The 112,972-nt window shown below is 60.2% G+C and carries 103 protein-coding genes, 9 tRNA genes and 3 pseudogenes (2 of these 115 only partly in view); 35 read left to right on the forward strand and 80 right to left on the reverse strand.

The features are described from left to right. Window positions 1-1,026, forward strand: the 3' portion of a protein-coding gene (locus HBR94_RS05265; RefSeq protein WP_170044328.1) for an aldehyde dehydrogenase family protein. The gene continues 462 nt to the left of window position 1, outside the view; only the last 1,026 of its 1,488 coding nucleotides appear in the window; its start codon lies off the left edge, out of view; the stop codon is at window positions 1,024-1,026. Here the strand turns inward: HBR94_RS05265 and HBR94_RS05270 are convergent, their stop codons facing one another. Further along, window positions 1,027-1,428, reverse strand: a complete 402-nt coding sequence (locus tag HBR94_RS05270) for a Rid family hydrolase (RefSeq protein WP_057441680.1) — start codon at window positions 1,426-1,428, stop codon at window positions 1,027-1,029. It lies immediately after the preceding gene. A gap of 244 nt (window positions 1,429-1,672) precedes the next feature. Here HBR94_RS05270 and HBR94_RS05275 point away from each other — a divergent pair, with 244 nt between their 5' ends. Then, entirely contained in the window at window positions 1,673-2,908 is a 1,236-nt protein-coding gene (locus HBR94_RS05275) for a DUF1835 domain-containing protein (RefSeq protein ID WP_170044329.1), read from the forward strand. Here the strand turns inward: HBR94_RS05275 and HBR94_RS05280 are convergent. After that, window positions 2,905-3,045, reverse strand: a complete 141-nt coding sequence (locus HBR94_RS05280; RefSeq protein ID WP_170044330.1) for a hypothetical protein — start codon at window positions 3,043-3,045, stop codon at window positions 2,905-2,907. The genes HBR94_RS05275 and HBR94_RS05280 overlap by 4 nt on opposite strands. A gap of 302 nt (window positions 3,046-3,347) precedes the next feature. Between HBR94_RS05280 and HBR94_RS05285 the strand changes: the two genes are divergently transcribed. Next, complete coding sequence (locus tag HBR94_RS05285) at window positions 3,348-4,421, forward strand: L-dopachrome tautomerase-related protein (RefSeq protein WP_170044331.1); 1,074 nt, start codon at window positions 3,348-3,350, stop codon at window positions 4,419-4,421. Between the two features lie 180 nt (window positions 4,422-4,601). On the opposite strand, the gene HBR94_RS05290 is transcribed toward HBR94_RS05285, so the two are convergent. The 12 genes and pseudogenes from HBR94_RS05290 to HBR94_RS05345 all read right to left on the reverse strand — a co-directional run bounded on the left by HBR94_RS05290 (window position 4,602) and on the right by HBR94_RS05345 (window position 18,613). Beyond that, a complete protein-coding gene (locus HBR94_RS05290) occupies window positions 4,602-4,919 on the reverse strand; it encodes a hypothetical protein (RefSeq protein WP_057441684.1) in 318 nt (105 codons plus the stop codon). Window positions 4,920-4,924: 5 nt separating this feature from the next. Then, window positions 4,925-5,086 (reverse strand): hypothetical protein, encoded by a 162-nt coding sequence (locus HBR94_RS05295; protein ID WP_162947739.1) that lies wholly within the window; start codon window positions 5,084-5,086, stop codon window positions 4,925-4,927. A gap of 95 nt (window positions 5,087-5,181) precedes the next feature. Next, window positions 5,182-5,520, reverse strand: coding sequence for a DUF2388 domain-containing protein (locus HBR94_RS05300; RefSeq protein ID WP_170044332.1), 339 nt, complete (start codon window positions 5,518-5,520; stop codon window positions 5,182-5,184). 119 nt (window positions 5,521-5,639) lie between these two features. After that, on the reverse strand, window positions 5,640-6,713 hold the full coding sequence (locus HBR94_RS05305) for a methyltransferase domain-containing protein (protein WP_057444279.1): 1,074 nt from the start codon (window positions 6,711-6,713) through the stop codon (window positions 5,640-5,642). 45 nt (window positions 6,714-6,758) lie between these two features. Next, window positions 6,759-8,206, reverse strand: a pseudogene (locus HBR94_RS05310) (adenylosuccinate lyase family protein). Continuing rightward, window positions 8,206-9,639: an adenylosuccinate lyase gene (gene purB / locus HBR94_RS05315; protein WP_057441691.1), complete on the reverse strand. Its 1,434-nt coding sequence runs from the start codon at window positions 9,637-9,639 to the stop codon at window positions 8,206-8,208. The pseudogene HBR94_RS05310 and the gene purB overlap by 1 nt, the downstream one beginning before the upstream one ends. A 29-nt stretch (window positions 9,640-9,668) precedes the next feature. Then, window positions 9,669-10,655: an HOASN domain-containing protein gene (locus tag HBR94_RS05320; RefSeq protein ID WP_170044333.1), complete on the reverse strand. Its 987-nt coding sequence runs from the start codon at window positions 10,653-10,655 to the stop codon at window positions 9,669-9,671. 39 nt (window positions 10,656-10,694) lie between these two features. Beyond that, the gene (locus tag HBR94_RS05325; protein ID WP_170044334.1) at window positions 10,695-11,690 is read right to left on the reverse strand and encodes an HOASN domain-containing protein; all 996 of its coding nucleotides are present in this window, start codon (window positions 11,688-11,690) and stop codon (window positions 10,695-10,697) included. Between the two features lie 188 nt (window positions 11,691-11,878). Next, a complete protein-coding gene (locus tag HBR94_RS05330) occupies window positions 11,879-12,718 on the reverse strand; it encodes a hypothetical protein (protein WP_170044335.1) in 840 nt (279 codons plus the stop codon). 107 nt (window positions 12,719-12,825) lie between these two features. Then, window positions 12,826-14,277: an efflux transporter outer membrane subunit gene (locus HBR94_RS05335; RefSeq protein ID WP_170044336.1), complete on the reverse strand. Its 1,452-nt coding sequence runs from the start codon at window positions 14,275-14,277 to the stop codon at window positions 12,826-12,828. Further along, window positions 14,274-17,450: an efflux RND transporter permease subunit gene (locus HBR94_RS05340; RefSeq protein WP_057960141.1), complete on the reverse strand. Its 3,177-nt coding sequence runs from the start codon at window positions 17,448-17,450 to the stop codon at window positions 14,274-14,276. The genes HBR94_RS05335 and HBR94_RS05340 overlap by 4 nt, the downstream gene beginning before the upstream one ends. Then, window positions 17,447-18,613, reverse strand: a complete 1,167-nt coding sequence (locus tag HBR94_RS05345; RefSeq protein WP_170044337.1) for an efflux RND transporter periplasmic adaptor subunit — start codon at window positions 18,611-18,613, stop codon at window positions 17,447-17,449. Before HBR94_RS05345 ends, HBR94_RS05340 begins: the two co-directional genes overlap by 4 nt. Window positions 18,614-18,733: 120 nt before the next feature. On the opposite strand from HBR94_RS05345, the pseudogene HBR94_RS28540 reads away from it, so the two are divergent. Then, a pseudogene (locus HBR94_RS28540) lies at window positions 18,734-18,880 on the forward strand (integrase); the annotation flags it as partial. Window positions 18,881-19,201: 321 nt separating this feature from the next. Here the strand turns inward: HBR94_RS28540 and HBR94_RS05350 are convergent. Next, entirely contained in the window at window positions 19,202-19,696 is a 495-nt protein-coding gene (locus tag HBR94_RS05350) for a DUF1543 domain-containing protein (RefSeq protein ID WP_057441699.1), read from the reverse strand. 536 nt (window positions 19,697-20,232) lie between these two features. On the opposite strand from HBR94_RS05350, the gene HBR94_RS28545 reads away from it, so the two are divergent. Continuing rightward, entirely contained in the window at window positions 20,233-20,502 is a 270-nt protein-coding gene (locus tag HBR94_RS28545) for a hypothetical protein (RefSeq protein WP_262383363.1), read from the forward strand. Window positions 20,503-20,514: 12 nt separating this feature from the next. On the opposite strand, the gene HBR94_RS05360 is transcribed toward HBR94_RS28545, so the two are convergent. From HBR94_RS05360 to HBR94_RS05370, 3 genes are all read right to left on the reverse strand, one after another. Next, window positions 20,515-21,084: a MepB family protein gene (locus HBR94_RS05360; protein ID WP_170044339.1), complete on the reverse strand. Its 570-nt coding sequence runs from the start codon at window positions 21,082-21,084 to the stop codon at window positions 20,515-20,517. A gap of 296 nt (window positions 21,085-21,380) precedes the next feature. Continuing rightward, window positions 21,381-22,757, reverse strand: a complete 1,377-nt coding sequence (locus HBR94_RS05365; RefSeq protein WP_170044340.1) for a heavy metal sensor histidine kinase — start codon at window positions 22,755-22,757, stop codon at window positions 21,381-21,383. Then, entirely contained in the window at window positions 22,754-23,425 is a 672-nt protein-coding gene (locus tag HBR94_RS05370; protein WP_120733596.1) for a heavy metal response regulator transcription factor, read from the reverse strand. Before HBR94_RS05370 ends, HBR94_RS05365 begins: the two co-directional genes overlap by 4 nt. 146 nt (window positions 23,426-23,571) lie before the next feature. Here HBR94_RS05370 and HBR94_RS05375 point away from each other — a divergent pair, with 146 nt between their 5' ends. From HBR94_RS05375 to HBR94_RS05400, 6 genes are all read left to right on the forward strand, one after another. Next, complete coding sequence (locus HBR94_RS05375) at window positions 23,572-24,075, forward strand: heme-binding protein (RefSeq protein WP_170044341.1); 504 nt, start codon at window positions 23,572-23,574, stop codon at window positions 24,073-24,075. A 10-nt stretch (window positions 24,076-24,085) separates the two neighbouring features. Next, on the forward strand, window positions 24,086-24,496 hold the full coding sequence (uraH, locus tag HBR94_RS05380; RefSeq protein ID WP_057441708.1) for a hydroxyisourate hydrolase: 411 nt from the start codon (window positions 24,086-24,088) through the stop codon (window positions 24,494-24,496). Window positions 24,497-24,908: 412 nt separating this feature from the next. Next, window positions 24,909-27,233: a hypothetical protein gene (locus HBR94_RS05385; RefSeq protein ID WP_170044342.1), complete on the forward strand. Its 2,325-nt coding sequence runs from the start codon at window positions 24,909-24,911 to the stop codon at window positions 27,231-27,233. Further along, window positions 27,224-28,435 carry a hypothetical protein gene (locus HBR94_RS05390; RefSeq protein ID WP_170044343.1) on the forward strand — a complete coding sequence of 404 codons (1,212 nt, stop codon included), beginning with the start codon at window positions 27,224-27,226 and terminating at the stop codon, window positions 28,433-28,435. The genes HBR94_RS05385 and HBR94_RS05390 overlap by 10 nt, the downstream gene beginning before the upstream one ends. A 10-nt stretch (window positions 28,436-28,445) precedes the next feature. After that, a complete protein-coding gene (locus HBR94_RS05395) occupies window positions 28,446-29,105 on the forward strand; it encodes a DUF1266 domain-containing protein (protein WP_170044344.1) in 660 nt (219 codons plus the stop codon). A gap of 310 nt (window positions 29,106-29,415) precedes the next feature. After that, complete coding sequence (locus HBR94_RS05400; RefSeq protein WP_057445017.1) at window positions 29,416-30,171, forward strand: DUF4239 domain-containing protein; 756 nt, start codon at window positions 29,416-29,418, stop codon at window positions 30,169-30,171. Window positions 30,172-30,328: 157 nt separating this feature from the next. Here HBR94_RS05400 and HBR94_RS05405 read toward each other — a convergent pair whose 3' ends face one another. Beyond that, window positions 30,329-30,898 carry a DJ-1/PfpI family protein gene (locus HBR94_RS05405; protein ID WP_169960199.1) on the reverse strand — a complete coding sequence of 190 codons (570 nt, stop codon included), beginning with the start codon at window positions 30,896-30,898 and terminating at the stop codon, window positions 30,329-30,331. 664 nt (window positions 30,899-31,562) lie between these two features. Here HBR94_RS05405 and HBR94_RS05410 point away from each other — a divergent pair. The 3 genes and pseudogenes from HBR94_RS05410 to HBR94_RS28550 form a co-directional block, all read left to right on the forward strand. Beyond that, a complete protein-coding gene (locus HBR94_RS05410) occupies window positions 31,563-33,230 on the forward strand; it encodes a ShlB/FhaC/HecB family hemolysin secretion/activation protein (protein ID WP_178112795.1) in 1,668 nt (555 codons plus the stop codon). A 104-nt stretch (window positions 33,231-33,334) separates the two neighbouring features. Further along, on the forward strand, window positions 33,335-38,287 hold the full coding sequence (locus tag HBR94_RS05415; RefSeq protein ID WP_170044346.1) for a hemagglutinin repeat-containing protein: 4,953 nt from the start codon (window positions 33,335-33,337) through the stop codon (window positions 38,285-38,287). Window positions 38,288-38,358: 71 nt separating this feature from the next. Further along, a pseudogene (locus HBR94_RS28550) lies at window positions 38,359-38,442 on the forward strand (phosphate ABC transporter ATP-binding protein); the annotation flags it as partial. A 741-nt stretch (window positions 38,443-39,183) separates the two neighbouring features. Here the strand turns inward: HBR94_RS28550 and HBR94_RS05420 are convergent. The 9 genes from HBR94_RS05420 to thrS all read right to left on the reverse strand — a co-directional run bounded on the left by HBR94_RS05420 (window position 39,184) and on the right by thrS (window position 46,638). Further along, window positions 39,184-39,260: transfer RNA gene (locus HBR94_RS05420), tRNA-Pro, on the reverse strand. Between the two features lie 90 nt (window positions 39,261-39,350). Then, on the reverse strand, window positions 39,351-39,707 hold the full coding sequence (locus HBR94_RS05425) for a MerR family transcriptional regulator (protein ID WP_170044347.1): 357 nt from the start codon (window positions 39,705-39,707) through the stop codon (window positions 39,351-39,353). Next, entirely contained in the window at window positions 39,688-39,990 is a 303-nt protein-coding gene (ihfA, locus tag HBR94_RS05430; protein ID WP_002553164.1) for an integration host factor subunit alpha, read from the reverse strand. The genes HBR94_RS05425 and ihfA overlap by 20 nt, the downstream gene beginning before the upstream one ends. A gap of 3 nt (window positions 39,991-39,993) precedes the next feature. Further along, entirely contained in the window at window positions 39,994-42,372 is a 2,379-nt protein-coding gene (gene pheT / locus HBR94_RS05435) for a phenylalanine--tRNA ligase subunit beta (RefSeq protein ID WP_170044348.1), read from the reverse strand. 26 nt (window positions 42,373-42,398) lie between these two features. Next, the gene (pheS, locus tag HBR94_RS05440; RefSeq protein ID WP_057438636.1) at window positions 42,399-43,415 is read right to left on the reverse strand and encodes a phenylalanine--tRNA ligase subunit alpha; all 1,017 of its coding nucleotides are present in this window, start codon (window positions 43,413-43,415) and stop codon (window positions 42,399-42,401) included. Between the two features lie 108 nt (window positions 43,416-43,523). Continuing rightward, window positions 43,524-43,880, reverse strand: coding sequence for a 50S ribosomal protein L20 (rplT, locus tag HBR94_RS05445; protein ID WP_003174975.1), 357 nt, complete (start codon window positions 43,878-43,880; stop codon window positions 43,524-43,526). Between the two features lie 29 nt (window positions 43,881-43,909). Next, window positions 43,910-44,104 (reverse strand): 50S ribosomal protein L35, encoded by a 195-nt coding sequence (gene rpmI / locus HBR94_RS05450; RefSeq protein ID WP_002553160.1) that lies wholly within the window; start codon window positions 44,102-44,104, stop codon window positions 43,910-43,912. 60 nt (window positions 44,105-44,164) lie between these two features. Continuing rightward, the gene (infC, locus tag HBR94_RS05455; protein ID WP_169960276.1) at window positions 44,165-44,716 is read right to left on the reverse strand and encodes a translation initiation factor IF-3; all 552 of its coding nucleotides are present in this window, start codon (window positions 44,714-44,716) and stop codon (window positions 44,165-44,167) included. Beyond that, window positions 44,716-46,638, reverse strand: coding sequence for a threonine--tRNA ligase (thrS, locus tag HBR94_RS05460; protein ID WP_057960165.1), 1,923 nt, complete (start codon window positions 46,636-46,638; stop codon window positions 44,716-44,718). The genes infC and thrS overlap by 1 nt, the downstream gene beginning before the upstream one ends. Before the next feature lie 349 nt (window positions 46,639-46,987). Between thrS and HBR94_RS05465 the strand changes: the two genes are divergently transcribed. Beyond that, window positions 46,988-47,299 carry a hypothetical protein gene (locus HBR94_RS05465; protein WP_029294244.1) on the forward strand — a complete coding sequence of 104 codons (312 nt, stop codon included), beginning with the start codon at window positions 46,988-46,990 and terminating at the stop codon, window positions 47,297-47,299. A 289-nt stretch (window positions 47,300-47,588) separates the two neighbouring features. After that, window positions 47,589-47,801, forward strand: coding sequence for a cold-shock protein (locus tag HBR94_RS05470; protein ID WP_007905882.1), 213 nt, complete (start codon window positions 47,589-47,591; stop codon window positions 47,799-47,801). Between the two features lie 72 nt (window positions 47,802-47,873). On the opposite strand, the gene HBR94_RS05475 is transcribed toward HBR94_RS05470, so the two are convergent. Both HBR94_RS05475 and HBR94_RS05480 read right to left on the reverse strand, forming a co-directional pair. Further along, the gene (locus tag HBR94_RS05475; RefSeq protein WP_057438633.1) at window positions 47,874-48,194 is read right to left on the reverse strand and encodes an I78 family peptidase inhibitor; all 321 of its coding nucleotides are present in this window, start codon (window positions 48,192-48,194) and stop codon (window positions 47,874-47,876) included. Between the two features lie 147 nt (window positions 48,195-48,341). After that, window positions 48,342-48,647 carry a hypothetical protein gene (locus tag HBR94_RS05480; RefSeq protein WP_057438632.1) on the reverse strand — a complete coding sequence of 102 codons (306 nt, stop codon included), beginning with the start codon at window positions 48,645-48,647 and terminating at the stop codon, window positions 48,342-48,344. Between the two features lie 135 nt (window positions 48,648-48,782). Between HBR94_RS05480 and HBR94_RS05485 the strand changes: the two genes are divergently transcribed. Beyond that, window positions 48,783-48,995, forward strand: a complete 213-nt coding sequence (locus HBR94_RS05485) for a hypothetical protein (RefSeq protein WP_029294233.1) — start codon at window positions 48,783-48,785, stop codon at window positions 48,993-48,995. A gap of 33 nt (window positions 48,996-49,028) precedes the next feature. Here HBR94_RS05485 and HBR94_RS05490 read toward each other — a convergent pair whose 3' ends face one another. From HBR94_RS05490 to HBR94_RS05520, 7 genes are read right to left on the reverse strand one after another with little or no spacing between them, the layout of a single operon-like run. Then, window positions 49,029-50,057, reverse strand: coding sequence for a nucleoside hydrolase (locus HBR94_RS05490; protein ID WP_057438631.1), 1,029 nt, complete (start codon window positions 50,055-50,057; stop codon window positions 49,029-49,031). Window positions 50,058-50,085: 28 nt separating this feature from the next. Further along, window positions 50,086-50,487, reverse strand: a complete 402-nt coding sequence (gene rbsD / locus HBR94_RS05495) for a D-ribose pyranase (RefSeq protein WP_057438630.1) — start codon at window positions 50,485-50,487, stop codon at window positions 50,086-50,088. Next, entirely contained in the window at window positions 50,484-51,401 is a 918-nt protein-coding gene (gene rbsK, locus HBR94_RS05500; protein WP_170044349.1) for a ribokinase, read from the reverse strand. The genes rbsD and rbsK overlap by 4 nt, the downstream gene beginning before the upstream one ends. A 22-nt stretch (window positions 51,402-51,423) precedes the next feature. Beyond that, window positions 51,424-52,446, reverse strand: a complete 1,023-nt coding sequence (locus HBR94_RS05505; protein ID WP_057960167.1) for a LacI family DNA-binding transcriptional regulator — start codon at window positions 52,444-52,446, stop codon at window positions 51,424-51,426. Between the two features lie 3 nt (window positions 52,447-52,449). Beyond that, entirely contained in the window at window positions 52,450-53,427 is a 978-nt protein-coding gene (locus HBR94_RS05510; protein WP_057960168.1) for an ABC transporter permease, read from the reverse strand. Beyond that, window positions 53,424-54,977 (reverse strand): sugar ABC transporter ATP-binding protein, encoded by a 1,554-nt coding sequence (locus HBR94_RS05515; RefSeq protein ID WP_120733617.1) that lies wholly within the window; start codon window positions 54,975-54,977, stop codon window positions 53,424-53,426. Before HBR94_RS05515 ends, HBR94_RS05510 begins: the two co-directional genes overlap by 4 nt. A gap of 58 nt (window positions 54,978-55,035) precedes the next feature. After that, complete coding sequence (locus tag HBR94_RS05520) at window positions 55,036-55,995, reverse strand: sugar ABC transporter substrate-binding protein (protein WP_057438626.1); 960 nt, start codon at window positions 55,993-55,995, stop codon at window positions 55,036-55,038. A gap of 517 nt (window positions 55,996-56,512) precedes the next feature. Between HBR94_RS05520 and HBR94_RS05525 the strand changes: the two genes are divergently transcribed. The 3 genes from HBR94_RS05525 (at window position 56,513) to HBR94_RS05535 (ending at window position 58,740) form a co-directional block, all read left to right on the forward strand. After that, window positions 56,513-57,601, forward strand: coding sequence for an asparaginase (locus HBR94_RS05525; RefSeq protein WP_170044350.1), 1,089 nt, complete (start codon window positions 56,513-56,515; stop codon window positions 57,599-57,601). 193 nt (window positions 57,602-57,794) lie between these two features. After that, window positions 57,795-58,046 (forward strand): DUF1654 domain-containing protein, encoded by a 252-nt coding sequence (locus HBR94_RS05530; RefSeq protein ID WP_057438624.1) that lies wholly within the window; start codon window positions 57,795-57,797, stop codon window positions 58,044-58,046. Window positions 58,047-58,050: 4 nt separating this feature from the next. Beyond that, on the forward strand, window positions 58,051-58,740 hold the full coding sequence (locus tag HBR94_RS05535; protein ID WP_057438623.1) for an endonuclease I family protein: 690 nt from the start codon (window positions 58,051-58,053) through the stop codon (window positions 58,738-58,740). Window positions 58,741-58,777: 37 nt separating this feature from the next. On the opposite strand, the gene HBR94_RS05540 is transcribed toward HBR94_RS05535, so the two are convergent. Then, window positions 58,778-59,152 (reverse strand): SPOR domain-containing protein, encoded by a 375-nt coding sequence (locus HBR94_RS05540; protein ID WP_115128626.1) that lies wholly within the window; start codon window positions 59,150-59,152, stop codon window positions 58,778-58,780. A gap of 248 nt (window positions 59,153-59,400) precedes the next feature. Here HBR94_RS05540 and csrA point away from each other — a divergent pair, with 248 nt between their 5' ends. From csrA to HBR94_RS05555, 3 genes are all read left to right on the forward strand, one after another. After that, window positions 59,401-59,595 carry a carbon storage regulator CsrA gene (csrA, locus tag HBR94_RS05545; RefSeq protein WP_007920550.1) on the forward strand — a complete coding sequence of 65 codons (195 nt, stop codon included), beginning with the start codon at window positions 59,401-59,403 and terminating at the stop codon, window positions 59,593-59,595. A 211-nt stretch (window positions 59,596-59,806) separates the two neighbouring features. Further along, window positions 59,807-60,073: a hypothetical protein gene (locus HBR94_RS05550; protein ID WP_057438621.1), complete on the forward strand. Its 267-nt coding sequence runs from the start codon at window positions 59,807-59,809 to the stop codon at window positions 60,071-60,073. Between the two features lie 90 nt (window positions 60,074-60,163). After that, window positions 60,164-60,415 carry a hypothetical protein gene (locus HBR94_RS05555; protein WP_147283346.1) on the forward strand — a complete coding sequence of 84 codons (252 nt, stop codon included), beginning with the start codon at window positions 60,164-60,166 and terminating at the stop codon, window positions 60,413-60,415. On the opposite strand, the gene HBR94_RS05560 is transcribed toward HBR94_RS05555, so the two are convergent. The 5 genes from HBR94_RS05560 to HBR94_RS05580 all read right to left on the reverse strand — a co-directional run bounded on the left by HBR94_RS05560 (window position 60,402) and on the right by HBR94_RS05580 (window position 64,102). Beyond that, window positions 60,402-61,082, reverse strand: a complete 681-nt coding sequence (locus HBR94_RS05560; protein WP_170044351.1) for an HAD family hydrolase — start codon at window positions 61,080-61,082, stop codon at window positions 60,402-60,404. The genes HBR94_RS05555 and HBR94_RS05560 overlap by 14 nt on opposite strands. A gap of 98 nt (window positions 61,083-61,180) precedes the next feature. Then, complete coding sequence (gene pcp / locus HBR94_RS05565; RefSeq protein WP_170044352.1) at window positions 61,181-61,819, reverse strand: pyroglutamyl-peptidase I; 639 nt, start codon at window positions 61,817-61,819, stop codon at window positions 61,181-61,183. 7 nt (window positions 61,820-61,826) lie between these two features. Next, complete coding sequence (locus HBR94_RS05570; protein ID WP_170044353.1) at window positions 61,827-62,777, reverse strand: DUF979 domain-containing protein; 951 nt, start codon at window positions 62,775-62,777, stop codon at window positions 61,827-61,829. Beyond that, window positions 62,774-63,499: a DUF969 domain-containing protein gene (locus tag HBR94_RS05575; RefSeq protein ID WP_169960205.1), complete on the reverse strand. Its 726-nt coding sequence runs from the start codon at window positions 63,497-63,499 to the stop codon at window positions 62,774-62,776. Before HBR94_RS05575 ends, HBR94_RS05570 begins: the two co-directional genes overlap by 4 nt. Window positions 63,500-64,025: 526 nt before the next feature. Continuing rightward, window positions 64,026-64,102, reverse strand: a tRNA-Val gene (locus HBR94_RS05580). 183 nt (window positions 64,103-64,285) lie between these two features. Here HBR94_RS05580 and HBR94_RS05585 point away from each other — a divergent pair. Beyond that, on the forward strand, window positions 64,286-65,569 hold the full coding sequence (locus HBR94_RS05585) for an FAD-binding oxidoreductase (protein ID WP_170044354.1): 1,284 nt from the start codon (window positions 64,286-64,288) through the stop codon (window positions 65,567-65,569). A 164-nt stretch (window positions 65,570-65,733) separates the two neighbouring features. On the opposite strand, the gene HBR94_RS05590 is transcribed toward HBR94_RS05585, so the two are convergent. The 19 genes from HBR94_RS05590 to leuC form a co-directional block, all read right to left on the reverse strand. Beyond that, a tRNA-Asp gene (locus HBR94_RS05590) sits at window positions 65,734-65,810 on the reverse strand. 105 nt (window positions 65,811-65,915) lie between these two features. Further along, a tRNA-Asp gene (locus HBR94_RS05595) sits at window positions 65,916-65,992 on the reverse strand. 55 nt (window positions 65,993-66,047) lie between these two features. Further along, a tRNA-Val gene (locus tag HBR94_RS05600) sits at window positions 66,048-66,123 on the reverse strand. A gap of 107 nt (window positions 66,124-66,230) precedes the next feature. Beyond that, entirely contained in the window at window positions 66,231-66,995 is a 765-nt protein-coding gene (locus HBR94_RS05605; RefSeq protein ID WP_170044435.1) for an SDR family oxidoreductase, read from the reverse strand. Between the two features lie 11 nt (window positions 66,996-67,006). Beyond that, a complete protein-coding gene (locus HBR94_RS05610; protein ID WP_057438615.1) occupies window positions 67,007-68,218 on the reverse strand; it encodes an O-succinylhomoserine sulfhydrylase in 1,212 nt (403 codons plus the stop codon). Between the two features lie 67 nt (window positions 68,219-68,285). After that, window positions 68,286-69,791 (reverse strand): amidophosphoribosyltransferase, encoded by a 1,506-nt coding sequence (gene purF, locus HBR94_RS05615; protein WP_057438614.1) that lies wholly within the window; start codon window positions 69,789-69,791, stop codon window positions 68,286-68,288. 41 nt (window positions 69,792-69,832) lie between these two features. After that, window positions 69,833-70,390, reverse strand: coding sequence for a CvpA family protein (locus HBR94_RS05620; protein WP_057438613.1), 558 nt, complete (start codon window positions 70,388-70,390; stop codon window positions 69,833-69,835). 249 nt (window positions 70,391-70,639) lie between these two features. Next, window positions 70,640-71,323, reverse strand: a complete 684-nt coding sequence (locus HBR94_RS05625; RefSeq protein WP_170044355.1) for an SPOR domain-containing protein — start codon at window positions 71,321-71,323, stop codon at window positions 70,640-70,642. After that, entirely contained in the window at window positions 71,307-72,614 is a 1,308-nt protein-coding gene (gene folC, locus HBR94_RS05630) for a bifunctional tetrahydrofolate synthase/dihydrofolate synthase (protein WP_169990213.1), read from the reverse strand. Before folC ends, HBR94_RS05625 begins: the two co-directional genes overlap by 17 nt. After that, complete coding sequence (accD, locus tag HBR94_RS05635; protein ID WP_038442050.1) at window positions 72,611-73,531, reverse strand: acetyl-CoA carboxylase, carboxyltransferase subunit beta; 921 nt, start codon at window positions 73,529-73,531, stop codon at window positions 72,611-72,613. Before accD ends, folC begins: the two co-directional genes overlap by 4 nt. Before the next feature lie 244 nt (window positions 73,532-73,775). Next, window positions 73,776-74,408: a phosphoribosylanthranilate isomerase gene (locus HBR94_RS05640; RefSeq protein WP_057438610.1), complete on the reverse strand. Its 633-nt coding sequence runs from the start codon at window positions 74,406-74,408 to the stop codon at window positions 73,776-73,778. Window positions 74,409-74,472: 64 nt separating this feature from the next. Then, a complete protein-coding gene (gene truA, locus HBR94_RS05645; RefSeq protein WP_057438609.1) occupies window positions 74,473-75,297 on the reverse strand; it encodes a tRNA pseudouridine(38-40) synthase TruA in 825 nt (274 codons plus the stop codon). 238 nt (window positions 75,298-75,535) lie between these two features. Then, complete coding sequence (locus HBR94_RS05650) at window positions 75,536-78,094, reverse strand: FimV family protein (protein WP_170044356.1); 2,559 nt, start codon at window positions 78,092-78,094, stop codon at window positions 75,536-75,538. Between the two features lie 162 nt (window positions 78,095-78,256). Next, a complete protein-coding gene (locus HBR94_RS05655) occupies window positions 78,257-79,267 on the reverse strand; it encodes an aspartate-semialdehyde dehydrogenase (protein ID WP_057960178.1) in 1,011 nt (336 codons plus the stop codon). A gap of 239 nt (window positions 79,268-79,506) precedes the next feature. Beyond that, window positions 79,507-80,619 carry an aspartate-semialdehyde dehydrogenase gene (gene asd, locus HBR94_RS05660; RefSeq protein ID WP_057444111.1) on the reverse strand — a complete coding sequence of 371 codons (1,113 nt, stop codon included), beginning with the start codon at window positions 80,617-80,619 and terminating at the stop codon, window positions 79,507-79,509. Window positions 80,620-80,683: 64 nt separating this feature from the next. Next, complete coding sequence (gene leuB, locus HBR94_RS05665) at window positions 80,684-81,766, reverse strand: 3-isopropylmalate dehydrogenase (RefSeq protein WP_057438607.1); 1,083 nt, start codon at window positions 81,764-81,766, stop codon at window positions 80,684-80,686. Window positions 81,767-81,819: 53 nt separating this feature from the next. Continuing rightward, the gene (locus HBR94_RS05670) at window positions 81,820-82,584 is read right to left on the reverse strand and encodes a class I SAM-dependent methyltransferase (RefSeq protein WP_057960179.1); all 765 of its coding nucleotides are present in this window, start codon (window positions 82,582-82,584) and stop codon (window positions 81,820-81,822) included. Window positions 82,585-82,730: 146 nt separating this feature from the next. After that, complete coding sequence (gene leuD / locus HBR94_RS05675) at window positions 82,731-83,375, reverse strand: 3-isopropylmalate dehydratase small subunit (RefSeq protein ID WP_057438605.1); 645 nt, start codon at window positions 83,373-83,375, stop codon at window positions 82,731-82,733. A 10-nt stretch (window positions 83,376-83,385) separates the two neighbouring features. Next, window positions 83,386-84,804 carry a 3-isopropylmalate dehydratase large subunit gene (leuC, locus tag HBR94_RS05680; protein ID WP_057438604.1) on the reverse strand — a complete coding sequence of 473 codons (1,419 nt, stop codon included), beginning with the start codon at window positions 84,802-84,804 and terminating at the stop codon, window positions 83,386-83,388. Between the two features lie 146 nt (window positions 84,805-84,950). On the opposite strand from leuC, the gene HBR94_RS05685 reads away from it, so the two are divergent. Together HBR94_RS05685 and HBR94_RS05690 are read left to right on the forward strand one after the other, a co-directional pair. Further along, entirely contained in the window at window positions 84,951-85,841 is an 891-nt protein-coding gene (locus HBR94_RS05685; protein ID WP_057438603.1) for a LysR family transcriptional regulator, read from the forward strand. Between the two features lie 63 nt (window positions 85,842-85,904). Next, window positions 85,905-89,183, forward strand: a complete 3,279-nt coding sequence (locus HBR94_RS05690) for an EAL domain-containing protein (RefSeq protein ID WP_170044357.1) — start codon at window positions 85,905-85,907, stop codon at window positions 89,181-89,183. 41 nt (window positions 89,184-89,224) lie between these two features. On the opposite strand, the gene HBR94_RS05695 is transcribed toward HBR94_RS05690, so the two are convergent. The 14 genes from HBR94_RS05695 to uvrB form a co-directional block, all read right to left on the reverse strand. Further along, a complete protein-coding gene (locus tag HBR94_RS05695; protein WP_262383364.1) occupies window positions 89,225-90,532 on the reverse strand; it encodes a hypothetical protein in 1,308 nt (435 codons plus the stop codon). A gap of 182 nt (window positions 90,533-90,714) precedes the next feature. Then, window positions 90,715-91,668, reverse strand: coding sequence for a hypothetical protein (locus HBR94_RS05700; protein ID WP_233092153.1), 954 nt, complete (start codon window positions 91,666-91,668; stop codon window positions 90,715-90,717). A gap of 91 nt (window positions 91,669-91,759) precedes the next feature. Next, window positions 91,760-92,953, reverse strand: coding sequence for a hypothetical protein (locus HBR94_RS05705; RefSeq protein WP_170044359.1), 1,194 nt, complete (start codon window positions 92,951-92,953; stop codon window positions 91,760-91,762). Between the two features lie 571 nt (window positions 92,954-93,524). After that, on the reverse strand, window positions 93,525-93,974 hold the full coding sequence (locus tag HBR94_RS05710) for an Hsp20 family protein (protein ID WP_057438600.1): 450 nt from the start codon (window positions 93,972-93,974) through the stop codon (window positions 93,525-93,527). 118 nt (window positions 93,975-94,092) lie between these two features. Continuing rightward, the gene (locus HBR94_RS05715) at window positions 94,093-95,052 is read right to left on the reverse strand and encodes a tRNA-dihydrouridine synthase (protein WP_057438599.1); all 960 of its coding nucleotides are present in this window, start codon (window positions 95,050-95,052) and stop codon (window positions 94,093-94,095) included. Between the two features lie 67 nt (window positions 95,053-95,119). Beyond that, window positions 95,120-95,551, reverse strand: coding sequence for a thioesterase family protein (locus HBR94_RS05720; RefSeq protein ID WP_057438598.1), 432 nt, complete (start codon window positions 95,549-95,551; stop codon window positions 95,120-95,122). 55 nt (window positions 95,552-95,606) lie between these two features. After that, window positions 95,607-96,440, reverse strand: coding sequence for an alpha/beta fold hydrolase (locus HBR94_RS05725; protein ID WP_115128640.1), 834 nt, complete (start codon window positions 96,438-96,440; stop codon window positions 95,607-95,609). A 30-nt stretch (window positions 96,441-96,470) separates the two neighbouring features. Beyond that, window positions 96,471-97,010 (reverse strand): TetR/AcrR family transcriptional regulator, encoded by a 540-nt coding sequence (locus tag HBR94_RS05730; protein ID WP_057438596.1) that lies wholly within the window; start codon window positions 97,008-97,010, stop codon window positions 96,471-96,473. Between the two features lie 181 nt (window positions 97,011-97,191). Continuing rightward, window positions 97,192-97,267 (reverse strand) — tRNA-Glu (locus HBR94_RS05735). A gap of 78 nt (window positions 97,268-97,345) precedes the next feature. Further along, window positions 97,346-97,421, reverse strand: a tRNA-Ala gene (locus tag HBR94_RS05740). A 50-nt stretch (window positions 97,422-97,471) separates the two neighbouring features. Further along, window positions 97,472-97,547 (reverse strand) — tRNA-Glu (locus HBR94_RS05745). A gap of 77 nt (window positions 97,548-97,624) precedes the next feature. Continuing rightward, window positions 97,625-97,700: transfer RNA gene (locus HBR94_RS05750), tRNA-Ala, on the reverse strand. Between the two features lie 147 nt (window positions 97,701-97,847). After that, window positions 97,848-99,329 carry a glutamate--tRNA ligase gene (gene gltX, locus HBR94_RS05755; RefSeq protein ID WP_057960187.1) on the reverse strand — a complete coding sequence of 494 codons (1,482 nt, stop codon included), beginning with the start codon at window positions 99,327-99,329 and terminating at the stop codon, window positions 97,848-97,850. 289 nt (window positions 99,330-99,618) lie between these two features. Continuing rightward, complete coding sequence (uvrB, locus tag HBR94_RS05760) at window positions 99,619-101,634, reverse strand: excinuclease ABC subunit UvrB (protein WP_170044360.1); 2,016 nt, start codon at window positions 101,632-101,634, stop codon at window positions 99,619-99,621. 343 nt (window positions 101,635-101,977) lie between these two features. On the opposite strand from uvrB, the gene HBR94_RS05765 reads away from it, so the two are divergent. Both HBR94_RS05765 and HBR94_RS05770 read left to right on the forward strand, forming a co-directional pair. Next, window positions 101,978-103,174, forward strand: coding sequence for an amino acid aminotransferase (locus tag HBR94_RS05765; RefSeq protein WP_057960189.1), 1,197 nt, complete (start codon window positions 101,978-101,980; stop codon window positions 103,172-103,174). 260 nt (window positions 103,175-103,434) lie between these two features. Then, entirely contained in the window at window positions 103,435-103,644 is a 210-nt protein-coding gene (locus HBR94_RS05770; RefSeq protein ID WP_057438594.1) for a hypothetical protein, read from the forward strand. A gap of 11 nt (window positions 103,645-103,655) precedes the next feature. On the opposite strand, the gene HBR94_RS05775 is transcribed toward HBR94_RS05770, so the two are convergent. Next, complete coding sequence (locus HBR94_RS05775) at window positions 103,656-104,522, reverse strand: LysR family transcriptional regulator (protein ID WP_057438593.1); 867 nt, start codon at window positions 104,520-104,522, stop codon at window positions 103,656-103,658. A gap of 104 nt (window positions 104,523-104,626) precedes the next feature. On the opposite strand from HBR94_RS05775, the gene HBR94_RS05780 reads away from it, so the two are divergent. Beyond that, entirely contained in the window at window positions 104,627-106,018 is a 1,392-nt protein-coding gene (locus tag HBR94_RS05780; protein ID WP_170044361.1) for an aldehyde dehydrogenase family protein, read from the forward strand. An 82-nt stretch (window positions 106,019-106,100) separates the two neighbouring features. Continuing rightward, a complete protein-coding gene (locus HBR94_RS28895) occupies window positions 106,101-106,979 on the forward strand; it encodes a sensor domain-containing diguanylate cyclase (RefSeq protein WP_170044362.1) in 879 nt (292 codons plus the stop codon). Between the two features lie 54 nt (window positions 106,980-107,033). On the opposite strand, the gene HBR94_RS05790 is transcribed toward HBR94_RS28895, so the two are convergent. Then, window positions 107,034-107,474 carry a TspO/MBR family protein gene (locus HBR94_RS05790; protein ID WP_170044363.1) on the reverse strand — a complete coding sequence of 147 codons (441 nt, stop codon included), beginning with the start codon at window positions 107,472-107,474 and terminating at the stop codon, window positions 107,034-107,036. 196 nt (window positions 107,475-107,670) lie between these two features. On the opposite strand from HBR94_RS05790, the gene chrA reads away from it, so the two are divergent. Beyond that, the gene (chrA, locus tag HBR94_RS05795; RefSeq protein ID WP_170044364.1) at window positions 107,671-108,879 is read left to right on the forward strand and encodes a chromate efflux transporter; all 1,209 of its coding nucleotides are present in this window, start codon (window positions 107,671-107,673) and stop codon (window positions 108,877-108,879) included. Window positions 108,880-108,925: 46 nt separating this feature from the next. On the opposite strand, the gene HBR94_RS05800 is transcribed toward chrA, so the two are convergent. Both HBR94_RS05800 and HBR94_RS05805 read right to left on the reverse strand, forming a co-directional pair. Continuing rightward, window positions 108,926-109,159 carry a hypothetical protein gene (locus HBR94_RS05800; protein WP_170044365.1) on the reverse strand — a complete coding sequence of 78 codons (234 nt, stop codon included), beginning with the start codon at window positions 109,157-109,159 and terminating at the stop codon, window positions 108,926-108,928. 244 nt (window positions 109,160-109,403) lie between these two features. Next, window positions 109,404-109,949 carry a cytochrome b gene (locus HBR94_RS05805; protein ID WP_057960193.1) on the reverse strand — a complete coding sequence of 182 codons (546 nt, stop codon included), beginning with the start codon at window positions 109,947-109,949 and terminating at the stop codon, window positions 109,404-109,406. 200 nt (window positions 109,950-110,149) lie between these two features. Between HBR94_RS05805 and HBR94_RS05810 the strand changes: the two genes are divergently transcribed. The 4 genes in view from HBR94_RS05810 to HBR94_RS05825 are tightly spaced (each overlapping or abutting the next) and all read left to right on the forward strand, a layout consistent with a single transcriptional unit that may run on beyond the window. Continuing rightward, the gene (locus tag HBR94_RS05810; protein ID WP_057960194.1) at window positions 110,150-110,827 is read left to right on the forward strand and encodes a thermostable hemolysin; all 678 of its coding nucleotides are present in this window, start codon (window positions 110,150-110,152) and stop codon (window positions 110,825-110,827) included. Beyond that, complete coding sequence (locus HBR94_RS05815; protein ID WP_169960215.1) at window positions 110,817-112,298, forward strand: AMP-binding protein; 1,482 nt, start codon at window positions 110,817-110,819, stop codon at window positions 112,296-112,298. The genes HBR94_RS05810 and HBR94_RS05815 overlap by 11 nt, the downstream gene beginning before the upstream one ends. Continuing rightward, a complete protein-coding gene (locus tag HBR94_RS05820) occupies window positions 112,295-112,969 on the forward strand; it encodes an iron-containing redox enzyme family protein (protein WP_170044366.1) in 675 nt (224 codons plus the stop codon). The genes HBR94_RS05815 and HBR94_RS05820 overlap by 4 nt, the downstream gene beginning before the upstream one ends. Further along, window positions 112,956-112,972, forward strand: the start of a protein-coding gene (locus HBR94_RS05825; protein ID WP_115128648.1) for an SDR family oxidoreductase. It continues 793 nt past the right edge of the window; only the first 17 of its 810 coding nucleotides appear in the window; it begins with the start codon at window positions 112,956-112,958; its stop codon lies off the right edge, out of view. The genes HBR94_RS05820 and HBR94_RS05825 overlap by 14 nt, the downstream gene beginning before the upstream one ends.

The raw sequence follows: 112,972 nt of genomic DNA on the forward strand, positions 1-112,972 counted from the left end.
ACCCTGCGCGAACCGGTGGGCGTGGTGGTAGGCATCGTGCCGTGGAATTTCTCGACCATGATCGCCATCTGGAAACTCGCCTCGGCCCTGGTGACCGGGTGCAGCATCATCATCAAGCCCAGCGAGTTCACGCCGCTGACCCTGCTGCGCATTGCCGAACTGGCGGTGGAAGCCGGCCTGCCCGCTGGCGTGCTGAATGTGCTGACCGGCGGCGGCCAGGTGGGTAAGGGGCTGATCGAACACCCCGGCACCGACAAGGTGTCATTCACCGGTTCGGTGCCCACCGGCCTTGCGGTGGGCAGCGCGGCCATGGGTGCCGGCCTGACCCGCGCGACCCTGGAACTGGGTGGCAAAAACGCCGCGGCGTTCCTGCCCGATGTGAAGCTGGAAACCGCCGTCAACGGCATTATCGAAGCCGGGTTCCTGCACTCGGGGCAAATCTGCGCGGCGGCCGAGCGGTTCTTCGTCCACCGCTCGCAGATCAACCCGGTCATGCAAGCCCTGGCCCAGCGTTTGAGCCGACTGAATATCGGCTCGCCACTGGATGAGCGCACCGAGTTCGGCCCGGTCACCCACCGTCAGCACCAGCTGAAGCTGGAAGGTTTTTTTGCCACCGCCCGCGCCGAAAACAACACAATCATCCATGGCGGCCAGCCAATGGATCGGCCGGGTTGCTATGTCGAGCCCACGATCATTCTCGCCAACAGCATCAACGACACGCTGCTCACCGAAGAGACCTTCGGCCCCATCGCCACGTTCCTGCCCTACGACGACGAGGATGAGTTGCTGGCGTTGATAAACCACACCGCTGGCGGCCTCAGCGCCAGCCTGTGGACCAACGACCTGGGCAAGGCGCTGCGCATGGTCCCGGCGATCAACGCCGGCACGGTATGGGTGAATATGCACACCCTGCTCGACCCGGCCGTGCCGTTCGGTGGCAACAAATCCTCGGGAATTGGCCGGGAGTTTGGCAGCGCGTTTATCGAGGACTACACCGAACTCAAGTCGGTGATGATGCGTTATTGATCACCCCGGAATCAGCGCCTCCGCCTCGATCTCGATCAACCACTCGGGCAGCGACAGGCCGCTGACGATGATCCATGACGACGGCGGCGGATTGTCGGGGAAACGCTCGCGCAGCGCGGCAGCGATAGGCTCCTGCTGATCGCGGGCGGACTCGACGATATACAGGCGCAGCATGATCACATGGGACAGATCGCCCTCGGCCGCGGCCAGTACCTTTTCGATATTGTCCAGGGCGGTGGCGGTCTGCTCGGCGATGCCGGGGCCGACGGTGCGCTCGTCTGCATCCACCCCCACCTGGCCGGACAAGAGAATGCGCCGGCCCTCGCGCACTTCCATGGCCTGGCTGAAACCGTATTGCAGGGAGTTGAAGACTGTCGGGGGATTGATGGTTTTTCGTTGCATGACGACTCCTTGTTGTCTGTAGGAAATAAGGCTACCTCAAGTGTTTTTTCGGCTCTTGGAGAAGTTGCCGATTTCAACATCCAGAAACAGAACACCTTGCAATCCACCCTCCCCCTACCTATATTCGCGCCAGGCGCCATCTACGCCACCTTCCGCGGAAAGGGCTGCGCCCAGGACATGACTGCAGACCTCATCACTACGACTCCCAACCTTAAAGCGGACAAGGTTTGTGCAAGGAGATCGTATGTCGCAACGCCCCGCCTCATCGGCCACTGACGGTCGTATCAACCTTGAGCAGCAGCGCAAGCGCGCCAAGGAACTGTTGCAGCGCCTGAAACATGGCACCGCGCCAACCGAACTGGCGCTGCTGGCCAACCCGCACCCGACGCTTTCCGATGCCCAATGGCTGATTGCCCGGCAACTGGGTTTCAGCAGTTGGCCCAAGCTCAAGGCCCATGTGGATGCAGTGGATTTTGCCGCCAACCACCCCGGTTTCGAAGCCAGCGATGAAGCGCGCACCACCCATTGGCGCTGCGGCAATGATATTGCCCACAGCCTTGGCGTGGCGGGGTTCAAGGGGCGGTTTCGGATGCTCAGCGACCCGCTGTGCATGGGCCCGGTCCAGGCCTTGCCTGGCGAGGCCTACCGGGCGATGCGGGCGCGCTTCATCGGCCAGGCGTTTACCCTGGATGTGGCAGATGCCGCACGCCGCCTGGACGATGAGTACCGCCATCTTGAAGAGCTGGGCAGCGCCGACCACAGCGTGTTGTGGTGCGAAGCGGATGCCTATGACCAACTGTTCCTGATCCGTGCCCTGGCAGGTCTTCAGCACACGCCGGCCAGGCTGGAGTTGATCGCGGTCGACCGCATTCCCGGCGTGCAGCGCTTTATCGGCATCGGGCAATTGGCCCCGCAGGTGTTGGCCTGGCTGTGGCCCCAGCGCCGGCCAGTTGACGAGCCCATGCGCCAATTGGCGCGGCAGGCGTGGGCGGCCTATTGCGACAGCTCGCCCGTGGCCTTGGCACAGTTGGTCCGCAACCCCCACCCCGCCTTGCCCTTGCTGGCCCCGGCACTGCGCCGGCAGTTGCAGGAGTTGCCTGGCGCTCGCGATGGCTTGTCGCTGACCGAGCGCCTGGCCCTGCAATATCTGGCCGAAGTCGGCCCCACGCCGTTTGCCCGGGTGTTCGCCGAGCTGATGGCCAAGCGTGAACCCCTGCCCTACCTCGGCGACATGATGTTCCATGCCCTGATGCGGCCGCTGATCGACGGGGCCTCTCCTTTGCTGACTGAGTCCGACAGCCACCTACCCTGGCCTGGCCGCACACTGGCGCTGACGCCCCTGGGCCACCGGGTGTTGAGTGGCAGCGAGTACTGGCCCGATCATGCAAGCCACGAGCGCTGGGTCGGTGGCGTGCAGATCGTACCGGGGCAGCCGCACTGGACGATCGACGACAAGGGCGTGCCAGCCTGGCGGACCTAACGCCCCTGGCTGAGCATCTGCAGGTTCATCGCCACGAGCTTGCGCCGCTTGGACAAGGGCTTGCCGGCGTGTTTATGCAAGGGGCACAGCTCGAGGTCATCCTCGATGACCAGGATGCGTGCGGAAGAAAATGGCATAGGCGGCAGATGATAACCGTTCACAATTAGGCCAACTTCTCACCCGGGGAAACATTGCGCAACGAACGTGGCGTATTGGGCTGTGTGAACGCGGATTATCAATATTTTGAAGAAACTGATTGCATCGAACCTGGGCTTTTTCAGTTAAACGCCAGCAATCAAGCTATCTCCTCGTTAGGTCACGTCACCAGATGCAGGAGAATCATCATGTCGAAAGCCACCGTCAGCCAGTTCATGCACACCCTCCATCAACGCCTCACCGAGTTGTGGGATACCTGTGCCCGCGCTGGGGGAGCACGCTCATGACCCGTTTGCTGCTGGGCGCCGCCATGCTGGCACTGCTTGCCGGGTGCGCCACCGTCAAACAGCCCGAGCTGGACGTTGCGGTCCAAAGCTCCGGGCAGATCTGGAACGCCGTAGCGCACTATAGCGGCCGCACGTTTCTCTCGGGGCCACGCTGGACCGGGACCCAGGGGCCACAACTGACGGCAATCGACCAAAATGGCCAGCGCGCTGCCTATCCAAGCGGTGCCTGGAACAGCTGGGCACCAGGGCGGGATGCTGCCAACGTCTTCGTGAATATCAATGCCCTGCGCCTGGAGGGCGACAAACTGTGGGTAGTGGACACCGGCTCGCCCGAATTCGGCGGCAACCCTGTCAGCCAAGGCGCAAAGCTGGTGTGTATCGACCTGCCTACAAACCAGGTGGTTCGCACCTACTTCTTCGGGCCGGATATCGCCATGGCCGGCAGCTACGTGGACGACGTCCGCTTCAGCGCCGGCAAGGCCTTCCTCACCGATGCGGGAAATGCCGGCATTATTGTCGTCGACCTGGAGACCGGCGAAGCCCGGCGCGTGCTGAACCAGCATGCCTCAGTGGTCGCCCGGCCTGACCGGGACTTGATCCTCAGCAACCAGGTGGTCAAGGCCCCCAACGGCCAACCCCTGCGCGTCAACGCCGACCCGCTGGAAGTCAGCATTGACGGCGTCTGGCTGTACTATGGCGCGCTGCAAGGCCCGTGGTTCAAGGTGCGGATCCAGGACCTTGCGAACCCGGCCCTGCCCCCGGAACAACTGGCCGCGCGGGTAGAATTCTTTGCCGATATACCGGCAACGGGAGGTTCGGTCATGGATGCACAGGGCAACCTGTACTTTTCCGATCTGGCCCACGACGCCATGCGCGTGCGCCGCCCTGACGGACAGATCGAAACCCTGATCGTGGACAAGCGCCTGCATTGGGTTGACGCGCCCTTCCTGGACAAGGACGGGACGTTGTGGCTGCCCACACCACAAATGGACCGCGTAGCCCTGTTCAACAAGGGTAAATCCCTGGTGCAGTGGCCGGTGGGGGTTTATCGCTTATCGACACAGCGCTGATCAGCGCGACTGCAGATTGCTTAACGCTTTCACATCCCTTTCACAGTCGGGCGCCTAAGGTGATCCCAGCTCCTAGTGAAAACCTTTAAGCCCGCACTCCCCATCGCGGGCTTTTCTTTGTGTGGGATTTGGCTGAAAGCGGGGTGCCCGGCATCTGCATGCCGGGCCAGAAAAGTGCAACTACAGCAATACCGTAGCCAGCATCCCCAGCGCCCCCAGGCAAAAGCCGATCAATGCGCCGCGCCCAGGTGCCTCATGGAACAGCGCCCAGACCACCACAGGCTCCAGTAGCAGCAAGGACGTGACCGAGACCACGGTGACGATCCAGATATCACCGACCGCCACATACCCCAGCCAATAGGCGCCCAACAGGCAAAGCCCGGCAAAGCACATCAGCACTACAGGCATGATGAATGCCTGCCATGAACCGTCGCCGGCATGGGCCAGCCTGGCGGTGACTACCTCGCTGTAGATTGCACAAAACTCACCGATCACCATCAACCCTAGAGCAAAAACTCCGAGTAGTTCTTTGGACATATCAAAAACTCCTTCGTATTCAGCGCAATGTTTTTCAGCTCCCAGCGCGCGATGCCGCTCACCAGGGAGTTGTTGCAGTGATACGAAGCAGCCTTGAACAGGCCTGAATTACCGAAGTGCTTTTGCATGCTCATGTCCTTCAACGGGTGTGAGTCGGCGCAGCCCCAACTAAGGAGGGCTGGCTCAGATCATACGTTCCGTTGAGCGGCGTGAACAACCAACACTAGAGTGCCGGTATAGATGAGGCCGCGATCGCCAGGGCCAGCTGTGCGTCAGACATCAGCGGCGGCTTGTAGGTCGAGCGGTAAAACCTGCTTGCCTGCTCGAACTGTGCACCCCGGATCTCGCCATCGGAGCCAATGAACGCCAGCGCGTCACTTTTGGAGGATTTGAAAAGCTCTGGAATGTAGGAAGTGCCTGCGGTGGCTCCCGAGGTAATCACAAAGGGCGCTACCGAGGTGAGCATGAGCGCCCCCTGGAACGGGTTATTGTTTTCGGCGGCCACAGCGGGGTTGCCAATCGACACCAAGAGGACGATTGCCAGGGGTTTGCAGAAATCCATGGGTGATTGCTTCCGTGCGTTCAGAGGGGCGCCACGATAACAGAGTTGGGCGGTCCATCACGCAGGTGTCGCAGGAGCGTGCCCGGGAACGTGTACCACACGCCCCCGGGCACGCTAGGTCACGGCTTGAGTTCAAACAACGCGGGCATTGGCGGCCATTCGGAAGGTACCTTGCGGAAGTGGCTGAACCCGGCGGCTTGCGCCATCTGCCGTGCGCGCTTCTCGCCCATGAACGCCCCCAGCCCTGCCCCACCGTGGGACAGCGAGCAGGTCATGCAATACAGGGTGCTCTGCGGATACATCACTCGACCGAACAGGTTCATGTTCTCGTGAAGCTCTTCGGACAGGTTGAGCTCGACCATCAGGTAGGTGCCGTCTTCGGCCGTCGCGGCGCGCAGGTCCTTGAGCATCTGCTGAGGATCGGTGGCATCGTGGATCACCACGAAGGTGGTCACGAAGTCGAATTGCTGGCCTCGCAAGGCATCCGAATCGTTCACCTCGAATTGCACCCGGTCACCGACCCCGGCTGCCTCGGCATTGGCCCGTGCCAGCTCGATGGAAGGCAGGTGAAAGTCGCAGCCGACAATCCGGGCCTCAGGGTACGCCTTGGCCATGGTGATCGCCGCAAGGCCGGCGCCGCAACCGAAATCCAGGACACTGCCGCCGGTCTTGAGCTTCTCTTCGACGCCGTCCAGGGAAGGAATCCAGTGCTGGACCAAGTAGTGCTTGTACCAAGGCATGGTCATGCGCTCCATGCCTTTCCAGGTTTCCAGCGGAAACGCCTCTTCGGCGCAACCACCACCGTGGCGAAAAGCTTCGATGACCTTGGGCGCCATGCTCACGAACGGCACACTCAGCTGAATGATCCCACCGGCAAAATAGGGCGAGTCTTCATCGGCGAGAACCGGCACAAATTCAGCGGGCATCTGGTAGCTACGGGTTTGCGCGTCATAGGTCACATAGCTGCCGGTGACCATGCTGCCCAGCCATTCGCGCAAATAGCGTGCGTTGTAGCCGGTCTTCTGCGCCAGCTGTTCCAGGGTCACGGCCTCTCCGTCGGCCAGTGCCTTGAACAGGCCAAGCTGGTCACCGATGTAGAGCATCGCACCGCGCAGTGTGTTGCCGTAATCCTCCATGATCCGCGCGGAAAACTGCTGGACCTTGGTTTTATCAACTTCCATAACCTTAGACATCTGTCTCTCCTTGATAAGTTTGCAAGCCTGCTCATTGAGCAAGGGTCAGCGGTCCGTCAGTTTGGACAGCACGTTATCGACAATGCGTTCGGACATGCCCAGATGGCTTCTGGGCTCGAACAGCCGCGCCAGGACGCCTGCATCCATGACAGCGACCACCCGGGTATCGGCCTCGATCGCCGTGCGGATCGACACGTGATCGCGCTGGCTCGCCTGGGACACTTCGAAGATGATTTGGTAGGCGCTGCTCTTGCCGAGCTTGCGTGCCATTTCGAACACCACGGCTTCGGTGCAGATCGCATCGCCATAGCCCTGAGCGGTGCATTCCATCTTCTTGACGTAACGGTCAGCCCGTCGATGGTCTCGGTCAGGATCGAGAGCGCCATCAGCGCATAGTGCGAAACGTCCGCCACCGCACACCACTCCAGGCGCGTGCCACGGTAATCGCGCTCGTGCTCGAGGATCATCGCGTCCAGCGCGAGCACGACCTGGGCCTTGGCCAACCGCGCCAGGACCACGACCTGCTCGCAGCCCTCGGGGTTGCGCTTGTGGGGCATGGTGCTGCTGCCGATCTGCTGATCGCTCCAGCCCACTTCCACCTCGCCGATTTCCCAGCGATTGAGCGTGCGGATTTCGTCGGCCACACGGGCCAGCGATGCCGTGACCATGGCCAAGGTACTGACGAACTCTGCGACACGGTCACGGGATACGTGCCATCCGGTCAGGGGTACTTGCAGCGACAAGCGCTGCGCAAAACGCTCCAGCATGGGCATCGCGTCCGGACCGAACGCCGCCATCGTGCCGACCCCGCCAAACAGCTGCACCACCAGCACTCGCTGGCGGGCCTCAGCCAGGCGCTGGCGGTGGCGCAGCAGTTCATCAATCCAGCCGGCGACCTTCAGCCCAAAGGTGGTTGGCAAGGCTGGGATCGAATGGGTCCTGGCGACCATCAGCGAATCACGGTGCGCATCGGCCAGCGTCGACAGTTTGCCCAGCAAGGTCTCCAGGGCCAGGTCCATCGCGTCGAGGACGTCGCGCATTTCCATGGACTGGGCGGTGTCCTGTATGTCCTGGGTGGTGGCGCCGTAGTGCACGAATTCACGGGCACTCGGGCTGCAGTTTTTTTGCAGGGCGCTCAGCAAGGGCATCAGCGAATGACCGGTGGCAGCCACGCCTTCGGCCAACTGGCGCACATTGATGCCCGACAGCAAGGCGGCTTTTTCGATCTCCAGGGCGGCCTCGAGCGGGATGATATTGACATCGGCCTGGGCCATGGCCAGCGCAGCTTCCACATCCAGCCAGCGCTGCAGGCGGCAGTGACTGCAGAAGATCTTGCGGCTCTGCGGGCCGGCATAGCCTGAACCGTGGGTTTTCGAGTCGAGGATGTGGCTGTGTTCGTGCCGGCACTGCTCGCCGTCATGACCCAGGCCGAGGTGTTCCGAACGAGCGGTGCAAGATGCACGGGCTACCTTTTCCAACGTTTGCGAATCCATCACATACCCTCCATCGCGTACTGGGACTGACCGACATTTCCTGGGGTTGCCATCACCGCTTCAAGGCCATCGCTTGAAGACCGGGGTATCGCTTTGTTCGCCACCAATTCGACCATCTGTGCCGCAAGCCCCGTGTAGGTGGTCGGGTCAAGCAGGTCGTCGAGCGCTTGGCGGGTGAAACAGCCGTGCAAACGCTGATCGTTGAGCAGGGCTTCGCGAAAAGAAACACCCGCGCCTTGGGCTTGCAGAGCTATTTCGTGAACCAACTGATGGGCCGTCTGCTTGCCCAGGCGAGGCGCCAGCGCGAGCATGACCCGCTCCGACAGGATCAGCCCGTCCAGCAAATCCAGGTTGCTGCGCATGCGCGCTTCGCGCACGTCCAACCCGGCCAGCAGCACACCCTCCATCCGTGCAAGCAAGGCACCGGCGTAGATGAACAGCTCCGGCAAGGCCGCCCATTCGATGCGCCAGGTGGTGCCGTCACGCTCGTGCAACTGGAACGCCGCATCGGTCAGCGCGAGCATTTGTGCGCGTACCAGCCGCGAAAGCGCGCTGATCAGATCCACCGTCGACGGGTTTTGCTTGTGGGGCATGGTGCTGCTCCCCACCTGCCCTGCCCGGCGGCCTTCACGCACTTCATCTATCTCGGTGCGTTGCAGGTGGTAGATCTCATTGGCGACCCGGCCCAAGGTCGCCGAGGCCTGGACCAGCAGCCAGGCCGCCTCCAGCACCCGGTCGCGGGCGCTGTGCCAACTGCTCAACGGTGCCGCCAGGCCAAGGCTTTCCAGGGTCCGGCGCTGCACCTCCAGGCCCTGTGTGCCCAAGGCCGCCAAGGTGCCCACGGCGCCGGTCAGGTTGCCCACCATTACCCGGGCATACGCCTCATCAAAGCGCTCAAGGTGTCGATCAATTTCATCGACCCACACCGCGACCTTGTAGCCAAACGTGGTGGGCAGCGCTTGCTGCCCGTGGGTCCTGGCGACCATCGGCGTGTGCTTATGCTGCAGGGCGAGCGTGAGCAAATGCCCACGAATCCCCCGCAAACGCTGCAAGACCAGGCCCCAGGCATCGCGAACCTGCAAGATGAGCCCGGTGTCGAGGATGTCCTGGGTGGTCACGCCGTAATGCACGTATTCACCCAACCCATCGGCGCACAAGGCCTCCAGTGCGCGAATGGTCGGCACTAGGATGTGCCCGGTTTCCATGCTCTCGCGCCCCAGTGCGTCGAGGTCGAGCAGCTCCACACTGGCCACCCGGGCGATTTCCCGCGCAGCTTCATGGGGGATGATGCCCATCTGCGCCTGGGTCGCCGCCAGCGCTGTTTCAACATCGAGCCACTTCTGCACCTGATTGGCATCAGAGAAGATCGCGGCAAATTCCGGGGACGAGTAAGCGCCCCCGTGGATACGGGATTCTGATATATGACTCGGCATGTCGGGTTACTCGCGTTGTCCAGGGAGGGCTACTTCACGCGCTGCACTTCTTCCCAGACAGCGTCGTAATAAGCCCTCTCCAGCCGGAAGTGCTGGGCCAGGGACGTCAGGAATGAATTCTGGAACGCGAGGTCCGGAATACGCCGTGAGATCAGCGCCCATTCACGCTTGGCCCGCGGCGGGACAAGGCTGATATGCACTTCGTAGTACTCCGCGTCGTCCTGGCTCAGGCCAGCGTTGCGCAAGGCGTTGTACAACTTGCCGTGGTTGCCGGGAACCACCAGTTCGGTGATGTAGAACACCGCCAGGCCCCAGCCGACATCCGGGTTGCGAAAGCACCGGGCCCGGTTGTTCAGGTAGGCGATCTCTTCAGGCATGGTCGAGATGGCGTCGAAATCAGCAGGCAGGCCCACGGCGCCGAGGAGCTTGGCCAACAGCCGTGGGTGGGAGCGCTGCTCGTCCTCTTCGCCCAGCTCGCCGTAGAGGTAACGGCCAAGCGCGGCTGCCTCGTCCACGTCGGTGAGGTTGACCAGCAGGTCCGCGGCGTCACGGTACAGGCGGAAGGTGCGGAACCACTGGTGATGCAGGAACACCTGCAGTTGCTCACGGGAGGCCTTGCCTTCAAATATGTACTGCGACATCGGATGGTTTTCCCGCGACTGCGCGGCGATTTCCTCTTCCAGGCGCTGTTGGAAGCCAGCTTCGGACAAGGGCGATGCCAGGTCCGCAGACGGCATGAAACGCTCTTGCACGCCATAGATGGCATTGGCCAGCCAGCGCCGGGTCGAGGCAGTGACGACGTCATCGCTCAGCGACAGGATGTACAACAATTGCTGACACTGCGCCGCGTTCGCGGCATCGCCCCGGTGGCCCGACTCGCACAAGGCGCGCAGCATATTGGCGGCAATTTCGATACGGTTGAATGTCGTGTCAGGTTTGAGCGCCTCAGCCAGCAGGCGGGCTTCAGCGGTGTGAATGCTCTGTAATTGCGGCAGCGAGAAATTACGTGGGCTCATCATGTGCTCCATTTTTTTGTTCTAGGGTCGCTGGGAGGATCAGGCGGGCAGGCGTTGTTCCTGCATCTGCTGCCACAGGCTGTCGAAGTAGGCCTTGTTGATTTCGAAGTGACGCTTGAGCGCCCGCATGAACATGCGCTGGAAGCCTTCATCACCGGCGAACTTGGCGATCAGTGCCCACATTTCCTCGGTGTCGATCTCATCCTGGGTGCCATGCAGGCGGTGGAACTCACTGGGCCCCTCTGGCACCTCGAGGCGCTGCAACAACTCGTAGATGCGCCGATGGTTGACGCAACTGACCGACTCGACGGCGTACAGCAACGCCAGGCCCCACGCCACATCGGTGTGCCGCACACAACGAATGCGATTGTTCAGGTAGGCCTTTTCCAGGGGGTGCAGTGCCGGGAAGTCAATCACCAGCGGAATATCGAAATACTCCATGAGGTGGGCCAGCATCGCCGGGTGGGAACGCTCCGGTGTCTCCGCCCCTGCCTCGCCGTAAAGGTTGCGGTAGAACACCGACGCGTCCTCAATGGCTTCGAAGCGAAAGGCCAGTTCGGCCAGCAGGCTGTAGAAGTTGTAAGAGCGGGTCCAGTGGTGTTCCAGAAAGAAGCGCACGTCTTGCACCGGCGGCGTGCCCTGGAACAGGTGCACCGACATGGGATGATTGACCCGGCTGCGTGCGGCGATTTCAGCATCGACCTGCTTGCGGAACTCATCCGCCGGCAGTGCGGTGAAACTCGGCAGGTCGGCGGCGAATTCATCTTCGACGCGGTAAACCTCACTGGCCATCCAGCGACGGGTCGGCTCGGTGCGCGGCTCGCCGGGAATGTGCAGTTGCAGCAGTGCTGACTGGTAGTGGGCGTAGGCGTCGGCGTCTCCCGACAGGCCTTGCCGGGTCAGCGCGAGCAGCGCTTCCAGCGCGCTGGTGACCTGGGTGTATGGCGCGCCGGGCTTCAAAGCATCAGCCATCAGCGCCGAAGCGATGGTGCACTGATGGGCGTCCGGGCGTTGTTGCAGGGCAGCAGTATCCATTGATAACCCCTTTGATCCTTATTTTTATGATGTTTGCGTACTCGAAAAAAATCCTAAAGGTTCCTCCAGTGGCAAGGTCAACACCTGTAGGAAAATTCTTTTCATTGAGTTGAAACAGCCCGTAACCAGGGCTGTTCGCCCCGCCGATGGCTGACCAACGGCGAGGCGAGGATGCCGGGGGGGAGGCTTCAGGACGCGGCGGGAACTGTCACTAGGAAAGGCACGGTACGAATTTTGTCGCCCCCCTTGAATTGAATCCACAAGGCATAAGGCCCCGCATGCGCGGGCTTGGCATGCAGCATCAACTGCGCCGAGACTGCGCCTGGGTCGCCATGGTCACCATGACCACCGTGGGCGGCCTGCGCCGCCATGGCGTGCGCATGCACATAGTCCAGCTCATCGGTACTGACGAAAACCGCATGGGCCGCCACACCCAGGTAGGTGTCCAGGTCCTGGGCCGGCTTGCCATCCTTGAGCACGGTCAGCGACATCATGCTTTCGCTGCCGGCACGCAGGGCCGACGTTTCCAACTTGACCGTGTACGGGCCATCGCTACCTTGCTCCGGTTTAGACGGCGCCTGGGCCACCGCATCGCTGCCGCCCTGTACTGGCACCTCGAAGCGCACCACCTGCTGGCCAAGCCCGCTCGGCACGGCATCGGCATAGACGTAATAGGTGCCCGGCCGGGGAAACTTCATCGCGACCTTGAAGCGACCATCAGCGCCCAGCTTGGCCGCGTGCTCATGGATAAAGCTGGTGAAATGGCTGTCGGTCGCCAGCACATGAAGGCGCTGGGTCAGTTCTTCGTCAAACTGCACGATCGGTTGCCCGGTGGCCTTGTCGGTAAAGGCAATCGACAACTCACGTGTCAGTGGGCCGGTTTCGTTGACGATCAGCGCGCCAACAGCCTTTTCGCTCTCGCCGGGCAGCGCGAACGTGCCTTTGATGCTTTCCTGGGCTGCCATCGACGGCATTGTCGCCGCGCCTAGCACTGCCAGGCCAACGGTTAGAACCTGCTTGGTATCCATCTGGGTGACTCCTCATTCGATAAATGGTGGCTTGCGACAGGAAATCTGCCACCTGGCCGTTCTTCGCCGAACACTGCAAGCAGCGCGCTTGCGTACAACAACGGTGTCTAACGCAGTGCCGCAGCACCGCTGCACACCTGCCCCGCCTGCTCGCAGATCTGCCAGCCACCGCCCAATGCCTTGTAGATGCCGACCACCGCCAAGCGCTGCTCGGTGCGCGCCACGGTCAGTGCGCGGCGGCTGCTGAAGTCCGCGCGCTCGGCCTCCAGGACGTCCAGATACACCCCCTCACCTTCCGTGAAACGCGTGCGGGCCAACCTCGCCGCCTCACGATTGGCCGCCGCTTCCAGCAGCCGCAAGCCCAGGGTGCTGCCGGCTGCACTGTTGGCCTGGAACGCGTCATCGGTTTCTTGCAGAGCGCGCAATACGGTCTGGTCGTAGCTGATCAATGCCGCCTGGGTGCGCGCCTCGCTGGCGGCGATCCGCGCGCGTACGCGCCCAGTGTCCAGCAGCGACCAGCGAATGACTGGTGCGATAAAGTTCGACTGCATGCCCGAGTCGCCCAAGGCGCCGAGGCTTCCGGCCAGCAGACCGATGGAACCCCGCACCTGGATATCCGGATACAAACCGGCTGTTGCCACGCCGATCTGCGCGGTCTCGGCTGCCAGCACCCGTTCGGCTGCGGCGATATCGGCGCGCCGGGCCAGCAAGCCGGCCGGGTCGCCCACCTGCAGGGTGCGCAGGTTCAAGGTCTCACGGCCGGGCCGGGCCTGCGGTGGCTTGAACCCTTGTGGCGCCTGCCCCAGTAATACCGCCAACGCGTTGGTGGTGGTTGCCCGACGCCGCTCCAGGCCAGGCGCTACCGCCTCGACATTGCGCAGCAAGGCCTCGGCACGTAGCCGATCGAATTCGGTGGCGGCGCCTACGCTGACCAAGTGCTCCACCAGGCCCAGGCTGTCGCGCTGGCTTTGACTGATGTCCGCCACCACCGCCTGCTCGGCTTCGACCCCTTGCAGCTCGAACCAGGTTGCCGCGACGGTGGCGGCGACGCTCGCCTGCACGCTGCGCAGCAACGCCTGGCGCGATCCCGCCTGGGCCTGCGCCGCCTCCACCGAGCGCCGGACGCGGCCAAACAAGTCGATTTCCCAGGCGGCATCCAGCGCCGCGCGCGTGGTTTCAAGGGAGCGCTGCTGGCCGAGGGGGGTCTCGACTTCGCTGCGCTGTCGGTGCTCATACCCTAACGCGGCACCGCCGCTGGGCAAGAAGCCCTGGCGGCTCTCGCGCAACATCGCCTTGGCTTCGTCGAGCCGCGCGGCGGCGATGCCGATATCGTGGTTGGCCGCCAGCGCCTGCTGGATCAATTGGCTGAGGGCCGGCTCATCGAACACACGCCACCACTGCACCTCGACATCGCCCGTACCAAGACCGGCAATGGGCGCGCCGAAGCTTGCTGGCCGTTGCGCAGCGGGCAGCACCGGCGCGGAATAATCGGGCCCGACTGCGGTGCAGCCAGCCAGCAGGAGCGACGACAACAGAAACGCTTGATAGGCCAATTTCATGACACGCGCTCCTCCAACTGCAGCTTCGGACTCGGGCCCTTGCGCTGCAAGCGCAGCGCAAGGCTGCGCATCACCACGTAGAACACCGGCGTCAGGAACAGACCGAACAGGGTCACCCCCAACATCCCGGCAAACACCGCAACCCCCATGGCATGGCGCATCTCGGCCCCGGCGCCGCTGGCAAACACCAGCGGCACCACACCGGCGATGAACGCCAGCGAGGTCATCAGAATCGGTCGCAAGCGCAACTGGCACGCGTGGATAACCGCTTCCAGCGGGTTGGCGCCTTCGGCTTCAAGGCTGCGAGCGAACTCGACAATCAGGATGGCGTTTTTCGCAGCCAGGCCGACCAGTACCACCAGCCCGATCTGTACAAACACGTTGTTATCGCCGTCCACCAACCAAACGCCGATGATCGCGCTGAGCAGACACATGGGCACAATCAGCAAGACCGCCAGGGGCAACAACCAACTGTTGTATTGCGCGGCCAGGATCAGATAGGCCAGCAACACACACAGCGGGAAAATGAACAGCGCCGATGACCCTGCGAGCTTTTGCTGGTAGGTCAAGTCCGTCCATTCATAGGTCACGCCCTCGGGCAGTACCTCCTGTGCCAGGCGCTCCATGAGTGCCACGGCCTGCCCGGAACTGACCCCGGGCATCGCTCCGCCGGAGATATCGGCCGAAGGATAGCCGTTGTAATGAATCACCCGATCGGGCCCGGAACTCGGTGTAACGGTGACAAACGCCGATAACGGCAGCATGTCCCCGGCCGCGTTGCGCACCTGCAGGCGGCCGATGGCTTCGGCCTGCATGCGGTGGTCCGCATCGGCCTGGGCAGTCACCTTGTAGGTGCGGCCGAACCGGTTGAAGTCGTTGACGTACAGCGAACCGAGGTAGACCTGCAAAGACTCGAACACATCCGCCAGTCGCACCCCCTGGCTCTTGACCTGGGTGCGGTCGATATCGACATTCAGTTGGGGCGCATTGACGTCCAGGCTGGTCATCAACCCGGCGACCTGACCCGACTCGGTGGCTTTTGTCATCAGCACCTGGGTCTGCTGCACCAGAGCCTGGAGCCCGACCCCACCCCGGTCCTCAACCTGCAGCTTGAAGCCTCCGGTCACTCCAAGGCCGGGCACTGGCGGCGGTGGGAATACACCGAGGAAACCGTCGGGAATGCTCGCGAACTTGGCTTGCAGGCGCCCGGCGATGGCGACCGCAGCCATGTCGGGAGAAGTACGCTCCTTGAACGGATCGAGCATAACGAACATTACGGCAGCATTCGGTACGTTAACGAAGCCGTTGACCGACAGCCCAGGGAACGCCACCACGCTTTCGACGCCCGGCTCATCCAGGGCGATTTTCGACATCTGCCGCACCACCGCATCGGTACGATCGAGGGAGGCCGCATTGGGCAACTGGGCGATACCGACCAGGTAGTACTTGTCTTGCATCGGCACGAAGCCCGCCGGTACAGCGCTGAAACCAAACCAGGTCAGCGCCAGCAAGCCGCCATACACCAACAGTGCCGCGCCGCGCCGACCCGCGACCTTGCGCACCGTGTTGCCATACGCCTGCGGTGCCCGCTGGAACGGCCGGCTCAGCACTTGCACCAGATGCGCGGCGCGACCGCGCAGGCTGCGCGGGTCATGCACCACCGCAGCGTCGCGCGGGCGCAGCAACAGGCCGGCGAGTGCCGGGCTGAGGGTCAAGGAGTTGACCGCCGACAGGATCGTGGAAATCGCGATGGTCAGCGCGAACTGCCGATAGAACTCACCTTGCAAGCCACTGAGGAAGGCGGTGGGGATGAACACCGCAGCGAGTACCGAGGTGATCGCAATGATCGGCCCGGTGACCTCGCCCATCGCTCGCCGCGCAGCCTGCGTCGGCTCCTCACCGTTCTCGATATGCCGCTCGACGTTCTCGACCACCACGATTGCATCGTCGACCACAATCCCGATGGACAGGACCAGGCCGAACAACGACAGGGTATTGAGGGAGAAACCCATCAGATGCATGACCGCAAAGGTGCCGATGATCGACACCGGCACGGCCATCAACGGGATCAGCGACGCACGCCAGTTACGCAGGAACACCACCACCACGAGGACCACCAGCAGGATCGCTTCCATCAGGGTGATGGCCACTGACTCCAGCGATGCACGCACAAACACTGTCGGGTCATAGGCAATCCGCGACACCATGCCCTCGGGGAAGTTAGCCTCCAGGCGCTGCATGGTATCGCGCACCGCTTGCGCCACATCCAGTGCGTTGGCGCCCGGGCTCTGGATGATCTGCAGGGCAACGGCCGGCTCGCCGTCCAACAGGCTGCGCAGCGCGTAGGCATCGGCGCCCATTTCGACACGGGCCACATCGCGCAGACGCGTCACCTGGCCGTTATCACCGGTGCGGATGATGATGTCGCCAAACTGCTCCTCGTCCGTCAGGCGTCCGAGGGTATTGACCGTGACCTGGAACGCCGCGCTGGAGTCAGGCGCCTGGCCGACCGAGCCGGCCGCCACTTGCACGTTTTGCTCACGCACTGCGGTAATTACATCGCCTGCGGTCAAGCCACGGGCGGCGATCAGGTCCGGATCGAGCCACAGACGCATGCTGTACTCGCCCGCCCCCCACACCAGCACGTCGTTGATCCCCGGAATCCGCGACAGCTCGTCGCGCACCTGGAGGTAGGCATAGTTGGAGATGTAGAGCGGGTCATAACGTTGGTCGGGCGACAGCAGGTGGACCACCATGAGGATGTCCGGGGAGGTCTTCTGCGTAACCACGCCGAGGCGCTGCACCTCTTCGGGCAAACGCGGCAGGGCCCGCGAGACGCGGTTTTGCACCTGGATCTGCGCCATGTCCGCGTTGGTGCCCTGGGCGAAGGTCGCGGTGAGGATCATGCGGCCATCGGTCGCCGATTGCGACGTCATATACAGCATGCCCTCGACGCCGGTGATCACCTGCTCAAGGGGCGCCGCCACCGTCTCGGCGATCACCTGGGGGTTGGCGCCCGGATAAGAAGCCGTCACTTGCACCGTGGGCGGCGTCACGGCGGGGTATTCGCTGAGCGGCAAATGAAAGAAGGCCACGATGCCGGCAATCATCATTAACACCGACAGCACGATGGCGAAGATCGGCCGGTCAATGAAAAAGCGTGGGAAGCTCATTGCACGCCCCCCAACACCAACGGCGCATCCAACGGCGCCCCATCCATCCTGGCGGCCAATGGCGTCACCTGCATGCCGGGGCGCACCAGCCCCTTGACGACAATGCGTTCACCCGGTTGCAGGCCCTGCTCAATCACGCGCAAGCCGTTGGCCATCGGCCCCAGTTCGACGGGACGGTATTCGGTCTTGTCGTCTGCGCCGACCACCAGCACATAGCGGCGGCCCTGGTCAGTGCCAATCGAGTGGTCGGCCACCAACACCCGGGGTTGCGGCGCGCCGGTGTCCAGCTTGACCTTGGCGAACAGCCCCGGCGTCAGGCGCCCATCCGGGTTGTCGACCACGGCACGCGCACGCACTGTGCCGGTCTTGCGGTCGGCCGCATTCGCCAGGAAGTCCACCCGCCCGGCGCGTGCGTAGCTTGCATCGTTAAGCATCGCCACCATGACCTTGGCGGCCTTTTCCCCTTTCGACGCAGCAACCTCCCGAGTCGCGGCAAGCGAGCGCAGATAGGTGCGCTCGTCGACATCGAAATACACATGCAGCGGGTCGATGGAAACGATCGTCGTCAGCGGCGTCACCCCACGGGTGACGTAGTTGCCCTCGGTGACAAGGGCACGGTCGACACGCCCGCTGATGGGCGCAGTGACGCGGGTGTAGCTCAAGTCCAGTTGTGCGGCATCCAGCGCTGCCTTGGCGGCGTCGACCTGAGCCCTGCCGGCATTCAACGAGGCGATGGCGCTGTCGAGACGATCCCGCGCCACCACCTTTTTAGCGAACAGTTGCTCAGCCCGACCATGCTCGGCCTGGGCCAGCAATGCATTGGCCTCAGCCTCACGCAAACGGCCCTTGGCAGCGTTCAGCGCCGCCTGGAACTCCCGTGGGTCGATCATAAACAAAAGGCTGCCCTTAGCCACGGATTGCCCTTCAGGCACGCTGACACTTTGCAGATAACCACTGACACGCGGGCGCAACTCAACCTGCTCAATCGCGGTCAAGGAACCGGTGTATTCAACAAACGGAGTCACCGGCTGCGCAACCACCTCGGCCACCGGCACACCAGGCGGCTTGGCGGCATCGGCCGCGGGCGCGCTCTCTTTACAGCCACCCAGCGTGAACACGACAGCTATCGCCACGGCGACCAGGGTTATGCGCTTGCCGTACATCGTGTACCTCCTTGTAATTTTCAGGACAAACCAACACTGGAGGTCTTATCCGGCTTGCCATGAGGGGAAGGTCAAGTGTTATGAAAATGGCAAGGAGAGGCTGGCAGTAGTCAGGGCGGGACGCAGCGTGAAGCGAGATGTTTGATGTGAGCGTTTAAGGAGGCCCGGGAGGCGGCAAGCTGTTACAAGGGATGGAAGGCCGAAGAGATGCCGGGGTTCCATGAGGTGCGAGCGATATCGCTTCACCTGTACCAGAAGGCCGGAAAGGTCCGGCAGATAGACCCAGGCCTACAGTCAACGGAAACATCTGGTGGGTGGGATGTTTGGATGTGGGGGGCAAGCCTGATTGGATTTGTTTGCTTCTGCACTGGCATGTGTTTCTTCACATATGCCGCGTGGGTCTATGTGACCCCTCATCTTGTGACTTCTTAGACTTTCCGGGGGGGGGTACCTGCCGGCCGAACACGAACTACCAAATTGCCCACGATTCGGGGCACTTGTCGTATGGCTGCGTTCGGCCAAAAGTGGCCGCTCATTACGTAGGAAATTCGGGCGATTCAGCAGATGACGTGTTGAGCTAATCAAACGTTACGACAAAACAATGTAGTCATTGCGCTGAATGATGCCGTCGTGTGGTCCCTCGACCAAATGAACGTATCGTCCTTCTATCGCATCAATCGGCAAACAGTCGTCCACATCCAGCACACCATCAGTATGGGCCTGGACCCAGTGCTTTAAAATCTCGCGTTTACCGAGGCTCATCGCCTCCCGCTTATCTTTCGCAACTATCAGGGAATAGTGATGCGCTTCACCAAAGGATTTAACTTCATACCCGCCTAAATTGATAAAGTACAAACGCATTGATCCAGGGCGGGGAGCTAATTCACTTAGTTCTAACTTCCAGCCTGCAACTCCATCAACTGCCATCCATGCATCAATATGAAGGCCTACAGGAGATCCAAACCAACTCTGTCTAAGCTGAGGATATGCATCCTCTAAGCTATCAGCTAATACGAAGGCTATATCATGGACTTCAATTTTCGCTCTAGGATGTTTTCCGCCTAACATTACAATAAAAAGCATTATTCGCCCTGCTATAAATTAAAAGTGGAACAGCTCAAATAATTGCGGACCATATTATCATATTTTAAACACCATTAACATCGCACCGACAATTGCACGCAACTCAAAAAATTAAAGCATCAACCCAATAAAACTCATATAAAAACACCTCCTACAAAGCCATGCGTAAATGCTGATGAAGGATCAAAGAATGTAATTATACAGGTGTCAGTCAGGCCTCTATAGGCATCGAGTAGGCGTTCGGGGGGGAACATTTTCGGGGGCTTCACCGCCTCCCGAACGCGTGCGCAAAGACCCGTGGTCGATTCAGAAAGTAGTAAAGTCCGGAGACGAGGACTCACAGGACCAGCCCTCCTGGTAAATATTCACACCCTAACTGAAGGTGCTGCAGCCCTTCGTGAAGGGCAGGTTAGCGTCGTTTGCCGCCAGTCAGGCGTAAACTCAACAGCGTTATCGGTGATGGGTTGGAACATCTAAGCCCGTAGTCCGCAAAACACAGGCAGTACAGCACCACGATTCATCCGTGGACTCGCTCAATGATCCGCATCGATTCCATCTGGATCGCCACCGAGCCGATGGACATGCGTGCCGGTACCGAGACCGCGTTGGCTAGAGTTATCGCGGTGTTCGGTGCGACGATTGAACCAAGACAAGTTTCACTGGCCAGGTATCCGGCACGGATCGGACGTCGAACTCGACAAGGAACAACTTCAGGCCTTGATACTGGGCTTGCCTTGGCAGCGGGTAGGCGCGGGCGGCTCGATCACAGTGCTTTAGCTGCCATTACCCAGAACGCTCAAGAATGACGAATAAGGATCTTAAACTTCAAAGAGCCGACGCACCTGCACGGAATCGGCGTTACCGCTTTGTTCAAGAGGAAGAAAGTAACGTAGTTGCCATTGCTGTGTCCTAACGGCCTCTTTGGCGACTGGTTTGACCCAAGGTGGATAAACGCGGATAGCGCGCTTACCGCCTTTACCGTTAATCGCCATGATGCCCTTTGATGCCAGTATCTTCTGGTCGAAAACAAACTGTCCGCGATGCGTTGCATCGAACACACTCACCACAACAAAGGCTACGCCATCATCGATATCGAGAGGTGCAATGATGCCGCCTGACGTCGGGCGCTTCCATATTGTGACGAACTGTCCAATCTTCGTCGGCGTTGTTTTAGCCACACGGAAGACAATGGTGTGTCCGTCGAGGCCAAAGCGGGAGGCACCATACTCGGCACTCTCAGCCTCGCGTATAGCAAAATCCGTCAATTGCATTCCCGCCGGCGTGTACACATCCTGGATAGCCGCTATCAGATCGTTTGGAATATAGCCGCGGCCAGGGTCTGCCGCGCACGCATATTTTGTGCCTTGTTCAGTTAAATCGAATTTCAAAGGGAACAACTCCTAAACCACTCATTGGCCATACGATCCAATCCAGAACATATGCTACGCCCTTCGACATACCGAGCGGACTGCGGGCGATTACATCGTGTGATTACGCAAGGTGGGATAGCCAGCCGCTTACGCTTTGGATAGGTCCTTCGTGACAGGAAGCTTCTGGCCGATTGCTGCCCGCTACGACAGGCAGAAATTGGCCAGAAGCGGTCATCTAGGACCTACACAATCTCGCGGCGACTCACATAGCGCTGATCAACAACAACTGACCACAACCACACTAATAGCTTCGCTCAAAGTAGAGACGTTTCGTTCGGAAAAGTGAGCAAAAACGCCGTGCCTAAATTGCTGCTGGTTACACCCACTTTTCCACTGTGGGCCTGCATGATCGATCGAACGATGGCCAATCCAAGCCCGCCCGAATCATCGGGCTGATTGCGAGAAGGATCACACCGGTAAAACCGCTCGAATAAATGCGGTAGGTGTTCGCCAGCAATCGCATCACCTTGGTTGTGCACGCTGATTTCGAGCCCATTCCCAGCGCTCATGGTGCTGATAGTCACCGGCGTATCAGGAGCGGCATAACGCAGTGCGTTTGCAATCAAATTGGCCAGTGCCCTGCGTAGCAACTGCGCGTCAGCGTACAACGTGCCACTGGCCTGATTTATCAGCTCAATACCGCGCTCTTCCCCCATCCCTTCGAAATATTCGCAGAGCTGTCCGGCAAGCTCCTGCAGGTCGATGCGTTCGCGGCTGATGGACGACTTTGGCTGCTCGGTACGCGCGAGGAAAAGCATGCTGTCAATCATCCGCGCCAGGCGCTCGTATTCTTCTTGATTGGACACCAACAGATTCTGGTATTCCTCAATCGAGCGAGTACGACCAAGCGTCTGCTGGGTCTGCCCCATCAGGTTGCTCAATGGCGTACGCATCTCGTGGGCAAGGTCTTCGGAGAAGCGTGACAGCTGAGCGAAGCCTTGCTCCAGGCGGCTAAGCATCTGATTGAGCGCATGGCTCAGGGCACTTAGCTCGCTGAGATCATTGAACGCTTCCAAGCGCACATGCAGGTGCTGCACATCGATGGTCGCTGCGCGTGTCGCCAGTTGACGTACCGGCTTGAGGCCGCGCTGACTGACCAGCCAGCCGAGCAGAAACGCCAGCAACGCACCAACCGTCACTGCTGTCAGCACTTCCCAACGATAGGCACTGAGCATCTGCTCACGCTCACCGAGGTACTTACCCGCAATTAGGGTAAGGCGACGCTCTGGACTCGAGATATCGACCCAGGCAAAACGCAAAGCTGGATCATCAGGACTATCGGCAAGCCTTGGCGCAGACGATTTCGGCAGACTCGGCAATGGCACAGCGAGCGGGTTGATTTCGATTAGCAACTGCCCATTGCTGTCGACAATCCAAAGCATGTTGTCGCGGTTGCCCAGCATGTTTTCGTACAGCTGCGGGCGTGTGCGCAGCGAATCTACACTCTTACTGTCGCCGATCAGTGCCTGCATATGCTGCAGCCGACCGAGCAGGGCCTGATCGTCACGCCAGGCTATTTCGCGTTGAAGAGAGTGATACAGATAGAACCCTACAGCACCTAAGAGCACCACACTGATCAAGGCAAACATCAAGGCCAGGCGAAGGCTGAGTTTACGTGGCCATAGGCTCATGGTTGAGCATCCATCATGTAGCCCATTCCGCGTACGGTGTGAATCAGCTTGATCGGATAAGGATCATCAACCTTCGCACGCAAACGTCGAATAGCGACGTCTACGACGTTGGTATCGCTATCGAAATTCATCTGCCAGACATGCGAAGCAATCAGCGTACGTGACAGAACCTCACCTTCGCGGCTGAGCAACAAATGCAGCAACGCGAACTCTTTGTTGGTAAGGGGCAAACGCTCGCCACCGCGAGTGACCTTGCGCTTGAGCAAATCGACATGCAGGTCGGCAATCTGAAACTGCTCTACTTCTCTCGCCGGACCGCGGCGAAGCAGCGTACGTACACGAGCCAGCAGTTCCGCGTAAGAGAAAGGCTTCACTAGGTAGTCATCCGCCCCCAGCTCAAGCCCTTTGACCCGATCTTCGATAGCATCGCGCGCCGTCAGAAATAGCACAGGCGTCTGCCACTTTCGTCGGATGATCTGCAGCAATTGCCAGCCGTCCAAGCCGGGCAACATGACATCGAGGATGATCAGATCAAACTCGCACTCCTGCACCAAGTGCTGACCGTCTAATCCATTCAGGGCGACTTCCACAAGATAGCCGGACTCACTCAGCCCCTTGTGCAGGTAGTCAGCTGTCTTCGCTTCATCTTCAACAACCAGGATACGCATCTAGTCCTCCAGCGCAGGTGCATAGCCTAGGCCAATAAACAGCTTCGTCCCATTACAAATTGGTAATCCTCACGCAATCAGTCTGAGCGCAACGCTTATGCATGATGGCCGCCAATGGCTCAACCGAGCTTTGAACGGGAGGATTTATGCTAATCGCAAGAAGCTGCACCACCTCACTCCTATCCCTGGCGATAGGTTCAAGTGCCGCATGGGCAGATACCTCACCGGTTGCCCAGCGTGCAGATGTCACCCTTGCCGTGGCCAACCAATTGCTAGACGCCACATTGGCAGCCTGCCATGCAGACGGCCGTACCGGGGTAGCAGCAGTCGTAGACCGCGGAGGCAATCTGGTAGCCGTACAGCGCGATGACAATGTCGGGCCACACAACACACTGGCAGCGCAGCGCAAGGCCTTTACCGCCCTATCAACAAAGACCGCTACAGGCCTGTTATCAGAGCGTGCACGCAGTAACCCCGAAGCTGAAAACCTAAACACACTTGATGAATTGTTGCTGTTAGGCGGTGGAGTACCGCTGAAGGTGGGCGATCAAGTCATCGGTGCCATCGGCGTTGCCGGGGCCGGCGGTGCGCAGATCGATGAAGGCTGTGCCCTCAAAGCTATCGCACAAGTTTTACCCACCCATAAATAAGAGACTCATCATGAATACATTAAAAACCCTTTTGGCCGGTGCCGTGTTGAGCGCACTTTCCTCCGCTGTTTTTGCGGCTGGTAACCCTCTGAGCGTCCATGTGCTGAACCTACAAGACGGCCTGCCATCACCTGGCGTGAATGTGACACTTGAAAAACAGAACGGCCAAGACTGGAGCAAACTGAACACCGGCATCACCAATGAACAGGGCCGTATTACTGCGCTTTATCCGGAAAACAAGGTGCTCGAGAAAGGGACCTATCGCGTAACGTTCAAAACGGGTGACTGGTTCAAAGAGCATCAGTCGGCAACATTCTTCCCGGAAGTACCTGTGATTTTCGAAGCAGACGGTAGTGTGCCTCACTACCATATTCCGCTGCTGCTCAGCCCCTATGGGTTCTCGACTTACCGCGGCAACTAAATTATTGATGTGGCTTTGCCCCGTTTTATGGGGCAAAGCCAGCTCTTGAGCAGAGTCGTTCAGGAGCACCTATTCATTGAGCCGCCCTAGATTCGTAGCCATATTTATGGCTGCTATTGGCCGAAAGCCGACGGTCGCGAACGGCAGCAATTGGCCAGAATCAGCCTTCTGAAGTGCCGACCAATCTGCGGGCGATTCACAGTTTCGACCCGCTGCATGCACGTTAATCACTGACTTTGCCCCCCCCGCGTACTCTTGGTTTTTTAAACGCCAACTGGTAGCGTTCGGCACCTCGCTGTATTGCCCGATCCCTTTCGTCATTCGTGACCTGCACGAGAACCGTTGCCCCACTCGAGGGCACCGACGCAGGACGCATCGGGCGATGCACAGTCATTCGCAAATGGAGTTCACAATGACGCAAAGCAGCACCGTGCTGTCGGGCATCCAGCTGGATCAATTCATGGACCGTCTTGAGGTCGAGCATCAGGAACATGGTGTCGACTACCTGTTGGGCCAGCTGCGCGGCCAACCGCTCAAGGCAACCTCGCTGGAGTCGATCGGACGGCTGCACGTGCTGTGGGTCAACGCGGGTGATGCAGACGCGGCCAGGGCGGTACTGGCTGACGACGGCCAGGCACTGATCGAGGCTACGCCTGATGATGAGCGCAACGAACTCAAGGTCAACCTGCTGATCTACCAACTGCGTCTGGGCAACTACTTCAAAGACGAGCAGGGCCTGCTTCAGGCGCTCGACAACCTTCAGCAATTGATCAACGAGCCGCTGCCGTTCGACATCGAGCAGTACCGGCGCTACCGCATTTTCGAAGATCTCCAACACGCCACCCTCGACGTCGCCCTGAAGACCATCGAAGTGCGTCACACCCTTGCCCTGATCAACCCCGACCGTCATGCACTGCGAGCCTGGGACGATGCCGATCAACACCAGCGACGGGCCCAGGCGCTGGCCGCCCATGAACGCGACGAAGAGGCTCGTGAAGCCGCGCTGGCGGCAATTGCCGCGTTACGCACCGCTGGCGAAGATCAGGATGTCGACGGTAACGACTGGCTGTGGCTGGGCGATGCGCTGATCGAAATCGTTCCATTGCGCCTGGCGATGTTCGAACAGCCGGTTGTGCGATTGATCGCCGAATTGTCGCTGCCCCAGCGCCGAGAATGGGAAGTGCGCCTGGCACGTCTGGCCGCCCGTTCATTGCAGGCCCAGGGCGACCTCGCCGGTGCTTTGAAAATCTGTGAAGTGGCGACCCTGAGCCTGGAGTCCGGCGGCGGTGACAACTTCGTTGACTTCCATTTGCCATGGCTGCTTGAAAACGGCCAAATCGACGACGCCGGGCAACGTGCATTCATGGAAATCTATGAAATGCGCGGCGAAATGTGGCCGGGCACGGCCTACTGGGTCCACGATCGCCTGCTCGATGCCGAGGACCAGTCAGCGTGGTGGCCGTTGTGCGTGATACGTGCCTGTGATGATCAGAGAGTGCTGGAGCGCTTCACTTCCGGCCTGCCATGGCGGGACGAGTCGACCCCGTCCATGGGCCCGCTGCTCGATGCACTGCATGACGCGCGCGATGACCTTGAGCAAATTGACAACGTCTTCAGCCTGGCCCTTGCAGAAGCCCGGCGACGCGCGCCGAATCACCCGTGGATCACTCGTCTGGTGGCGGTACGTGAACGTCAGGCCGGGCGCATCGACGCCAACACCGAACTGACGATGCTACGCGAGGCGGTTTCGGCCGGCGATCTGCAGGACCACCGCAGCGTCTACAGCCTGTTCAGCGCCCACGCCAGTGCGTTCGGCATATTCGATGCCTTGCGCCAACCCTTGCCGCTATTGGCCAGTGGCATGTACTACTACAATTTTGCGACTTCCCTTGAAAGCTTGGTCGAAACGCATGTCGAGAAGCTTTCCAGCGAGGAGGCAGATTCGGTCTGGTGGCGGCTGCGGGAAGTGCAAAAGGTTGCCTACGAACATGGCCAGGCCCGTATGGAGCAGTGCTTCGCCAGCGGCCGCGGACACCGCTACGATGCCTGCGCACACCTGTACTCAATGCTGTGCAACAACCTGGCGATCAATTACCGCTGCTACAACGACAAACTCATGGGTCAAGCACTTGAGTTGCATACCCGTGGCATCGCCGCCAGCCCGTTCGCCGAACATTATCAGGGCATCCTCGAAAATCGTATTCTGCTGAACGATAACCCAGGCATCGCCGAAGCCGCCGAGCAGCTATGGCACTACGCAGCCGACTATGGCTACGGCCGCCACGACCCGGAAGATTACATACAGGACGTCACCCGCGCCCTGTTTCGACTGGACCGCGAGCGCGAGATTCTGATCTGGCTGGAGCGCATTCTCAAATGGCAGGAAGAGCGCGAAATCAGCGACAAGGACCTGGAGTACTCGCCGCTGTTCGCACGGATGAAAATTGCCATGTACCTGTCATACAGCCTGCCGGAGGCGGCCACTAACCTGTGGTTACGTTACGCGCCGGTCATCGATGAACGCTCTGAATCCTCTCTGCTGGCTTGTGCCGGCGATGTGCTCAAGGGGCTCGAGCGCAAGGCAGAGGCCGTGGCCTATTATCAGCGCTCCATTCTGCGCAGTGATCCGAACAACGAAGTTGATCGGGGAAACAATGAAATGATCCGCCAGTGCATCGCCGAACTGCAGGCGCCGGCAAAACCGGCCGGCAAAGCCTGGTGGCAGATATGGAAGTGACACCGGAGCTGCGAACGTCCGGTTATGCCCCGCGCAACGCACTCAATGCCGATCAACTCAAGCGTGGCATTGCCGAGCGCAGCAAGGCCCGAGGTGATGCGCCAGAGGTGGGCAAATGGTTGCTCAACCATTTTTACCGTCATCTGGTCGGCAATTTCGAGCCTGCGCGGCGAATCCTGAGCATGGAGCAGGCTATCGAGGCATTGGGAGCCGAGCCGCCGTCCTGGGTGGTTGGGCATTTGAGCGATGCAAAAAAAGATTCACTTGCCCCGCTGGTCTGGGTCGATCCGCAGCAGGCGCCATTGCTGGCGCTGGAAGCCTTGCTGGTGGAGTTCCTGACCTCGCGTCAGGGCACAGCACTGGCGGGCAAGCTCGAACGCATCAACTGCCCCCAGGCGTTGATGCTGTGGCAAAAGGAACACGCGCAGATGGCGGCGCGTGTCGAACAAGGCTGGCGCCAGAGCCAGCCCGAGGCCTTGCTTGCGCGGGTGAACACCGCTGAGCACGTATTGCAGGAACTGCGTCCCGAAAGCTCCTTGCTGCGCGCGGAAATGGCCTTTGAAAGCTACGTGATGCGCCACTGTCTGGGCCAGTTCGCCGATCGCCGCGCCTTGACTGGCGGCTACGGCGAGCGCTATGCCGAAGCGGTCGAACAGCAGCGCATGCGCGTGTTCAGTTTGCGTGACAGTCAGGGCCAGCCACACATCACCATCAGCCTGATCGTCCAGGCCGACGGCACCTTGACGGTCGAGCAGGTAAAGGGTAAGCAAAACCGGCCTCCGGTGGAGCGCTATTACCAGGACCTGCTGCAGTGCCTGAATGCTCTGGACACCGACCAGCAGACACCCGCCGACTGTATCGCCATCGGCATCGTGCGTACCGAAGCCGGCTGGCTGCGTATCGAGGAGGTCAACGACCCGACCGCCCAGACTCGCCTGGTAGCCCGATATCCGCAACTTTATGAGCGCCTCGATGCGCCATCCGCCATGGTCGAATGGCTGGTCGCCGGGCGTCAGCCGCAGCAATTCCTGCAGGCTGCCCCGAAGGCGGTGTCGGTCAAGTACGCCATCCGGCACATTTTCAGCAAATACATTGAGCGTCAGCCCAAAGACCCGTTGTACCTCACCGAAGGTGTGCCGTGGCCTGAAATGACCTCGCCAATGGCCGAGGAAATCCTGGCCTGGCAGGCCCGGGCAAGGTAAGGAGAGCGGGATGTTTTTGCTTATCGCAGTTGTTGTTTCAGCCTGGATGTTGTGGCGAGCATTCAGACCGCGTGGCGCCCAGTTGTTCAGCCAACGCAGGCACTGGTCGCTGCTGCTGGCCAGGCCCATGGCTGATGCGATGGAAGTCGAGGGTTTCTACTCGTCGGCGTGCGATCACTTCACCGAGCAAGCACAGACGATTTTACGGGCAGCGTTGTTACACCAGGCCGGGATACGCAGCAATTGCAATGACGAAGCCGTGCGGTCGCACTTCAGTGCGACCCTCGAACAGCAGTGGTACAACCTCGACCTGCAGGCGCTGATAACCGGTGATGAGCCGCGTGCGGCCATGGCCTTTGCCTGCGTTCGGGTGGCGTTTCTGGTCCGTTGTGCGCTGCTGATGCGTTGGCTCGAGCCCGACCTCGCCTGGCGTGTGCTGCTGCTCAATGCACAGCGGGCGCAGGACTGTTTCGACAGTTGGGAGGAATTCGGCAAGGCCTATCAGCAAGGGCGCGAGCAGTGGGTGGCGGCGTTTCGCGTCGACTCGCTGGGCGAAGCATTCCATGAGCAGCATCTGCGCCAGTTGCTGACGCCCGGCAGCGGAGCTTGGGCCGATGCCCCCTGGAATACGCCTGCGGCGCTGACCCCGGCTCTGGCGGGAGCTGCGTAGCTATTGTCGCTGGAGCTCTCACCGCTGGAGGCGAGCTTGGTTGAAAAGCTCTTTCATTGCTAGATCAGCCGAGGCCTGGAGTCGCTGTTCATGAATGGCTTTTCTCGGCCATAAGCAGACGGTCCTGATCTGTTGCCTCTAACGATTGGCAGAGCTCGACCAATATCTACCGATGATCAGCGTTGGCGTTCATACCAATATGGGGGGCATTCCCGGAGTGCAAACGCGGTATCTGCCGAGCAGAATTCGGAGAGAACCGCCAACGGTCTATCCTTCAAGACTTGACTCCAATTGATCAGGGCGCTGATAAATGAACTCTCTCTGGATAGCACTGGCCATTTTTGGGTGCCTCGTTGCTGCCTCGCTTCTCATGATGCACTGGTACCCAAAGCTGGCATCCCGCCACAGGGATGACGACACTAACTCCGTAATTCGTCTAGTAGCCAACATTTTTGTGGTTATGACATCGCTGGTCTTTGGTTTGATGATCAATTCTGCCAAAAACACTTTCGAGTCCATTGATGCAAACTTCCATGGATATGCAACCAGCATGATCATTTTTGATCGGACACTGCGGGGCTATGGCGATGCGGCACAAGACACCCGAAACCGTCTGATCCTCTATCTTGAGCGTGCTATCGAGACCCCGTATCGGGGAGACGAGGCGCTGCAGCATCGTAACAGCGAGGCGGCTAAATACCTGGATGATATCGGCAAGTCTTTGGCTCTTATAATGCCCCCGGACCGCTACCATGAAACGATGCTTCAGGATATTCGTCAGCAATATCATTCGCTCATCGAGCAACGCTGGAGGATCGTAGAGCAGTCAGAGGGAGCGATTCCTGGCCCGCTGATTGGGATGCTTGTTGCCTGGTTGACGCTCATTTTCGCCAGTTTTGGATACCGCGCTCCCCGTAATTCGATGGTGATCGGAATGTTCATTATCTCGTCATTGCTCATTGCGGCTTCCGTTTACCTTGTTTTGGACATGGACGTGCCATTTCATGGTCCTATCCAGATATCCGACGAGCCCCTGCGCAGGGCGCTCGCAGTAATGCAACTTTAGGGGCGCGAAAAGCTCTGGCGTTCTGAGTCGTGGCCTCGAGGCGGACCAAGCCTAAGTCCGCTTCGGGCCGAATGCTGCCCCTCATGACAGGCAGAAATCGCCCATGAGCGGCCATCCGAACACATCACCTAACCGGCTGTTTTGTAGGATGACGCAGTCACCGATGTTCCGCTGCCAACATTGATCTGAATTGAGAAGTGGTCTCGGAAGATAGCCCGGCAGCTTCGAACACTGCGCAGGTGAAGCTAACGGGTGCAGGGCCTGGAGCAGTTATGATGCGGTCTGCAACCACAGCTACTGGGCTGCTTCGATAAAGCGTGCCCCCCTCATAACCCATGGCATTCTGCTGCAGGAAGTCAGCGCTGTTCGATGTATGAGGAACGGTGTCGAGAAGGCTGGCCCTGGCAAGTGCCAGCGTTCCCCCACAGATACCGGCAATTGTCGCTCCACTTGCACGACTAGCATGAAGAAACTCCCGAATATCAGGTGCTTCTGCACGTTCCCAGACCACTCCTCCAATCACGACTACAACGTCCGGTTTCCAGTCCAGACATTGTTGCAAACTGCTCTCGACCGTTACCGCCAATCCACCCTGCGAGCGAAACTGCCCCGTAGCAGAAGCGAAAAACCTGACATCGATCCCGTAAAACGGAGACGCAGTTCCAGCAATGAAAGCGTATTCCCAGTCCGCAAAACCGGGTGTCAGTATCAATCCCACACGTGCCATCAGTCAGAATCCTCCATGAATGCCAATAACATATGGCGACAACACACATACATCAAGGGCAGCTATGGGGCGAAAGGGGACACCCTTAACCGCGCGCACTACATCGGGCATATGCGCTCGATGTTACCAAGCAAGCGGAGCAGGCTGAACAGGACGTTGTCTTGGCAAATGGTGCGCGGCCAACCAGTTACAAGCATCACGGCGAAGGCCGCGTGCAGTAACGGGGCAAGCGCAAGATTCGCTACCGGTGCCTGGAGGAGAGTAGAGAACAGAATGCCGATGTTCAGCTGTTTGTATTGAACAACCTGATGCTAGGCCCAGCGGCTTTTGTAAAAGGCAAAGGGGTAAATACGTCTGAAAAGCAGGGTTGATCGGTGAGTCAGCAGAATGAGGGCAGAAATCGCCTCATGAAACGCCCAAACGAGTTGTCGCCTGGCCCTCCCGCACCACCTCTATGCATTTATTTTGTGAATAACGCGGCATTCCCCACGTTTTACGTAAAAAGTCCTGCCACTGATGTAACAAACAGTTTAATGATGGCTCAACTGTGCAAAATCCCTGAGTTCACCGTTTGGCTAATGGGTATGGATTGTACGTATTTCTACGTTAAGGATGTCGAGTGCCGAATCAGCCCTCAACCCAACGCCAGTATTGTATCCAGAGCCTGGGCGTCGCCCTGCTCTGCCTGTGCGCGCTGCCGGCCGCCGCCGATGGGCCGCAAGCGGGCCAGGAAGCGCTGCGCTTGCAGCAGCAACAGCAGCGCGACTTGCAGCAATTACACCTGGAGCAGCGCCAACGGCAACTGCAACGCGGTAGTTTCGGTACGCAAGCGGCCACGCCGGCCTTGCCAACAGACATCGCCAAAGATGAACGCTGCTGGCCGCTAAGTGGCACGCGCCTGGCCGGAATCACGCTGTTCAGCAAGGCTGAGCTGAACAAACGCATCGAACCCTACGTGGCGCCCTGCATGGGCGTCACCCAGATCAACCGCCTGCTGGCCGAGATCACCCAGCTGTATGTGCAAGCCGGCTATATCGCCAGCCGCCCGTACCTGATCAGCCCACCGGCGGCCGGACAGTCGCTGGATATTCACGTCGAAGAGGGCTACCTCGAAGCCATCGAACTGGCCGACCAGAGCCTGCCGGTGTCGTTAGGCGGCGCGTTCCCCGGGATGCTCGGCAAGCCGCTGAACCTGCGCGATTTGGAACAAGGCCTGGACCAGCTCAACCGCCTGCGTTCGGTGGACCTCACCGCCGACATCGCCCCTGGCAATGAAGCTGGCGCCTCGCGCATCATCCTGCGCTCGCGCAGCACGGCGTCACGCTGGGGGCTGGGGCTTGGAGTGGATAACCTCGGCAGTGCCGGCACGGGGCGTGATCGCAATGCCATCAACCTGAGCCTGGACAGCCCGCTCAAGCTCAACGATTCGCTCAACCTGAGCTTCAGCGACACGCTCAACCACGGGCCGCGCTACAGCCGCAGCAACAGCCTGTTTTATTCCATCCCTTACGGGTACTGGACCTACAGCCTGTTCGCCAGCCACAACGAATACCGCTCGCCGTTCAAGCTCAGCCGCGCCACGTTTTACAACAGCGGCCGTACTGACCAGGTCAGTTTGCGCACCGACCGCGTGCTGTGGCGCGACCAGGGCCATCAACTCAGCGCCAACCTGCAACTGGCCTACAAGGACGTCGACAGCTACCTGCAAAAGGTTCGCTTAGGTATCCAGAGCCCGACGCTGACAGTGGCCGAGGCTGGCCTGAATCTGTTCTGGCTCAACAGCGCAGTGTGGAACCTCGACGTCAATTACGCCCAAGGCCTGACATGGTTCGGCGCCGACCGTGATGCTGACCAAACGCAAAAAAACCTGCCCCAGGCGCAATTCCATAAGTACCGCGCCAACCTCACCCAATGGCGCAACGGCCAATGGCTGGGGCAACCGTGGCAGTGGCAGAGCCAGCTGTCGGCGCAATACAGCCCGGATGCGTTGCCTGCCATCGAACAACTGCTGGGCACCGACGATTCGGCGGTGCGTGGCTACCGCGAAAACATCGCGTCCGGGGCCATCGGCGCGGTATGGCGCAACACCTTGCGCCTGCCGCTCACCAGCGACCTGCCGGTAAAAATCACCCCGCGCCTGGGCCTGGACAACGGCTGGATCAAGCGCGAACACGGCGCTCAAAGCCTGCGCCTGAGCGGTGCCAGTGCCGGGCTCAACCTGAGCTGGAAAAACGTGCAACTGGACCTCGATTACCAACGCAACCTCAACACGCCCGCTGGGTTTGGCCAGGAGCCGGAGGTCTGGCTGACGCGCCTTAGCGTACAGATTTGAGCAACACCTGTTTAGCCTGAGTTAACCGCCGTACCTGACCACCACAGCAGCGTTGCAACGAACAACGCACGTCGCGGATCAGCCAACACAGAGCGAATTTATTTATGCCGACTGACACCCATACATTTCACCTTTCACCCCAGGGCAAACTGCGCTGGGCCATCGCCAGCCTGTTCCTGCTACCGCAGCTGGTCCTGGCCGGTGGCTTAACCGTCGTCGAAGGGCCTGGCGGTACGCCGCAGCTGCAAAACCAGGGCGGCGTGCCCATCGTCAACATCGTCGCGCCGAATGCCGGCGGTCTGTCCCATAACCAGTTCCTGGACTACAACGTCGACCGCCAGGGCGTGGTGTTGAATAACGCCTTGCAGGCTGGTCAATCGCAACTCGCCGGGCAGCTGGCTGCCAACCCGCAGTTCCAGGGCCAGGCGGCGAGCGTGATCCTCAACGAAGTGGTGAGCCGCAACGCCTCGGCCATCAACGGCGCTCAGGAGGTTTTTGGCCGGGCTGCCGATTATGTGCTGGCCAACCCCAATGGCATTTCCGTCAACGGCGGCAGTTTCATCAACACCCCAAATGCCAACCTCGTAGTGGGCCGCCCTGAGCTCAACGACGGCAAGCTGCAAGGCTTGAACACTCGCGATGCAAGCGGCCACCTGACGGTGCAGGGCCAGGGCCTGCAAAACGGCGCGGGTTCGATCAACCTGATCGCGCCGCGTATCGACAGCGAGGGGCGCCTCAGTGCGCGTGACCAATTGAACCTCACGGTCGGCCGCAATCAGGTCGACTACGCCAGCGGCCAGGTGCGCCAGGTCGACCCGGCGAGCAAAACCCAGGACCAGCGTATCGACGCCCGCCTGTTCGGGGCAATGCAGGCCGGCCGTATCAATATCATCAGCACCGCCGAAGGTGCCGGGGTGCGCGTGGGCGCGGTGCAAGTCGAGGGCCGTGATGGGGTGAAGGTCAGCTCGGCCGGCGACCTCGATATCAGCGGCCAGGTCCACGCCAACAGCCTCGACGCCACCCGCGCCGGTGTGCAGAGCCGCCAGGGCGATGTCGACTTGCACAGTGCCAAAGACTTGAGCCTCGCCGCCACCGACGTCGGCGGACGCAACGTCAAGCTCGACGCCGGCCGCAACCTCACTCTCAGCAGCCTGGAAAGCAAAAAGCTTCAGGAAAAACGTGAGCAGTGGAACAACAGCAACTTCCTGTTCACCTACGAAACCTATGACCGCACCACCACCGACAAGGACTCGCGTCAGCACGCCAACAACGTCGTCGCACAACAAAATGCCACGCTGTCGTCCGGCGCCAACACCGAGATCAAGGCCAGCAAGGTCGAAGCAGGCGACGCATTGCGCGTCGACAGCGGCGCCGACCTGCAACTGAGCGCCGCCACCGAGACCCACGAAACCCGCGACCAGGGCAACCACCGCAAGCACCTGTGGAAAGCCAACTGGGACAAGTCCAGCAGCGAACAGCGCAGCGTCACCAGCAGCCTCAAGGCCGGCAAAGCCCTGGAACTGACCAGCCAGCAAAAACTGCAACTGCAAGGCGCCGAACTGAAATCTGCGGGCGATATTCAATTGGCCGCTCGGCAAGTCGACATCACCAGCGCCAGCCGTACCCAGAGCAGCAGCGACAACGCTTACTCCGGCGACCTGACTGGCGGCAGTTTCTTCGGCAAGAACGGCGATGGCGATAAGGGCAAGACCCTGAACACCGGCAGCAAGGTCAATGCCGATGGCAAGCTGATCGTCAAGGCGGACGACGTGCGCATCAGCGGCAGCCAGGCGCGTGGTGGCCAACAGGCCAGCGTCATCAGCGACAAAGGCTCGCTGGTGATCGACGGCGTGCAAGACACCTCCCACGACAATAGCTACAGCAACGACAGCAAGTTCTTTGGTATCTCCAAGGATGAAAGCCGCAAGAACCTCAAGGACAGCACCGTCGTCGCCAGCAACCTGCGCTCGGACAGCAACCTCAAACTGCAAAGCGCCAAAAACATCAGCGTCAGCGGCTCCAAGGTCTCTGCGGCAGGCGAACTGCAAGCGAATGCCAAGGGTGACATCAAAGTCGCGTCGGCTGAAAACACCTCTCACACCACTACCAGCACTCACACGCGGGGTTTCGATGGCTACGCCAAGGAAACCGCCGACGGCACGCGCCAGTACCGCGCGGGTGTGAACTATGCAGACCAGCAGCACGCCAGCAAGACCGACACCACCCAGCAGCAAGCTTCCAGCCTCAGCGGCGGCAGCCTGGCCGTCACGGCCGGTGGCGACGTGAGCATCAAGGGTTCCGAGCTAAAGGCGACCCAGGGCGATGCGACCGTGAGCGGCAAAAACGTCGAGCTGTTGGCGACCGATGACAGCACCCGTAGCCAAACCGACACCACCACCACCGCTGGCGGCGTGTATTACACCGGCGGCCTGGACCGAGCCGGCAATGGTGCGCAGTTCAGCCACCAGAGCAGCAATGACACCAGCCACAAAACCACCGCGCAAACCAGCAGCGTGGCGTCGGCCGGCACGCTGACGATCAACGCCGGCAACACCCTGACCAGCCAGGGCGCGCAGGTGAAGGCCGGTTCTGAGTTGCAGGTCAACGCGGCGCAGGTCGATAACCAGGCGGCGCATAACACCGAGACCGGCACCCACAAAGAGAACGGTTGGACCGCCGACGTCGGCGCCAATGTTGAATACAAAGGCATCACCCGGCCGATCGAAAAAGCCGTCGACGGCGTGGCCCAGGCCAAATTCCATCAGCCCGGCCTGCTGGATGCCTTCGAGCAACCGAATGTCGGACTCGATGTGGAAGTCGGCCATACCAACAAGACCCGCACACAGCAGGACAGTACCGCCGTGGTCAGCCAGTTCAGCGGTAGCACGGTGCAGGTCAATGTCGCCAACACCGTGAAAGATGAAGGCACCCAGTACCGCGCCAGTGAGGGCGGGCTGAAGATCAACGCCGGCGAGCACCTCGCCACGACGGCCGCCAACACCCGCACCAGCAGCGAGCAAGGCGTTGACGCCAAAGTGGGCGTGCGCGTCTACACCACCACCGGTGAAGACTTGAACGTGCGCGGCAATGGCGCAGGCGGCAGCAGCGATGGGCGCGAATCCAGCAGCACGGCGGTAGTCGGCAGCTACGCCGGGGCCCAGGGTGTGAACATCGAGACCCAAGGCGACGCGCGTTATGAAGGCAGCCAATTCAACGGCGGCCAGGCGGGCGTCAACCTCAAAGCCGGTGGCGAATTGGCGCTGAACCAGGCCAACGATACCCAAAGCAACACCAATAACAGCCTGCGCGGCAGCGGTTCTATGACCGTGGGCACGGCCCCGGGCAGCAACGGTACGAACGCCAGCCTCGGTGCCGGCGTGCAACTGGACGACAAGCGCCTGAACACCCAGGACAGCCAGGCGCGTGTCGCGACGCTGCAGGGCAACGGCCCGATCCAACTCAGCAGCGGTGGCGACATGACCCTGCAGGGCACTCAGGCCGGCAGCAGCACCGCGAAGACCGGTGACATCAGCCTCAACGCTGGCGGCAAGCTGAATCTGCAAGCGGCCACCGCTACGCACGTGAGCAGCGGCAGCAACCTGGGCGGCGGCCTGACGGTCGGGGCCGGCAAGACCAGCAGCGCTGAAAGCAGCGGCACCACCGGCAGCCTGAGCGCCAATTTCAACATCGGCAAAGTCGCCGAAAACGACCAAGGCGTTAGCGTCGGGCAGTTGCACAGCAACGGCAAAGTGAGCCTCACCAGCGGCGCCAACGCGGCGGATGCGATCCACCTGCAAGGCACTCAGGTGGTGGCTGACAGCGTCAATCTGGATGCGCAAAACGGCGGCATCCTGCAAGAGTCGGCGCAATCGACCCAGGCGCATAACAGCTGGGGCGTGACCCTGGGCGCAGGCGGCAGCGGCGGCAAAACCACCCTGGCCGACGCCGGTGAACATGACACCCCCAAGACCCAGCACGGCATCAATGCGCGGGCCAAGGTCGACGTGGATCACCTGCAAGGCACCACCCAGCACGACAGCCTGATCAAGGCGAATAAGGTGGTGATCAACAGTGCCGGTGACACCCATCTGGCCGGCGCGCGAATTGAAGCCGATCAGGTCAGTGGCAATGTCGGCGGCGACCTCGTCGTCGAGAGCCGCAAAGATCAAGTCAGCAGCACCCAGGTCAACGTCGACGCCAAGCTTGATGTCGAGAAAAACCAGCCCGGCGTGGTCAACAAACTGGCCAAGGCCAGCGGCCCGCTCAAGGACAAGGTGCAAGCCAAGACCGAGGGCGCGTTTGACAAGCACCGCGAAAAGCTCGAGAACGCCGTGGACAAGGGCACCGAGCACCTGGCCTCGGCCAAGGACAGCGTGGTCAACAGCGTTGGCAACGCCAAGGAACGCCTGGGCGAAAAACTCACCCGCAGCGGTAGCTACGACGTGAACCCCGAGCCCCGCGGCGCCTTCGGTACGAGCGTGGACAAAGCCAAGGCTTACCTGGCGGACAAGAAGGATGCCGTGGGCACTCGCCTGTCCGACCTCAAGGAAAAGGCCTGGCCAAAAACCACTGACAGCTACGCCGTCAACGGCAAAAACACCACCGGCAGTTCGATGGCCAATACCACCGAAAACGTGCTGTTCGGCGACAAGAGCGGCAACACGTCCTACACCCCGACGTTGAACCTGGACGTCAGCCATGTGGTGAAAGACAGCGTCACTCAAGCGTCGGGCATCCGCACGCAAGGCGTCAACCTGCAGGTGAGTGGCGAAACCCACCTGACTGGCGCCCGGATCAGCGCGGACCAGGGCAAGGTCGACCTGGGTGGTTCCAAGGTCACGGCAACGACGTTGGCCGGCAGCGATTACCGAGCGGATGTCGGGCTGAACCTGTCGAAGTCACCGGTCAACCTGGTGCTGGGCGCCAAGGACGAATTGACCCAGAAACAGGACGACGCCATACGTAAGGATCAAGCCTTCAACCTTGGACCGCTGAGGGTCGGCGGGCACAGTGATAGCCAGGCGTTACAGGCCGGGATTGATCAGCAAACCCATTAACTAGCAATCCACTCGTGGAAGCAGGAGGCTATCCTGCTTCCACTACTGATCGCGTAAACACCAAAATCCGTATGCGTGAATTAGAGTTTTTCTATATTAACCAACGCTCGCTGAGATCCATCGACTTCCACGAAAAGCACATATCCGCCATCATCAGGCACCCGCGGAACCCAAAGAACGTGAAATCGAAAAAGCGTACGAAACAGTGCTCAAGAGTGCTTTAGCACGGACTGCAAAACTAACGCACCTATCGCAAAAGCAGCTGGCTGCAATCATTACGCGACCAAGCAACGAGCAGATCGCAATCAGTGTGGCCAATATTTTGGAGGGAGAACCTGCACAACCTTCCGCGTCAGAAATCGGACCTTCCAACTCTCTAGAGCTAGCCGCACAGGAAGTCGAGGCTCACAGGGCCATGACCCCTACCCCAGTACGACCAGAAGCCCAATTAGAAGAGGAACGCTCCATTGAGCTTGATCAGGGCTACCCTCCTGACACATCGAGCCCAGGCGATGCGATAGAGCTTCCCGGAGAACCCGAGGCGACTGACCTGCCCGAGCTTCGGCGCCAGATAAACTCCGTTGCTGGGGCGAGGCTCCAAAAGCGCAAGCACCCTCCCCGCGCTATGCTGAAGCTGCTTCCGCAACCTGGTTCTACGCCTCAAGTCGAAGGAGTCATCTCATTGGATATCAGGGAGGTCGATGATTGAATGTCACATCGCTCCGGATGTTCAGCACTCCCCATCCTAATCATCACCACTTCCTCAAATTCTCACACGACGGAAATGTAGGATTCTGAGTAGGGCCAAAAGTGGGGGCAAATTTTTCTTTCGCACAAAATCAGCAGACACAAAAAAATCCAACCACCGCTAAGTGATTGGATTTTTTAAAAAAATATGGTCGGGACGGAGTGATTCGAACACTCGACCCCTAGCACCCCATGCTAGTGCGCTACCGGACTGCGCTACGCCCCGACTAGGCGTGAAACTGGGTTCGCTTCGTAACGAAGCGATCAGGAATATACCGCAAGCATTTGAAATGTGGAAGTATTTTAAAGGCTTGTTTCACTTTTTCAAAACCACCAGCACATCTTCCAGTTCGGAGATCATCTGGCGGATCAATTGCTTGTATTGGGTGGTGTCGTCTTTGGCTTCATCACCGGACATACGCTGGCGTGCGCCGCTGATGGTGAACCCCTGGTCGTACAGCAACGCGCGGATCTGTCGGATCATCAGCACATCCTGGCGCTGATAATACCGACGGTTCCCGGTGCGTTTGACGGGGTTGAGTTGAGGAAACTCCTGCTCCCAATAGCGCAGCACGTGCGGTTTTACCGCACATAGCTCGCTGACTTCACCAATGGAGAAGTAGCGTTTGCCTGGGATGACGGGTAGCTCGTCGTTATGACTTGGTTCCAGCATAAGCCTCAACTCGGGCCTTCAACTTCTGCCCTGGACGAAAAGTGACCACACGGCGAGCCGTGATCGGGATTTCTTCTCCCGTTTTTGGATTGCGGCCAGGCCGCTGGCGTTTGTCCCGCAGGTCAAAATTGCCGAAACCGGACAATTTGACCTGTTCGTTGTCTTCCAGAGCGTGCCTGATTTCTTCAAAAAACAGCTCGACCAATTCCTTGGCCTCGCGCTTGTTCAGACCCAACTCTTCGTACAGACGTTCCGCCATCTCAGCTTTCGTCAAAGCCCCCATACGTCACTTCCTTAACGTGGCGTTCAACCTTTGTTCGAGCGAGGTGAGGATATTTTGCGTCGTGGTATTCACCTCATCGTCATTAAGAGTGCGCGATGGATGCTGCCAGGTCAAGCCAACTGCAAGGCTTTTTCTATGCGGATCAATGCCTTTACCCTGATAGACGTCAAATAGCCTGAGGTCCGTCAGCCATTCGCCTGCATTTTCTCGGATTACTTCCAGCACGGCACTGGCCGCCACATCACGATCCGCCACCAGGGCGAGGTCACGACGCACTTCCGGGAAACGCGACAGCTCGCTGAATTTAGGCATCTTGCCCGCAGCGACTTCAGCCAACACCAACTCGAAGACGAACACCGGACGGTCAAGACCGAGGGTTTTCGACAGTTCAGGGTGGATAGCGCCAACGAAACCGACCAGGCGGCCTTCACGCTCGATGCGCGCAGTCTGGCCTGGATGCAAGGCCGGGTGGCTGCCCGGAACAAATGCGAAGGCATCCAGCGCGCCGGCAAAGCCCAGCACCGCTTCCACGTCAGCCTTGACGTCGAAGAAGTCCACCGGATCGCGCCCCTGGGCCCAACCCTCAGGCAGACGGCTGCCGCAGACCACACCGGCCAGCATCGGCTCCTGCTTCAAGCCGTCCAATTGGCCGACAAAGCGCAGGCCGCTTTCGAACATGCGCACGCGATCCTGCTGACGATTCAGGTTATGGGAAAGTGCTTTCACCAGGCCTGGCCACAGGGACGAACGCATAGCCGCCATGTCGTTGGAGATCGGATTGGCCAGCAACAGCGGCTCGACACCCGGGCTGAACAGTTCGAACTGCTTGGGATCAATGAAGCTGTAGGTCACCGCTTCCTGATAACCGCGGGCGACCAGCAGACGACGCAGCTCCGGCAGGTGCGCACGGGCTTCGGTCTTGGGCTGTGGGGCCAGGCGCGCTTGCGGGTAACGAACCGGCAGACGGTTGTAGCCGTACAGGCGGGCCAGTTCTTCGATCAGGTCGACTTCAAGGCTGATATCGAACCGATGGCTCGGCACTTCTACGCGCCACTGCCCTGCCCCATCAGCGCTGATGCCCAGGCCGAGGCCGGTCAGCAGACTGACGATTTGCGCTTCTTCGATCACCAGGCCGAGCATCTGCTCGACGCGCTGGGCGCGCAGCGTCACTGGTGCAATCGAAGGCAAGTACTGCTCGTTGACAGTCTCGGTAATCGGGCCAGCTTCACCGCCGGTGATTTCCAGCAGCAGGCCGGTGGCACGCTCCATGGCTTCACGGGCCAGTTGCCAGTCCACGCCACGCTCGTAGCGGTGCGAGGCATCGGTGTGCAGGCCGTAGGAACGGGCCTTGCCTGCCACAGCGATCTGGTCGAAGAACGCGCTTTCAAGGAACACGTCACGGGTCGTCGCCGACACGCCACTGTGCTCACCCCCCATCACACCGGCAATGGCCAGGGCGCGGGAGTGGTCAGCAATCACCAAGGTATCGCTACGCAGGGTGACTTCCTGGCCATCGAGCAAGACCAGCTTTTCGCCTTCCTCGGCCATGCGCACGCGAATCCCGCCGTTGATCTCGGCCAGATCGAAGGCGTGCAGCGGTTGACCCAGCTCCAGCATCACGTAGTTGGTAATGTCGACGGCGGCATCGATGCTGCGCACGTCGGCGCGACGCAGGCGCTCAACCATCCACAGCGGGGTCGGCCGGGACAGGTCGACATTGCGAATGACACGGCCCAGGTAGCGCGGGCACGCGCTTGGCGCCAGCACTTCGATGGAACGCACTTCGTCGTGGACGGCCGGGACTGCGGTCACTGCTGGACGCGTGACAGGCACGCCGTACAGCGCACCGACTTCACGGGCCAGACCGGCCAGGGACAGGCAGTCGCCACGGTTCGGAGTCAGGTCGACTTCGATGCTGGCGTCTTCCAGGTCGAGGTAGGCACGGATGTCCTGGCCCACGGGCGCATCGGCCGGCAGCTCCATCAAGCCATCATTGCCTTCGCCCACCTGCAACTCCGCCTGGGAGCACAGCATGCCGTTGGACTCGACGCCACGCAGCTTGGCTTTCTTGATCTTGAAGTCACCGGGCAGTTCGGCACCGATCATCGCGAACGGGATTTTCAGGCCTGGGCGCACATTTGGCGCACCGCACACAACCTGGAAGGTTTCAGCGCCGTTGCTGACCTGGCACACACGCAACTTGTCGGCGTCCGGGTGCTGTTCGGTGCTGAGCACCTCGCCCACCACTACACCGCTGAAAACACCGGCGGCCGGCGTAACGCTATCGACCTCAAGACCGGCCATCGACAGACGAGCAACCAGCTCATCGCGATTTACCTGCGGGCTTACCCAGCCACGCAGCCATTGTTCACTGAATTTCATCCTGCTCTCCTAAAGGTTCGTTACGACTAGCGAAATTGCGCGAGGAACCGCAAGTCGTTGTCGAAGAACAGGCGCAAGTCGTTCACGCCGTAACGCAGCATGGCCAGACGCTCGACGCCCATGCCGAAGGCAAAGCCCGAGAACTCTTCCGGGTCGATCCCGGACATGCGCAGCACGTTGGGGTGAACCATCCCGCACCCCATGACTTCCAGCCAGCCGGTCTGTTTGCAGACACGGCAGCCTTTACCGCTGCACATCACGCACTCCATATCGACTTCGGCGGATGGCTCGGTGAACGGGAAGTAGGACGGACGGAAACGTACCGCCAGCTCTTTTTCGAAGAACACCCGCAGGAATTCTTCGATGGTGCCTTTGAGGTCGGCGAAATTGATGTCGCGATCAACCAGCAGGCCTTCGACCTGGTGGAACATCGGCGAGTGGGTGATATCGGAGTCGCTACGGTACACACGGCCTGGGCAGACGATGCGGATCGGCGGCTGCTGCGATTCCATGGTGCGGACCTGTACCGGCGAGGTATGGGTGCGCAACAGCATGTTCGCATTGAAATAGAAGGTGTCGTGCATCGACCGGGCCGGGTGATGGCCTGGGATGTTGAGCGCCTCGAAGTTGTGATAGTCGTCTTCGACCTCAGGGCCTTCGGCAATGCCGTAGCCGATGTGGGTAAAGAACTGCTCGATACGTTCCAGAGTCCGGGTCACCGGATGCAGACCGCCAGAGGTCTGGCCGCGGCCAGGCAGGGTCACGTCAATGGACTCGGCGGCGAGCTTGGCCGCAAGATCGGCCTCCTCGAACAACGCCTTGCGCGCATTGAGAACCTCTGTGACACGCTCCTTGGCAACGTTGATCAGCGCACCGACTTGCGGGCGCTCTTCGGCCGGCAGATTGCCCAGGGTCTTCATCACCTGAGTCAACTCACCTTTCTTGCCAAGGTATTGAACCCGGATTTGCTCCAGGGCATTGATATCTTCAGCGCTTTGCACAGCCTCAAGAGCTTGAGCGACCAGCGCGTCCAGGTTTTCCATGTACAGACTCCAGATACAAAATAGGGGAAGAGCTTGAAGGCTCTTCCCCTATTTATGACGTTTACCACCTTGGACTACGGAGTAGCCCAGGGTGACTGTCGGGGGTACTTAAGCCAAGGTGGCTTTAGCTTTCTCGACAATCGCAGCAAACACCGCTTTTTCGTTCACGGCCAGTTCAGCCAGAACCTTACGGTCGATTTCGATGGACGCTTTTTTCAGGCCAGCGATGAAACGGCTGTAGGACAGACCGTTAACACGAGCACCAGCATTGATACGAGCGATCCACAGAGCGCGGAACTGACGTTTTTTCTGACGACGGTCACGGTAGGCGTATTGGCCTGCCTTGATTACCGCTTGCTTGGCAACACGGAATACGCGTGAACGCGCGCCGTAGTAGCCTTTAGCGAGTTTCAGAATTTTTTTGTGACGCTTACGGGCAATGACGCCACGCTTTACACGAGCCATGAGTTACTTCCTCTATTCTTGATCCAAAATTAACGAAGGCGCAGCATGCGCTCGACTTTTGCCACGTCAGACGGATGCAGCAAGCTGCTACCGCGCAGTTGACGCTTACGCTTGGTCGACATTTTGGTCAGGATGTGGCTCTTGAAAGCGTGCTTGTGCTTGATACCGTTAGCAGTTTTCAGAAACCGCTTAGCAGCACCACTTTTAGTCTTCATCTTTGGCATGTTCGGATACTCCGCATTCAGTTGATAAACATAATCAGAAGGCCTGCCGTGCCCTATTGATTACTTCTTCTTTTTCGGGGCGATGACCATGATCAGCTGGCGTCCTTCCATCTTAGGATGCTGTTCGACGGAACCGTACTCCAGCAGGTCAGCTTCAACCCGCTTGAGGAGTTCCATACCCAGCTCCTGGTGGGCCATCTCACGGCCGCGGAATCGCAAGGATACCTTGGCCCTGTCCCCATCACTCAGGAAACGTACCAGGTTGCGCAGTTTTACCTGGTAATCCCCTTCCTCCGTCCCTGGACGAAACTTGATTTCTTTAACCTGGATCTGCTTCTGGTTTTTCTTGGCTGCGGCAATCTGCTTCTTCTTTTCGAAGATCGACTTGCCGTAATCCATCAGCTTGCAGACAGGAGGTACAGCATCGGCGGAAATTTCCACCAAATCGAGCTTGGCTTCTTCAGCCTTAAGAAGCGCGTCTTCAATTGACACAATCCCAAGCTGCTCACCCTCAGCCCCAATTAACCGAACCTCGCGTGCCGAGATATTCTCGTTGATCGGGGCTTTCGGTGCAGCTCGTTTATCTTGTCTCATTTCACGCTTAATAGTAATTACTCCGAATCTGGGCGACCACGCCGGGAAACCGCTTGCGCGAGGAACTCAGCGAACTGGGCGACGGGCATCGAGCCCAGGTCAGCACCTTCACGAGTACGCACAGCGACAGTCTGCATCTCGACTTCCCGATCTCCGATAACCAAAAGATAGGGAACCTTGAGCAAAGTATGCTCGCGGATTTTAAAGCCGATCTTTTCATTTCTCAAGTCGGACTTGGCACGAAATCCGCTTTCGTTGAGTGTTTTTTCAACTTCAGCAGCAAAATCGGCCTGTTTATCAGTGATATTCATGATCACTGCCTGTGTCGGAGCCAGCCACGCAGGGAACGCGCCCTCGTAGTGCTCGATCAGGATCCCGACGAACCGTTCGAATGAGCCGAGGATCGCCCGGTGCAGCATAACCGGGTGTTTACGGCTGTTGTCTTCGGAGACGTATTCGGCTCCCAGACGGATCGGCAGGTTAAAATCGAGCTGCAAGGTACCACATTGCCAGACACGGCCAAGGCAATCTTTCAGCGAGAACTCGATTTTAGGACCGTAGAAGGCGCCCTCACCCGGCTGCAGATCGTACGCAAGGCCCGCACTATCTAGCGCAGCGGCCAGTGCAGCTTCGGCGCGATCCCACAACTCGTCGGAACCGACGCGTTTTTCCGGACGAGTGGACAGCTTCATTTCGACGTCGGTAAAGCCGAAATCGCGATAAACGTCCATGGTCAGCTTGATGAACGCGGCGGATTCGGCCTGCATCTGCTCTTCGGTGCAGAAGATGTGGGCGTCGTCCTGAGTGAAACCGCGCACACGCATGATGCCGTGCAGTGCACCCGATGGCTCGTTACGGTGGCACGCACCGAACTCGGCCAGGCGCATCGGCAGCTCGCGGTAGCTCTTCAAGCCCTGATTGAACACTTGCACGTGGCAAGGGCAGTTCATCGGCTTGATGGCGTAGTCGCGGCTTTCCGACTCGGTGGTGAACATGTTGTCGGCGTAGTTGGCCCAGTGCCCGGATTTCTCCCACAGGCTACGGTCAACCACTTGCGGCGTCTTGATCTCCAGATAGCCGTTTTCACGCTGCACCTTGCGCATGTACTGCTCAAGCACCTGATACAGGGTCCAGCCGTTCGGGTGCCAGAACACCATGCCCGGCGCTTCTTCCTGGAGGTGGAACAGGTTCAGGCGCTTACCGATTTTACGGTGATCGCGCTTCTCGGCTTCTTCGATGCGCTGGATGTAGGCCGCCAGCTGCTTCTTGTCAGCCCAGGCGGTGCCATAGACCCGCTGCAGTTGCTCGTTTTTCGCATCGCCGCGCCAGTAGGCACCGGACAGCTTGGTCAGCTTGAACGATTTGAGGAAGCGCGTATTCGGCACGTGCGGGCCACGGCACATGTCGACATATTCTTCGTGGTAATACAGGCCCATGGCCTGTTCGTCCGGCATGTCTTCCACCAGACGCAGCTTGTAGTCCTCACCACGGGCAGTGAACACGTCGATCACTTCGGCGCGTGGCGTGACTTTCTTGATGACGTCGTAATCTTTCTCGATCAGCGCGTGCATGCGCGCTTCGATGGCGGCCATATCGTCCGGCGTAAAAGGACGCTCGTAGGCGATATCGTAATAGAAGCCTTCGTCGATGACCGGGCCGATCACCATCTTCGCGGTGGGGTACAGCTGTTTGACCGCATGGCCAATCAGGTGCGCGCAAGAGTGGCGAATGATCTCCAGCCCCTCTTGATCCTTGGGCGTGATGATTTGCAGGCTGACGTCGCTGGTGATCAGGTCGCTGGCGTCAACCAGCTTGCCGTCGACCTTGCCGGCCACGGTGGCCTTGGCCAGGCCTGCACCAATGGATGCGGCGACCTCGGCTACGGAAACCGGATGATCGAATGAACGTTGACTGCCGTCGGGAAGAGTAATAGTTGGCATGGCGCCTCCTCTCCTAGTGGTGACCCCTACCAAAGGTCACGTGGGTTGGGATGAGCCAGTACAAGATCCAACACCAGGCCGTTCATTGCTGAACGCCTGCCTTACAGCGGCAGGAGCCTTTCGGCCAACCGATAATCGAACCAGAGTGACTGGAGTTAAACAAAAAAACCCGGCACGAAAAAAGCCAGGTCGCTGATGCTAGCACAGATGAACGGTCATAGCGCCGCCCCACCGCCGCGCAAAGGCAAACTCCAGGCTTTTACAGGCAAAAGTGAACTTGGGCTGTACGTCAGGCCTCAAACACACTGAAAATCGCCGTCCGTCATCTCGACTCAAGGAGCATCTAACCATGCGCAGCACCTCGATCTTCGCCCTTGCCGCTTCCCTGGCCCTGTTCTCCATTGGCGCTCAAGCCGCCGCCCCGTCCAACTGGCCTGCAGGCGCCCGGGATAGCTTTGTCCAGGACTGCAGCGCCGCCGCCAGCCAGAACGTTGATGCCAAAACCGCCAAAGCCCATTGCGAATGTGGCGCGGATAAAATCAACGCTGAATTGAGCACTGCGGAAATCAAGGAACTGATGACCAACCAGAACGCCAGCGCGGAGCTGAAAAACAAAGCCGTCGCAGCTATTTCGTCCTGCAAGGTCGTGAAGAAAAAGTAAGCGTGGCGAGAAATCAGACCGAAAAAATGGCCTGAAAACCCGCTGAAAACTGCTATTTCTCACAATTTACATTGCTTTTACGGCTTTTTTTACTAGCTGATATTTCTCGCTAAAGCCCCGTAAACCGGGGCTTACAGCCATCCAGGGCACTGCAGAAAACGCGTTTGATTGGCAAACAGTGCCTTGGGGGGGCTCCCAAGCCGGACATTTCGACTATGATAGCCCAGTGTGCCCAGTTGGCCTGAGCAGCACAGTACTACTGAAAATATATGTTTCTTGGAGATACACCATGTCTAATCGCCAAACCGGCACCGTTAAATGGTTCAACGATGAAAAAGGCTTCGGCTTCATCACTCCTCAAGGTGGCGGTGACGACCTGTTCGTACACTTCAAAGCTATCGAAAGCGACGGTTTCAAAAGCCTGAAAGAAGGCCAAACCGTTTCCTTCGTGGCTGAGAAAGGCCAAAAGGGTATGCAAGCTGCACAGGTTCGCGCAGAGTAATCTCTACGCCGATCTAAAAAACCCCGTCCATGTGACGGGGTTTTTTATGAGCGACACAAAAGCGTTGTGTTATCAGCCGCAGTTGACGCGGGTGATCACTAGATTGTCATCGGTGTTGAGGTTCAGGCGATCGGAACGGTATTCGAGGGTGATCATGTCGTTGGGCTTGAGAATACGGGCATTCTGCGCACCGGCACGGGTACGGGCCTGCTCCAGCAATTGCGGCGAGGCCTTCTGGCCGATGGCGAACTGCGCAGCCTGCGATTCACAGCGCGTGTGAACAGGCTCAGCCGCGGCCGTGTCTTTGGCCGGCTCGGAGGTACCCGAAGTACTGCAACCCGCGAGGACGGCTGCCGCCAACAAGGTACCGAATGATGCGAGCTTCCAAGGCATGAAGCCTCCTTTGATAAAAATGGACAGAGATCGTGCGACCGTGATTTGGCCAATTGGTTTCAGAATTGTCACAATTGGCTGTAGGCGAGTCTGCCTGACTCTACGCCACGGCCTGATGAATCAATCGTCACCAGATATGAATAAATCTCAGTAGATGTCGATGTAGTCAAACGGCGGCTTTGGCCAGTTCTGCTTCAGCGCATTGAAAATCTGCATCACCCACACCTCATCACTGGCCGCCACCTTGCCGACATAGCCAGACCCAGCTGCCCAGGTCTCCAGGCGAAACAACAACCCATCAATCTGCATCCCTCCCACCACACAGGAAGAGATATAGGCGATACCGGCCTTGGTAACCCGTAGCTGGGTGTGCTGATCGTCGCTGGCACTGGCAATCATTTGGCGAACAGCCTCCAATGTGAGGCTCTTGGGGTTGGTCAAGTCGATGTGCACGTGGCGTGTCCTGGTAATTAAACAGGGGGCCAGTGTCGCACAGCGTCCCCCTCATGCCTAAGTAGCAGTGCCAAACGCAGCGCAAAATGGTTAACTCTGCAGGCCTGTCCAGCCTTTGCGAGCCGCGAGAACCCGATGACCATCGTTACCATCAATGCCGACATCAAAGCCAAGTGGCCCCAAGGGCAAAGCTCCTACAGCCCCGGCAGCCCGGAAGAGTTGGCGATCATCGGCATCGACCTGTTGGTCAAGGAGCTGGGCACCCAGGCAGCGCAGGCCTTTATCGGCCAGATATTCGAGAAATACCCGGCCGACCATATGGGGGTCGAAGACCCTCTGCGCGAATAGTTACCGGTCGACGAGCGCCGACCGGCAGGCAGCTTACTTCAGGCGCGCAAGGCGCTCGGTGAGCAAGTCGAAAAAGCCCTGGGCGTCGCCGTTTTCCACCCAGAACACGTTTTTATCGTGCTTGAGGCCATCGTACCAATCGACGATGGTCTGGCCGAACGTCGGGCCTTCGCGGCTATCGACCACCATGTTGGCCTGGCGTCCGGTGAACAGCTCGGGCTTGAGCAGATAGCCGATCACGGTGGCGTCATGCACCGGGCCACCCGTCATACCGTAGTGCTCCATATCCCCTTTGACGTATTCGTTGAGAATACTGCCCACTATCTTGCTGGCGTTGTTGTTCAAGTCGGCAATCTGCTTCAGGCGCGCTTCGCTGGTGAGGATCTTGTGGGTCACGTCCAGCGGCAGGTAAGTCAGCTTGACGCCACTTTTGAGGACGATTTCAGCAGCCACCGGATCGGCAAACAGGTTGAACTCGGCCACCGGCGTAATGTTGCCGCCGTTGAAGTGCGCGCCGCCCATGACCACCACTTCCTTGATGCCCTGGGTGATTTCCGGTGCCTGGGTCAACGCCAGGGCCAGGTTGGTTTGTGGGCCTAGCATGGCAATGGTGATGCTATGGGGCTTGGCGGTGCTCAGGGTCTTGATCAGGTAGTCGACCGCATTGCCTTCGGCCAGGCCTTTTTTCGGCTCGTGCACGGTGACACCGGAAATACCTTCCTTGCCATGGATATTCTCGGCATAAATTGGCGTGCGCAGCAGCGGCTGTGGCGCGCCGGCATACACCGGAATCTCTTCACGCCCTGCCCACTCACGGGCCAACCGTGCATTGCGCGAGGTCTTGTCCAGCCGCACGTTGCCGGCCACGGTGGTCAACGCCCGGATATTCAGCTCCTGCGGGGACGCCATCGCAAACAGCAGCGCGACCACATCGTCAGCGCCCGGGTCGGTATCAATGATCAGGTCGATTTTTTCCGCCGCCTGGGCGCTTGCAGCAGTTAGCACGGACAAAAGCAGCACACTCCGAAACAGGTGTCGCAGGGTTGGGGTTCTACGTTGCATGACGCACTCCTTGTCATTGTGGGAAACGCTAGAAAGTCACGCCAGACACCAGCGCGATATTACAGTAGGGCTGGCACTCGCCTGTGCGCACCACCGCGCGCGCCTTGTGGCTGAGCAGCTTGAACGCGTCATGACTCAGCAAGCGACGCTCGCCCAGTTCGCCCTGGTCCAGGGCATTGAGGTCAGCCAGCGCCGGTGGCTGCTTGTGCAAGAGTTCCTCGGCCAGTACGTGGCTTTCCACCTGCATCTCGCTGAGCACCACGCGCAAGGTGCTGATGAAGTCAGGAATACCCTGGGTCAGCGCCAGGTCGATCAACTCCACACCCGGCGGCACTGGCAGGCCGGCATCGCCGATCACCAGGATGTCGCCATGACCAAGGGAGGCGATCAGCCGCGACAGGGCAATATTGAGCAATGGGGTCTTTTTCATGGGCGAACAAAGCCTTGGACGTCATGCAGCGTAGGAATAGAGGGTTGGGCTCCGGCGCGGGTGACCGACAGGGCCGCCGCGACCTGGCCAAACCGGATGGCCTCGGCCTCGCTCTGGCCGCTGGCCAGCGCTGCCGCAAAGCCACCGACAAAGGTGTCGCCTGCCGCCGTGGTATCCACGGCCTGCACTTTGGGCGCCAACAGGTGCTCGAACCCTTGGCCGTCGGCGAACAGCGCCCCCTGCGAACCCAGGGTCACGATGACCTTGCCCACCCCGGCTTTGAGCAGATGGGTCGCCGCAACCTTGGCGGAGTCCAGGGAGTCGACCGGCACCCCGCTCAAGGCCGATGCTTCACTTTCGTTGGGGATCAGGTAGTCAATGCAGGCGTACCAGTCTGCCGGCAGCGGGCCGCTGGCGGGCGCCGGGTTGAGGATCACCGTCTTGCCCAACTCACGGCCACGCTTGAGGGCATACCCCACGGTGTCCATGGGCACTTCGAGCTGGCAGACAATCACCTCGGCCGCCTGCAGCACGGCGTCGAACGCCAACAGCGACGCGGGGGTCAGTTGGCCGTTGCTGCCGGCCACAATCACGATCGCATTCTGACTGCTGTCATCCACCACAATCAGCGCGACACCACTGGAACCCGGCACCTCACTGACGGCCTGACAGTCGATCCCTTCCACCAGCAATGCATCGCGCAATTGAGTGCCGTAGGCATCGCTGCCTATGCAGCCGATCATCGCAACCTCAGCCCCCAGGCGCGCCGCAGCGACCGCCTGATTGGCGCCCTTGCCGCCCGGGACAGTGGCAAACGACTGGCCAACCAGGGTCTCACCGCCGCGAGGCAGCCGGCTGGCCCGGGTCACCAGGTCCATGTTTAAACTGCCTACTACCACTACTGTTGCTGGCATACGTCAATACTCATCAATTCGTTCAGCGGTTTGAGGCAAACACAGCAGCCAACGGCGCCGTTGACTCACGCAAGACAATGCTCGGCGTGACAATGCGCTGGTCAACCGGCAATTGCGGTGTCGCAATCCGTCGCAGTAACAACTCCGCCGCCGTTTCCCCCAATTGCAGGATCGACTGACCCACAGTGGTCAACGCGGGGTACACATAGCGGCTCATTTGAATGTCATCAAAACCAATCACCGACAGCTCGGCGGGTACCCGCAGGTTGCGCTCGGCGGCCGCCCGCAATACGCCGAAACCGATCATGTCGTTGCCGGCAAATATCGCGCTGGGCGGGTTGTCTGCCAGCAACTGCACCGCCGCCCCATAGCCACCGGTGCTGGTGAAATCGCTTTCCAGCACGCGACTGGCGGGCACCGCGATCCCGGCCTCCTGCAACGCACGCTGGTAGCCGGCCAGGCGCATCTGCGCCACACGGGTATGGGCGGGCCCGCCAATACAGGCGATATCCCGGTGCCCCAGCGCCACTAAATGCCGGGTCGCCAGGTAGGCGCCCTGCTCGTGGTCAATGCGCACCAGGTCCACATCCACGCCTTCCAGGCCCCGGTCGACAATGACCATGGGCGTGCGCACGCCTTTCAAGCCAGCGGCCAGGCCATCGTCATCACCACCGACGGAGGTGACGATCAAGCCGTCGACACGCTTCTCCAGCAACACCCGCAAATAGTTGCGCTGTTTCTCGGCGTTATCGTCGGAGTTGCACAGGATCACGCAGTAGCCATTGCGCTCGCAGTAATCCTCGATGCCCCTGGCCAGCTCCGCGAAATACGGGTTGAGGCTGTTGGGCACCAGCAGGCCGATGGTCGCCGTGGTCTTGGCCTTCAGCGAACGGGCGACCGCGCTGGGCACATAGTCCAACTGCTTGATCGCGGCTTCGACCTTGAGTCGCACGGGCTCGCTGACCGGGCGTGTCCTGTTCACCACATGGGACACTGTGGTGTAGGAAATCCCCGCAAGCGCCGCCACATCCTTGATGGTTGCCATGGCTTAGCCCCGCCGACTGGCGCGTTGACTGCGGTAGGTGTCGAGCACCACGGCAATCACGATAACGGCGCCGGTAATGATGCGCTTGGTCGGCTCGGTCGCACCGATCTGCGCCAGACCGGCCGCCAATACAGAAATAATCAGCACCCCAAAGAATGTACTGATCACCGAGCCACGCCCGCCCATAAGGCTGGTGCCGCCGATCACCACTGCGGCAATCACCTGCAGCTCCAGGCCGGAGCCAGCGTTCGGGTCGGCCGCTTCCAGGCGCGAAATCTGGAACAGCGCCGCCACCCCGGCCAACAGCCCCATCAGGCTGAACACCAGGATTTTGTAGGGTTTTGGATTGATACCCGCCAGGCGCACCGCCTCTTCATTGGTACCGATGCCGATCAGGTAGCGACCAAACACGGTACGCGTCAGTACCGCGTGGGCCACGATAATCACCAGCAACGCAATGATGAACGACGGCGAGATACCAAAGGCCACCGGGTTGGACAGCCAGGCAAAGGAGTCACCGATATAGGCAGTGCGCGACCCGGTCATCTGGTAGGCCGCGCCACGGGCCATTTCCAGCACCCCCAGGGACACAATGAACGACGGAATCCGCCAGGCCACGGTGATCGAGCCGGTGATGGTGCCGGCCAGTGCCGCGCAGCCCATGCCGAGCAAGGCTGCGGGTATCACGCTCCAGCCCCAGCCGAGGATCGCCACGCTGACCGCAGACGCGGCCAGGGCCAATACCGAGCCCACCGACAGGTCAATGCCGCCGATGATCAGGATGAACGTCATGCCCACCGCCAATACCATCAGGTCGGGAATCTGGTTGGCAATGGTGCTGAAGGTGCCATAGGACCAAAAGTGGCTGCTCAGCGCCGAGAACAGCGCAATCATCGCCAGCAATGCACCAGCCAGACCCAGATAGGTGCCCAGGCCGTAGAAATTACCGCCGGCTTTTGCGGTTGGAGTTGCTGTTTTCATGGGTTTGTCCTGGGCGCGGCTTCGTTGAGCAACGCATCACGTTTCTGATAGCCGGCAAATGCGGCAGCAAGCAATTCATCCTGGGTCCAGCTGGCACGCTCGAAGGTCTCGATCAAGCGCCCGGCAGACAGCACACCGATGCGGTCACAGATCAGCATCAGCTCCCGCAGGTCGCTGGACACCACCACCAGCGCCTTGCCCTGACGAGTCAAGTCACCCAGCAGCGCATAGATATCAAACTTGGCGCCCACGTCGATGCCACGGGTGGGCTCATCAAACAGCATCACTGCGCAATCACGCTCCAGCCAGCGGCCGATCACCACTTTCTGCTGATTGCCGCCCGACAACTCGGACACCAATTGCGCCGGGCTGGAGCTGCGGATACGCATGGCGTCAATCTGCCGCTTGGCCAGGGCCGTTTCGTCGCGCCCATTGACCAGGCCGGCGCTGGACACCTTGGCCATATTGCCCAGGGCCGTGTTGGCGCTGATGGACTGGCTCAACAACAGGCCCTCGCCCTTGCGATCCTCGGTAATCAAGGCAATGCCATGGCCTACTGCATCCACCGGCGAACGAATGCTCACCACCCGGGCCGGCGAGCCGAGGGCTACCGTGCCACTGTCGGCCAGGTCGGCACCAAAGATCAGACGCAGCAACTCCGTACGGCCGGCGCCGATCAAACCCGAGATGCCGTAGATTTCACCGGCTCGCACTTCAAAGGACACGTCGTGAACCTTGTCCGCTCGGGTCAGGCCCTTGACCGTCAAGGCCGGCGCGCCGATGGTGCGCGGACCTAGGTCGATGTGCTCACCCAGCTCACGACCGACCATCAACGTGACCAGTTGTTCGCTGTTGTAATTGGCCATCGGTTCGACACACACCAACTGGCCGTCACGCAGCACTGCAATGCGTTGAGCTACCCGTGCCAGCTCTTCCAGCCGATGGGAAATATAGATAATTGCCACGCCCCGGGCCTGCAGGCGGGTGATTTGCTCGAACAGCATCTCGACTTCACGGGCGGTGAGCATCGCCGTCGGTTCGTCGAGGATCAGCACATGGCAATCGCCGATCAGGTTGCGGGCGATCTCGACCATCTGCTGATGGCCAATGCCCAGGCTGCCGACCAGGGTGTCCGGGTCAATGGCATCCAGGCCCACGTGTGCCATGGCCTCAATCGCGGCCTGGCGCAACTGCTTGCGGCTGATCCAGCCACCGCGGTTGGGCAGGTTATCGAGGAACAGGTTTTCGGCAACGGTCAGGGTCGGCAGCAGGTTGAGCTCCTGCATCACCATACGGATCCCCTGCTTTTCCGCCTGGGTCCGGCTGGCAGGGGTGTATGCCTGACCATTGAACTGCATCTGGCCAGTGGTTGGCGTGACCAGACCGCCGATGATCTTCGACAAGGTGCTTTTGCCCGCGCCATTCTCACCCGTCAACGCCAGCACCTCGCCGCGATTAAGCGTCAGGGTGATGTCGGACAGGACAGGCTGGGCATAGGTCTTACCGATACCACTGACCGAGAGGACAGGGGTCGGTGCGGAAGATGACATAAGAAAATCTCCAGGCGCCCGCTCCATGTGAGCGGGCGCTGTAGTGCGCGGCCAGGGGTTATTGCTTGAGGACGAGCTCTACCGGCGTTTCGATCACGCCGTCCACGGACTCGACTTTTTCGCCCTTGACCAGCTTCAGCGCATTCTGGATACCAAATACGGCTTGCTGGGCAGCCGCCTGGTCGGCGGTGGCCAGGACGCGACCGTCGTTGAGCATTGGCTTGATCGCAGCGATGTTGTCGTAGCCAACCACTTGGACCTTGCCCGCCATGCCCGCTGCGCGCACCGCTGAAACGGCGCCCAGGGCCATGTTGTCGTTACCGGCCAGCAGCGCCTTGAGGTCCGGGTATTCGCTCAACATGGCCGCCGCCACCTTGTTGCCCTGGTCGATTTCCCAGTTACCGGACTGCACGGACACAATCTTCATACCGGCCGCACCCATGGCGTCCTTGAACCCGGCGGTGCGTTGCTGGGCATTGGTGGTGGTCGGGACGCCTTCGATAATGCCGACTTTATCGCCACTCGCCAGCTGTTTGGCCAGGTACTCGCCGACCAGACGCGAACCCTTGCGGTTATCCGGGCCTACAAAGGGAACCTCGAGGTTTTTGCTTTTCAACACTTCAGGGTCCAGGCGGTTATCAATGTTGACCACCTTGATCCCGGCATCGGAGGCTTTCTTCAGCACGTTGACCAACGCCTTGGAGTCGGCGGGCGCGATGACGATCGCGTTGACTTTGGCGAGGATCATCTGATTGACGATATCAATCTGCGCCGAGGTATCGGTTTCGTTCTTGATCCCGTTGGTGATCATGTCGAAATCGGCGGCATGGGCTTTCTGATAGTCCTTGGCACCGTCTTGCATGGTGACGAAAAACTCATTGGCCAGGGATTTCATCACCAGGCCGACCTTGGGTTTGGCGGCGGTGTCATCAGCGAATGCAGAGGAGAGAGGCAGGGCAGCGGATGCGGCAGCCAGCACGGCGGCAGCAAGCAAACGTCCAGCGAATGGAAGCTTCATGGGTTCACTCCGATCTTATGATTATTGTGAGCAACGCCTGCACCTTCACTTCACTCACCGAGTGCCGTGAAACACCTCGCAAACGTTTGCGCTAAACAAACTATGCGAATGCTGCCGAATTTTGTCAACGAAAGAAAAGGGCTTTTTCTTCGTTGGCTCTACCTCCTGCCCTACAGCTCGACCAGCTCCTGGCTAAACATCCGGGCGGGGTGATCGTTCTCTAAAAACGACAGATCGGCAGGCACACCTCAGAAGGATGCTGCTGATTTTCCCAGGGTGATTTTCGGACAACCGAACACCACAGCCCCCTGCGTTCGGATATTCGGACACGAGCTGAAGCCAAGAGATCACGCAACATCAAAAAATATGATTTAAATCAACAAGTTAAAATCAAATCCCAAACAAAATCCCGCTGGTACAAATCCTGCTCTTAATCAGCACCTTGTGGCGCTCAGCGCAGCCCGGGGTGTTCTGGATGAACCTGCACAAGCACTCATCAAAACTAGAGAGAAAAATAATGAAATCTGCACTCAAGAACTTTGTTCCGGGCGCTTTAGCCCTGCTGCTGCTCTTCCCCGTGGCCGCCCAGGCCAAGGAAGTTGAATCCAAGACCAAACTGTCCAACGTAGTCGTGCTGGCCACTGGCGGCACCATTGCCGGCGCTGGCGCCAGCGCGGCCAATAGCGCCACCTACCAGGCGGCCAAGGTGGGTATCGAACAACTGATCGCCGGCATTCCGGAGCTCAGCCAGATCGCCAACGTGCGCGGCGAGCAAGTGATGCAAATTGCTTCCGAGAGCATCACCAACGAAAACCTGCTGCAACTGGGTCGTCGTGTCGCAGAACTTGCCGACAGCAAAGACGTGGACGGCATCGTGATCACCCACGGCACCGACACCCTCGAAGAAACCGCCTACTTCCTCAACCTGGTGGAAAACACCGACAAGCCAATCGTGGTCGTGGGCTCCATGCGTCCAGGCACTGCCATGTCGGCCGACGGCATGCTCAATCTGTACAACGCCGTGGCTGTTGCCGGTAGCAAAGACGCACGCGGCAAAGGCGTCCTGGTGACCATGAACGACGAGATCCAATCGGGTCGCGATGTCAGCAAGATGATCAACATCAAGACCGAGGCCTTCAAAAGCGCCTGGGGCCCACTGGGCATGGTCGTAGAAGGCAAATCCTACTGGTTCCGCCAGCCGGCCAAGCGTCACACCATGAACTCAGAGTTCGATATCAAGAACATCAAGAGCCTGCCCGACGTTGAAATTGCCTACGGTTATGGCAACGTCAGCGACACCGCCTACAAAGCCCTGGCCCAGGCTGGCGCCAAAGCCATCATCCATGCCGGCACCGGCAATGGCTCGGTACCGGCCAAGGTAGTACCTGCCCTGCAGGAACTGCGTAAGGAAGGCGTGCAAATCATTCGTTCTTCCCACGTCAATGCCGGCGGTTTCGTTCTGCGCAATGCCGAGCAGCCTGACGACAAATACGACTGGGTTGTGGCCCACGACCTGAACCCGCAGAAAGCCCGCATCCTGGCCATGGTCGCCCTGACCAAGACCCAGGACAGCAAGGAACTGCAGCGGATGTTCTGGGAATACTAAGTTACTGACACACCGCTAACACCCTTGTAGGCGCCGACAGGGACAACAGGTCGTTGTCGGCTCCTGCAAAAAATCCTCGCTGTACACCAATCCGCGTAAACCGTTGTCACACGGACTTCTTGAATTTTAAGCAGTTGCGAATTTACTCACAGTTAAATACTGTATTTTCGTACAGCTCATTAAGGACTCCTCCGTGGCCAAGCCCTCCTCTGCAGCACCGACACCGCCCGACGCCTATCAACGCCTGGCGATCCGTGTGCAAAAAATCATCAATTCCACCAACGCCCAAAAAAACAAGGCCGCGTTGATTTTCCGTTTGCCGGAGGAACCCGAGGACGAGTGGGCACGACTACTGGAGGAAATCGCAGAAAACGACAACGTCACCCTCGCTTATCGCGATGATGGCGGCGTGCAGATTTTCTGGGTCGTACCGAAGGAAGATTGAGTCAATGAGTGTCCGTTTTATCGCCCTGTTCTGTGTTTTTTTTGCTACCGCCGCCCACGCCCAAGCCCCACGTACCTTCAGTGAAGCCAAGAAAATCGCCTGGAAACTCTACGCCCCGCAATCCACTGAGTTCTATTGCGGCTGCAAGTACACGGGTAACCGGGTCGACCTGAAAGCCTGCGGCTACGTTCCGCGTAAAAACGCCAACCGGGCGGCGCGCATCGAGTGGGAGCACATTGTCCCGGCCTGGCAGATCGGCCATCAACGCCAGTGCTGGCAAGACGGCGGACGCAAGAACTGCACGCGCACCGACACCGTCTTCAAACGCGCTGAAGCTGACCTGCACAACCTGGTACCGAGCATCGGCGAGGTCAATGGCGATCGCAACAACTTCAGTTTTGGCTGGTTGCCGGTGCAGAGCGGGCAATATGGTTCATGCCTGACCCAGGTGGACTTCAAGGCCAAGAAAGTCATGCCCAGGCCATCCATCCGCGGCATGATCGCCCGTACTTATTTCTACATGAGTAAACAATACGGCCTGCGCCTGTCGAAACAGGACCGCCAACTGTATGAAGCCTGGAACCGTACCTATCCCGTGCAGCCCTGGGAGCGCCAGCGCAATCAAACCGTAGCCTGCGTGATGGGGCGTGGTAATGAGTTCGTCGGCCCGGTGAACCTGAAAGCCTGCGGATAAACATGAGCGGGATCCACGGATCCCGCCAACCACCGTATTACGGGCGGGCCTTGTGCTCGATCACCAGCGACTCGGCGTCGGTCTTCTTCTTTTTCACCAGTCTTTCCTGCAACTGAACCTGGCGGGCCTCAGCCTCGGCCTTGCTGGCGAACGGCCCCAGCAGCACCAGATCCTTGCCGTCTTCCTTGGCCAGATAGAATGTGAAGCCGTTTTCCAGCAACCAGGCGGTCAGGTCGGTCAGCGCCTGTAATTTATTGTCGGGCGAGCGTACCAGGATATCCCACTGCACAGCGGCAACCGCAGGAGCCTGGGCCTTGGCGGCTTCAGCCTTGTCTCGGGGGGTGTCGAGATTGGGCCCGTCACCACATCCGGCCAACGCCAATACCACAATTGCCATCGCTACTTTACGCACTGCCCTGCCCCTTTAAGGTTCAAAGAGGCAACTTTATCATTCACTGTCTATTCTGGCCGTCATAAACGTTGGCTTAAACATTGCGAAGGATGTTTCCCAGACCTGTATGATGGCGCCATGGGAATTAATGCCGCCTCCATGCGTCCTAAAAGAGGCAGCCACAGGGAAGCGCTTCACAGTAAGCTACACATAACCGACATCCGCCCTGTTAGAAACATGCGTCCTTCAAAGCAATCAAGGAGAAGTCCATGCTGATACTCACCCGCAAAGTCGGTGAAAGCATAAACATCGGTGATGACATTACGATCACCATTCTGGGCGTTAGCGGCCAGCAAGTAAGAATCGGCATCAATGCTCCCAAGGATGTTGCCGTGCATCGCGAAGAGATTTACCAGCGCATCCAGGCAGGCCTGACTGCACCGGACAAACGCGAAACACCTTGAAGCCTCCCCAGTAGCCAGCCCGCTCGTCCCCTGTAACGGCTGGCGAAAGCCCCCTTGGCCTGTCTACGGTATCCCGTGATCAGCGCAGCTCGCGCCAGGCCCTGCCACCGGTTGTCAGCATGCAGGTTCAGCCACGGAACTTGCTGACCGTATCGCAGACAAACCCCTCCAGGAACGTAACAAAACCTTACAGTGCCTTCGGAGCGCGTTGATGAGGCGATCCCGCAAAGAGCCCTACACCTGCAAATCCTGGATGATCGCCCTACTGATTGCCCTGGGTTTTGTGACAATCGGATACGGCCTCAGGCTGTACATGGAAGGCAGCACCACCGCGCAGGATGCCGATACATGGCCTGACCTGGCGCTATTTCTCGGTGGTTATCTGTTCTGCTTCTGCCTCAAGCCCATTCAGTCTGCGATCCAGCGAAAACTCAACCGCCGTGCGTTTCGTCACGCTCGTCAGAAATCCCCCTCCTGACGCACCGATTGGATCCTCTACTTGAAATATGAGGAACTATCCGCCCCGGTAGCACCCATACCCTTACACTTCATAAAAAACGTTATCGATATGGACATAGAACATAACGCTAAAAACCTACAGTCCTTGATCGAACAACTTTCAATAGATAAGCCGAAATCTTCCAGCGAACTGCTGGGCAAGCCCGAGGAAATCCTCGCCGGCCTGCGCGAGCTTTACCTGTTGAAACTGATCACGGGCACTGTCATCCATGGACACATTAGGGATCCACTGGGCTACCAATGGATTGGCGCCGAGAACATCCTGCTGACCCGGCGCGGCGCGGCATTCAAGCCGGTGTAGAAGGCCGCAGACGCAACAGGCCGGCCGCATCACACTGCACGCGCACGCCGTCATAACTGGCAATCGTCGGATGTTCCGTCGCCATCGGCTCCCAATGCGTCGATGTCACCACCACCACATCCGCGCCCGCCGCCTCCCCGGCACGGATCCCCACCGACGCGTCCTCAAACACCAGGCACTCGCCTATTGGCACCCCCAAACGCTTGGCCCCCAGCAGGTAACCGGCCGGATCCGGCTTGCCATTGGTTACATCCTCAGCCGTTACCATGACGGCCGGCGGCACCAGCCCTGCCGCCTGCATACGGCGCAGCGCCAGGGCCTTGGGCGCGGACGTGACCACCGCCCAGCAATGCGCGGGCAAGCTCTGTAGAAACGTCACGGCTCCAGGGATCGCCACCACGCCCGCCACGTCCTCGATTTCTGCCTCGGTAATACCCCGCGCCTCGGCCTGCGCATCTACCCCTGGCAAAGCCTGACGAGTGATGGTGTCGATGGCGCGCACGCCATGGATGGTGGTCAAGAACGCCTCGACGTCCAGGCCATGGCGCTGCGCCCAGGCGGCCCAGACCCGCTCTGCGGCGGCGATGGAGTTAAGGAGAGTGCCGTCCATATCAAACAGGAATGCACGGTACTGACGATCAAATACGGCCGATTCTTTGGCGGACACTGCAGGGTTTCCTCTTGCATTCGTCGCCCGTTGTCGGGCCCTGATGCAATCTACGGATCGGCCCCGAGCTTGTAAACGAACGATGACGCATCAGCGCATCAGCACACCTGGCCGCCACTCTCGGCAATATCACGCGGCGTATTCCAGGCCGCCAGGACCGCAACTCTCAGCCCTTCAACCGTTGTCGCCAACGCCATCGAAGGCTGAGGCTCAGCCGCCTGCCCTGGCAGATACGGAACATGGATAAACCCACTGCGCACACCCGATCCTACCAAGGCATGCTGCAAGCGGTAGAACACCTGGTTACATACAAAGGTGCCCGCCGTTTGCGAAACCGAGGCTGCGATTCCGGCCTCGCGCACCGCCCTGACCATGGCCTTGACCGGCAAGGTGCTGAAGTACGCAGCAGGCCCCTCGGGGGTCACCGCCGTATCCACGGGCTGGGCACCGAGGTTGTCCGGGATCCGTGCATCAATCAGATTGATCGCAACCCGCTCGATGGAAATATCACTGCGCCCAGGCCCCAGCCCCGTGGCAATCACCAGTTGTGGCTGATGCTCGGCCAGCAACTGGTTCAAACAGCTGCCGGCAGTGGCGAAGGCACAGGGCAATTGACGGGCGACGATGGTCACGCCTTCTTGCAATTGCACCCCATCCAGCAGGCGCACCGCCTCCCAGGACGGGTTGATCAGGTCTCGATCGAATGGCTCGAACCCCAACAGCAACACAGTTTCCATCTCGACCTCACATCAACAGATAAAGCAGTACGATATTGACCAGCAACATCATCAATGCCGTGGGTATCTGCGCCTTGATCACCGCGTTTTTGTCCGGTAATTCCAGGAGCGCTGCAGGCACAATATTGAAGTTTGCCGCCATCGGGGTCATCAGCGTACCGCAGTAGCCGGAGAACATGCCGATGGCCGCCATCACCGCCGGGTTGCCGCCATAGATCCCCACCAACACCGGCACGCCCACACCACCGGTCATCACCGGGAAGGCGGCAAAACCGTTACCCATGATCACCGTAAACAGCGCCATGCCCAACACATAGACCATCACCGCGACCAGCTTGTAATCCAGGTTGATGTAGGTGGTGGTGACGTGAGCCACGGCCGTGCCAACGCCGGCTTCGTTGAACAACAGACCAAGCATTGCCAGCATCTGCGGCAGCACCATGGCCCAGCCCAGGGCTTCGGTCAGGCGTCGCGATTCACGCAGGGCCTGCACCGGGGTATCGCGGGTCAGCCAGCAGGCCAAGCCCAGGGCAATCAGGCAGCCGAGACCAAGAGACACGAACGTGGTGTTTTTCGGGTCCAGCAGCGGCACGCCGCCAATCTCGGTGTGCTTGAGCAGCACCGAGCCGATCACCGTGGTCAACGGAATGGCTAGGGCCGGAATAAACAGTTTATGACCCAGCCGACCAGCACTGGCGCGGGACTCCTTGTCATGCAACTCGACATGGGTACCACGCCCTACCCCGCCGAGCCCGGCGATCAGCGCCATCAGCACCACGCCAACACCCACCACCACCGACGGCAGGTGCTCACCCACCAGGAACGGAATGGCGAACAGTAACCAGAAAAACGCTGTTGACCAACGCTTGGGGTGGGTGCGGTCAGACAGGATCATGCCTGCAGTAATCAGCAACAAAACGCCGGCAAGCCAGTACAAGTATTGAATGGAAATGATCATTGCGCGGCCTCCGACTGAGCGTTGGCGGGCGCAGTGGCCGTCAGTTCACGCGTCAGTCTTCGGTCAAACCGGTGTAAACGGATGGCGTGCACAATGAACGCACAAATCGCCGTGGGGATGCCCCAGACCGCGATGTGCAGCGGCTCGACATCAATACCAGAGCCCAGCAGGAAGGTGTGCATCAGGGCAATCGCACCAAAGGCCACGAAGATATCTTCACCAAAAAACAGCCCCACGTTGTCCGTGGCGGCACACATCGCCAGGACCTTGTGCCGCACCTTGTCCGGCAGCTTGCCGAAACGCTTCTCGGCAGCCCCTTCCGCCATCGGCGCCAGCAACGGGCGCACCATCTGCGGGTGCCCGCCAAGACTGGTCAGGCCCATCGCCGCCGTGGACTCGCGAACAAACAGATAAATGATCAACAGACGCCCGACGGTGGCCCGCTCGAAACGTGCAATCCAGTTCTGTGCGTGCAGACGCAAGCCATGGCGCTCCAGCAGGCCGATAACGGCCAGGGGCAGCAGCAGGATCAATTGCAAGGCGCGAGTCTGCAGGAAGCCATCGCCCATGGTGGCGAGGATTTTTTCCAGGGGGAAATGCGCGGCAAACCCGGTGGCAATCGCCGCCGCCGTCACCACCAGTAATGGATTGAAGCGCAACACAAAGCCGACCACGATGACGAGCACGCCAATCAGCGGCCAAAGGTTCACAACAGTTTGCATGGCGTTGAGTCCTTGATTGCGTGCTACGACGCCTGCATCGCTGATAAGCGATAACGGGCAGCCCGACGCGGATTTTTATTATTGACCGAGTAGGTCGAGGGTCACTGGCGGGCATCTTTGCTGCTTGGGGCGGAGGGTGTCCAACAAGAAAAATTGTTGCTGCAAATCAATAAAGTTTGTGAGGGGATGTAAGCCAACCAGGGTCACGTCAGGATTTGCGGGCTCAAATCCTGGCGTGGCCTTTTGGGTAAACCTGCTAGATCAGGGCTGCCAAGCCTTGGAGTTGGCTGCGGCCTTGAATTGGGCGCTGTGTTTAGGGGTGGCCGGGGCCCGAAGTCGCCGAAAATACAGTACGAGCAATAGAGGCTCCCGAAGGAAGACACTTAAGGCGCGACGAAAAGAAAATCAGAGTATCTGGAGACGGGTACGGAACTGGCGTTTTGAGTGAGGCCTTTGCAAATCGCAACAAAAAAGGGCCCACCTTTCGGTGAGCCCTTCTAGACCGCCCAGCAGAGCGGATTTTGTTTGGTAGGCGCGATTGGACTCGAACCAACGACCCCCACCATGTCAAGGTGGTGCTCTAACCAACTGAGCTACGTGCCTGCTGTGAGGCGGCATTCTACGGAATTCCCGAGGGGTGTCAACACCTTTTTTGCAGCTAAGCCTATGAATATGCGAATTTTTTATTTTTTATCAGCAGCGCTGCTTTTTCGAGTGGCTGGCAGGGCATTTTCAACTCAGGTAGGATCGGCGCACTCGTAAAAAATATAAAACAGAGGTTCCAGTATGGCGAACACCCCCTATCCCCAGTCGTATTACGCCGCGTCCGCCAATGCGGCTCCTCCGCGGCCAGTGCTGCAAGGTGAGGTTGAAACCGATGTGTGCGTGATCGGTGCTGGCTATACCGGGTTGTCGAGCGCGCTGTTTCTGCTGGAAAACGGCTTTCGCGTAACGGTACTGGAAGCCGCCAAGGTGGGTTTCGGTGCGTCCGGGCGCAATGGTGGCCAGATCGTCAACAGTTATAGCCGCGATATCGACGTGATCGAACGCAGCGTCGGCCCCCAGCAGGCGCAACTGCTGGGGCAAATGGCGTTCGAGGGCGGCAGGATCATCCGTGAGCGGGTTGCCAAGTACCAGATCCAGTGCGACTTGAAGGACGGCGGTGTATTCGCCGCGCTCAATAGCAAGCACATGGGCCATCTGGAGTCGCAGAAGCGCTTGTGGGAACGCTATGGCCATACCCAGCTGGAGCTGCTCGACGAGCGGCGCATCCGCGAGGTGGTGGCCTGCGAGAACTACGTGGGCGGCCTGCTGGACATGAGTGGCGGGCATATCCATCCGCTCAACCTGGCATTGGGTGAAGCGGCAGCCGTGGAGTCCCTGGGCGGCACCATCTACGAACAGTCCGCCGCCGTGCGTATCGAACGTGGCGCCAACCCTGTCGTCCACACGGCGCAAGGCAAGGTGAAAGCTAAATTCATCATCGTCGCCGGCAACGCCTACCTGGGCAACCTGGTGCCCGAGTTGGCGGCCAAGTCGATGCCTTGCGGCACCCAAGTGATTACCACGGCGCCACTGGGCGATGAACTGGCCAACAGCCTGCTCCCCCAGGATTTCTGCGTCGAAGATTGCAACTACCTGCTCGACTACTACCGACTGACCAGCGACAAGCGCCTGATCTTCGGCGGTGGCGTGGTGTATGGCGCGCGGGATCCAGCGAACATCGAAGCGATCATCCGGCCGAAGATGCTCAAGGCTTTTCCGCAATTGAAGGATGTAAAAATCGACTACGCCTGGACCGGCAACTTCCTACTGACCCTTTCGCGCCTGCCCCAGGTCGGTCGCATCGGCGACAACATCTACTACTCCCAAGGCTGTAGCGGCCATGGCGTGACGTACACCCACCTGGCAGGCAAGGTACTGGCTGAAGCCCTCAGAGGCCAGGCAGAGCGTTTTGATGCGTTTGCCGACCTGCCGCACTATCCGTTCCCGGGCGGCCAACTGCTGCGCACGCCATTTGCGGCACTGGGCGCGTGGTACTACGGGCTGCGGGACAAGCTAGGTTTCTGATCAACACCCTGTAGGAGCCGGCTTGCTGGCTCCTGCAGGTCGAATCATCAAATCGCAGACACAAAAAACCCCGATCTTTCGACCAGGGTCTTTGCTATCGATCCAATCAAGCATAACGCTTTTCTTGGCGCTCTCAGGGTGTTCAGTGGACCCTGGAACAGATATGGCGCAGCGGACGGGACTCGAACCCGCGACCCCCGGCGTGACAGGCCGGTATTCTAACCGACTGAACTACCGCTGCGTATCGCTCAGACTGCTGAAGTGTCACCTTCAACCGCCTTCAAACATCTGACTGAGCAGCCTTGGCTGTTCAATCTCAAATCCGAAACATCGGACCTGGAAAATATGGCGCAGCGGACGGGACTCGAACCCGCGACCCCCGGCGTGACAGGCCGGTATTCTAACCGACTGAACTACCGCTGCGCGTCGGTGCAACCTTTAACGTTGCGTCTTGCCCTAAGGCAAAACTCTCAAGAAGTGGTGGGTGATGACGGGATCGAACCGCCGACCCTCTGCTTGTAAGGCAGATGCTCTCCCAGCTGAGCTAATCACCCTTTGCTTCGTTGAGGCCGCGAAATTTACGCAGATGGCGGACCTAAGTCAAGAGCCTGCTTGAAGTTTTTCTGAAAAAGACAAAATAACGTCAAGCGCAGGACCCGCCCTACTCGCTGTAAATCATCTTCTTGCTCATCCCACCGTCCACCACGAACTCTTGCCCAGTGACGAACCCGGCGCTGCGCGACAGCAGCCACGCCACCATGGCTGCCACGTCCTCAACCGTGCCTACCCGGCCCGCAGGATGCTGCGCATGATTGGCGTCACTCAAAGGCTCTGCACGGCGCGCCGCGGGATCACGGGCGTCGATCCAGCCCGGGCTGACAGCGTTGACCCGCACCTCCGGCCCCAGGCTGATAGCCAGCGCGTGAGTCAGGGCCAACAGGCCACCCTTGCTCGCCGCGTAAGCCTCGGTATCCGCTTCCGACTGCCGCGCCCGGGTCGAGGCCAGGTTGACGATCGAACCACCATGGGCACGCAGATAGGGCGCACAGTGCTTGGCCAGCAGCATCGGCCCACTGAGGTTCACCGCCAGCACCCGATTCCAGTAAGCCAGGTCCAGGCTATCCAATGTGATATTGCGCGGATCGGCCACCGCGGCATTACACACCAGGGCATCCAGGCGCCCGAACTGACCAAGCACCTCAGCCACCCCAAGGGCCACCTGCTGCTCATCGGCCACGTCCATGGTGATAAACCAGGCGTTGTCGCCCAGCACCCTGGACACCTTGGCGCCCCGCTCGCGGTCCAGGTCAGCCAACACCACCTGCCAGCCTTCGCTGACCAGCCAGGCCGCGATCCCCAGGCCGATACCGCGTGCCGCACCCGTCACCAACGCGACCCGGCCATTACTGACGCCAGCCGCCTCCAGGGACCACTCGATCACAAGGCAGCCAGCCCGCGAGCCAGGTCGGCCTGCAAGTCAGTCACATCTTCCAGGCCAACGGCAACGCGGATCAGGCTGTCGCGGATACCCGCGGCTTCACGCTCCTGCGGTGCCAGGCGACCATGGGAAGTGGTGCTTGGATGGGTAATGGTGGTTTTGCTATCACCCAGGTTGGCGGTGATGGAGATCAGGCGTGTCGCGTCGATAAAGCGCCATGCGCCCTCTTTGCCGCCCTTGACCTCGAAACTGACCACAGCCCCGAAGCCACGCTGCTGACGCTGGGCCAGCTCGTGTTGCGGGTGGCTCTTCAAGCCGGCGTAGTGGACTTTCTCGATGCCGTCCTGCTGCTCCAGCCACTCGGCCAGGGCCTGGGCGTTAGCGCAATGGGCCTTCATCCGCAGGCTGAGGGTTTCCAGGCCCTTGAGGAAAATCCACGCATTGAACGGGCTCAGGGTCGGGCCAGCGGTGCGCAAGAAGCCCACCACTTCCTTCATCTGCTCGCCGCGGCCGGCCACCACGCCGCCCATGCAACGACCCTGGCCGTCGATGAACTTGGTGGCCGAATGCACCACGATATCTGCGCCGAGCTTCAGTGGCTGCTGCAGGGCTGGCGTGCAGAAGCAGTTATCCACTACCAGCATCGCGCCCTTGGCGTGGGCCACTTCGGCGAGAGCGGCGATGTCCACCAGCTCTGCCAGCGGGTTGGACGGCGACTCGACAAATAGCAATTTGGTATTGGCCTTGATGGCCGCATTCCAGCCAGAAAGGTCCGCCAGCGGCACGTAGTCGACTTCAATGCCAAAGCGCTTGAAGTACTTTTCGAACAGGCTGATGGTCGAACCAAACACACTGCGCGACACCAATACGTGATCACCGGCGCTGCACAGGCTCATCACCACGGCGAGGATCGCCGCCATGCCGGTAGCTGTGGCGACGGCCTGCTCTGCCCCTTCAAGCGCCGCGATACGCTCTTCGAAGGCGCGCACCGTCGGGTTTGTATAGCGGGAGTAAACGTTACCCGGCACTTCGCCAGCAAAGCGCGCCGCCGCGTCCGCCGCGGTGCGGAACACGTAGCTGGAGGTGAAGAACATCGGGTCACCGTGTTCACCTTCCGGCGTGCGGTGCTGGCCGGCGCGCACAGCCAGGGTATCGAAAGCCACACCATCGAGGTCGCTGTCCAACCGACCGGCATCCCATTCCTGACTCATGCTGCCACTCCTTCACTCAAATTCTTTATTTAACATACAAAACCGGCCCCTCAGGGCCGGTAGTTACTCAGTTGTTGTACAGATCGATGATCGCGCTGACCGCCTGGGTCTTGATCTTCGAGGAGTCGTTACGCGCCTGCTCAATCTTGTTCAGGTACGCCTCGTCGACATCACCTGTCACGTACTTGCCATCGAAGACCGCGCAATCGAACTGCTCGATCTTGATCTTGCCGCCGCCAACCGCTTCGATCAGGTCAGGAAGGTCCTGGTAAATCAGCCAATCGGCACCGATCAGGTCGGCTACATCCTGGGTCGAACGATTGTGCGCAATCAGTTCGTGGGCGCTCGGCATGTCGATACCGTACACGTTCGGGTACCGCACGGCAGGCGCAGCAGAACAGAAGTACACGTTCTTCGCCCCGGCTTCGCGAGCCATCTGGATGATCTGCTTGCACGTGGTGCCACGCACAATGGAGTCATCCACCAGCATCACGTTCTTGCCGCGGAATTCCAGCTCGATGGCATTGAGCTTCTGGCGTACCGACTTCTTGCGAGCCGCCTGGCCCGGCATGATGAAGGTGCGGCCGATGTAGCGGTTCTTGACGAAACCTTCGCGGAACTTGACGCCCAGGCGGGTAGCCAGCTCCAGCGCGGCGGTGCGGCTGGTGTCCGGGATCGGGATCACCACGTCGATGTCATGCTCAGGGCGTTCGCGCAGGATCTTCTCGGCGAGCTTCTCACCCATGCGCAGACGCGCCTTGTACACCGAAACACCATCAATGATCGAATCCGGACGCGCCAGGTAGACGTGTTCGAAGATGCATGGGGTGAGTTTCGGGTTGATCGCGCACTGACGGGTATGCAGCTTGCCGTCTTCGGTGATGTACACCGCTTCGCCCGGCGCCAGGTCGCGCACCAGGGTGAAGCCCAGTACATCCAGGGATACGCTTTCGGAGGCGATCATGTACTCGACGCCTTCGTCGGTGTGACGCTGGCCGAACACGATAGGACGAATGCCGTGCGGGTCGCGGAAACCGACAATACCGTAGCCGGTGATCATTGCCACGACCGCGTAGCCGCCAACGCAGCGGTTATGCACGTCAGTCACGGCAGCGAACACATCTTCTTCGGTCGGCTGCAACTTGCCGCGTTGGGCCAGTTCGTGGGCGAACACGTTGAGCAGCACTTCCGAGTCGGAGTTGGTGTTGACATGGCGCAGGTCAGATTCGTAAATCTCCTTGGCCAGTTGCTCAACGTTGGTCAGGTTGCCGTTGTGCGCCAAGGTAATGCCGTACGGCGAGTTGACGTAAAACGGTTGAGCTTCGGCCGAAGTAGAGCTACCGGCAGTCGGATAACGCACATGGCCAATGCCCATATGCCCGACCAGGCGCTGCATGTGACGCTGATGGAACACGTCACGTACCAGGCCATTGTCCTTGCGCAGGAATAACCGGCCGTCATGGCTGGTCACAATACCGGCAGCGTCCTGGCCGCGGTGCTGGAGGACGGTTAGCGCGTCATACAGCGCCTGATTGACGTTCGACTTACCGACGATACCGACGATGCCACACATGCGACGCAACCCCTACTTAATGAATCTTGACTGAACACTACTTACTGCGGCGCGTTGCCGGGCAAGAGATGTTCCTTGAACGGAAGATCAGCGGGTACGCTGATACCGCTGGCCAGCCACTGACTGCTCCACCCCAATATGAGGTTCTTGGACCAATCTGCAACCAATAGAAATTTTGGCACGAGACTCGACTCCTGCCACCATGCATCCTGCTGTACCGGACCCAGGCTCAACAGCCCGACCGCAACGACCACCAGCAACGCGCCACGCGCGGCACCGAAGGCCATGCCGAGAAATCGATCGGTCCCGGAGAGGCCGGTGACACGTATCAATTCGCCGATAAGATAATTGACCATTGCTCCCACCAGCAGCGTGGCGATGAACATGATGGCGCAGCCCGCGATGACGCGAGCCGAAGGTGTTTCGATATAACCGGCCAGATAAACGGCCAGGGATCCGCCGAACATCCAGGCGACGACTCCTGCAACGATCCAGGTCAGCAGCGACAATGCTTCTTTGACGAAGCCGCGGCTTAGACTGATCAATGCGGAGATGGCGATGATGGCTACGATCGCCCAATCAACCCAGGTAAATGGCACAGTGCAGCCTACAGACGGATAAGGCGGCGCATTTTAGCAGAGCGCTGGGCTATCGGTAAGCGGTGTTTGGCAGTCCATTGCAAATCAATGGGTTGTGGCAAGCCATGGCCATCTCAAGTCAGGCAAAAACCAATGTGGGAGCGGGCTTGCCCGCGATAGCGGTGTGCCAGCCGACTAGACTATCGACTGGTCCACCGTCATCGCGGGCAAGCCCGCTCCCACGCAAGCCTGCATAAACATTTGGATGTTTCAGCCGCGCTCTGGCTGGAAGCGCACCACAAAGCCCTTCAGGTTCTGCTGGCGACCCAGCAAGTCCCGCAGGCGGTCAGCCTCGGCACGCTCGATCAGCGGGCCGACAAATACCCGATTCTTGCCATTGGCAGTTCGGATATACGCGTTATAACCCTGGCTACGCAGGGTTTTCTGCAAGGCTTCGGCGCTTTCGCGATTGGACAGGCTGGCGAGTTGCACCGACCAACTGATCGGCAGGCCATTCGGATCAATACGGCTTTGCCCCACATCAGGCTTGCCCGGGGCTGCGGGCTGCGGTGCGACCGGTTTCGGCGCAGGAGCAGGTGCAGCCGGCTTGGCGGCAACCACAGGCGCAGGAGCAGGAGCAGGAGCAGGAGCAGGAGCAGGTTTTACCACCGGCACACTCGGCTGGATCGGCGCCGAAGGTGCTTGCTGTTCGGCAATTTCCGCATCGGTCGGCACCGGCTCTTCCTCGGGCAGCGCCTGCGGCTCAGGCACCACTACCGGCTCGACCTGGACCTGCGGCATCACCGGCGCCTGGGGCGCCGCCGGTGCTTCGACCGTAACCTGGCGCTGCTCGTCCTGGCGAGAAAACAGCATCGGCAGGAAAATCACCGCCAATGCCACCAGCACCAGGGCTCCGACCATTCGCTGCTTGTATGCGCTATCCAGTAATGCCATGTGCAGCTTCCTCCGTGGAGCGCCGGGCCAACCACTCAAGCGCCTCGGCAACACAATAAAATGATCCGAACAACAGAATCTCGTCCTCGGCCGTTGCCACCGCGCATTGAGCCTCCAATGCAGCGGTTACGCTCGCATGGGACGTCACCGTCGCGCCAAGGTTCTGCAACACCGCCTGCACATCATCCGCCGTACGGGTGCGCGGCGTATCCAGCGGGGCGACGGCCCAGGACTGCACACTACCCAGCAAAGGCGCGACCACACCGTCCAGATCCTTGTCCGCCAGCAGGCCGAACACCGCCAGACGCCGACCCGCCGGCGCCTGGAGCGACAAACGACGCGCCAGGTACTGCGCAGCATGGGGGTTATGCCCGACATCCAGCAACAGGTTCAAGCGCTTGCCTTGCCACTCGAACGAGCGACGATCCAGGCGCCCGACCACCTGCGTACGCTGCAAGGTATCGGCAATCTGCCCGGCATTCCACGGCAGATCCAGCAACAGGTAGGCCTGCAGGGCGAGCGCGGCGTTTTCCATGGGCAGGTTCAGCAGCGGCAGGTCGTGCAGCTCGACCCCCTGGCCCCGCGCATCGACACCGTGCCACGACCAGCGATCGCCTGCCACTTCCAGGCCGAAGTCCCGGCCCCGCAGGAAAAACGGGCAATCCAGCTCGCGCACCTTATCCAGCAAGGTATGGGGCGGGTCCATATCACCGCACAGCGCCGGCTTGCCCTGGCGGAAGATCCCGGCCTTTTCATAGGCCACGGATTCGCGGGTATCGCCCAGGTAGTCAGCATGATCCACGCCAATGCTGGTCACCAATGCGAGGTCGGCATCCACCACATTGACGGTATCCAGACGACCGCCCAGACCGACTTCCAGCACCACCGCATCCAGTTGTTCACGCTCGAACAGCCAGAACGCGGCCAGGGTGCCCATCTCGAAATAGGTCAGGGAGGTTTCGCCACGTCCGGCATCCAGCGCCGCAAAGGCTTCGCATAACTGCTCGTCAGTGGCTTCGACGCCATTGAGCTGCACACGCTCGTTGTAACGCAGCAAGTGCGGCGAGCTGTAGACGCCCACCTTCAGACCCTGGGCCCGCAGCAACGCGGCGACGAAAGCGCAGGTAGACCCCTTGCCGTTGGTGCCAGTGACCGTGATCACCCGTGGCGCCGGCCGCCCCAACCCAAGGCGGGCCGCTACCTGTTGCGAGCGCTCCAGCCCCATGTCGATGGCTGACGGATGCAACTGCTCGAGGTAGGCGAGCCATTCGCCCAGGGTTCGTTGGGTCATAGGTTTGCAGGCACCGGCGGCACAACGATGGGCTCGACCTTAGGCGCGACGTACACCGGGGTCGGCAAACCCATCATCTGTGCCAGCAGGTTGCCCAGGCGCGGACGCAGTTCGGAACGGGCAATGATCATGTCAATGGCGCCGTGCTCCAGCAGGAACTCGCTGCGCTGGAAGCCTTCCGGCAGTTTTTCACGTACGGTCTGCTCGATCACGCGTGGGCCGGCAAAGCCGATCAGCGCCTTGGGCTCGCCGACAATCACGTCGCCCAGCATCGCCAGGCTGGCGGAAACGCCGCCGTAGACCGGGTCGGTCAGGACCGAGATGAACGGGATACCTTCTTCACGCAGACGCGCCAGTACCGCAGAGGTCTTGGCCATTTGCATCAGCGAAATCAGTGCTTCCTGCATCCGCGCACCACCGGAGGCGGCGAAGCAGATCATCGGGCAACGGTTTTCCAGGGCGTAGTTGGCGGCGCGTACAAAACGCTCACCGACAATGGCGCCCATCGAGCCACCCATGAAGGAGAACTCAAACGCCGACACCACCACTGGCATACCCAGCAGCTTGCCGCTGACGGAGATCAGCGCGTCTTTCTCGCCCGTCTGCTTTTGCGCAGCGGTCAGGCGGTCTTTGTACTTCTTGCCGTCGCGGAACTTGAGGCGGTCCACCGGTTCCAGGTCAGCGCCCAGCTCGGCACGGCCATCGGCGTCGAGGAAAATGTCGATACGGGCGCGGGCGCCGATACGCATGTGGTGATTGCACTTGGGGCAAACGTCCAGGGTCTTTTCCAGCTCCGGGCGGTACAACACCGCGTCGCAGGAGGGGCACTTGTGCCACAGACCTTCAGGGACCGAGCTTTTCTTCACCTCGGAACGCATGATCGAGGGGATCAGTTTGTCTACTAACCAGTTGCTCATGCTTTCTTTCTCCAGTACCGGTGGCTTGAACACAGCCCCGCGTATGCCCTTGAGCTAAATTCATTGATGTGGCGATAACAACTGCAGGACGGGGTCAGACGTTCGACCAGCCATTTCCTGCACCTGCCCTCAGCCTTCCAGACAACCCGCCAGTGCGTGGTTGCCACTTCATTGGCGCCGCCCGAGGGCAACGCCGGCCTGTTTTACACAGTGGTAGTTACTGACGGCGGCAGACTGCCAGCCGTCACATCGCGCCACTGCTGCTGCGCACTGCCTGCATGAATGCGTGAATCTTGCCAGAGTCTTTGATGCCCTTGGCCTGCTCCACCCCGCCACTGACGTCGACGGCATACGGGCGAACCTGGGCAATGGCCTGCGCCACATTGTCAGCGCACAAGCCACCCGCCAGGATGATCGGCTTGCTCAAGCCCTGGGGGATCAGCGACCAATCGAAGGCCTCGCCGGTACCGCCAGGAATGCCCTCGACATAGGCATCGAGCAAAATCCCGCTGGCCCCGGCGTAGGCGGCGCAACTGGCGGCGATATCGTCCCCGGCCTTGACCCGCAGCGCCTTGATATACGGGCGATGGTAGCCGGCGCACTCCTCCGGGGTTTCGTCGCCATGGAACTGCAACAGGTCCAGGGGCACCGCATCCAGGGTTTCATTGAGCTCGCAGGCGCTGGCGTTGACGAACAGCCCCACAGTGGTCACGAACGGCGGCAAGCCGGCAATGATCGCCCGGGCCTGTTGCACCGTTACCGCCCGCGGGCTCTTGGCATAAAACACAAAGCCAATGGCGTCAGCCCCCGCCTCGACTGCCGCCAGCGCGTCTTCCATGCGGGTAATCCCGCAAATCTTGCTGCGAACGCCTGACATATCGTCGGAACCTCAGGGGGCTGTCCAGGAAAGTCCCGGATGGTAACAAATGCTTTTCCGGGCGTCAGCCGCCAAGTTCAGTGAAACCAGTGAGGAAGTGTGGCCCGATGAAACGCTGCGGCAGCTCGAACTCATCGCGGTACTCCACCTCCACCAGGTACAGGCCGAACGGGTGCGCCGTGACCCCGCCGGTACGCCGCACCCGGCTCTCCAGCACCTCCCTGGCCCACTCCACCGGGCGCTCGCCGGTGCCGATGGTCATCAGCACCCCGGCGATATTGCGCACCATATGGTGCAGGAACGCCCCGGCGCGGATATCCAGGACAATCATCTTGCCGTGACGGGTCACCCGCAGGTGGTGGACTTCCTTGATCGGCGACTTGGCCTGGCACTGGCCGGCGCGAAAGGCGCTGAAATCGTGGATCCCCACCAAATGCTGGGCCGCTTCAGCCATGCGCTCGGCGTCCAGCGGACGGTGGTTCCAGGTGATCTCTTCGTTCAAGTGCGCCGGACGGATCTGATCGTTGTAGATCACATAGCGGTAACGCCGGGCAATCGCCTTGAACCGCGCATGGAAGTGCGCCGGCATAACCTTGGCCCAACTGACGCTGACATCGTGGGGCAGATTGATATTGGCGCCCATGACCCACGCCTTCATCGAGCGCTCGGCCTGGGTGTCAAAATGCACCACTTGCCCGCAGGCATGTACGCCCGCGTCGGTGCGCCCGGCGCACATCAATGAAACCGGCGAGTCGGCGACCTTCGACAGGGCCTTCTCCAGGGTTTCCTGCACGGTCGGCACGCCAGAGGCCTGGCGCTGCCAGCCGCGATAGCGCGAGCCTTTGTATTCCACGCCCAGGGCGATTCTGAAAAAGCCGGCGGCCGCCATTTCGGCGGCCGCGTTATCTATATTTGCCAAGAGCTGAGAGCCTGATAGTTGCGCAAAGGCGGCCATTATAAAGTGCCAGGCCTGGGCCTGGGGCATTTTGTGGGCGCTGGCTTGCCTGCGATAGCCGCGCCTCGTTTTTACTGACGGACCGAGTCGCCTCTATCGCGGGCAAGCCCGACTCCCCCATTTAAATGCAAAACGGCGACCCGAAGGCCGCCGCTGCGTTAATTGCCGGTAATCACACCAGGCGGCTGAGCATTTCCTTGGCTTCGCTACGCTGGCCGTCGTCACCCTCAGTGAGGACTTCGGCCAGGATGTCACGCGCACCGCCCTCATCGCCCATGTCGATGTAGGCCTGGGCCAGGTCGAGTTTGGTGGCGACTTCGTCGGTACCCGACAGGAAGTCGAATTCCGGCTCATCGTCGCCCTTTGCCGCATCTTCAGCGGTGAAGCTCGGTTCGATCGACGGGCTTTCCAGGCTCTGCGACAGACGTTCCAGCTCGGCGTTGACGTCGTCAAGCTCCGAGGCGAATGCGTCCGGCTTGCTCGATGATGCAGGCTCGTCGGCCAGGGACAGGTCGAAGTCTTCCGGCAGGTCAAAGTCATCCAGCGCAGCTGGCGTCAGGGTGGGCGGCTCGACCGGCGGCAGGTCCTTCATCTCTTCTTCCAGGCCCGAGAGGAAGTCATCGTCGGACTGGGAGGCTGGCGCATCCAGCTGCAAGTCGAGGTCAAAGTCGGACAGATCGTCCGGGCTGGCCTTGGCCTCGGTTTGCTGCTGCAGCACCGACTCAAAGCTCAGGTCATCGACCTCGGGCTCCGGCGCGACCACTGCCGGCGACGCGGCTTCCAGGTCATCCAGGCTCAGGTCGAAATCATTGTCGAAAGCATCGGTTTCAGGCGCGGGAGCAGGCGCCGGCTCTTCCTGGAGCAGATCCTTGACGTACTGCGCATCAAGCGCGGCGGCGGCGACCGCAGCACTGACGCCCGCCGCGAGCACGGCCATGGCCGGGTAGCGATTTTTCAACAGCTCGACCTGGGCGTGGTTCTCGCCATTGGCGACCAACTGGCGCTCCTGGGTCACGAAACCGTCCTTGTCGCCCTGCTGGCCGTAGACTTCCAGGAGCTTGAGGCGCAGGTCACTGCGCGCGGGCTCCAGCTTGATCGCCTCTTCCAGCACGGCCGCCGCCTGGTTCAAGTGACCACGGTCCAGATGGGACTGGGCCTGGGCCAGGGCATCGGAGGAACCGGGTTCGATGATCAGTTTGCTTGGCGGCGCCATGCTGGTCGCCGGGGCAGGCACTGGCACCGGCGCCACGGCAACCGGAGCTGGAGCTGGAGCTGGAGCTGGAGCCAGCTTGACGCTTGCCGCCGGGACTTCAAGGCCCTCGAAACTGTCCAGAGACAGGTCCTGCTCAATATTCGAGGAAAATTCCGGCTCTTCGGCCAGCGCCCGCGCCATGCGCAGGTGTTTTTCCTCTTCCAGGCGCGCATTGCGATGGCGCGCCCATAGCAGCAGGAGCAACAACACCAGGAGGCCGGCGGCACCACCGATCACCCCAAGGACGATAGGGTTGGTCAGCAGGTCATTGAACTTGCCTTCGGTGCTGGCCACTGGCGCAGGCTCAGCCGGGGTTTCCACTGGCGCGACCACCGGCGCTTCGGCAGCCGGAGCAGGGGCAGCAGGCGCGGTCGGCGCCGCAGCCAGTTCGGCAGGGATTACAGCCGGCTGCGCCGGGGCGCCGCCTTCAGCCTGCAACTTGGCCAGTTGGTTGTTTTTCAACTCAATCAGCCGCTGCAGCTTGTCCAACTGACTTTGCAGGTCAGTCATGCGGCTTTTCAGTTCTTCATTTTCGCGGCGGGTCGAATCCAGGCTTTCCTGGGTCACCGCCAGCTTGTTGTTCAAAGCCTTGCTATCACCCGCCGCGCCCTTGACGCCCGCCTTGGCGGCTTCGGCCGAGACCAGGCTCAGGTTGTCCTTCGCTGCCGTCTGCGACGGCGCTGCGCCGGCCTGGGTACGTTTGGTCGCATCCAGTTGCTGGCGCCCCGCTGCCTGATTGTTAGCGCCACGACGCCCCTGGCGCCAGGCCGCATTCTGCGCGGTCACTTCGGCGATCGCCTCGGGCTGCGGCAGACTGGTGCTTTGTACCGGGTCCGGCATGCGCAATACCTGGCCGGTCTTCATGCGGTTGATGTTGCCGTCGACAAAGGCTCCCGGGTTCAATGCCTGGATCGCCAGCATGGTCTGTTGGATCGAGCCGCCATTGCGATTTTTTGCGGCGATTTCCCACAGGGTGTCGCGAGAAGTCGTGGTGTATTCCGCCGCCTTGGTCACACTGGCAGCAGCAGGCGGGGCAAGACGGGGTGCCGGGGCGCTGGCCTCAGGGGCTTTTTGCTCGAACTTGGCCGGGTCCAGCAAGACGCTGTAGTCACGCATCAACCGACCATTCGGCCATTGCACCTGCAACAGGAAGCGTACATAGGAATCGGGCAATGGCTTGCTCGAGGTGACACGAACCACGCTGCGACCGCTGGGGTTGAGCACCGGGGTAAAGGTCAGCTCATCGAGGAACGCCTGGCGATCGACCCCCGCATCCACAAAGGCCTGGGAAGACGCGAGGCTGGGCACGATATCGGAGGCTGTCAGCCCGCCCACGTCGAGCAGCTCGATCTCCACCGACAGAGGCTGGTTCAACTTCGACTTGAGGGTCATCTCCCCAAGTTGCAGCGCTTGCGCCATACCGGAGGACAGCGCCGAGGCGGCCGCTATTGCTAACACCAGTTTGCGAACTTGAACCATAGCCTCATCCTTTGTTTGAACACTCCTCGGCCGGCGAGAAGGTTGGGTACCGCTGCCATTCGGCATGGCGAGCCGATAGTTCACCGACGCGCAACTTTTCCTGCATGGGGCCAAGCATAGCGCTTGGCTAGAATCAATCTACAAATTGCCGCCAAGTATCTTTTACACAAGGTGTTTTATCAACAACTGTGCCAGTTGCACGGCGTTAAGCGCCGCGCCTTTGCGTACGTTATCTGACGTCAGCCACAAGTTTAGTTCCGCCGGGTCGTCGATGCCGGCACGCACCCGCCCCACGTAGACCACGTCCTGACCGACCGCATCCCCAACGGCTGTAGGGTAATCGCCCTCTTCCACCAGTTCGATGCCCGGCGCCGCTTCCAACGCGCGATTCACTGCGCCCAGGTCCACAGCGCCCGCCAGTTGCAGGGACACGCTCAGGCTATCGCCAAAAAACACCGGAGCTTGAACGCAGGTCGCGGAAATTTTCAGTAACGGTAGTTCAAGCAGGGCGCGCAGTTCGTGGACCAGGCGCTTTTCCAGGGCAGTGTGGCCCTGCGCATCCGGCGTGCCGACCTGAGCCAACAGGTTGAAAGCCATCTGCCGGTCAAAGAATTTGGGTTCCAGGGGCCGTACATTCAGCAGCTCGGCGGTTTGCCGGGCCAGTTCGCTGACGGCTTCACGGCCCTGGGCGGACACCGCCAGGTTAGCGGTGACGCTGACGCGCTGGATATCCAACAGACCCCGCAGCGGCGCGAGGACCACTGCCAGATGGGTGGCACAAGGGCTTGGGCTACCGAGCTGGAATGGTTTTTTCAAACCGTCCAGCATCTGGGCATTGGCTTCCGGCACCACCTGGGGCGCCTGTTCGGCCGGCAAGGCGCCGGACAGGTCGATCAACGAGCAACCCGCCGCAGTGGCGCGGGGGGCGAAACTCAAGGTGACCGCCGGGCCTGCGGCGAAGAAAGCCAGTTGCACCTTGCTGAAATCAAATTCATCGACTTCCCGCACCCGCACATTTTTGCCGCGAAACGGCACCGACGCGCCGGCCGACTCGCTACTGGCCAGCAGGTGCAAGGTGCCTACCGGGAAGTCCAGCTCTTCGAGGATCTGCACCAGGGTTTCGCCAACCGTACCGGTGGCGCCGATCACGGCGATATCAAAGGTCTGGGTCATGGAGGCTGCCTCGGGCATTGCGGGGGGAGCGGCACTTTACCGGGTGGTGGGGAGTGAGGCAATTGGCCTGGGGTTTGTGGTGTGGCGCAGGCCGTCATCGCGGGCAAGCCCGCTCCCACATTTCGATCTGTGAACACATTCAAGTGTGGGAGCGGGCTTGCCCGCGATGACGGCCTCAGGCGCAACAAAAAACCCGCGCCTGTCACCAGAACGCGGGTTTCTTCAACACCACAAAACGATCAACGCTCCAGCAGGATCCGCAACATCCGGCGCAGCGGCTCGGCCGCGCCCCACAGCAGCTGGTCACCTACAGTGAAGGCGCCCAGGTACTGGGTGCCCATGTTCAGCTTGCGCAGACGGCCCACCGGTACATTCAGGGTGCCGGTGACCTTGGTCGGGCTCAGCTCCTGCATGCTGATTTCGCGGCTGTTCGGCACCAGCTTGACCCATGGGTTGTGCTGGCTGATCAGCCCTTCGATGTCGGCGATCGGCACGTCTTTGTTGAGCTTGATGGTCAGCGCCTGGCTATGGCAGCGCATGGCGCCGATCCGCACACAGATACCGTCCACCGGGATCGGGTTCTTGAAGCGCCCGAGGATCTTGTTGGTCTCGGCCTGGGCCTTCCACTCTTCGCGGCTCTGGCCGTTCGGCAGTTCCTTGTCGATCCACGGGATCAGGCTGCCGGCCAAGGGCACGCCGAAGTTCTCGGTCGGGTAGGCGTCGCTGCGCATGGCCTCGGCCACACGGCGGTCGATATCGAGGATCGCGCTGGCCGGGTCGGCCAGTTGATCGGCGACGGCCGCGTGGGTCGCGCCCATCTGCTTGATCAGCTCACGCATGTTCTGCGCGCCGGCACCGGAGGCCGCCTGATAGGTCATGGCGCTCATCCACTCCACCAGCCCGGCTTCGAACAGGCCACCCAGGCCCATCAGCATCAGGCTGACGGTGCAGTTGCCGCCGACATAGTTCTTGGTGCCGGCGTCGAGCTGCTGGTCGATGACCTTGCGGTTGACCGGGTCGAGGATGATCACCGCGTCGTCCTGCATACGCAGGCTGGACGCGGCGTCGATCCAGTAGCCCTGCCAGCCGGCTTCGCGCAGCTTGGGGAAGACTTCACTGGTGTAGTCGCCACCCTGGCAGGTCAGAATGACGTCGAGGGTCTTCAGCTCTTCAATGTTGTAGGCGTCCTTGAGCGGGGCGATATCCTTGCCCACGGACGGCCCTTGGCCACCGACATTCGAAGTGGTGAAAAACACCGGCTCAATAAGATCGAAATCCTGCTCTTCCAGCATCCGCTGCATGAGCACGGAACCGACCATACCGCGCCAACCGATCAGACCTACACGTTTCATCGCAACTACACCTTGTTAAAAAGTGGGCCGCCTTGCAGCAACAACTGCAAGCGGGCCAGAGAGATTACAGATTCCGCAGCGCGGCGACTACTGCGTCGCCCATTTCCTGCGTCCCGACCTTGGTGCAACCCTGTGACCAGATGTCGCCGGTACGCAGGCCCTGGTCCAGCACCAGGCTCACCGCCTGCTCGATGGCATCCGCCGCTGCGCTCAGGTTGAAGCTGTAGCGCAACATCATCGACACCGACAAAATGGTCGCCAACGGGTTGGCAATGCCCTGGCCCGCGATGTCCGGCGCCGAACCGTGGCACGGCTCGTACATGCCCTTGTTGTTGGTGTCCAGGGACGCCGACGGCAGCATGCCGATGGAACCGGTGAGCATCGAAGCCTGGTCGGACAGGATGTCGCCAAACAGGTTGTCGGTGACGATCACGTCGAACTGCTTGGGCGCACGCACCAGTTGCATGGCGGCGTTATCCACATACATGTGGCTCAGCTCGACGTCCGGGTAATCCTTGGCCACTTCTTCGACGATTTCGCGCCACAGTTGGCTGGACGCCAGGACATTGGCCTTGTCCACCGAGCAGACCTTCTTGCCACGCACACGGGCCATGTCGAAACCGACACGGGCGATGCGGCGGATTTCGCTCTCGCTGTACGGCAGGGTGTCGTAGGCCTGGCGCTCGCCATTCTCCAGCTCACGCACGCCCCGTGGCGAGCCGAAGTAGATGCCACCGGTCAGCTCACGCACGATCAGGATATCCAGGCCCGCCACCACTTCCGGCTTGAGGCTCGACGCGTCGGCCAGTTGCGGATAGAGGATCGCCGGGCGCAGGTTACCGAACAGGCCCAGTTGCGCACGGATCTTCAGCAGGCCGCGTTCTGGGCGGATGTCGCGTTCGATCTTGTCCCATTTCGGCCCGCCCACGGCGCCGAGCAGCACGGCGTCGGCAGCTCGGGCGCGGTCGAGGGTTTCATCGGCCAGGGGCACGCCGTGCTTGTCGATGGCAGCGCCACCGATCACGTCGTGGCTCAATTCAAAGCCCAGGCTGTACTTGCTGTTGGCCAATTCCAGGACCTTGACCGCTTCGGCCATGATTTCCGGGCCAATACCGTCGCCAGGGAGAATCAGAATCTGCTTGCTCATGAGTTCCTCATTTCATCAAGCGACCCGCCCGTGGGCAGGTCGGGAAAAATTAATCAGCGCTCAGCGAACACCACCAGCACGTCGGTGCTGAAGGTGCCGTCGGCTTGAATTTCATAGTAATCGCGCACTTCCTGGCCCATCGCCTGCTGCAACGCCAGGATTGCTGCGCGCAACACGGGCGGGGTGCGCATGCGTTCGACCCACGAGGTGTATTCCAGGCGCAGGCGCTGGCGACTGCTGTTGCGCACATGCAGGCCGGCTTCGTTGAGCTGGCGCATCCACTCGCCGGCGCAATAATCGCGCACATGGCTGGTGTCGCGCAGCACTTCGACGGTTTGCAGGTAAGTGTCCAACAGCGGGCTGCCCGGTGACAAGACATCGACAAACGCCGCCACGCCGCCCGGCTTGAGCACCCGGCGCACTTCGCGCAGGGCCAGGCCGAGGTCGCTCCAGTGATGGGCCGAGTAGCGGCTGAACACGAAGTCGAACTCGCCATCGGCGAATGGCAGGCGCTCGGCGGCGCCGTGCAGGGTGCGGATGTTGTCCAGGCCGCGCTCCACTGCCGCCGCGGCGACCACGTCGAGCATCTGCTGGGACAGGTCGTAGGCCACCACTTCCTTGACCAGCGGTGCTACATGGAAACTCACGTGACCGGCGCCACAGCCCAGGTCCAGCAGGCGTGCCGCGCCCTGCCCGGCCAGTTCGGCCTGCAGCAGTGCGAACTCGGTGCCCTGGGCGTGCACGGCACTGCTCAGGTAGGCCGAGGCCTGTTCGCCGAATTGTTTTTGCACGACTTGGGTGTGGGCGGTGCTGGTCATGGTGATGTTCCTGGCTTTTGTGGTGTTCATACAGGCCCTTTCGCGAGCAAGCCCGCTCCCACATTTGAGCGCATTTCAACTGAAGGAACTCGGTCGAATGTGGGAGCGGGCTTGCTCGCGAAGGGGCCAGTCCAGCCTACATAGAATTACGCATCACGAAACAACCAAGGCTGGCTGGCCCGGTGCTTGGCTTCAAACGCGGCAATCGCCTCGCCGTCCTGCAAGGTCAGGCCGATATCGTCCAGGCCATTGATCAGGCAGTGTTTGCGGAAGGCATCCACTTCAAAGTGATACACCTTGCCATCCGGACGGGTCACGGTCTGTGCGGCGAGGTCGACGGTCAACTGGTAGCCGACATTGGCTTCCACTTGCTGGAACAACTCGTCCACTTCGGCATCGCTCAAGATGATCGGCAGCAAGCCGTTCTTGAAGCTGTTGTTGAAGAAGATGTCGGCGTAGCTCGGCGCGATAATGCTGCGAAAGCCATATTCTTCCAGGGCCCACGGCGCGTGTTCACGGCTGGAGCCGCAACCGAAGTTTTCCCGGGCCAACAACACGCTGGCGCCCTGATAGCGCTCGGCGTTGAGCACAAAATCCTTGTTCAACGGGCGCTTGGAGTTGTCCTGGTAGGCGTAGCCCACGTCCAGGTAGCGCCACTCATCGAACAGGTTCGGGCCGAAACCGGTGCGCTTGATCGACTTCAAGAACTGCTTGGGGATGATCTGGTCGGTGTCCACGTTGGCACGGTCCAACGGCGCGACAAGACCGGTGTGTTGGGTAAAAGCTCTCATCGGGTATTCCTCAGATCAATTCGCGAACGTCGATGAAACGACCGTTGACGGCAGCGGCGGCGGCCATGGCCGGGCTGACCAGGTGGGTACGGCCACCGGCGCCCTGACGCCCTTCGAAGTTACGGTTGGAGGTGGACGCGCAATGCTCCCCCGACTCCAAACGGTCCGGGTTCATCGCCAGGCACATCGAGCAGCCCGGCTCACGCCATTCAAAACCGGCTTCGAGGAAGATCTTGTCCAGCCCTTCGGCCTCAGCCTGGGCCTTCACCAGGCCCGAACCTGGCACCACAATGGCTTGCTTGATGGTCGAGGCCACTTTGCGGCCCTTGGCGATCACCGCCGCGGCGCGCAAGTCTTCGATCCGCGAGTTGGTGCAGGAACCGATAAACACGCGGTCCAACTGGATGTCGGTGATCGCCTGGTTGGCTTTCAAGCCCATGTACTTCAAGGCGCGCTCGATGGAGCCGCGCTTGACCAGATCGGCTTCCTGGGCCGGGTCCGGCACGTTCTGATCAACGGCCAGGACCATTTCCGGCGAGGTGCCCCAGCTGACCTGTGGCTTGATCTGGGCCGCGTCGAGCTCGACCACGGTATCGAACACCGCGTCGGCGTCGGACACCAGGTCTTTCCAGGCCTCGACGGCAGCCTCCCACTCGGCGCCAGCCGGTGCGAAAGGTCGGCCTTTGACGTATTCCACGGTTTTTTCATCCGCCGCGACCATGCCCACCCGGGCACCGGCTTCGATGGACATGTTGCAGATGGTCATGCGGCCTTCGATGGACAGGTCGCGAATCGCGCTGCCGGCAAACTCGATGGCATGCCCATTACCGCCAGCGGTACCGATCTTGCCGATCACGGCCAGCACGATGTCCTTGGCGGTCACACCGAACGGCAACTTGCCTTCGACGCGCACCAGCATGTTCTTCATTTTTTTGGCGACCAGGCACTGGGTCGCGAACACGTGTTCTACCTCGGAGGTGCCAATGCCGTGGGCCAGGGCGCCGAATGCACCGTGGGTCGAGGTGTGGGAGTCGCCGCAGACCACGGTCATGCCCGGCAAGGTCGCGCCCTGCTCCGGGCCGATCACGTGGACGATGCCCTGGCGCACGTCGTTCATCTTGAATTCGGTGATGCCGTACTCGTCGCAATAGTCGTCGAGAGTCTGGACCTGCAAGCGCGAGACCTGGTCGGCAATGGCTTCGATGCCGCCCTTGCGCTCCGGGGTGGTTGGCACGTTGTGGTCCGGGGTGGCGATGATCGAGTCGACGCGCCAAGGCTTGCGCCCGGCCAGTCGCAGGCCTTCGAACGCTTGGGGCGAGGTCACTTCGTGGATGATGTGACGGTCGATGTAGATCAGCGACGACCCATCATCGCGCCGTTTCACTTCATGGGAATCCCAGAGTTTGTCGTAAAGCGTTTTGCCGGCCATCAGTCGGTCCTCATCAGCGTCTTTCTATGCCCTGGGCGTTGAACGATTCAATAACCCTTTGGCTTGTGAGGCTGATGCTATGGCGTTACATTAAATAACTCAAATTCATATTTTTTATGCTTTGGATAACCGACTGGAATACCACTATGGACCTGGCCAACCTCAATGCCTTTATTGCCATCGCCGAAACCGGCAGCTTCTCCGGGGCCGGAGAGCGCCTGCACCTGACGCAACCGGCGATCAGCAAGCGCATTGCCGGCCTTGAGCAGCAATTGAAGGTGCGCTTGTTCGATCGGCTGGGCCGTGAGGTCGGCCTGACAGAGGCCGGACGCGCCCTGCTGCCCCGTGCCTATCAGATCCTCAATGTGCTGGACGACACTCGCCGCGCCCTGACCAACCTGACCGGCGAAGTCAGCGGGCGCCTGACTCTGGCGACCAGCCATCACATCGGCCTGCATCGCCTCCCCCCAGTATTGCGCACCTTTACCCGGGAATACCCGAATGTGGCCCTGGATATTCAGTTCCTGGACTCGGAAGTGGCCTACGAGGAAATCCTCCACGGCCGCGCCGAAGTGGCGGTCATCACCCTGGCCCCGGAGCCCCACAGCCTGGTGCGGGCCACCCCGGTGTGGGACGACCCCCTGGATTTCGTGGTGGCGCCCGAACACAGCCTGGCCAGTAACGGCACCATCAGCCTGACCGACATTGCCCGACACCCGGCGGTATTCCCCGGCGGCAACACCTTTACCCACCATATCGTGCACCGCCTGTTCGAGGCCCAGGGCCTGACGCCGAACATCGCCATGAGCACTAACTACCTGGAAACCATCAAGATGATGGTCTCCATCGGCCTGGCCTGGAGTGTGTTGCCCCGCACCATGCTTGATGATCAAGTGGCCAGTATCGCTTTACCGGGCATACAGCTCAGTCGCCAGCTAGGCTATATCGTGCACACCGAAAGGACGCTGTCGAACGCTGCGCGGGCTTTCATGAGCCTATTGGATGCACAGGTTGATCCGGCCGCGACGCCGGCATGAGGCCGTGCGGCCTGTAGACCCTGTTCCCGCGCCGAATGCCCATCGAGCCAAGGCCCCTTGATAATGCCCAACCCCGTCGATCCCGTGCCGCCGCTGCCCCGCATCCACGCCCTGGACCCCCAGCAGGCGGAACAAAGCTGGGAAAATGCCCCGCAGCTGTTGGCGGCGCTCAATGCCGCACGGCTCGGTGCCTGGAGCTGGGATATCGACTGCGGACGGATCAGTTGGTCGCGCGGCACCCAGGCGCTGTTCGGTTTCGACCCCCGGCAGCCGTTGCCCAAGGACCTGGACTACCTCGACTTGCTGGCCGCCGAAGACCGCGGCCGCGTGATCCGCGCGTTTCACGCGGTCCTGGCCGGCGCGCCCTTCGAGCAAGCCATGCATCACCGCATCCAGTGGCCGGACGGCAGCCTGCACTGGCTGGAAATCAACGGCAGCCTGCAGCCGGATGCCTCGGGGCGCCGCCGGATGATCGGGGTGATCCGTGAAACCACCCAGCAGCGCGAGCGCGAACATGCCCTGGGCCACTCGGAAAAACGCTTCGCCACGCTGTTCCACCTGTGCCCGAACATGGTCCTGCTGACCCGCCAGGAAGACGGCCTGATCAGCGAGGCCAACCAGTATTTCGAAAGCCTGTTCGGCTGGCCGGTCAACGATGCCATTGGTCGCACCACCCTCGACCTGGGGCTATGGGTCCACCCCGAGCAACGGGCCCTGTTGGTCAGGGCGACCCAGCGCAAAGGCGAACCGATCACCATGGAGGTGCAATTTCGCGCCAGCAATGGGCAAATCCATGACGGCACCCTCAGCGCGCAAAAGGTCGAACTCGACGGCCAGGCCTACCTCATCAGCACCTTCCTCGACACCACCGAGCGCAAGAACGCCGAGCAGGCTCTCAAGGACAGTCAGGAGCGCCTGGACCTGGCCCTGGACTCGGCCCAACTGGGCACCTGGGACTGGCATATCCCCAGCGGCATGCTTTATGGCTCGGCGCGGGCCGCACAGTTGCACGGCCTGGATCCGCACCCGTTCCATGAGTCCTTCGATGCTTTTTTTGAAGGCATGCCCGATGAAGAGCGCGCCAGCATGCGCGATGCCTATCGCACCCTGCGTGAAGGGCCGGCCGGCAACTACCAGTTGACCTACCGCGTGCAACTGGGAGACGGCAGCTCGCGCTACCTGGAAAGCCGCGCCCGCCTGTATCGCGACGCCCAGGGCGCGCCGCTGCGCATGGCGGGCACCTTGCTGGATATCACCGACCAGGTCGAACGTGAACAGCGCCTGAGCGCCTCCGAAGAAAAGTTCGCCAGCCTGTTCCTCGCCAGCCCCGACCCGATTTGCGTAACCACTCTGGCCAGCGGCGAATTCGTTGAAATCAACCCCAGCTTTACCCAGACCTTTGGCTGGAGCGCCGCCGAAGTCATCAACCACACCGCCGAGCAGATCGGCTTGTGGGATGAGCCGACCCAACGCCTGCAGCGCATCGAGCAAGTGATTCGCGAACAGGCGCTGAACAATGTGGCCATCATCGTCCATCACAAAAATGGCCAGCGCCTGACCTGCATGATTTCCAGCCGGTTGATCAAGGTCGGCCACCAGCGCTGCGTGGTCACCACCCTGCGCGATATCACCCAGCAACAGCGCTCGGAGGCGGCGCTCAAGGCCAGCGAAGAAAAGTTCGCCAAGGCCTTCCATTCCAGCCCCGACGCTGTGTCCATTACCGAGCGCGACACTGGGCGCTACGTGGAGGTCAATGACGGTTTCTGCCGCCTGACCGGCTACCGCGCCGAGGAAGCGATCGGCCTGACCCTCTACCAGATCGGTATCTGGGCCGACGAAAACCAGCGCACCACGCTGTTGGCCGAATTACAGGTCAAAGGCCGCATCCATCACATGGACATGCTCTGGCACAACAAACGCGGCGAGTTGCTGGCGGTGGAGGTGTCGGTCGAGCCGATTACCCTCAATGAAACGCCGTGCCTGCTGCTGACCGCACGGGATGTGAGCCTGCTGAAAAGTGCGCAGGCGCAGATCCGTCACCTGGCTTATCACGACCCCCTGACCAACCTGCCCAACCGCGCCCTGCTGATGGACCGCCTGAGCCAGCAGATCGCCCTGCTCAAACGCCACAACCTGCGGGGCGCGCTGCTGTTTCTGGACCTGGATCACTTCAAGCACATCAACGATTCCCTCGGCCACCCGGTGGGCGACACGGTGCTGAAAATCGTCACCGCACGCCTGGAAGCCAGCGTGCGCATGGAGGACACGGTGGCGCGCCTGGGCGGCGATGAGTTCGTGGTGCTGCTCAGCGGCCTGGAGGGTTCGCGAATTGAGGTCAGTAAACAGGTGCAATTGCTGTCCAACACCCTGCGCGAGTTGCTGTCCGAGCCAATGTTTCTCGATGGCCAGCGCTTGCAGGTCACCCCCAGTATCGGCGTGGCGCTGATCCCCGATCACGGCTCGACGCCGGCGGACCTGCTCAAGCGCGCGGATATCGCCCTGTATCGGGCCAAGGACTCGGGGCGCAACACCACGCAGATGTTCCATAACAGCATGCAACGCACTGCCAGCGAGCGCCTGCGCATGGAGACGGATCTGCGCCTGGCGTTATCACGGGGCGAGTTCAGCGTGCATTACCAGCCCCAGGTGGATGCCCGGGACAATCGCATTGTCGGCGCCGAGGCCCTGGTGCGCTGGCAGCATCCGCAACTGGGCGCACAGTCACCCACAGAGTTCATCAAGGTTCTGGAGGACAGCGGACTGATCCTTGAGGTCGGCACCTGGATCCTCGACGAAGCCTGCGCCGCGTTTGCCCGCCTGATCGCCGAAGGCCTGGTGGAGCCGGAAGGCTTCAGCCTGTGCGTGAATATCAGCCCCCGGCAGTTTCGCCAGAACGACTTTGTCGAACGGGTGGAGCGCAGCCTGACGCAGCATCACTTGCCGTTCAGCTTGCTGAAACTGGAAATCACCGAAGGCATTGTGATTCAGAATCTGGACGACACCATCAGCAAAATGCGCCGCCTGAAAAAGCTCGGGGTCAGCTTTGCCATGGACGATTTCGGCACCGGTTATTCATCCTTGACCTACCTCAAGCGCCTGCCGGTCGATGCGTTGAAAATCGATCAGTCATTTGTGCGCGACGCCACCCACGACCCCAACGACGCCGAGATCATCCGCGCGATCGTGGCCATGGCGCGCAGCCTGAACCTGGAAGTGATTGCCGAAGGTGTGGAAACCCCTGAGCAACTGGCGTTCCTGCAAGGCCTGGGCTGCCATTTGTATCAAGGCTATTTGCACAGCCGGCCATTGCCCCTGGAGGCATTTACGCTGCTATTGAGGTAAGCGCAGGGAGAGCGCCAAATACCCTCAGCCCTGCACCTGCCTTACACCAACTTCAACGCACGCAGGAAGTAGTCCTGCCATTGCGATTGGACCAAATTGCACTTTTGCCCATACATATCCAGCATCCCGCCAATGACCACCACCGAGTGGTGGGAGTTGGCCAGGGTGCCAATCGCCCCATTTATCAGTTCTTTTACCGTGCTTTCACGGACATAGGCCGACAGCCCAAGCCTGCGCAGCGCCGCTCCCGGATACTCACCGTCGTTCAGGGTTTCCATGGCCATCTCAAAACTCTGACGAGCACGGCCGTCGTTGTTCTCCCACTGCGCGCGCTTGGCACTCGCGGCGTACAAGAAATTGGCATCGGCCAGCAATGACGGATTGGTGCCCTTCAAGTTGGAGGCTGCCTGGGCCTTTCTCAGCTCATCATGGGTCAGGGTCAACTTATAAGAATCTCTCATGACCACTTCATAGCCTTCAGCGGTGACCGTGACCTTTTTAAAGATGTCTTGCGGGCGTTGCCCAAACCTCATCATCGCCGCCTTGATCGCTGATACGGTGACACAGTTGCCTTCTACCCCTTGATAAAAGCCACTCCAGATATCAGCGGGGGGGACACCCACGGGCGCACGGGATAACTTCAGCGCACCTGTCTCGAGACTTGCGGGCGATGCCTCCGGCGCCTGCGTGTCATTGAACAACATATACCCGTAACTTCGATCAACTCTTTGCTTGTGTCCGTAGTTATGCTGGGTGCTATCCATGACAAAGGCCGAGCCAAAATTATGTGTCTCCACCACACCCAACGCGCCGCTGGCGGCCATATCAGTAGTGGGCACAAACTGGGCAAAACCAATCATTCCCATGCCCCGCAGGCAGTTCTGCGTGGTTTCGCCTTCAAGGCTCTTGCGTAAGGCCTGCTCGAAACTGCCATATTCCCCGGTTTGTTGTTTACGCTTGGCAAACGCCGCCAGCACAACATTGGCATCGGCAATGGCCGAACTGTCATTGCCAGCAAATCGCGATGCCTTCGCCGTCAGTTTTAGTTCCTCTTTGGAAATATGCACCTTAAACTCATCTTTCATCGTGATGTCATAACCATCCCCCGCGACTTTCACTTCCTCAAACATATCCCGTGGGTTTTGACCAAATGTCATCATCATCATTTTAATAACCGCCGCATGGGTGCTGCTATCAAAGCACTCACCAAAACCACGCGGGGTGGCGGTAAAAGCATTCAAGATATCATCGGGTTTCTTGCCCCGTTTCGTCGACAACTCACCTGAGGAAAAACTATTGGCCGGCTCAAGAGCTGCCCTATAACCATCAGTAAATAACGGATTAAACATACTTATATTCATGACACCCCCTACCCACAACAATATTAAAGACACGACAAAAACGCATTGTTAAAAAACAACAAATGCCAGATATTGAAAAGCCAGAAAAATGAATAACAAAAACCTGCGCAGGATAACTACAACGACTCTTATTTTTAAAGCTTACTCGACAGCCCCCTCTACAACTTCACTCAACCGATCAGCGCCACTGCATCCCCGTACGTTGGCGCCCTGCCTTTTCGGCCCCACAACTCCTCCCGACCATCAATCACTGCAACCGAATGCATGGCCCGATTGACCATCCCTACCTGCCCCCGGGCCAGGGCGCTTACAGGGACACGTTTCATATAATGTATTAAGCCCAGCCGCTGAAAACCTTCACCGGGACCATTTTCATCTTCGCCATTATTGAGACTGCGTATCGCCGCGCTAAAACTTCTCGCAGCCCTGCCATCGTTATTATCCAAATGCGCACGCTTGACACTGCAAGCAAACATGAACTCAGCATCCTTGAGTGCGCCTTTGTCTCGTCCAAAAAACCGTGCCCCTGCAGCCGCCTGCTTCAACTCTTGGTGGCTCACGGTCAAGTAATAGCCATCTCGCATTGTGACCTCATAGCCCTGGGCGGTTTTACGAACGCGTTTATAAACATCGGTAGGGCTTTGCCCAAACTTATGCATGGCTGCCTTGATCGCCGAAACAGTCACGCAATTGCCATCTGGCCCTTGGCGGAAACCGCCCCAGATATCGTCACACTTGGCCCCATTGCGCTTACTCGATAGGTCAGGAAGAGGTGTAGGTGCCGTCTCCGGTTCTGGCACTACCGGTGTTGGCTTGACCTCTGGTCTGACCGGCTCGGGAACAACCTTTACGGTGTCTTGTTCGTTACGGCCTGACAGCAATGCTGAAAGCTGGCTCAAGAAAGCGCTGAACATCGAAATAATGGCCTGCAAGTCCACCGCAGGCTTCTTCAACTCACCCGTCGCCCGCTTGAAGTAGTTATTTACCGAGTGCTGACGGGAAGCCGTGCTGCCCCCCAAACGCTGTATCGAGGGCCTCTGGGTGGCGCCATGAAACGCCTCCCCCTGCCGTCCCGAACAATCACACATGAGGTGTACAGCGCTGTTAACGTTTAACACGGACATGATTCTGACCCCCACTAAGTGCCCCTCCGGCCGGTCACTGACCGGAGAAGCAACTGGTTGAATTTAAAGGTTTACAGGCTCTGAAGAGGTACTAGGGCCGACGAGAGAGGGCCGTAGCCCAACCCATTTCATCCGGACCGCAGTCTGGGCCCGGGGAGGTCAGGTCAGTCCCTGGCAACGGCTTGTCCGGCTGTACTGCTGGGGTTGGCAGTGGCAAGGCATCAGGTTCTACACGGGCGTCGGTCTGGGGTACTACCACCCTGGGTTCCGGGCCAGACTTCACGCGACTATCGACCACTGGCGGCGCCGGTTGGGGGACCACGCCGGGTTTCACACGACTGCTGATCATGGGCACGGGCCGCTGGGGCTCCAACTCGGGTGTCACATTCGTCGTGATCACGGGTACCAGCGACGCAGGTACCGAACCAGGCTTCGTACGAACGTCAATCGCCGAATGAGCGTCCGCCGGGCAATGGCAGTTGTTGATATTGACGTTCACCCGCACCACTGAGTCGGAGGACACTTTGGAGTCTGTATCTGGAACCCGGGGCAAGACCTTGATATCCGGCGACACTGCGGGTTGCTTGCCCGGGATTACGGGTTTGCTCTCGGCCTGCTTGTCCGCCTCGACCAGCACTTTGGCGTCCTTGCCCGGAACAGCCGGCTGGCTTTCGGCTTGCGGCTTCTTCTCGGCCGGTTTGTCCGTCTCGAGCGGCACTTTGGTGTTCTTGCCCGGAACCGCCGGCTGGCTCTCGGCTTGCGGCTTCTTCTCGACCGGTTTGTCCGTCTCGAGCGGCACTTTGGTGTCCTTGCCCGGAACCGCCGGCTGGCTCTCGGCTTGCGGCTTCTTCTCGGCCGGTTTGTCCCTATCGAGCTGGTTTTTTAAGTCTTTGCCTGAAATTACCGGCTTACCCGCGTCAATCGGTGCTTTCAATTCCTTGCCTGGGAGGGCCGGGTTATCCCCAGGCTGGGATTTCACTTCAGTCGGCTTGTCCATTGTCGGCAAAACATCAGGAGAGTGTTTTTTGCCAGACAGCACATCTCGCATCGCCTTAAAGAGAAGTTCAAACATATCAAGCAGTTTTGAAAGTGCGTCGGTACTGACGACTGTACTTTCCCGCCCATTCGCAACGGTACGGTTATAATCTGGCAAAACACTCGGCTTAGCCCCCAGCGGCTTACTTGCGTCAACACTTCCAACCTGAGCAGCTACCGGCGCGGCCCGATCAAGCTGATGATTACCGACATTAACGCTCGGAGGATTATTAACAGATAGATAAGACATTAGTCATCCCTCTTTTCAGAAAAGCACCAGGGCATTCAAATACCCATAACGAACACGATTTACTGATGACTTGAAACGGTAGCAACCGAATCAAAGTCCATGATTTCGTGGAGCAAAAAGCGTTCGGGTTCCAGAAATCCCTGAAAACATAAGGACACTAATAGAGAACTTCAGACTTTTACCTATGGACTTCTGCAGAAAATCAGCTTCCCAGCGCTTTTCCTGGGGAAAACAACGTCATACCCGTTAATAAACTGCCTCGATGAAAAAAAACGTCATGATTCCTCAATCTTTCACAGGACGGCCCGTGATATTTCCCGCGCGAAAAATACAGTGGTCACGCACAGTAAAACCAAAAAACACAATCCGCTTCACACCTTCCAAACTTGGGCAAAACTAAAAACAAGTTACACACACTCACTAGTACAAAAAACCAATCGGCACTTTTCAACTAAACAACAACCGTAGCGCTACTGGTTAAATCACTTACTCCCGCCCTTAGCGCCTTAAACAAAAAAAGGGCGCCAGAGGCGCCCTTTCTTGAAGAGATGAAAAACTTAAAAATATAGACTCAGTGTTGCAGGGCCGGCTTCTGCCCCCCATTGATCGGGATGCGCTTGGCCTTTGCCTCTTCCGGCACTACTCGCAGCAGGTCAATGCTCAACAATCCATTGCTCAGGTCTGCGGCCTTGATCTCAATATGGTCCGCCAAGCGGAACGACAACTTGAAGGCGCGCTGGGCAATGCCTTGATGTAGATAGGTGACGTTCTCGGCCTTGGTGTCACGCTTGCCACCACTGACGGTCAAGACGCCTTTCTCTACCTGCAACTCCAAATCGTCTTCCTGGAAACCGGCCGCCGCGATCACGATGCGGTATTGGTCTTCAGCGTGTTTCTCGACGTTATAGGGTGGGTAGCTGCTGCCCGGCTCGTTGCGCAGCGCGGTTTCGAACAGGTCGTTGAAACGGTCGAAACCCACGGAAGAGCGGAACAGCGGTGCCAGGGAAAATGCGGTACTCATGGTCAAATCTCCTGAAATAATCAGCAAGGTTCTTTATCTCCACGACCCGAATTCGGCATCGTGTAATCCCTAGATAAGGACCGCCAAGTACATTTCAAGAGAGGCCGTAAGAAAATTTTCAGACCCCTTGGGGGTGAGGCATTCCGAGCAAACGGCTGACCTGCTGAAGGTCGGTTTCCCGGCGCAGCGCGGTAAACAGCTCTACAGCTTGCGGGTAGTTGCGCGTCAGCATCGCCAGCCACTGCTTCAGACGACCTGGTGCCTGGCGCTCAGTCAGTTGCGCTACAGACTGCGTCCAGAACTCCCGGAGCATGGGCTGCATCTCCTCCCAACTCATCTCCACCACGTCTTCACCGGCACGTGCGGCGGCGATTTGCCGGGCCAGGTCGGGACGCGCCACCAGGCCGCGACCGAGCATGATGTCCTCGACACCGCTGATCTCGCGGCAGCGTCGCCAGTCTTCAACACTCCAGATATCACCGTTGGCGAACACCGGTACCTTGACCACGTCCTGCACACGCGGGATCCACTCCCAATGGGCTGGCGGCTTGTAGCCATCGGCCTTGGTCCGCGCATGCACCACGATATGTGCCGCACCACCTTCCGCCAGAGCAGTGGCACACACCAGCGCACCGTCCGGACTGTCGAAGCCCAGGCGCATCTTGGCGGTCACCGGGATATGCGCCGGCACCGCACGACGTACGTGCTCGACGATCTGGTTGAGCAGTTCCGGTTCCTTGAGCAGCACCGCGCCGCCGCGGGACTTGTTGACCGTCTTGGCCGGGCAGCCAAAGTTCAGGTCGATCACCTCAGACCCCAACTCACAGGCCAGCGCGGCGTTTTCCGCCAGGCACACGGGATCAGAGCCCAGCAACTGCACACGCAAAGGCACGCCCGCAGCGGTTTTGGCACCGTGCAGCAGTTCAGGAGCAAGCTTGTGGAAATAGGCCGGAGTCAGCAGGCGGTCGTTGACCCGGATAAATTCGGTCACGCACCAATCAATACCGCCCACCTGGGTCAGCACGTCCCGCAGGATGTTGTCGACCAACCCCTCCATGGGCGCCAAGGCAATTTGCATGGAAAACACTCAACGAAAAACGTGGCGCAGTTTACTGGGTTTCCCACAGCAACCGTTAACCCCCTTGTCAGATGTGGATCGCCACGCCATAGCCTTCGATAAACTCCGCCGGCATGCGCTTGGGCTTGCCGCTGGAGAGTTCGATACAGACAAAGGTGGTTTGCGCACGCAACAAGGTGGCGCCATCACTGGGGCGCATCAGTTGGAAGCGCCGGGTCATCTTCAGGCGCTGGTCCCAATCGACGATCCAGGTCGCCAGTTGCAACTCATCGCCTTCGTAGCCGGCTGCCAGATAGTCGATTTCATGGCGTACCACTGCCATGGCCCGATCCAGGCGCCGGTACTCGGCAAGGTCCAGGCCCAGACGCTGGGAGTGGCGCCAGGCGCAACGCTCCAACCAGGAGACGTAAACGGCATTATTGGCATGCCCCAGGCCGTCGATGTCCTCAGCGGCCACCTGCAGATCAATGATAAACGGCTTTGCCAAGTCCCAGCCCATGCCCAGCTCCCGGTCGATTAATGTCGGCGGGCAGCAGTGTAACCCATCGCTTGGCTCAAGCGGTTTGCCGCGCCGGTTCACGGCAGCCGGCCAGCAGCGCCAGCACGCCTTCGACCACTCGAGGGTCGGCCAGGACCTTCTGATGCCCGCCTTGCTCCAGGCGCAACAGGCGGCTGTCGAACCAGGCCTCGTGGATCATCTGTGAGGCCTTGACCGGGACGAAGGTGTCGTCTTCGGCATGCACGATCAGCCCTGGGATATTCATTTGATAGTGGGCCACATCCAGGTGCTTGAGCGGGATGCCCAGGGCGTACTCGACCTCCTGGATAAACGCTGCACGCGCCCGCTCCGGCATGCCGACCACCGAGGCAAAGCCGCGCAATACATCGAGCAAACGGGAAGGGGCCGCAATGCTCACCAACGCATTGGTGCGCAGGCCCAATTGGATGGCCAGCATCGCACTGGCGCCGCCCATGGAGTGACCGACCACCGCGTGCAGCGGCGGCAACTCAGCGGCCGCTTCCAGCATCGCCCGGGCAAACAGCACCACGTGGGCCTCACGGCCCGGCGAGCGACCATGGGCCGGGCCGTCGAGGGCAATCACCGAATAACCGGCGCCCACCAATGCGTCGATCAAGCTGGCGAACTGGGTTGGGCGCCCTTCCCAACCGTGCATCATCAGCACCGCCGGGCCCTGGCCCCAACGCAGCGCCGACAGGCCAAAACGCAAGGTGATGCGCTCGGCCTGCGCCAGCAGCGGCAATTCCCACGCACGGGGCGGCAGATCCCGAGGCGTCATGAAGGCGCGACGCATCTGGTTGGCGATGGTTTGCGGCGCCAGCCTGCCCACGGTGCCGTTGACACGGCGAATCCAGTTCAAGGTGCTCATCCCTTCACTCCCCAGGCTAACAAGCCTTGTTCAGCGCACTGCCGACTTGGAGGCGCGCAATACACGATCCGACAATTCGCCCGGCCCCAGGGCCCGGGCCAATGCCAGGCCGCCAATCATCAAGGCCATGTCGGCCAGGGCTTTGTCGGTGTCTTCCGGGCTGGCGGCCAGTTGCGCAGCCATCAGCTCGACGTGCTGGCTCAGCACATCGCGAAACTCATCCGGCAAGCGGCTCATCTCGCCCACCGTGGCCGGGATCGGGCAGGCCTGGGCGGTAGAATCGCGGTGCTTGCGCGACAGGTAGAACGCCGCCACCAGGGCGCGGCGCTCTTCGCCTGTCAGGCTCGGGTCCATATCTTCGATAGACGCCCGGCGCCGCGCCAGCAGTTGCTCGAACGCCTCCAGCATCAAGGCGTCCTTGCTTTCAAAGTGGGCGTAGAAGCCGCCAACGGTCAGGCCCGCGGCCCCCATGACCTCACCCACACTCGGTTCGGCCGGGCCACGCTGAATCAGCGCGGAGCTGGCGGCTTGCAGAATACGTTCACGGGTTTGCGCTTTTTTATCGCTCATGACGGCCTCCGAATATTACGGTTAAAATATTATCTTCATAATACTTTTTAGCAAGCGCTGAATTCGACCGCTGGTCAGAAGAGATTTTTGTAGAGGGAGGGAGAAAACCCAAACGCCAGACAAACAAAAGGGCCATTCAATAATCGAATGACCCTTATAAATCCCGCAGAGCGGGTAATCGTGGCGTCCCCTAGGGGACTCGAACCCCTGTTACCGCCGTGAAAGGGCGGTGTCCTAGGCCACTAGACGAAGGGGACACAAACCTTCTATACAACATGATCAGGCTGAGACTGATCAGTTCAAGGACGGTGTGGCCAGACCTTGAACCTGTAAATTGGTGGAGCTAAACGGGATCGAACCGTTGACCTCTTGCATGCCATGCAAGCGCTCTCCCAGCTGAGCTATAGCCCCGGATTTTTCGCCTCGCGGCGCAGCAGACCTTGCGAGCTGCTTGTTGAAACTGGCGTCCCCTAGGGGACTCGAACCCCTGTTACCGCCGTGAAAGGGCGGTGTCCTAGGCCACTAGACGAAGGGGACAAAACCTTCTGTACAACCTGATCAAGCTGGGCCTGATCAATTCAAGGACGGTGTGGCCAGACCTTGAACCTGTAAATTGGTGGAGCTAAACGGGATCGAACCGTTGACCTCTTGCATGCCATGCAAGCGCTCTCCCAGCTGAGCTATAGCCCCTCATCGGTGAGGACGGGGCGAATCTTAATGGCGCTTTGAAAGGCTGTCAAATTTATTTTCAACAATTTTCAAAGTTTTTTGCCGGGATAACAATCACTTACCGTCAAAACCCCGGAAAGCCGGGGTTTTGACCTTACCAGCGCTTAACTAGGCGATAGCACCCAGCAGCTTTTCCCATTCCTTGTTTTCTTTCTTCGACACACCGCCCAGCAAATCAAGGGCTTGGCGCAGACGGAAGCGGGTCAGGTCAGGGCCGAGGATTTCCATCGCATCAAGTACCGACACCGAACTGGCCTGCCCGGTAATCGCGGCAAACATCAGCGGCATGGCATCGCGCAGTTTCAACTCCAGGGACTCGACCACCGCCTGGATGGTTGCGGTGATGGCGTCCTTCTCCCACTGGCGCAGGCTTTCAAGTTTCCACAGGATCAACTGCATCAACTGGCGAACCTGGTCGGCCGAGAGTTTCTTCGACTCGAACAGCTTGGCATCCGGATTCACGCCCCCGGCAAAGAAGAAGCTGGCCAGCGGAGCGACCTGGCTGAACGTCTCCACCCTGCCCTGCACCAGCGGGGCAATTTTCATCATGTACTCGGGGTTCAACGCCCACTGCTGCACACGGCTGGCGAATTCTTCCACCGGCAGGTCACGCAGCCATTGGCCATTGAGCCACGACAGCTTCTCGATATCGAAGATCGGCCCGCCCAGGGAGACGCGGGACAGGTCGAAGTTATCGACCATTTCCTGCAGCGAGAACTTCTCGCGCTCGTCCGGCATCGACCAGCCCATGCGGCCCAGGTAGTTGAGCATCGCTTCAGGCATGAAGCCCATGCGCTCGTAGAAGGTCACCGAGGTCGGGTTCTTGCGCTTGGACAGCTTGCTCTTGTCCGGGTTACGCAGCAGCGGCATGTAGCACAACTGCGGCTGTTCCCAGCCGAAGTATTCGTAAAGCAGGATCAGCTTGGGCGCCGATGGCAGCCACTCTTCGCCACGCAGTACATGGGTGATGCCCATCAGGTGGTCATCGACCACATTGGCCAGGAAGTACGTCGGCAGGCCGTCGGTCTTCATCAGCACTTGCATGTCCATGCGGTCCCACGGGATCTCCACATCGCCGCGCAACATGTCCGGCACCACGCACACACCTTCGCTCGGCACTTTCATACGGATGACGTGAGGCTCACCGGCAGCCAGGCGCTGGGCCACTTCTTCTTTCGACAGCAGCAGTGCGCGGCCGTCGTAGCGCGGGGTTTCGCCACGGGCCTGTTGCTCGGCGCGCATCTGGTCCAGCTCTTCGGCGGTGCAGAAGCACGGGAAGGCATGGCCCATGTCGACCAGTTGCTGGGTGTACTTTTTATAGATGTCGCTGCGCTCGCTCTGGCGATACGGGCCATGTGGACCGCCGACATCCGGGCCTTCAGCCCAGGTAATGCCCAACCAGCGCAGGGCATCGAAAATCTGCTGTTCCGACTCACGGGTCGAACGCACTTGGTCCGTGTCTTCGATCCGCAGGATGAATTCACCGCCGTGCTGCTTGGCAAAGCAGTAGTTGAACAAGGCGATGTAGGCAGTACCGACGTGGGGATCCCCAGTAGGCGATGGCGCGATGCGCGTGCGGACGGTGGTCATGGCGGGTCTCGAATGGGCAATAAAGCTGAAAATAAAACAAGGGGCGAATGGTAACAGCCCCAAGCCCCCCGGCTCCAGCGTGGGCCGATCAACAAAGGGCATATAAACCAAGGTTGGGGCTGCAACTGCGAGATAGCTATTTGGCAGATCGTTAGCTGGCTATATTCCATTGCCTTTCGTAACCGACACTGCGCCGCCATCGCAGGCAAGCCAGCTCCCACATGCTGAAATGCATTGCACATGTGGGAGCTGGCTTGCCTGCGATGAGGCCCGCCCCATCAACGCAACTTCAGACCGTCAGCAACCGCTCGCGCAACTTGCCAATCTCATCGCGCATCTGCGCCGCCGCTTCAAACTCCAGGTCCCGCGCCAGCTGGTACATCTTCTCTTCCAGTTGGCGGATACGCTTGGTGATTTCGCTCGGCGAGCGCAGTTCGTTTTCGTACTTGGCGTTTTCCTCGGCAGCCTTGGCCATGCCTTTGCGCTTCTTGCTGCGCGAGCCCGGTACGGTGGCGCCTTCCATAATGTCGGCCACGTCCTTGAACACGCCCTTGGGGGTGATGCCATTGGCCAGGTTGAACGCAATCTGCTTGTCGCGGCGGCGCTCGGTTTCGCCGATGGCCCGCTCCATGGAGCCGGTGATGCGGTCGGCATACAAAATCGCCCGGCCATTGAGGTTACGCGCCGCACGGCCGATGGTCTGGATCAGCGAGCGCTCGGAGCGCAGGAAACCCTCCTTGTCCGCGTCCAGGATCGCCACCAGCGACACCTCGGGCATGTCCAGGCCTTCACGCAGCAGGTTGATGCCCACCAGCACATCGAACGTACCCAGGCGCAGGTCGCGGATGATCTCCACGCGCTCCACCGTGTCGATGTCCGAGTGCAGGTAACGCACGCGCACGCCGTGGTCGGCGAGGTAATCGGTAAGGTCTTCGGACATGCGCTTGGTCAGCGTGGTGACCAGCACCCGTTCTTCCAGAGCCACGCGCTTGGTGATCTCCGACAGCAAGTCATCGACCTGGGTCAGGGCCGGGCGGATCTCGATTTGCGGGTCGACCAGGCCGGTGGGACGCACCAGTTGCTCGATCACCCGGCCAGCATGCTCGGCCTCGTAGTTGCCCGGCGTGGCCGACACAAAGATGGTCTGCGGGCTGATGCTTTCCCATTCGTCAAAGCGCATCGGCCGGTTATCCAGCGCCGAAGGCAGGCGGAAGCCGTACTCCACCAGGGTTTCCTTGCGCGAACGGTCGCCTTTATACATGGCACCGACTTGCGGCACGCTGACGTGGGATTCGTCGATCACCAGCAAGGCGTCTGCCGGCAGGTAGTCGTAGAGGGTCGGTGGTGGCGCGCCGGATTCGCGCCCCGACAGGTAGCGCGAGTAGTTTTCGATGCCGTTGCAGTAGCCCAGCTCGAGGATCATCTCCAGGTCAAAACGCGTGCGCTGCTCCAGGCGCTGGGCTTCCAGCAGCTTATTGTTGGCGCGCAGGTATTCGAGGCGCTCGGTCAGCTCGGCCTTGATCCCCTCCATGGCATCCAAAAGGGTTTCACGGGGTGTCACATAGTGGCTTTTTGGATAGAACGTGAAACGCGGCAGTTTGCGGATCACTTCGCCAGTCAATGGATCGAAGGCCGACAAACTCTCGACTTCATCGTCGAACAGCTCGATCCGGATCGCTTCCAGGTCCGACTCTGCCGGGTAGATGTCGATCACGTCGCCACGCACGCGGAAGGTCGCGCGGGCAAAGTCCATATCGTTACGGGTGTATTGCAAATCCGCCAGGCGCCGCAGCAAGGCGCGCTGGTCGAGTTTGTCGCCGCGATCGACGTGCAGCACCATCTTCAAATAGGTTTCCGGGCTGCCCAGGCCGTAGATGCAAGAAACGGTGGTGACGATGATCGCGTCCTTGCGCTCCAGCAGCGCCTTGGTCGCCGACAGCCGCATCTGCTCGATATGGTCGTTGATCGACGCATCCTTCTCGATAAAGGTATCGGAGGACGGCACATAGGCTTCGGGCTGGTAGTAGTCGTAGTAGGAGACGAAGTACTCCACCGCGTTGTTCGGGAAGAACGCCTTGAATTCACCGTACAACTGCGCGGCGAGGGTCTTGTTCGGTGCCAGCACCAGGGTCGGGCGGTTGATCTGCGCGATCACGTTGGCAATGCTGAAGGTCTTGCCGGAGCCGGTCACCCCAAGCAAGGTCTGGTGGGACAGGCCAGCCTCGATGCCTTCGACCATCAGGCGTATGGCCTCGGGCTGGTCGCCAGCAGGTTCAAAGCGGGTGACTAGTTGGAAATCCGACATAACGTACCTCTTGAAGTCACCCCAGACTGTAAACCCGTCGGGGACGAAAAAGACCACAGCCTGCTAAATATCAGAGCGAGCCCTAGGAAAAAACCATGATAGCTGTAGAAGTGGAGGCGAATGTGACGGGTTTCAAGGCAATCGTCCTGCATGCCTGCGGCCATCAATGTTGCAATAAGACTAACGGTCGATAAATAAACCGAAAAACTTGGCCGAAAAGCCATTTCGGCTGTCGCCGCGAGCGGTGTTGGCCTCTATACTAGCTCCCCGTTTGTGCACCGCTCTAGTGCATTCGGCTGGAGCGCGACACGTCCCTCCATTCCCCCATAGAGCTGCCGCAAAAATGAGCCTGTTCTCCGCTGTCGAAATGGCACCACGCGATCCTATCCTGGGCCTCAACGAAGCATTCAACGCCGATACCCGTACTGACAAGGTCAACCTTGGCGTGGGCGTTTACTGCAACGAGGAGGGGAAGATTCCACTCCTGCGTGCCGTTGCCGAAGCGGAAGCCATTCGCGTGGCGCAACACGCCGCCCGTGGCTACTTGCCGATTGATGGCATTGCCGCCTACGACCTGGCCGTGCAAAAGCTGCTGTTCGGCACTGAGTCACCGCTGTTGAGCGCTGGCCGGGTGATCACTGCCCAGGCCGTTGGCGGCACCGGCGCACTGAAAATCGGCGCTGACTTCCTCAAGCAACTGCTGCCCAATGCCGTAGTTGCCATCAGCGACCCAAGCTGGGAAAACCACCAGGCGCTGTTCGAAAAAGCCGGCTTCCCGGTGCAGACCTATCGTTATTACGACGCGGCCACCCACGATGTGAACCGCGCCGGCCTGCTGGAAGACCTCAACGCCCTGCCCGCCCAGTCCATCGTCGTGCTGCACGCCTGCTGCCACAACCCGACCGGCGTCGACCTGAGCCCAGCCGACTGGAAAGACGTGCTGGAAGTGGTCAAGGCCAAGAACCTGGTGCCGTTCCTCGACATGGCCTACCAGGGCTTTGGCGACGGTATCGACGAAGATGCCGCCGCCGTGCGCCTGTTCGCCGAGTCGGGCCTGACCTTCTTTGTGTCCAGTTCGTTCTCCAAATCGTTCTCGCTGTACGGCGAGCGCGTGGGCGCACTGTCCATCGTCAGCGAATCGAAAGAAGAAAGCGCGCGCATCCTGTCCCAGGTCAAACGCGTGATCCGCACCAACTACTCCAACCCGCCGACCCACGGCGCGGCGATTGTGGCGGCAGTGCTCAACAACCCAGAGCTGCGCGCCCAGTGGGAAGCAGAACTGGCCGAAATGCGTTTGCGCATCCGCGGCATGCGCGAGCAGATGGTCAGCGACCTGGCCAAGGCTGCTCCGGGCCACGACTTCAGCTTCGTCGGTCGCCAGCGCGGGATGTTCTCCTACTCCGGCCTGACCGTAGAGCAAGTCACCCGCCTGCGCAGCGAGTTCGGTATCTACGCCCTCGACACCGGTCGCATCTGCGTGGCGGCGTTGAACCAGGCGAATATCGCTGCCGTGACCAAGGCGATTGTGCAGGTGCTGTAAGCCTGATCGCGGGGTACGAAGGGGAAGCCAGTGGCTTCCCCTTTCCATTTGTGCCCCCCGTGGCGAGCGAGCTTGCTCGCGTTGGGCTGCGCAGCAGCCCCAATACCTGCCACCCTGAACTTACTGGACCACCACGGTGCCTGAACAAGGGGCCGCTATGCGCCCCAACGCGAGCAAGCTCGCTCGCCACAACAAGTTCACCACTTGCGGCGCCCAACCCCTAGACTGAACACCGACTGCCCCTTTGCTGCGAGAGCCTTATGAGAAACGACGACCTGGACCTGCGTGCCGACCGCGACGAACTGGATCACTTCACCCCGCGCACGCCCCCAGCCAAGCGGCAAAAAAGCCTGGTGCTGCAAGTCGCCCTGGGCGTCTTCCTCGGCGGCCTGGCCTTGTGGCTGGTGCAACTGGGGGCCACGGCGCTGATGGCGAAACTGGCGATGGGCACCCTGCAGTTTGGTGGCTAGCTTGCCGACGCCTACAGGGGAATGCGCTCCTGTAGCAGTTGCACAAAGCTGTCCAAACTCTGCGACACCGTGCCCCGACGCCAGATCAACCAAGTGTTGAGCAGGCGGAACTCGTCGGCCAACGGCCATACACTGACCGTGGTAAACCCCGGCATGCTCTCCAACATGCTGCGCGGCATCAGCGCCAGCCCGGCGCCGGCGCTGACACAGGCGAGCATGCCGTGGTACGACTCCATCTCGAAAATCTTCCCCGGCATCGCGCCGTCCTGGGAAAACCAGCGCTCAAAGTGGTGCCGGTATGAGCAGTTGGAGCGAAAGGTATAGATGTTCTCACCGTTCACATCCTGCCCGCGGCTGATCGGCGCGTGATGCAAGGGCGCAATCACCACCATCTCCTCCTCAAACACCGCCACTCCCTCCAGGGTCGGGTGCAACACCGGGCCATCGACAAACGCCGCCGCCAGTCGCCCCGATAACACGCCTTCGATCATCGTGCCCGAGGGCCCGGTGGTCAGGTCCAGTTCGACCTTGGCGTGTTTCTGGTTGTAGGCCGCCAGCAATGCCGGGATTCGCACGGCGGCGGTGCTTTCCAGCGAGCCCAGGGCGAAGGGGCCCTGGGGCTCCTCACCCGCCACGGTGGCGCGGGCCTCTTGCACCAGGTCAAGGATGCGCCGTGCATAACCGAGGAAATTCCAGCCGGCAGGCGACAGGCGCAGTCGACTTTTCTCACGGATAAACAGCTCAACACCCAGGTCCTGCTCCAATTGCTTGATACGGGTGGTCAGGTTCGATGGCACCCGATGAATCAGCTGTGCGGCGGCGCTGATGCTGCCTTGCTCGGCCACGGCCTTGAAAATCTCCAACTGCACCAGATCCAAGTCATTCTCCAATCGTGAACGTATTGCTTAATATTATTCAGTTCCCGGAAAAGATACAGCCCCGTACGCTGGGCACCTTCTCCAACACTGCGCAGGACGGTGCCATGAACGCTATCACTCACCAGACCCATGCCTTGTCGATCAACCCCGCCAATGGCGAAACCGTCGGCAGCTACCCGTACGAATCCGCCGCGCAACTGGATGCCGCCCTCACTCGCGCCAGCACCGCCTTTCACAAGGGGCGCCATACGCCAGTGGCACAGCGCGCCGAAATGCTCCTGGCCCTGGCCGGCGCCCTGCGTGAACAAGCCGAAGAAATGGCGCAAATGATCACCCTGGAAATGGGCAAGCCCATCGCCCAGGCCCGTGGCGAAATCGAGAAATGCGCCTTGCTGGCCGAGTGGTACGCCGCCCATGGCCCGGCCATGCTCGCCCCGGAACCGACCCTGGTGGACAACGGCAGCGCCCAGATCGAATACCGCCCCTTGGGCCCGATCCTCGCGGTAATGCCGTGGAATTTCCCGGTGTGGCAAGTGCTGCGCGGCGCCGTGCCGACCATGCTCAGCGGCAATACCTACGTGCTCAAGCACGCGCCCAACGTGATGGGCAGCGCCTACCTGATGCAGCAGGCCTTCCACAAAGCCGGCTTCGCCGATGGCCTGTTCGAAGTGATCAACGTCACCCCCGACGGCGTGTCCAAGGCCATCGCCGACCCACGCATCGCCGCCGTGACCCTGACCGGCAGCGTGCGCGCCGGCATCGCCATCGGCTCGCAAGCCGGCGCCGCGCTGAAAAAGTGCGTACTGGAACTGGGCGGCTCCGACCCCTTTATCGTGCTCAACGACGCCGACCTCGACGCCGCCGTGCAAGCGGCAGTGATCGGCCGCTTCCAGAACTCCGGCCAGGTCTGCGCCGCCGCCAAGCGCCTGATCATCGAGCAAGGCGTGGTCGAGGCGTTCACCGCCAAATTCCTTGAAGCCAGCCGCCAACTGGTGATGGGCGACCCGACGTCGAGCGACACCTACATTGGCCCCATGGCCCGCTTCGACCTGCGTGACGAGCTGCACGCACAAGTCCAGGCGACCCTGGCCGAAGGCGCCACCCTGCTGCTGGGCGGCCATCCTATTGAAGGCGCGGGCAACTATTACGCCCCCACCGTCCTGGCCAACGTCACCGACCAGATGACCTCGTTCAGACAGGAACTGTTCGGCCCCGTCGCCTCGATCATCAGCGCCCGCGACGCCGAGCATGCCGTGGCCCTGGCCAACGACAGCGAGTTCGGCCTCACTGCCAGCCTCTTCACCCGCGACCCAGCCAAGGCACGCGAGATCGCCAACCAGCTGGAAACCGGAGGCGTCTTTATCAACGCCTACAGCGTGTCCGATCCTCGGGTGGCGTTTGGCGGGGTGAAAAAGAGTGGGTTTGGCCGCGAACTGTCACATTTCGGCGTGCGGGAATTCTGCAATGCGCAGACGGTATGGATAGATCGGCGGTAGGCCGATAGTCAAGATTGCTCATTGCCAGCCTGCAGGTTCGGGATATGATCAGGCCGATATTTGAACCGGACTGCACTGACCTATGCCCGTTGACCTGCAAGCGCTCTACCCCAAACTGATCCATCTGATGCTGGATACGGTTTTCGTGGTCGACAGGGACAATCAGATCGCATTTGTCAGCGATGCCTGCGAGACGCTGCTCGGCTACCGTGCCGACGAGTTGACCGGCAACTTGATCACCGACTATATGCACCCTGAAGACCTGGCAACCACCCGAGCCTCGATCATCCGAGTGATGAACGGCCAGCCCCACGTCGATTTCCGCAACCGCTATCTGCGCAAGGATGGCAGTGTCGTGCATATCCTGTGGGCGGCATTCTGGTCCGAGGATGTGGGCGCCCGGATCGGCGTGGCGCGGGACATCACCGCCCTCACCCAGGCCGAGGAGGAACTGCGCTTTCTCGCCCACCACGACCCACTGACCGCCCTGACCAATCGCTCGTTGTTCAATGATCGGCTGGACTCCGCGTTGCGCAACGCACGCCGCCAGAACAGCACACTGGCGCTGCTGTTCCTGGATATCAATGATTTCAAGGGCATCAATGATGTGCATGGACATGCCGCCGGCGACCGCGTGCTATGTGCCATTGCACGACGCCTGGAAGGCTGTGTGCGGGACACCGACACAGTAGCGCGGATGGGTGGGGATGAATTCACCGTGCTGTTGACCGATCTTCATTCAGAAGAGGCGGTGGCCGAGAAGGTACAGCAGATCCTTGCCATCATGGCCGAACCGCTGGGCCCTGAGTTTGGCCCGGTGACAATGCCATCGTGCAGCATCGGCGTAGCCCGTTACCCGGCTGACGGGGACAATGCCGATACGCTGCTCAGCCATGCCGATGGTGATATGTACCGGCTGAAGAAACTCCACCGCGCGGCCGCCAAGCGAGCTATTTGTTGAAGCGGCGCAGTTGTGCCGGTTCGGGCTCACTGGCAGGCCAACGCGTGTAGGCCATCAACGGTTATTGCGCAGGATCGAGAAATTCAACGCCGCCGCGACACTCAGCCACGCCAGGTACGGGAACAGGATCAACCCGGTGATCAGGTCCAGGCGCACCGCCAGCACCACCATCGCCGCCACGGTGAGCCAGAGCAGCGTGATAATCAGCATCCCCGCAAGAATCCGATGCGCGCCGAAGAACATCGGGGTCCACAGCGTATTCAAGGCAATCTGCGCCGCCCACAGGGCCAGCACCGTCTGACTGCCGGGGATCAGGCTCAGGCGGTAACCGGCCCAGGCGAGTAGCAGGTAGATGATCGTCCAGGCCACCGGAAACAACCAATTGGGTGGGGTGAAGCGCGGTTTGACCAGGGATTGATACCAGGCGCCGGGCTTGAACATGATTCCGGTACTGGCAGCGGTAGCGCAGGCGAGCAGGAAGATGAAGAACGTCATGGTCGGTCCCTATATGGATGGCGCACGCAGTTGGCACCGTAACGTCTCAAATGACCCAACCTTGCGGCCATAAATTCAATCGGCGCCGAAACGAATCCGCTTGATTGACCGATTTTCGCGTAGCCCGCACCTTTTTCACGTCATATAAAAGGTTTAGGGTGCGTTGATTCTTCCCATTCCTTAGAGAATCGAGCGCTTGGCCAACGTCCCCGCTGATCACCGCAGCAGTCCCTGGTCGGTTTTCCTGATTTTCCTGCGCCTGGGTCTGACCTCCTTCGGCGGACCTGTCGCCCACCTCGGCTACTTTCGCGATGAATTCGTCACGCGGCGGCGCTGGCTGAGCGAGCGCAGCTATGCAGACCTGGTCGCGCTCTGCCAGTTTCTCCCCGGCCCGGCCAGCAGCCAGGTGGGCATCGCCCTGGGTTTGTCACGGGCAGGCTACAGCGGCGCACTGGCGGCCTGGGCCGGGTTTACCTTGCCGTCCGCCGTGCTCTTGATCCTGTTCGCCCTGGGCCTGACCCAGCATAGCTCGGCCATACCGAACGGCGCGCTGCATGGCCTCAAAGTCGTCGCCGTGGCGGTCGTCGCCCAAGCCGTGTGGGGCATGGCGCGCAACCTGTGCCATAGCGGGGGGCGCATGCTCCTGATGCTGATGGCCGCCGTCATTACCCTGTCGATACCGTCGGCCTGGGGCCAGGTCGCGGTGATTGCCGGCGCAGGCGTCGTCGGCCTGCTGCTGTTCAGCCCCGTCCCCAACGCCACCCACGAAGCACTCGCCATCCCCATCCGCCGCCGCGCGGGAGTGATGTGGTTGGCGCTGTTCTTGATCCTGCTGGTGGGCCTGCCGCTCCTCGCCCAGACGCTGCCCAACCAGAGCCTGGCGCTGCTAGACGCGTTCTACCGCAGCGGCTCGCTGGTGTTCGGCGGCGGCCACGTGGTACTGCCCCTGCTGCAAGCCGAAGTAGTGCCGCCGCAATGGGTGAGCAACGACGTGTTCCTCGCCGGCTACGGCGCGGCCCAAGCCGTGCCCGGGCCCTTGTTTACCTTCGCCGCGTTCCTCGGCGCCGCAATGAACCCAGCCCCCACCGGCTGGCTCGGCGGCGTGATCTGCCTGCTGGCTATCTTCACGCCGTCGTTTCTCTTGATCTTCGCCGCCCTGCCCTTTTGGCAAAGCCTGCGCCAAAACACACGCGCACAGGCCGCACTGGCCGGCGTGAATGCCGCGGTGGTGGGTTTATTACTGGCAGCGCTGTACCAACCGGTGTGGACCAACGCGATATTCACCGCACAAGACTTCGGCCTGGCACTGATCGCCCTGGTGGCGCTGATGTTCTGCAAACTGCCGCCATGGCTCGTGGTTGCAGGCAGCGGCGCAGCGGGCTGGTTATTGAGTCTGATCGTGTAGACAACCCAGCCACCGCGCCCTGTTCGACAGCCGGGGCGTGCAGCTACTAGCCCTTCAACTCAGCCGCACGATGGCTGGCAGCGTCGTCGTAAGCCACATACAACGACTCGGCGATTTGGCTTTTGATGGCTTTGGTGGACTCCAGGCCCAGGACAAAACCTTCGGCTTTGCCGCCTGCGCGATTCAGGTCTTCAAGCGTGCTGGCGCCGGTGATCGCTTCCAGCAACTTGATGGCATGTGGGCCTACGCCTTTGGGCAGGCTGATCTGGTCAATGCTCATTGCGGCACCTCGAATGAGGCTGGGGACGGTGTGTTGCGGGTGAACGGGGTCATGTGCGATACCTTGATGGCTGGGGCCGATAGCGCGAGAAACCACTGCCGGAGGGGCATGGTAGACCGGGATGGGCAAAAAAGGGCTGATTTCGCGACCACATCGGTGCAGCACTTGCCATCCCAGCCTCTGAGAACAAGAGGGAACGCCGCCGAACCCGGGCTCGACGGCTCGCTCGACTCTCAAGCTCCATTCAGAAGCGTTTAGGCAGGATCCGCGCCAGGGTGTTGTCCCGAACCCAGTAGTGATGGAACAAACCTGCCGCCGCATGCAAACCGATCAGCCAGTAACCGCTACTGCCAAGCAACTCGTGCCAATGCTTGAACTGCTTTGCCAGGTCCGGATCGACCGACACAAGTGACGGCAGAAAAAACCCGAAGTAAGGCATCGGTTTGCCTGCCGCCGACAACATCAGCCAGGCCAGCAGCGGGGTCGCAATCATCAGCCCATACAATGCCAGATGCATCAGGTGCGAAGCGCCGGTCTGCCACGCAGGCAAGGCAGGCGTTATGGGTGGCCGGGGGGTCAGGCGCCCAAGCAGACGCACCCAGACCAGAAGAAAAATGCTTGCCCCCAAAAGCCCGTGCAGTCCCAGGAATAGGCTTCTCATGGTGCCCCCACGGGGTAGCAGGCCTTTGATTTCGATGCTGGCATAGACACCGACAAACAGCCCCAGCATCAGCCAGTGCAATGCAATCGACAGTTTTCCATAACGTTGGGTGGATGAGTCTCGGGTCATGCTGGGCCTCTGCAGTCATTCTGGCGAGCGAGTCATTCGCCCGACCTCGATCCGGTTTAACGCCTGATCGAACCACGCCACCCTGCCCGCCCAGCCTTAATACAATCTGAAGAAGCGCCAGCCCGTCTGTTGCGACCTTCAGACTCCGTTAAGAAATGCCCTCGATACTCTGCCCAAACCTACTGGGGAGACGTTATCCAATGGCCCATTTCGACTGGCACCTCTCTTTACCGCTTCACTTCGGCCAAGCCGAGTCCTCGCAGATGAATCTGCTCAGGGCCTTGCCCGGCGACACGCTGCGCGCGGTTTTCGAAACCTTTGTCCAGCAACGTTTTCGCCAGGCACATGGTGCTGACATTCGTCATTTCATGCCGGAACTGTTTGGCGTAAGCAGCGCGTCTGGCGAACTTTGCGCCGTCGCCGGTGTGCGTCTGGCCAAGACTGAACCCTTGTTTCTGGAGCGGTATCTGGACGCGTCGATTGAAGCGCTGATCGGCATGGCAGCCGAGCGCCCCGTCGAGCGCACCGGCATCGTCGAGGTGGGCAATCTGGCGGCCAGTGACAACGGCAGCGCACGCCTGAGCATCATTACCCTCACTTATCTGCTGGCCATGGGCGGCCTGGAATGGGTGGCCTTTACCGGCAATATCGGGCTGGTCAACAGCTTCCATCGCCTGGGATTAAAACCGCTGACGCTCTGCGCCGCCGACCCCGAGCGGCTGGGCGCTGACCGCCACAGTTGGGGCAGCTATTACGACAGCAAGCCCTGGGTGCATGTAGGCAACATCCGCGCAGGCTTTGTCCATCTACGCAATATCGGCGTGTTCAACCGCCTGGGGTTGCCCACATCGCTTGAGGAGGCCACTTATGTCGCCTGAAATGGAGCGTTTCAAGGAGATCCTGCGCAGCCACGCTGAATGCACGCCACACACCACCGCCCTGTGGGGCGATCAGTTGAAGCTGGACTACGCCACCCTGTACGCCGAGCTTAACTATCGCCAACAGCGACTGCGCGATGAGGGCATCAAGGTGGTCGCGCTGGCGCTGGACAATGGCGTCGAAGCGATGCTCTGGGATCTGGCCACGCTGTTCGAAGGGTTGACGTGCCTGACGCTGCCGCCGTTTTTCACCCCGGCTCAACGCAAGCATTGCCTGGAACAAAGCCAGGCAGAGCTGGTGATCGCCGAACCGCAACTGGAGGCAGAACTGCAAACCGCCGGTTTCGAGAAAACCGGCGAGTTCTGGCGCAAAAACCTCAACGGTGCGTCCGGCTTACCCGAACACACCGCCAAACTGACGTTTACCTCGGGAACCACCGGTACCCCCAAAGGCGTGTGCCTGAGCGCCGAGAGTATTTTGAGGGTTGCCCGCGAGCTGTATCAGGCCAGCCAACCCAACGATCCACGGCACCACCTCGCGGTGCTGCCCCTGGCAATCCTGTTGGAAAATATCGGTTGTTATGCCGCCCTTTATGCCGGCGTCACCCTGAGCCTGCCAAGCCAGAGCGTGTTGGGGATTCAAGGGGCCAGCGGCGTCGACGTCCCGCAATTGCTCGGCTGCCTGGCCGCTCGCGCCCCCGAAAGCCTGATTCTGGTGCCGCAGCTTCTCCTGCTGCTGGTCAACGCTGGCGAACAAAAAGCCTTCAATCCTCAAACCCTGCGTTTTGCCGCCGTGGGCGGTGCGCGGGTTTCAGAAGAACTGCTGCACCGTGCGCACACCCTCGGCATGCGTGTCTACGAAGGCTACGGCCTGTCGGAGTGTGCGTCGGTGGTGTGCCTCAACCACCCCGAGGCCCATCGTCCCGGCAGTGTCGGCAAACCCCTGCCTCACGTAGAGGTACGTCTGGCTGAAGATGGCGAAGTGCTGATCAAGGGTTCTACCTTGCTCGGTTATTTGGGCGAGCCCGCTGGCGTCGATCAATGGTGGTCCAGCGGCGATCTGGGCGAATTTGACGCCGACGGTTTTCTCTATCTCAAGGGGCGCAAAAAGCATCAATTTGTCACCAGCTTCGGGCGCAACGTGAATCCGGAATGGGTCGAGGCCGAACTGACCCAACGCCGGCATATCGCCCAGGCCTTCGTCTACGGCGAAGCCATGCCAAGCAACCATGCGCTGCTGTGGCCCCATCGCCCCGATTGCACCGATGACGAACTGGCGGCCGCGGTGGCCCAGGCCAACGAGGCCCTGCCCCAATACGCCCAGGTCCATCACTGGACCCGGCTGCCTCAACCGTTCACGCCCGCGAATGGTCTGCTGACCGCCAATGGCAGGCCGCGCCGCGACGCCATTGTTGAGCGTTACCAGGCGCAATTGACTGTATCGACCCCTTCCGAGGTATCCGCATCATGAGTTTTTTCGACACCCTGCAAATCGCCACTCAAGCAGAACGCAACGAGCTGTTCACCCTACCGATCATCCGCGATGCCCTTGAGGGTAAGGTCAGCCTGGAGAGCTATCGGGCGTTTCTGACCCAGGCGTACTACCACGTACGCCACACTGTGCCGTTGATGATGGCCTGTGGCGCGCGCCTGCCGACGCGCCTGGAATGGCTGCGTGAAGCAGTCTGTGAGTACATCGAAGAAGAATACGGCCATGAAAAATGGGTGCTCAACGACATCCAGGCCTGTGGCGGCGACAAAGAGGCGGTACGCGACGGTCATCCGTCCCTGCCCATCGAGTTGATGACCAGTTTCCTCTACGACCTGATCGCCCGGGATAACCCGGTAGGTCTGTTTGGCATGGTCAACGTCCTCGAAGGCACCAGCATCGCCCTTGCCACCCACGCCGCCGGGGCCATTCGCGATCGCCTTGAGCTGCCGGAAACCGCCTTCAGCTACCTCAGCTCCCACGGTTCCCTGGATATTGGGCACATGCAGACTTACCGCCGACTGATGGACAAACTGCAGGACCCGAGTGATCAGGCGGCGGTCATTCATGCTTCCAAAGTGGTCTACAAACTCTACACCGACATGTTCCGTGGCTTGCCGCGTGACGGGGAGAGCCTGCATGCGCCTGTCTGAGGC

This window comes from Pseudomonas sp. WS 5412 (assembly GCF_012985615.1).
Classification (GTDB): Bacteria; Pseudomonadota; Gammaproteobacteria; order Pseudomonadales; family Pseudomonadaceae; genus Aquipseudomonas; species Aquipseudomonas shahriarae.

What these genes read in the sequence shown, in the direction of transcription:
- HBR94_RS05270 (WP_057441680.1), bottom strand. Translation starts at nt 1,428, where the DNA reads ATGCAACGAAAAACCATCAATCCCCCGACAGTCTTCAACTCCCTGCAA.
- HBR94_RS05275 (WP_170044329.1), top strand. Translation starts at nt 1,673, where the DNA reads ATGTCGCAACGCCCCGCCTCATCGGCCACTGACGGTCGTATCAACCTT.
- HBR94_RS05280 (WP_170044330.1), bottom strand. Translation starts at nt 3,045, where the DNA reads ATGCCATTTTCTTCCGCACGCATCCTGGTCATCGAGGATGACCTCGAG.
- HBR94_RS05285 (WP_170044331.1), top strand. Translation starts at nt 3,348, where the DNA reads ATGACCCGTTTGCTGCTGGGCGCCGCCATGCTGGCACTGCTTGCCGGG.
- HBR94_RS05290 (WP_057441684.1), bottom strand. Translation starts at nt 4,919, where the DNA reads ATGGTGATCGGTGAGTTTTGTGCAATCTACAGCGAGGTAGTCACCGCC.
- HBR94_RS05295 (WP_162947739.1), bottom strand. Translation starts at nt 5,086, where the DNA reads ATGCAAAAGCACTTCGGTAATTCAGGCCTGTTCAAGGCTGCTTCGTAT.
- HBR94_RS05300 (WP_170044332.1), bottom strand. Translation starts at nt 5,520, where the DNA reads ATGGATTTCTGCAAACCCCTGGCAATCGTCCTCTTGGTGTCGATTGGC.
- HBR94_RS05305 (WP_057444279.1), bottom strand. Translation starts at nt 6,713, where the DNA reads ATGTCTAAGGTTATGGAAGTTGATAAAACCAAGGTCCAGCAGTTTTCC.
- purB (WP_057441691.1), bottom strand. Translation starts at nt 9,639, where the DNA reads ATGCCGAGTCATATATCAGAATCCCGTATCCACGGGGGCGCTTACTCG.
- HBR94_RS05320 (WP_170044333.1), bottom strand. Translation starts at nt 10,655, where the DNA reads ATGAGCCCACGTAATTTCTCGCTGCCGCAATTACAGAGCATTCACACC.
- HBR94_RS05325 (WP_170044334.1), bottom strand. Translation starts at nt 11,690, where the DNA reads ATGGATACTGCTGCCCTGCAACAACGCCCGGACGCCCATCAGTGCACC.
- HBR94_RS05330 (WP_170044335.1), bottom strand. Translation starts at nt 12,718, where the DNA reads ATGGATACCAAGCAGGTTCTAACCGTTGGCCTGGCAGTGCTAGGCGCG.
- HBR94_RS05335 (WP_170044336.1), bottom strand. Translation starts at nt 14,277, where the DNA reads ATGAAATTGGCCTATCAAGCGTTTCTGTTGTCGTCGCTCCTGCTGGCT.
- HBR94_RS05340 (WP_057960141.1), bottom strand. Translation starts at nt 17,450, where the DNA reads ATGAGCTTCCCACGCTTTTTCATTGACCGGCCGATCTTCGCCATCGTG.
- HBR94_RS05345 (WP_170044337.1), bottom strand. Translation starts at nt 18,613, where the DNA reads ATGTACGGCAAGCGCATAACCCTGGTCGCCGTGGCGATAGCTGTCGTG.
- HBR94_RS05350 (WP_057441699.1), bottom strand. Translation starts at nt 19,696, where the DNA reads ATGCTTTTTATTGTAATGTTAGGCGGAAAACATCCTAGAGCGAAAATT.
- HBR94_RS28545 (WP_262383363.1), top strand. Translation starts at nt 20,233, where the DNA reads ATGATCCGCATCGATTCCATCTGGATCGCCACCGAGCCGATGGACATG.
- HBR94_RS05365 (WP_170044340.1), bottom strand. Translation starts at nt 22,757, where the DNA reads ATGAGCCTATGGCCACGTAAACTCAGCCTTCGCCTGGCCTTGATGTTT.
- HBR94_RS05370 (WP_120733596.1), bottom strand. Translation starts at nt 23,425, where the DNA reads ATGCGTATCCTGGTTGTTGAAGATGAAGCGAAGACAGCTGACTACCTG.
- HBR94_RS05375 (WP_170044341.1), top strand. Translation starts at nt 23,572, where the DNA reads ATGCTAATCGCAAGAAGCTGCACCACCTCACTCCTATCCCTGGCGATA.
- uraH (WP_057441708.1), top strand. Translation starts at nt 24,086, where the DNA reads ATGAATACATTAAAAACCCTTTTGGCCGGTGCCGTGTTGAGCGCACTT.
- HBR94_RS05385 (WP_170044342.1), top strand. Translation starts at nt 24,909, where the DNA reads ATGACGCAAAGCAGCACCGTGCTGTCGGGCATCCAGCTGGATCAATTC.
- HBR94_RS05390 (WP_170044343.1), top strand. Translation starts at nt 27,224, where the DNA reads ATGGAAGTGACACCGGAGCTGCGAACGTCCGGTTATGCCCCGCGCAAC.
- HBR94_RS05395 (WP_170044344.1), top strand. Translation starts at nt 28,446, where the DNA reads ATGTTTTTGCTTATCGCAGTTGTTGTTTCAGCCTGGATGTTGTGGCGA.
- HBR94_RS05400 (WP_057445017.1), top strand. Translation starts at nt 29,416, where the DNA reads ATGAACTCTCTCTGGATAGCACTGGCCATTTTTGGGTGCCTCGTTGCT.
- HBR94_RS05405 (WP_169960199.1), bottom strand. Translation starts at nt 30,898, where the DNA reads ATGGCACGTGTGGGATTGATACTGACACCCGGTTTTGCGGACTGGGAA.
- HBR94_RS05415 (WP_170044346.1), top strand. Translation starts at nt 33,335, where the DNA reads ATGCCGACTGACACCCATACATTTCACCTTTCACCCCAGGGCAAACTG.
- HBR94_RS05425 (WP_170044347.1), bottom strand. Translation starts at nt 39,707, where the DNA reads ATGCTGGAACCAAGTCATAACGACGAGCTACCCGTCATCCCAGGCAAA.
- ihfA (WP_002553164.1), bottom strand. Translation starts at nt 39,990, where the DNA reads ATGGGGGCTTTGACGAAAGCTGAGATGGCGGAACGTCTGTACGAAGAG.
- pheT (WP_170044348.1), bottom strand. Translation starts at nt 42,372, where the DNA reads ATGAAATTCAGTGAACAATGGCTGCGTGGCTGGGTAAGCCCGCAGGTA.
- pheS (WP_057438636.1), bottom strand. Translation starts at nt 43,415, where the DNA reads ATGGAAAACCTGGACGCGCTGGTCGCTCAAGCTCTTGAGGCTGTGCAA.
- rplT (WP_003174975.1), bottom strand. Translation starts at nt 43,880, where the DNA reads ATGGCTCGTGTAAAGCGTGGCGTCATTGCCCGTAAGCGTCACAAAAAA.
- rpmI (WP_002553160.1), bottom strand. Translation starts at nt 44,104, where the DNA reads ATGCCAAAGATGAAGACTAAAAGTGGTGCTGCTAAGCGGTTTCTGAAA.
- thrS (WP_057960165.1), bottom strand. Translation starts at nt 46,638, where the DNA reads ATGCCAACTATTACTCTTCCCGACGGCAGTCAACGTTCATTCGATCAT.
- HBR94_RS05465 (WP_029294244.1), top strand. Translation starts at nt 46,988, where the DNA reads ATGCGCAGCACCTCGATCTTCGCCCTTGCCGCTTCCCTGGCCCTGTTC.
- HBR94_RS05470 (WP_007905882.1), top strand. Translation starts at nt 47,589, where the DNA reads ATGTCTAATCGCCAAACCGGCACCGTTAAATGGTTCAACGATGAAAAA.
- HBR94_RS05475 (WP_057438633.1), bottom strand. Translation starts at nt 48,194, where the DNA reads ATGCCTTGGAAGCTCGCATCATTCGGTACCTTGTTGGCGGCAGCCGTC.
- HBR94_RS05485 (WP_029294233.1), top strand. Translation starts at nt 48,783, where the DNA reads ATGACCATCGTTACCATCAATGCCGACATCAAAGCCAAGTGGCCCCAA.
- HBR94_RS05490 (WP_057438631.1), bottom strand. Translation starts at nt 50,057, where the DNA reads ATGCAACGTAGAACCCCAACCCTGCGACACCTGTTTCGGAGTGTGCTG.
- rbsD (WP_057438630.1), bottom strand. Translation starts at nt 50,487, where the DNA reads ATGAAAAAGACCCCATTGCTCAATATTGCCCTGTCGCGGCTGATCGCC.
- rbsK (WP_170044349.1), bottom strand. Translation starts at nt 51,401, where the DNA reads ATGCCAGCAACAGTAGTGGTAGTAGGCAGTTTAAACATGGACCTGGTG.
- HBR94_RS05505 (WP_057960167.1), bottom strand. Translation starts at nt 52,446, where the DNA reads ATGGCAACCATCAAGGATGTGGCGGCGCTTGCGGGGATTTCCTACACC.
- HBR94_RS05510 (WP_057960168.1), bottom strand. Translation starts at nt 53,427, where the DNA reads ATGAAAACAGCAACTCCAACCGCAAAAGCCGGCGGTAATTTCTACGGC.
- HBR94_RS05515 (WP_120733617.1), bottom strand. Translation starts at nt 54,977, where the DNA reads ATGTCATCTTCCGCACCGACCCCTGTCCTCTCGGTCAGTGGTATCGGT.
- HBR94_RS05520 (WP_057438626.1), bottom strand. Translation starts at nt 55,995, where the DNA reads ATGAAGCTTCCATTCGCTGGACGTTTGCTTGCTGCCGCCGTGCTGGCT.
- HBR94_RS05525 (WP_170044350.1), top strand. Translation starts at nt 56,513, where the DNA reads ATGAAATCTGCACTCAAGAACTTTGTTCCGGGCGCTTTAGCCCTGCTG.
- HBR94_RS05535 (WP_057438623.1), top strand. Translation starts at nt 58,051, where the DNA reads ATGAGTGTCCGTTTTATCGCCCTGTTCTGTGTTTTTTTTGCTACCGCC.
- csrA (WP_007920550.1), top strand. Translation starts at nt 59,401, where the DNA reads ATGCTGATACTCACCCGCAAAGTCGGTGAAAGCATAAACATCGGTGAT.
- HBR94_RS05550 (WP_057438621.1), top strand. Translation starts at nt 59,807, where the DNA reads ATGAGGCGATCCCGCAAAGAGCCCTACACCTGCAAATCCTGGATGATC.
- HBR94_RS05555 (WP_147283346.1), top strand. Translation starts at nt 60,164, where the DNA reads ATGGACATAGAACATAACGCTAAAAACCTACAGTCCTTGATCGAACAA.
- pcp (WP_170044352.1), bottom strand. Translation starts at nt 61,819, where the DNA reads ATGGAAACTGTGTTGCTGTTGGGGTTCGAGCCATTCGATCGAGACCTG.
- HBR94_RS05570 (WP_170044353.1), bottom strand. Translation starts at nt 62,777, where the DNA reads ATGATCATTTCCATTCAATACTTGTACTGGCTTGCCGGCGTTTTGTTG.
- HBR94_RS05575 (WP_169960205.1), bottom strand. Translation starts at nt 63,499, where the DNA reads ATGCAAACTGTTGTGAACCTTTGGCCGCTGATTGGCGTGCTCGTCATC.
- HBR94_RS05585 (WP_170044354.1), top strand. Translation starts at nt 64,286, where the DNA reads ATGGCGAACACCCCCTATCCCCAGTCGTATTACGCCGCGTCCGCCAAT.
- HBR94_RS05610 (WP_057438615.1), bottom strand. Translation starts at nt 68,218, where the DNA reads ATGAGTCAGGAATGGGATGCCGGTCGGTTGGACAGCGACCTCGATGGT.
- purF (WP_057438614.1), bottom strand. Translation starts at nt 69,791, where the DNA reads ATGTGTGGCATCGTCGGTATCGTCGGTAAGTCGAACGTCAATCAGGCG.
- HBR94_RS05625 (WP_170044355.1), bottom strand. Translation starts at nt 71,323, where the DNA reads ATGGCATTACTGGATAGCGCATACAAGCAGCGAATGGTCGGAGCCCTG.
- folC (WP_169990213.1), bottom strand. Translation starts at nt 72,614, where the DNA reads ATGACCCAACGAACCCTGGGCGAATGGCTCGCCTACCTCGAGCAGTTG.
- accD (WP_038442050.1), bottom strand. Translation starts at nt 73,531, where the DNA reads ATGAGCAACTGGTTAGTAGACAAACTGATCCCCTCGATCATGCGTTCC.
- HBR94_RS05640 (WP_057438610.1), bottom strand. Translation starts at nt 74,408, where the DNA reads ATGTCAGGCGTTCGCAGCAAGATTTGCGGGATTACCCGCATGGAAGAC.
- truA (WP_057438609.1), bottom strand. Translation starts at nt 75,297, where the DNA reads ATGGCGGCCGCCGGCTTTTTCAGAATCGCCCTGGGCGTGGAATACAAA.
- HBR94_RS05650 (WP_170044356.1), bottom strand. Translation starts at nt 78,094, where the DNA reads ATGGTTCAAGTTCGCAAACTGGTGTTAGCAATAGCGGCCGCCTCGGCG.
- HBR94_RS05655 (WP_057960178.1), bottom strand. Translation starts at nt 79,267, where the DNA reads ATGACCCAGACCTTTGATATCGCCGTGATCGGCGCCACCGGTACGGTT.
- asd (WP_057444111.1), bottom strand. Translation starts at nt 80,619, where the DNA reads ATGAAACGTGTAGGTCTGATCGGTTGGCGCGGTATGGTCGGTTCCGTG.
- leuB (WP_057438607.1), bottom strand. Translation starts at nt 81,766, where the DNA reads ATGAGCAAGCAGATTCTGATTCTCCCTGGCGACGGTATTGGCCCGGAA.
- HBR94_RS05670 (WP_057960179.1), bottom strand. Translation starts at nt 82,584, where the DNA reads ATGACCAGCACCGCCCACACCCAAGTCGTGCAAAAACAATTCGGCGAA.
- leuD (WP_057438605.1), bottom strand. Translation starts at nt 83,375, where the DNA reads ATGAGAGCTTTTACCCAACACACCGGTCTTGTCGCGCCGTTGGACCGT.
- leuC (WP_057438604.1), bottom strand. Translation starts at nt 84,804, where the DNA reads ATGGCCGGCAAAACGCTTTACGACAAACTCTGGGATTCCCATGAAGTG.
- HBR94_RS05685 (WP_057438603.1), top strand. Translation starts at nt 84,951, where the DNA reads ATGGACCTGGCCAACCTCAATGCCTTTATTGCCATCGCCGAAACCGGC.
- HBR94_RS05690 (WP_170044357.1), top strand. Translation starts at nt 85,905, where the DNA reads ATGCCCAACCCCGTCGATCCCGTGCCGCCGCTGCCCCGCATCCACGCC.
- HBR94_RS05695 (WP_262383364.1), bottom strand. Translation starts at nt 90,532, where the DNA reads ATGTTTAATCCGTTATTTACTGATGGTTATAGGGCAGCTCTTGAGCCG.
- HBR94_RS05700 (WP_233092153.1), bottom strand. Translation starts at nt 91,668, where the DNA reads ATGTCCGTGTTAAACGTTAACAGCGCTGTACACCTCATGTGTGATTGT.
- HBR94_RS05705 (WP_170044359.1), bottom strand. Translation starts at nt 92,953, where the DNA reads ATGTCTTATCTATCTGTTAATAATCCTCCGAGCGTTAATGTCGGTAAT.
- HBR94_RS05710 (WP_057438600.1), bottom strand. Translation starts at nt 93,974, where the DNA reads ATGAGTACCGCATTTTCCCTGGCACCGCTGTTCCGCTCTTCCGTGGGT.
- HBR94_RS05715 (WP_057438599.1), bottom strand. Translation starts at nt 95,052, where the DNA reads ATGCAAATTGCCTTGGCGCCCATGGAGGGGTTGGTCGACAACATCCTG.
- HBR94_RS05720 (WP_057438598.1), bottom strand. Translation starts at nt 95,551, where the DNA reads ATGGGCTGGGACTTGGCAAAGCCGTTTATCATTGATCTGCAGGTGGCC.
- HBR94_RS05725 (WP_115128640.1), bottom strand. Translation starts at nt 96,440, where the DNA reads ATGAGCACCTTGAACTGGATTCGCCGTGTCAACGGCACCGTGGGCAGG.
- HBR94_RS05730 (WP_057438596.1), bottom strand. Translation starts at nt 97,010, where the DNA reads ATGAGCGATAAAAAAGCGCAAACCCGTGAACGTATTCTGCAAGCCGCC.
- gltX (WP_057960187.1), bottom strand. Translation starts at nt 99,329, where the DNA reads ATGACCACCGTCCGCACGCGCATCGCGCCATCGCCTACTGGGGATCCC.
- uvrB (WP_170044360.1), bottom strand. Translation starts at nt 101,634, where the DNA reads ATGTCGGATTTCCAACTAGTCACCCGCTTTGAACCTGCTGGCGACCAG.
- HBR94_RS05765 (WP_057960189.1), top strand. Translation starts at nt 101,978, where the DNA reads ATGAGCCTGTTCTCCGCTGTCGAAATGGCACCACGCGATCCTATCCTG.
- HBR94_RS05770 (WP_057438594.1), top strand. Translation starts at nt 103,435, where the DNA reads ATGAGAAACGACGACCTGGACCTGCGTGCCGACCGCGACGAACTGGAT.
- HBR94_RS05780 (WP_170044361.1), top strand. Translation starts at nt 104,627, where the DNA reads ATGAACGCTATCACTCACCAGACCCATGCCTTGTCGATCAACCCCGCC.
- HBR94_RS28895 (WP_170044362.1), top strand. Translation starts at nt 106,101, where the DNA reads ATGCCCGTTGACCTGCAAGCGCTCTACCCCAAACTGATCCATCTGATG.
- HBR94_RS05790 (WP_170044363.1), bottom strand. Translation starts at nt 107,474, where the DNA reads ATGACGTTCTTCATCTTCCTGCTCGCCTGCGCTACCGCTGCCAGTACC.
- HBR94_RS05800 (WP_170044365.1), bottom strand. Translation starts at nt 109,159, where the DNA reads ATGAGCATTGACCAGATCAGCCTGCCCAAAGGCGTAGGCCCACATGCC.
- HBR94_RS05805 (WP_057960193.1), bottom strand. Translation starts at nt 109,949, where the DNA reads ATGACCCGAGACTCATCCACCCAACGTTATGGAAAACTGTCGATTGCA.
- HBR94_RS05810 (WP_057960194.1), top strand. Translation starts at nt 110,150, where the DNA reads ATGGCCCATTTCGACTGGCACCTCTCTTTACCGCTTCACTTCGGCCAA.
- HBR94_RS05815 (WP_169960215.1), top strand. Translation starts at nt 110,817, where the DNA reads ATGTCGCCTGAAATGGAGCGTTTCAAGGAGATCCTGCGCAGCCACGCT.
- HBR94_RS05820 (WP_170044366.1), top strand. Translation starts at nt 112,295, where the DNA reads ATGAGTTTTTTCGACACCCTGCAAATCGCCACTCAAGCAGAACGCAAC.